Here is a 110,461-nt window from a genome sequence, read left to right on the forward strand (position 1 = left end):
TGCGAGCGATGCGCTTCCCACACCTTCTCGCCGCGGGCGAGGCGACGCAGCAGCGTGATGGTGGAATCGGCGACATGATAGAGCGGCAGGATGAGCGCCGCCGCGAAGGCGCCCGTCCCGGCCAGCCGATAGAGCAGATAAGCGGTCAGGAGCCCGATCGGCAGGGAGCCGACATCCCCGAGAAAGAGCTTCGCCACCGGCCGGTTGAAGGGCGCGAAGCCGATGAGCCCACCGCAGAGGGCCGCCGCCAGCCAGCCCGTCGCCGGATCGATCACGCCCGCATTGCCGGCCAAGGCGAGGGCCGCCGCAAGCGGCACGATGCCGGCGACGGTGATCCAGTCGAGCCCATCCATGAAGTTGACGAGATTGACGAACCAGATGCCGGCGACGAGCGCCAAGGCCCGCTCGGCGGCAAGCGGAAGGAACTCCGGAAACAACCGCAATTCCGGCGCGGCCCGAAACAGCACGAATCCGACGCAGGCCGCCTGCAGCGCCAATCGCAGGCTCGCCGGCAGAGGCCGGATATCGTCCCAGGCGCCGACTAGGGCAAGCACTGTCGCTCCCGTTGCGACGACGAGCAGCGCACGCCCGGCTTCGGCCTCGACGGGACTCAGGCCGAAGGCCAGCGCGATGGCCAGGAACGCGCCGGCGAGCACGGCAATGCCGCCGCCCTGCGGTGTCGGCACCGTGTGGCTCGAGCGGGCGTTGGGGCGCGCCAGCGCGTAGCGTTGCAGCAGCGGACGCAGCAGCACGCAGAGCAGCGCCGCCGCGAACGCGGCGGCGACAGAGATCGCGAAGGGGACGAGCACGATAGCCAAGGTGGCCGCACCATAATCGAGGCGGCCCAAAAGCCTAGAGGCTATCGAACATCGAACCCGTATTCGCTACTGCTTGAAGCCGATCAGGACGCCGTCGGCGCCGAGCGAGAGCTGCAAGCCCTGCCGACGCGTGGCGAGGCGCAGGGTCACGCCCTTGTCGTTGCGCAGCCAGACGGTGCCACGGCCCTGGTCGCCGACGGCCCACCCCTCCTTGAGCTGGACATAGGCCCCGGCGAAGTCGCCGACCCGCTGCAGCCCGTAGACGGTGCCCGAGGCGGTCGTCTTGGAGGCACCGACCGTGCCGACGCCGAGGCCGCCGACCGTGATCGGATAGGAGCGGCCATGATAGCGCAGCGTGCCGCCACCGGCCTCGCCGCCGGCGATGAAGCCGGCCTGCACCTGCTCGATCCGCACCGTGCCGGTCGAGGGACCGAGATTGCGCTGCTGCGCCAGTGCCGGCGTGGCCAGCATCATCATGGCGGCCAAGGAAACTGCTGTCTGTCTGATCATCGTCATCGTCCTATTCCGCGCGCCGGTAGCAGCGCCGACGACTCAACGCGCGAGTGGGCATTTCGATCCCATGCCGACAAATCGATGCGTGGAGACCCCATCCGCGGAGCCCCGGAGGGCACGGCGCCATCGGGGCTGAGGCCCCGTCGCGGCATGGATTTACGGTTTCTTAACCACGTCGTCCTCCCCTTGACCTGTCCGGCGGGGCTTCTGGGGGCTCGGAAAGGACGATCAAATGCACGACCTCGAACATGAGCAGGCCGTCATGGACCAACTTGTCGGCTTGCCGGTTGCGGAGGTGGAAAGGGATCTGATTCTGGCGACACTGCGGGAGACGGATGGGAACAGGACCCATGCCGCGAATCTGCTCGGCATCGCCATTCGCACCTTGCGCAACAAGATCAACCTCTACGCCGCCGAAGGCTACGACGTGCCGGAACCGCCGCAGAGCGCGGCCTCGTAACGGCGCCGCCGCGCCTTTCCGTCAGCTTCCCTCCAGCAGCATGGCATAGATGTCTTCGCTGCTCGCGGCGCCGCGAATCCGATCGCAAGCCTCCGGCGCGCGCAGCCGCCGCGCGATGCAGGCGAGCGCGTCGATCCGCCCCTTGCCCCCGTTCTCGGGCGTCAGCACGAGGCAGACGAGATCGACCGGCCTGCCGTCGATCGCCTCATAGGCAACCGGCCGTTCGAGACGCGCCAGCAGGCCGAAAGGCTTCTCCAGCCCGGGAACGGGCGCATGCGGCATGGCGACCCCGCCGCCGACCCCGGTCGATCCGAGAGCCTCGCGCCGGATCAGCGCATCGAGAATGGCGGCCTGCGGCAGCGCGAGCTGTTCGGCGGCCGTTCGCGCGAGCGCCTGCAGCAGCGCGCCCTTCGAGCGCGCCGAAAGCGCGATGATGGAGCGTGGGAGGATGATGTCGGACGGGGTCATGCTTTGGTCTTCGTCACGTTCGGGCGGGGCTGAGTGCCGGAGGCCGGCTCACTCCGCCTCGCGCAGGCGATAGCCGACGCCGGTTTCGGTGGTGATGTATTGCGGCTGGTCGGGGACGCGCTCGATCTTCTGTCTGAGCTGCCGGACATAGACCCGCAGATACTGCACGTCGGCCGAAGCGCCCCAGACCTGCTTCATCAGATATTGGTGGGTCAGCACCTTGCCGGCATGCTGCACGAGGATGCGCAGGATATCGTATTCCTTCGGCGAGAGCTTCACCTCCCTGTCGCCCAGCCTGACGATGCGCTTGACCAGATCGACCGAGAGCTCGCCGGTCTGGAAGATCGGCTTCTCGCCCTGCTGCTGCAGCTTGTGACGCAGCGCGACCCGCAGCCGCGCCGCGAGCTCCTTCATGCCGAAAGGCTTGGTGACGTAGTCGTCGGCGCCGTTCTCGAGCGCCTCGACGATGCCGGCCTCGTCGGTACGACTCGACAGGATCACGATCGGCAGCGCCAGCGCCTCCTCCCGCCATTTCCGCAGCAGCTCCTGGCCGGGCATGTCCGGCAGGCCGAGATCGAGGATGACGAGATCGGGCAATTGCTCCGCGATCCGCTCGATCGCCTCGCGCGCCGTGGCGGCCTCGCGGATGGCATAGCCCTCGGTCGAGAGGCCGACGCGCAGCAGGCGGCGGATCGCCGGCTCGTCGTCGACGACCAGAACCTCGATATCCGATGTCGTCATGTCAGCGGCTCCAACCTGTCCTGCCGCGCCTCGCTGGGCATCCGGATCGTGAAGACCGCGCCCATGCGGTCCTGCCGGTTGCCGGCCTTGATCGTGCCACCCATCGCCTCGACGAAACCGCGGCAGATGGAGAGGCCGAGCCCGGTGCCGGCGCGAACCTGGTCGCCCTTCCTGACCCGGTAGAAGCTGTCGAAGACGCGCTCCAGGTCGGAGGGCGGCAGGCCCGGGCCCTCATCGGCGACCTCGATGGCGACCGCGCCGTCATCCAGCCGGGCGCTGATCGCGATCGTACTGCCGGCCGGCGCGTATTTGGCGGCGTTGTCGACGAGGTTGAACAGCACCTGCTCGAACAGCACGGGATCGAGCCTGAGCATCGGCAAATCTTCGGGAAGCCCGGTCTCGACGCGATGGCCGGCGGTGATCTTCGCGGCGCGGCGCAGCGCGCTGCCGACCACCTCGGCCACATCCACCGGCGCCGCATTCGGCTCCATCGCGCCGGATTCGATCTTGGTCATGTCGAGCAGATTGGCGATGAAGCGGTTGAGACGTTCGGATTCGTCGATCACGGTCGCGAGCAGGGCCGCGCGGTCGTCCTCCGGCAAGGCGTTGCGATAGTCGCGCAAGGTGCCGGCGGCGCCCATGATCGAGGCCAGCGGCGTCTTGAGATCGTGCGAGATCGAGGTCAACAGCGCCGAGCGCAGGCGGTCGGCCTCGGCTGCGAGCCTGGCCCGGTCGACATCGGCAACGAGCTGGATGCGCTCGATGGCGACGGCTGCCTGATCGGCCAGCGCATCGAGCAGGCGCTGCTGCTCGGGCGTCAGCAGCGGGCCTTCCCGGTCGTCGTCGAGGCCGATCACGCCGACAGCGGTCCGCCCCGTGCGCAACGGCAGATAGAAGCGCTTCGCGCCGGGCAGCGTATCGGCGCCGCGCCCGGCCGGACGGTTATGCTCCCAGGCCCAGCGCGCCGCGGCGATATCGGCATCGACCAGCGTGTCGTCGGGCGGATAGCCGGCGCGGACCGCGAGAGAGCCCTCCTCGGGCATGAGGATCACGACGCGCACCCGCAGCATCGAGGCGATCTGGAAGGCGCTCGCCCAGAGCACGTCGTCGAGCGTGCCCGTGCCGGCGAGCTTCTTGGAGAAGAGATAGAGATCCTCCGTGGTGCGGGCGCGCTGGCGGGCGGCATCGGCCTGGCGCTGGACGCGCGCGGTGAGGTTGCTCGCAATCACCGCGACGAGCAGGAAGAAGGCCAGCGCGACCGCGTTCTCCGGGTCGTTGATCGTCAGGGTGTAGAGCGGGGGGATGAAGAAGAAATTCAGCGCCAGCGCGCTCAGGACCGAAGCGAGGAGCGCCGGCCAGAAGCCGCCGGTGACGGCCGAGATCAGCACGCTCATCAAGAAGACCAGCGCGATATTGCGAAGGTCCATGACCTGGCTGAGCAGTTCGGCGACGCCGAGCGCGATCGCAACCGAGACGACCACGCCGAGATAGGGCCGCAGGCTGAACGGGCGCGGGCCGTCGGCTGCGAGCGGGCGGGCATCCTTCTCGCCTTCCGCGACCGAGACGACATGCACGCTGATGTCGCCGGCGCGGCGGATCAGGTCATGCGAGACCGAGCCGCTGAACAGCTCGCGCCAGCGCGGCTTGGCCGGCTTGCCGACGACGATCTGCGTGACGTTGTTCGCCGCCGCATGGCGAATGATCTCGCCGGCGACGTCCTGGCCGGGCAGGGTGACCGCCTCGCCGCCGAGCTGCTCGGCGAGCCGCAACGCGCCGGCCACACGCGTCTTGGCCGCCTCCGTCAGTGCGGCGGCGCGCGGCGTCTCGACATAGAGCGCGCTCCAGGGTGCGCGCAGCCGGTCGGCCTGGCGCTTGGCGAGGCGGACCAGGGCGGCGGAGCCGGCACCATCATCGATGCAGACGAGGATGCGGTCCCCCGCCGCCCAGGGCCCGGGGATCGCGTGCCTCTGCATATGGCTGAGCAGTTGCTCGTCGACCCGTTGCGCCGTGCGGCGCAACGCCAATTCGCGCAGGGCCGTCAGGTTGCCGGGCGAGAAGTAGTTCTCGATGGCGCGCCGGGCCGTATTGCCGAGATAGACCTTGCCCTCCTGGAGCCGCCTGATCAGGTCGGCCGGGGTCAGGTCGATGACCTCGATGTCGTCGGCGCGGTCGAGAACCGAATCCGGCACGGTTTCGCGCACCCGGATGCGGGTGATCTGCGCGACCACGTCGTTCAGGCTCTCGACATGCTGGATGTTCAGCGTGGTGTAGACGTCGATGCCTTGCGAGAGCAGTTCCTCGACATCGAGATGGCGCTTCGGATGGCGGCTGCCGGGGACATTGGTGTGTGCGAGCTCGTCGACCAGCACGAGCGCCGGCCGCCGGGCCAGGATGGCATCGAGATCCATCTCCTCGAGCTCGCGGTCCTTGTAGTCGACGCTCCGGCGCGGGACGATCTCGAAGCCGTCGACCAGCCCTTGCGTCTCCTTGCGGCCATGGGTTTCGACGATACCGATGACGACATCGATGCCCTCGGCCTTTCGGGCCCTGCCGGAGGTCAGCATCTCATAGGTCTTGCCGACGCCCGGCGCCGCGCCGAGGAAGATCTTCAGGCGGCCGCGCCCCTCCCGCCGGGCGCTTTCGAGCAGCGCCTCGGGCGAGGGCCTGGCCCTGATCTCGCGATGATTCTCGGCGGTTGGCATGTCGGTATCGCGGGGCAATGGCGGATCGGGAGCCGCCATTGCCTTTGTGTCAGCGCGAAGCGGCGCCGTCGAGGGCGAGGTTGAGCGCGAGCACGTTGACGACGGGCTCGCCGAGGAAGCCGAGCTTGCGCGGTTCGACATGGGCGTCGACCAGCGCCTTGATGCCCGCAGGGTCGGCATTGCGCGCCTTGGCGACGCGGGCGACCTGGAAATAGGCGGCCTGCGGCGAGATATGCGGGTCGAGCCCGCTGCCCGAGGTCGTCACCAGATCCATCGGCACCGGCGCGCCGGGATTCTCGGCCTTGAGCTTCTCGGCATCGGCCTTGATGCGCTCGACCAGCTTCTGGCTGGTCGGGCCGAGATTGGAACCGCCGGAGCTTGCGGCGTTGTAGGGCGCGTCGATGGTCTTCGTGCTGTCGTTCGGATCGGTCGCGACCGTCGCCGAGGGGCGGCCGTGGAAATAGCGCTCGCCGGTGAAATTCTGGCCGATCAGGCTGGAGCCGATGATCTTGCCGCCCTTCTCGATCAGGCTGCCATTGGCCTGGCGTGGGAAGACGATCTGGGCGATGCCGGTCATCGCCAGCGGGTAGACGAGGCCGGTGATCGCCGTGAGGGCGAGGATCATCACCAGAGCGGGGCGGATCTGCTTGAGCATGGTGGCGGCTCCTTAGACGAGGTGCAGCGCGGTCACGGCCATGTCGATGGCCTTGATGCCGATGAAGGGCACGACGAGCCCGCCGAGCCCGTAGACGAGCAGGTTGCGGCTGAGCAAAGCGCCGGCGCCGACGGCCCGGTACTTCACGCCCTTCAGCGCGAGCGGGATCAGCGCGACGATGATCAGCGCGTTGAAGATGATGGCCGACAGGATGGCGCTCTGGGGCGTCTGCAGCCCCATGATGTTGAGCGCGCCGAGCTGCGGGTAGAAGGCCAGGAACATCGCCGGGATGATGGCGAAGTACTTGGCGACGTCGTTGGCGATCGAGAAGGTTGTCAAGGCGCCGCGCGTCATCAGGAGCTGCTTGCCGATCTCGACGATCTCGATGAGCTTGGTCGGGTCCGAGTCGAGATCGACCATGTTGCCGGCCTCGCGCGCTGCGACCGTGCCCGTGTTCATGGCGACGCCGACATCGGCCTGGGCGAGAGCCGGCGCGTCGTTGGTGCCGTCGCCGCACATGGCGACGAGCTTGCCCTTGGCCTGCTCCTCGCGGATCAAAGTGAGCTTGTTCTCCGGCGTCGCCTGGGCGAGGAAGTCGTCGACGCCAGCCTCGGCCGCGATGGCGGCGGCGGTCATCGGGTTGTCGCCGGTGATCATCACGGTGCGGATGCCCATGCGGCGCAGTTCCGCGAAGCGCTCGCGGACGCCGCCCTTGACGATGTCCTTGAGGTGGATGACGCCGAGCAGGCGCCCATCCTTCGCCACGGCGAGCGGGGTGCCGCCGGCCTTGGCGATCTCGGCGGCGCTGGCCTGGACCTCGCGCACCACGCCGGCCGCCGGGCGTGACCCGATGGCGCCGGCCTCGACATGGTTCAGCACGGCATCGACGGCGCCCTTGCGGATCTGCGAGCCTTCGAGATCGACGCCGCTCATCCGGCTCTGCGCGGTGAAGGGCACGAAGCTGGCATGGAGGGCGCCCATGTCACGGGCGCGGATGCCGTATTTCTCCTTGGCGAGCACGACGATCGAGCGGCCCTCCGGCGTCTCGTCGGCGAGCGAGGCGATCTGGGCAGCGTCCGCAAGCTCCTGCTCGCTGACGCCGGAGACCGGCTTGAACTCCGTCGCCTGGCGGTTGCCGAGCGTGATCGTGCCGGTCTTGTCGAGCAGGAGCGTATCGACGTCGCCGGCGGCCTCGACGGCGCGGCCGGACATGGCGAGCACGTTGAAGCGCACCAGCCGGTCCATGCCGGCGATGCCGATGGCCGAGAGCAGCGCCCCGATGGTGGTCGGGATCAGCGTCACGAACAGCGCGACCAGCACCACGACCGGGATATAGCCCCCGGCATAGGCGGCGAAGCTCGGGATCGTCGCGGTGGCGAGCACGAAGATCAGCGTCATGCCGGCGAGCAGGATGTTGAGCGCGATCTCGTTGGGCGTCTTCTGGCGCTCTGCGCCCTCGACCAGCGCGATCATGCGATCGATGAAGGTCGAGCCAGCGGCCGCGGTGATGCGCACGCGGATCCAGTCCGAGAGCACCTGCGTGCCGCCGGTCACGGCCGAGCGGTCGCCGCCGGATTCGCGGATGACGGGCGCGGATTCGCCGGTGATCGCGGCCTCGTTCACCGAGGCGACGCCCTCGATGACCTCGCCATCCGAGGGGATGATGTCGCCGGCCTCGACCAGCACGACATCGCCGACCTTGAGCGAGGTGCCGGGCACGAGCCGGAACTGGCTGCGATCCTCGCCCGAAAGCAACTTGGCCTGCGTTTCCGCGCGGGTCTTGCGCAGCGAATCCGCCTGCGCCTTGCCTCGCCCTTCCGCGACCGCTTCCGCGAAATTGGCGAAGAGCACGGTAAACCACAGCCAGATCACGATCTGGAAGGAAAAGCCGAGATGGCTGCCGCCGGTGACGAGGTCCCGGAGGAAGAGAATGGTGGTGAGCAGCGACACCACGGCGACGACGAACATCACCGGATTGCGGGCGAGGCTGCGCGGATCGAGCTTGCGGAGGGCGTCGCCCAGCGCCGGCACGAGGATGCGGGCGTCGATCAGGCTCGCGGATTTGGACTGGCTCATGAGAGACTCCAGCGAAGAAGGGGCTGCCGGTCAGGCGCCGGCAAGCAGCGCGGCCAGCGCCCGGGCGACCAGCACGAAGAGCGCGAGCCCGGCCGTGGCGGCGAGGATGAGGGTGGAGGGACGTAGGCCGGCCTTGCCGGCTCCCGCGCCGTCGGCACGGTGGGGCGGCAGGGCATCGCGGCGCAGATTGCGAAGACAGCTCGACATGGGCGGCCTCCTCAGAAGCTCTGCCCGGCGAGCATCGCCAGATGCTCGACGATCGGGCCGACCGCCAGCGCCGGGAAGAAGGTCAGGCCGCCGACGATCACGATGACGCCGACGAGGAGCCCGACGAAGAGCGGGCCGTCCGTCGGGAAGGTGCCGGCGGAGGCGGGCACCGACTTCTTCGCGGCGAGCGAGCCGGCGATGGCGAGCGCCGGGACGATGACCAGGAAGCGCCCGACCAGCATGGTGATGCCCAGGGTGAGGTTGTACCAGAGCGTGTTGGCCGAGAGGCTGGCGAAGGCCGAGCCGTTATTCGCCGCCGCCGAGGTGTAGGCGTAGAGGATCTCGGAGAAGCCGTGCGGCCCGCTATTGCCGACGCTGGCGACGGCGCCCGGCAGCACCGCGGAGATGGCGGTGAAGGTCAGCATGCCGGCCGGCAGGCACAGCACGGCGAGCATCGCCATCTTGACCTCCTTGGCCTCGATCTTCTTGCCGAGATATTCCGGCGTGCGGCCGACCATCAGCCCGGCGACGAAGATCGCCAGCACGACGAAGAGCACGATGCCGTAGAAGCCGGCGCCTACGCCGCCGACGATGACCTCGCCGAGCTCCATGTTGATCAGCGGGATCAGGCCGCCGAGCGCGGTGAAGCTGCCGTGCATGGCATTGACCGCGCCGCAGGAGGCCGCGGTGGTGACGACCGCGAAGAGCGCCGAGAGCGGGATGCCGAAGCGCATCTCCTTGCCCTCGAGATTGCCGCCCTGCAGGCCGAGCGCCTGGACGAGCGGGTTGCCGGCGGCCTCGGCCCAGTAGCAGACGATGACGCCGGCGATGAACAGCGTGCCCATCGCGGCGAGGATCGCCCAGCCCTGACGCTCATTGCCGACCATGCGGCCGAAGACATTGGTGAGGGCCGCGCCGATCGCGAAGATCGAGACCATCTGGAGCATGTTCGAGATGGCGTCGGGATTCTCGAAGGGATGGGCGGCATTGGCGTTGAAGAAGCCGCCGCCATTGGTGCCGAGCATCTTGATCGCGACCTGCGAGGCGACGGGGCCGCGCGCGATCGTCTGCTGCGCGCCTTCGAGCGTCGTCGCCGTGACGGCGGCGTCGAGCGTCTGAGGCATGCCCAGCGCGACATAGGCCAGCGTCAGCACCACGCAGAGCGGCAGGAGGACGTAGAGGATGGCGCGGGTCAGATCGACCCAGAAGCTGCCGACCGTCTTGGCCGAGGCGCGGGCGAAGCCGCGAATCAGCGCCACCGCGATCGCGATGCCGGTCGCCGCCGAAACGAAGTTCTGCACGGTGAGGCCGAGCATCTGCGTCAGATAGGACATCGTGCTCTCGCCGCCGTAGTTCTGCCAGTTCGTGTTGGTCACGAAGCTCACGGCGGTGTTGAAGGCGAGATCGGGGGCGACCGTCGCCATGCCGTCCGGGTTCAGCGGCAACCCAGCCTGGACGCGCTGCAGCCCGTAGAGCAGCAACAGGCCGGCGAGGTTGAACAGCAGCAGCGCGACGGCGTAGCCGCTCCAATGCTGCTCCTCGCGCCCATGCGTGCCGGCCAAGGCATAAAGCCCGCGCTCGACCGGCGCGAACAGCGGCGAGAGGACAGTGCGCTCGCCGTTGAAGACGCGCGTCATATAGCCGCCGAGCGGCTTGGTCAGCGCGAAGACGAGCGCGCAGAAGACGAGGATCTGGATCCAGCCGTAGAGAGTCATGGCAAAAGCTTCCGGTGGCGCAGCGCGGTCAGAACCGCTCGGGGCGGAGCAGCGCATAGGTGAGGTAGACCAGCAGAATCGCGGTCACGGCCCCACCGAGGAGGTAGTCGAGGATCATGGCGCGGTTCCCCGACTCAAAGTGCGTCGCAGGTGGCGACATAGGCGAGGGAGGCGGCGAAGAAGGCCAGGCCCAGCCCGATCATGACGATATCCATTGCCGTGGTCCCTTTGGCCGAGGCATTGCGGGCGAACCCCGGCTGCCGCCGCGCCTGCTTTCCAGCGGAAAGGGGCGTGGACAGACGGATCGACCGTGCAGGGGATTATCGTGAGGCCGGCATAGCCGTTCGAGACGGGCGGGCGCGTCTCAATATAGGAATCTTATAGGAATTCCGCGGCTCGCCATGCGCGAGAGGCCCGCCGGGCGCCGGCATCAGCCGATACGTCCCAAGCCGGGCACGATCGTCCGCGCGGAGCAGACCCTCCGCATCATCCCTATCGAAAGGCGAGGCGCGCGGTATGATGAGCGCCATCTGTCGCACGATCCCAGACAGTCCCTTGCGAGGCGGTGCAACATGAAGAAGCTTTTCGCAGTCGCGTGCTGCCTGCTCCTGACGGGGTGCGGAGGGTTCGTGTTCCCCGGCCCGGAGCAGAGCGCTCCGATGGAGTGGGGAGGCCAACCCCAGGCGCCTCAAGGCGCCAACGACTTTCAGCCATCCCGTGCCGACAATCAGATGACCTCGTCCTGCACGATGAGGGGGCAGGGCGTCGTTTGCAGGTGAGGCGCCTGCGAAGCCGTCGCGGGGCAATGATGCCGCGACCGCGCAGACGGGTCGATACCGCCGCGGAGCCGGGCCTTGGCCGAATCACGCTTGGCGCGAGCGCTCTTCAGGCCGATCTAGGATAGGGACGATCGTCCTGGCTCCCAATGGCGCCCTGCGGACGCTCCTGACACGAGGACAGCAAAAAACCGGCCTTTGCGGGGCCGGTTGCGGTGATCTGCGGTCTTCCGTGAAGGAGGAGATGGTGGAGCCAGGCGGAATCGAACCGCCGACCTCTTGAATGCCATTCAAGCGCTCTCCCAACTGAGCTATGGCCCCACACGAGACGACCGAGTTGGGATCGGCCGTCAAACGGACTTTATTCAAACCGCCTCGGCGGTTCCGTCCGGGCCGCCTGCCGGCGACGCAGCGCTCTATAGGCGGCCCGGGCTGAAGACACAAGCGCCTAATGTCGCCTTGCCGTCATCTTTTTTGAAGGCTGTGGATCAGTTGTCCTCGTCGCCCTCGATGTCGCCGTCGATCAGATCGGAAACATCGTCGTCGCCTTCCTCGTCCTCTTCCAGGAAGGTGTCGTCATCGTCGTCGGCGACGATGTCGTCCTCGACCTCGATGTCGTCCTCGCTGGTGACCACGACGTCCTTCTCGCTCGCCTCGGCGTCGGCATCCTCGAGCGAGACGAGCTCGACCGCGCCATCGGCGACCTCGACCTCGTCCTCATCCTCTGCCGGCTTTGCCGCCACGGCCGCAGCCGCCTTGGCCTGCGGCTCGAACATCGCGCGCGGATACGCCTGCCCGGTATAGGGGGAGACGATAGGGTCCTTGTTCAAATCGTAGAACTTGCGCCCCGTGACCGGGCAAACGCGCTTCGTTCCGAGTTCCGGTTTCGCCACTGCGTCGGACCTTCAACCATCATGTTCTGAAAAGCAGGCGCGTCCGTTAATCGGGGCGGACGGCGCTGTCAAATGCTGATTTGCGCGATGTGATCACCCCGCGCAAGTCCAATGCGTTTTCCAGAGCCCCTGCGCGCGCCCCGGACGCGCGCATTGGCGCGGCTCGCACGGGCATGCTAGGGCGGGCGCGCAGCTCGTTTGGCCCAAAGCGCAGAGATTCCGACCCCGTGTCCCACGACCATGACCCCGTCCCCGTCACCGCCCGCGCTGGGGGCCCGCTCAAGGGCCGCGTCCGCGTGCCCGGCGACAAATCGATTTCCCACCGGGCGATGATCTTCGGCCTCCTGGCCATCGGCGAGACGAAGGTGAGCGGCCTGCTCGAAGGCGAGGATGTGATGCGCACCGCCGCCGCCGCGCGCGCGCTCGGCGCCGTCGTCCATCATGACGGGCCGGGCGCCTGGCGCGTGCAGGGTGTCGGCGTCGGCGGCCTGCACCAGCCGGCGGATATCCTCGATTTCGGCAATGCCGGCACCGGCTCGCGCCTGATGATGGGCGTCTGCGGCTCGCATCCGATCACCACGACCTTCGACGGCGACGCCTCGCTGCGCAAGCGGCCGATGCGGCGCATCCTCGACCCGCTCGAGCAGATGGGCACCGTCGTAGTCTCGCAGCAGGAGGGCGGCCGCGTGCCGCTGACCCTGCGCGGCCCGCAGGAGGCGATCCCGATCGTCTACGCTCCCCCGGTCGCCTCGGCGCAGATCAAATCGGCAGTGCTGCTCGCGGCGCTTGCCGCGCCCGGCGAGACCACGGTGATCGAGGCGGAGGCGACGCGCGACCACACCGAGAAGATGCTGGCCCATTTCGGCGCTGAGATCACGGTGACGCCGGAAGGCGCGCATGGCAGGCGCATCGTGCTGAAGGGCCAGCCCGAATTGCAGGCGGCGCCGATCGTCGTGCCGGCCGACCCCTCCTCCGCCGCCTTCCCGCTGGTGGCGGGGCTGATCGTGCCCGGCTCCGACATCCTGCTCGAAAGCGTGATGACCAATCCGCTGCGCTCCGGCCTGCTGACGACGCTGATCGAGATGGGCGCCGACATCACGGTCGAGCGCGAGGCCAATGAAGGCGGCGAGACCGTCGCAGACCTGCGCGTGCGCGGCTCGCAGCTCAAGGGCGTGACGGTGCCGCCGGAGCGCGCGCCTTCGATGATCGACGAATATCCGGTGCTGGCAGTCGCGGCCGCCTTCGCCACCGGCACGACGCGGATGCGCGGCCTGCAGGAATTGCGCGTCAAGGAATCCGACCGCCTCGCCGCGGTCGAGGCCGGGCTGAAGGCCGCGGGCGTGACCTGCTGGATCGAGGGCGACGATCTGATCGTCGAGGGCTCGGGCGGCGCACCCGCGCGCGGCGGCGGCCCGATCGCGACCCATCTCGACCACCGCATCGCCATGAGCTTCCTGGTGATGGGCCTTGCGACCCAGAATCCCGTCGTGGTCGATGACGGCTTGATGATCGCGACGAGCTTCCCGAGCTTCACCGCTCTGATGATCGGTCTCGGAGGCCGGATCGGATGAAGCCAGCCACGGGCGACCTCGTCATCGCCGTGGACGGCCCCGCCGCATCGGGCAAGGGCACGCTGGCGAAGCGGCTCGCCGCCCATTACGGCCTGCCCTGCCTCGATACCGGCCTGCTCTACCGCATGGTGGCGCGCGCCATGCTCGATGCCGGGCACGACATCCATGACACGGCGGCGGCCGAGCACCTCGTCGGCAGCTTCGACGAGACCGGTTTTCCGGAGGAGCGCCTGCGCGGCGGCGAGATCGGCGAGGCGGCTTCCGTCGTCGCGGCGATGCCGGCGGTGCGGGCGGGGCTGCTCGCCCGGCAGCGGCGCTTCGCCGCGCAGCCGGGCGGAGCCGTGCTCGACGGGCGCGACATCGGCACGGTGATCTGCCCGGACGCTCCCGCCAAGCTCTTCGTCACCGCGACGCCGGAGGTGCGCGCGGCGCGGCGCCACAAGGAGCTCCTCGGCCGGGGCGAGGATGTCGCCTTCGAGAGCATCCTCGCCGATATCCGCCGCCGCGATGCGCGCGATTCGGGCCGCAGCGACGCGCCGCTGAAGGCGGCCGAGGACGCGGTCATTCTCGACACCTCCGCCTTGACCGTCGAGGAAGTGGTCGCCGCCGCCATCGGCATCGTCGAGCGGCGACGCGCGGCCTGAGGCGCTTTCCCGCCCGTTCTCGCGAGATTGCTATCTAAACAGGCCTGAAAGCCGGCTTTTCAGCCTTGGCCTCGTCGAGAAGCCGGCGCACACTCACCACCGCGACGGGATGGCGGAGGTGGCGATGCGGCGCTGGCTGTACGGTCTCTCAGGTCTGGCTGCGATGGCGCTGTGGAGCCAGGCCGCGCCGAATGCGCAGCCGGCGAATGCGCCGCCCGAGGAGGTTGACGTCGCACTCGTGCTGGCGGTCGACATCTCCTATTCGATGGATCTCGACGAGCTCGCCTTGCAGCGCAACGGCTATATCGAGGCCTTCCGCTCCAAGCCGCTGCAGGACGCCATCAGCAATGGCGCGATCGGCAAGATCGCCGTGACCTATGTCGAATGGGCCGGCGGCAATTTCCAGCACATCGTGCGGCCCTGGAAGATCATCGACGGCCCGGCCGCCGCCAATGCCTTTGCGGAGGAACTCGGCGAGGCGCCGACGCGGCGCGGCCGGCGCACCTCGATCTCGGGGGCGATCGATCTCGGCGTGCAACTGCTCGAACAGTCCAACGTCACCGCGATGCGCCGCGTCATCGACATCTCCGGCGACGGCGCCAACAATGACGGGCGCCCCGTCACCGCCGCGCGCGACGAGGCCGGGGCCAAGGGCATCGCCATCAACGGCCTGCCGGTGATGCTGAAACAGGCGGGCTATTTCGACATCGACAATCTCGACGTCTACTACAAGGACTGCGTCGTCACCGGCATCGGCGCCTTCGTCATCCCGATCCGCGAGAAGCACCAGTTCGTCGAGGCGACGCGGACGAAGCTCTTGCGCGAGATCGCCGCCGTGCCGCCGGATGCAACGGTCCAGAAGGCGCAAGCCGGCGACCCGTCGACCTGCCTTGCCGGGGAACGGCAATGGCGCGACCGGATGGGGAATTGAGGGTAGGTCTCAGGTCCCCCGTGGCTTCGCCCGCGTCGTCGGCAAGGCGGCGGCGGGCTCGTCGGGCCAGAGATGGCGGGGATAGCGGCCCTTCATCTCCGATTTCACCGCCGCCCAGGAACCGCGCCAGAAGCCGGGCAGGTCGCGCGTCACCTGGATCGGCCGATGCGCCGGCGAGAGCAATTCGAGAACCAGCGGCACGCGCCCGCCGGCCAGCGCCGGATGGCTCGCCAGCCCATAGAGCTCCTGAACGCGCACCGAAATCGTCGGCCCGGCCTCGGCGGCGTAGTCCACGGCGAAAGAGGAGCCGGTCGGGGCGGTGAAATGCGTCGGGGCCTCGGCATCGAGCCGGCGCTTCAGCTCCCAGGGGACGAGGCCCGCCAGCGCCGAATCGAGATCGGCCGGCTGGATCGCCGCGAGCGAGGCACGGCCGAGGATATGCGGCGCGAGCCAGTCTTCCGGATTCTGCGCGAGCCCTTCGTCGGAGAGATCGGGCCAGCCCTGCTCGGCTTCGGCCTTGCGCAGGAAGGCGACACGCTCGCGCAACTGATTCTGCCCCTTCGTCCAGGGCAGCAGGCCGATGCCCAGCGCGGCGATGCCTTTCGCCAACGCCCCAGCATTCTCAAGCGTCCCGGCGACGGGCAAGGGGCGTTCCGCCAAAGCGAGCGCGCCATAGCGGCGCACCGCTCGTACCCGCAAGGCGCGGGCGGCCCGGTCGAAGCTCTCCTCCTCGCGCTCGGTGATGGCGTAGGGCGCGAGGCCATGGCCGACGAGCGTGCCGATTTCCGCTTCGCTGATCGCTGCGGCGGCCATGATCCGGGCCTGCTGCGCCGACCCCGTCATCTCCGCGACGACGATGTAAGATTCGCGCGCAAGGCGCTGCGATGCTTCAAGCGCGCCGCCGCGGCCATTGGCGAGAAGATACTGGCCGGAGCCCGGCGCACGCGCCCTGGCGACCCGGTCGGGATAGGCGAAGGCGAGCAGGAGGCCGGGCGAGAGCGGCTCGCCCGCCGCAGCCTTGTCCGTCCGGGCATGGCGTTCGGCGGTGCGGGCCCAGCCCTCCGCCAGACGGCGCATATCGCCGGCCCGGCCGCCGCGCTCGCGGGAAAAGCGCTCCAGCCGCTCGGCCAGATCGATCGCATCGCCGCCAAGGCCGCGCTCGACCAGCACGGCGGCGAGATCGGCGGCGGCGCCGGCTTGCCCGAAGCGGGCGGCGGCCACAACCATGCGCGCGAGACGGGGCGGCAAGGGCAGAGCCTGCAAGGCGCGACCGTCCGGCGTGATGCGGCCGGCAGCATCGAGCGCGCCGACCGCCTCCAAAAGGCTGCGCGCCTCCTTGAGGGCGGGCGCGGGCGGCGGATCGAGGAAGGCCAGCGTCGTCGGGTCGGCCACGCCCCAGGCGGCGCAGTCGAGCAACAACGGGCTCAGATCGGCAGACAGGATTTCAGGCCGGGCGAAGGGTTCGAGCGCGCCCGTCGCGGCCTCCTCCCAGAGACGATAGCAGATTCCCGGCTCGGTGCGGCCGGCACGGCCACGACGCTGGTCGGCGGCGGCGCGGCTGACGCGGCGCGTCTCCAGTCGCGTCACGCCGATATCGGGCTCGTAGACGGGTATGCGGGCGAGGCCGGAATCGATCACGACGCGTACGCCCTCGATGGTCAGCGACGTCTCGGCGATCGCCGTGGCGAGCACGACCTTGCGCCTGCCCGCAGGCGCCGGCAGCACGGCCCGGTCCTGCTCGCGCTGGTCAAGCGCGCCATAGAGCGGAGCGATCTCGACAGCTGGATCGCGCAGCCTTTCGCGCAGGCGCTCCTCGACGCGGCGGATCTCGCCCTGCCCCGGCAGGAAGACGAGCTGCGAGCCGGGTTGCTCGTTCAGCGCCAGCAGCACGGTTTCGGTGACCTGATCCTCGATGCGCTTCAGCGGATCGCGGCCGCGATAGCGCGTCTCGACAGGATAGGCGCGGCCCTCGCTCTCGATCACCGGCGCATCGCCGAGCAGCCTCGCGACGCGGGCGCCGTCGAGCGTCGCGGACATGACGAGGATGCGCAGATCCTCGCGCAGGCCGCCCTGGGCGTCGAGCGCCAGCGCCAGGCCGAAATCGGCGTCGAGCGAACGCTCATGGAATTCGTCGAAGAGCACGGCCGCGACGCCGTCCAGCGCGGGATCGTCGAGGATCATCCGGGCGAAGACACCCTCGGTCACGACCTCGATGCGCGTCCTCGGACCGATCCTGGAGCCGAGGCGCACGCGCAGACCGACCGTCTCGCCGACCTGCTCGCCCAGCGTCTGCGCCATCCGGTTCGCCGCGCCGCGCGCCGCCAGACGGCGCGGTTCGAGCAGGATGAGCTTGCCGCCCTTCGTCCAGGGCTCGTCGAGCAAGGCAAGCGGCACGCGCGTCGTCTTGCCGGCGCCGGGCGGGGCGACCAGCACGACATTCGGCCGTGCGCGCAAGGATGCGGCGAGGTCGTCGAGGACGGCATCGATGGGCAGGGCTTGGTCGAAGGCGCGCATGTCCGGCCGATGTGGCGCAGCCGCGGCCCGCACGCAAGCGGATCGCGGCTTCCGGCCCGCAGGATCAATCCGCAGCGCGGTCCTGACGGCGCGCGAAGAAGCTCACCATGGTCTCGACGAGCTCGCGCGGACGTTCTTCCGGCACATAATGCCCGCAATCCTTGATGATGGCGCCCTCGGGCTCCGTCGCGACGCGTTTCATCGTGTTCAGGGCTGCCTCGCCATAGCCATGGTCGCCACCCACGGCCAGCACCGGACAGAGCAGGGGCGATGCGCCGAGCCTGAGATTGTCGTCCCGGTCCTGGGGGATCAAGGCGCGGTAATGCGCGAACATTCCCCGAAGGCCACCCGGCGCGGCCGCCGCGCGGGCATAATGGCCGATATCCTCCTCGGTGATGCTCGTCGGATCGAAAGTGCCCACGTTCTCGCGGCGGATCATCGCCTTGATGAAGAGATGCTCCCGGCCGCGCACGAGTTCCTCGGCAATGTCCCCGGCGCGGTTGAAGCCAAAATGCCAGCTTCCGCCATTTGCCACATCCATCGCCCGTTCCTGCCCGAAGCCCGGCAGACCCGATTCGATGAAGACGAGCCCGCGCGTCCGCTGGGGCCAATTGGCGGCCAAGGGATAGGCGACCTGGCCGCCGAGATCGTGACCAACGACCCAGGCCGTCGCGATGCCGAGACGATCGAGCATCGCCACCAGGTCCCCCGCCACGACCAGCTTGGAATGAACGCCTTCCGGCTTGCCGCTGTCACCGAAACCACGCAGATCCGGAGCAATGACGCGAAACCCCGCTGCCGCAAGCAGGGGAATGACCTTACGCCAGGCGTGGGAGGTCTGCGGCCAACCATGCAACAGCAGCACGGTCTCCCCGTGCTCGGGCCCGGCGAAAACCGCATGCAGACGTAAGTCCGCCGCGATGCGGATGGTGCGATGTTCGAGCATGATGGAAACGACGTGATCCGGCCTTGTGGCGCCCTCCCCCAAGCGATCATGAGCGCCAGCCGAAAGCAAGGCTGCGCCCCCGGATCCGGCATGCGGCGAGGTGAGGGCGAGAGAGCCACTCGCCAGCCCGCGCGCGTCATGCTAACCGCTGACCTCATGACTGAGACCGGCCAGACCCGCATCCAGAACCGCTTCCAGGCCTGCGCCCGCGAGGGCCGGGCCGCGCTCGTGACCTTCGTCACGGCAGGCGACCCCGATTTCGAGACCGCGAGCGCCATTCTCGCCGCCCTCCCCGCGGCCGGCGCCGATGTGATCGAGCTCGGCGTGCCCTTCACGGATCCGATGGCGGACGGCGTGCCGGTCCAGCTCGCCGGGCAGCGCGCGCTCAAGGCCGGGCAGACCTTGCGCAAGACGCTCGCCATGGTCGAGAGCTTCCGCAAGGCCGGCCATGACACGCCGATCGTGCTGATGGGCTACTACAATCCGATCTGGGTCTATGGCGTCGAGGCCTTCCTGGCCGAGGCGCGCCGTGTCGGTGTCGACGGGCTGATCGTGGTCGACCTGCCGCCGGAGGAGGATTCCGAGCTCTGCCTGCCGGCGCTGAAGGCGGGCGTCTCCTTCATCCGCCTGGCCACGCCGACGACCGACGACAAGCGCCTGCCCAAGGTGCTGCAGAACACCTCGGGCTTCGTCTACTACGTCTCGATGACCGGCGTGACCGGCGGCGCCATCGCCGATTACGGCGCGGTGGGCGATGCCGTCACCCGCATCAAGCGCCACACCGGCCTGCCGGTTGCGGTCGGCTTCGGCGTGAAGACCGCGACTGACGCCGCCACCATCGCCAAGAGCGCGGACGGCGTCGTCGTCGGTTCGGCGCTTGTGGAGCGCGTCCGACTTTCGCTCGACGCCGAGGGCAAGGCCACGGAAAAGACCGTTTCGGCTGTCACCTCGCTGGTCGCCGAACTCGCGCAAGGCGTGCGCTCGGTGGCGAAGGCCGCGTGAACGGGCTTGCACGCCGGGCCTTTGCCGGCGAAAAGCCAATCCCCATCTCTCGCCTGACGGCGCATGCCGCCGAAGGCCCATCAGGGATGATCCGATGAACTGGATTTCCGAAGTCGTCCGGCCGCGCATCAAGACGCTGTTCAAGCGCGAGACGCCGGAAAATCTCTGGATCAAATGCCCGGATTCCGGGCAGATGGTCTTCCATAAGGATGTCGAGGCCAATGGCTACGTCATCCCCGGCTCCGAGCATCATATGCGCGTCACCGCGCCGGAGCGGCTGCGGCTGACCTTCGACGAAGGCAAGTGGCTCGACGTCGCGCTGCCCGAGGTCGCGATCGACCCGCTCAAGTTCCGCGACGAGAAGCGCTATGTCGACCGGCTGAAGGATGCCCGCGCCAAGACCGGCGCACAGGACGCCTTCAAGGTCGGCTATGGCCGGGTCAAGGGCCTGCCGATGACCATCGCTGCGCAGGATTTCCACTTCATGGGCGGTTCGCTCGGTATGGCGGCCGGCGAGGCCTTCATCAAGGGCGCAGAGACGGCCCTTGAGAAGAAGACGCCCTATGTCGTCTTCGCGGCTTCCGGCGGAGCGCGCATGCAGGAAGGCATCCTCTCGCTGATGCAATTGCCGCGCACCACCGTCGCGATCCGGCGCCTGCGCGCGGCAGGCCTGCCCTATTTCGTGGTGCTGACCAATCCGACCACCGGCGGCGTCACCGCCTCCTACGCGATGCTCGGCGATATCCACATCGCGGAGCCCGGCGCGCTGATCGGCTTCGCCGGGCCGCGCGTGATCGAGCAGACGATCCGCGAAAAGCTGCCGGACGGCTTCCAGCGCTCGGAATATCTCAAGGACCACGGCATGGTCGACATGGTCGTGCATCGCCGCGACCTGCCGGAGACGCTCTCGCGCCTCGGCCGCCTGCTGATGAAGCAGCCCGCGGGCGAAACCGGCAAAGCCGCACCGGCTCTGCCGCCGCAGCCGGTCGCCGAGGCGGTCTGAGGCTCGTTCGACCGAGGGCGCGCGCATCATGGGGTCTTCCGACACGCTGCTCGCGCGCTTCATGGCGCTGCATCCCAAGCTGATCGACCTTTCGCTCGGCCGCATCCTCACCCTGCTGGAGCGGCTGGGCGATCCCCAGAAAAAGCTGCCGCCGGTGATCCATGTCGCCGGCACCAACGGCAAGGGCTCGACCATCGCCTTCATGCGGGCGATCCTCGAGGCGGCGGGCCTGTCGGTGCATGTCTACATCTCGCCGCATCTGGTGCGCTTCCATGAGCGCATTCGGCTGGGCGCGCCCGGCGGCGGGCGCTTCGTGGAAGAGAACACGCTGGTCGAGGCGCTGGAGCGCTGCGAGGCCGTCAATGCCGGCGATCCGATCACCTTCTTCGAGATGACGACGGCCGCGGGGCTGCTGCTCTTCGCCGAGCATCCGGCCGACGTGCTGCTGCTCGAGGTCGGGCTCGGCGGTCGCTTCGACGCCACCAACGTCATCGCCCATCCGGCCTGCACGGTGGTGACGCCGGTCTCGCTCGACCATTCCGAATATCTCGGCGACACCGTGACCAAGATCGCCGGCGAGAAGGCCGGCATCTTCAAGCGCGGCGCCCCGGCCGTGATCGCGCCGCAGGAGCCCGAGCCGACCGCGGTTCTCGAAGCCGCCGCCGAACGTGCCGGCGCCTCGAAGATCCTGATCGGCGCGCAGGACTTCAACGTCCACGAAGCCGGCGGGCGACTGGTCTACGAGGATCAGGACGGTCTGCTCGACCTGCCGCTGCCGCGTCTCGCCGGGCGCCACCAGCACATCAATGCCGGCACGGCGATCGCGGCCCTGCGCGCCGCCGGTTATGGCGGGCTGCCCACACGCGCCTTCGAGGACGGCATGCGCAACGCCGACTGGCCGGCGCGCTTGCAGCGGCTGGCACGGGGACATCTCGCTGCGCTGGTGCCGGAACGCGCCGAGCTCTGGCTCGATGGCGGGCACAATCCCGATGGCGGGCGCGTGCTGGCGCAGGCCATGGCCGATCTCGCCGACCGCAACCCGGCACCGCTGGTGATGATCGCGGGCCTGCTCTCGACCAAGGACGCCGCTGCCACGCTCGGCCATTTCAAGGGCCTGGCCCAGATGCTCTACGCCGTGCCGATCCAGAACTCGCTCGCCGCCCGCCCGGCCGAGGAAGTCGCGGAGGCCGCGCGCGGCGCGGGCCTGCCGGCCGAGACCGCCAGCTCCGTCGAGCAGGCGCTGCGAACGATCGCCGCCGGCGATTGGCCCGCGCCGCCGCGCATCCTGATCTGCGGCTCGCTCTATCTGGCCGGCGAGGTGCTTTCGGCCAATGGCACGCTGCCGGCTTGAGCCGCCACAGGGGAAGGTCGGCCCTGCACTGCCGCTGAGGAAACATCCATGCCCATTCCCGGTCTGACGATCCTGGCCGCGACATTTCTCTGCGGCCTGCTCGGCGGCTGCGTCACCTCCGGCGGCACGACCGCGTCCGAGGAAGGCGCCGAACGCGTGGCGGCCGGCAAGCCGACCTTCCTGCGGCAGACCTATATGACGATGGACGAGCACTGCCGACCGGTGAAGCGCCCGTCCGGCGTGCTGACCGAGCCGCCCGTTCACGGCAAGGTCCGGATGGCGACGAAAAACGCCAAGGCCGAATACGGGCCGGGAGACCATCAGCACTGCGACGGCAAGCTCGGCCCCTCGCTCGCCTTCGAGTACACGGGACGGCCGGGTTATCGCGGCCCGGACAGCTTCGGCGTGCGCGTGCGCTACAATGACGGCGAGATCCGCCAGGCGCGGTTCAAGGTCGAGGTCTACTGAACAGCGAAAGGCGGTCCCCCATGCAGCGCAGCTTCGGAGCCGGCGGACCGGCCGTTTCCACCATTGGCCAGGGAAGCTGGTATATCGAGCAGGGTGACCGGCGCGCGGCCATCGCGGCGCTCAGGCGCGGGCTCGATCTCGGGCTGAGCCATATCGACACCGCCGAAATGTATGGCGACGGCCGTTCCGAGGCGATCATCGGCGAGGCCATTGCCGGGCGGCGCGATGAGGTCTTCCTCGTCTCGAAGGTGCTGCCGCACAACGCCTCGGAAGGGCGTGCGCGCCGCCTGCGAGCGCTCGCTACAACATCTGAAGACCGACCGGCTCGACTGCTACCTGCTGCACTGGCGCGGGCCGCATCCGCTGGCTGAGACCTTCGCTGCCTTCGAGGCGCTGAAGCAGGAGGGCAAGATCCTGTCCTGGGGTGTCAGCAATTTCGACGAGGACGATCTCGACGAGGCGCTGGCCGCCGTCGGCAAGGGCAAGATCGCCTGCAACCAGGTGCTCTATCACCTGCGCGAGCGGGCCATCGAGCACGCCGTAATCCCATGGTGCGAGCGGCACGGCGTCGCCGTCACCGCCTACAGCCCCTTCGGCCATCACGACTTTCCGGAACCGGGCAGCGCGCAGGGCAAGGTGCTGGCCGAGATCGCGCAAGCGCATGGCGCGACGCCCCGGCAAATCGCGCTCGCCTTCCTGACGCGAAGGCCCGCCGTCTTCGCCATCCCGAAGGCCGGCAGCGCCGCCCATGTCGAGGACAATGCCGGCGCGCTGAATCTCACCCTGTCGGAAAGCGACGTCGCCCGGATCGATGCCGCCTTCCCGCGCGGGCGCAAACCATCCTCGTTGCCGATGATCTGAGGGCGCTGGAAACCACGATCCGCCTTATCGCTTTACAGGCCTGCCTGCCCGCGCTTTCCTAGAGTCAAGGGCAAGGCCGTCACAGAGCCCGCGAACGCCCGCTCGACAGTTGTTGCGTTTTCGGAGTCTCGGCCATGCGTCGCTTTCTCGGCATTCTTGCCGTTCTGTTCCTGTCCGTTTTCGGTGCCGCCAAAGCCCAGGCCGGCGTCGATGTGAAGGTCGACATCGCCGCGCAGCGGATGACGGTGACCGCTCCCAATGGCGAGACCTATGACTGGAAGATCTCGTCAGGGCGAACCGGCTTCCGCTCGCCGAACGGCGTCTACCGGCCGACGCGCCTCGAAAAGAACTGGTACTCGCGCAAATATGGCGGCGCGATGCCCCATGCCGTGTTCTTCCGCGGCGGCTATGCCATCCACGGCACGACCTCGATCGCCGCGCTCGGCCGCCCGGCCTCGCATGGCTGCATCCGGCTGCATCCGGCCAACGCCGCCAAGCTCTTCGCGCTGGTGAAGAAATACGGCGCGAGCCAGACGCGCATCGCGCTCAACGGCGCCGCGCCCGACAATCTCTCGCGTTTCGCCAAGGCCTCCACGCACAAGGCCAAGGCCGCCCATGTCGCCAAGCTCGGCGGCAGCAAGGCGAAGGTCGCCAAGGCCAAGACGCAGCACAGCCCGGCCGTCGCCACGGCGCGGCAGGGCGGCAGCCATGGCTGGGAAGCGGCACGCGGCCAGATCATGCTGCGGCCCGCCATCCCCGCCGACGCCTATGGCTATCAGCCCTATTATCCGAGCGGCTACGGTTACGGCTGGCGTTGAGGCGCGAGCGCCTCGGGCGCGATCCTCAACCAGCCCTCCAGCGTCTCGCCCGGCTGAAGCCGCTTCAGCGGCGCAGCAGTGCGGGCCGCCGGCTCGCTCGGCGCGCCGATGGCGTGGCTCTGCGGCTCGACGCAGAGGAAATCCGCGCCCGCCGGGGCCCAGACCACCGGGCAGTTCAGGCTCTCGCTCGCGGTCAGCGTGAGCGCGAGGCCGGTCGAGGGCGTCTCGATCCGCGCCGTCCCGTCCCAGTCGAGAAAGCTCCAGGCGGTGACGTCGTCGCGGCGAAAGGGTTTTGGCGCGACATAGGGTCCGCCATCATCGAAACTCTGCTGCCCGGTCGCGCGGAAGGCTTCGCCGAAGACGAGCGCGCCGGCGGCCCGCATGACGAGGCGCGTATCCGCGGCGCAGGGAAACCAGGGATGGTGCCCGATTCCGTAAGGGAGTGCCGTGTCCGCCTCGTTCTCGATCGACAGGCGAATGGTCATACCGTCCTGGCCGAGCGCAATCTCCTGCCGGGCCCGGTAACGATAGGGGTCGGGACCGTCGGTGCGGCGATGCTCGAGCACGGTATGGCTGCGGTCATACCGCAGCACCTGCCAGTCCGCCTGCCAGCCGAAGCCGTGGATCGTACCGCCGCCGCCCGGATCGTTGGACGGGACGAGGAAACGCCGCTCGCCATCGTCGACCACGCTCCCGAAGGCGCGATTGGCGAAGGGCAGTAACGCCCATGTTCCGCAGAAGATGGGCGAGGCCGTCGAAAGCGGTTCGTCGCCGGACGGCTTCAGCAGAGCGTGCAGGCGCCCGTCCGGCCCAAGCCAGTCGAGACGGGAGACGATGCCGCCCGCCTCCGGAACGATCATGGCCTTCAGGCCGGCGGCTTCGAGCTCGAGCATCGGGATGTCCAGAATCAGGGAATGCGCGATGGAGATTCGCGCCATGGCGGTCGGCATACAAGTCTCGCCATGGGGCTCTTGACCGGGCCTCGCGCCGCGAGGACATTGCGCTCCCTTCTGGAGCCTGCCATGCCCAAACCACTGATCGCGCTCGACTGGGGCACAACCCGCGCGCGCGCCTTCCTGATCTCCGAAGCCGGTGAGGTCGCGATGCGGCGCATGGCCGATCAGGGCATCCAGTCCGTGCCGGCAGGTGGCTATCCGGCGGCTTTCGAGGCGCTCGCGGGCGATCTCCGGCGCGCCGCGCCCGAGGCGGCGATCGTGCTGGCCGGCATGGTCGGCAGCCGCAATGGCTGGGTCGAGGCGCCCTATGTCGCCTGCCCGGCCTCGCCTGAGGCGATCGCCGCCGCCGGCATCACCGTGGAACTCACCGCGGGCACCCATGCGACGATCCTGCCGGGGCTGAGCTGCGACGATGGCAGCTTCGACGTGATGCGCGGCGAGGAGACGCTGGTCGTCGGGCTCGGTCTCACGGACGGGCTTGCCTGCCTGCCGGGAACCCATTCGAAATGGGCGGAGGTCAAGGGCGGGCGGATCACGCGTTTCGCCAGCTTCATGACCGGCGAGATCTATGGGCTGCTGCGCAACCAGTCGATCCTCGCGCGGCTTGCCGAGGAGCCCGCCGGCGACGACGCCAACAGCGGCGCCGCACGCGGCTTTGCTGCGGCGAAGCGCCCCGCCGGCCTGCTCAACGCCGCCTTCGGCGCCCGGACCGAGGTGCTCGCCGGCCGGATGAAGGGCGGCGAGGTCGGGCCGTTCCTCTCCTCGCTGCTGGTGGCGCAGGAGATCGCCGGGGCGCAGGCGCTGTTCGGCGCCGCCAACCACATCCATCTCGTCGCGGACGGCGTCATGGCGGAGAGCTATGGCGCCGGGCTCGCAGCGGCGGGCATCGCGGCCGTCGTCACGACCCCGGAAGCCGCCTTCGTCGCCGGCGTGCGGCGCCTCGCAGCAGGCCTCACCCGATGATCCTCGTCTTCGGTTCGATCAATATCGATCTGGTCACGCCGGTCGAGCGCCTGCCCGGCGCCGGCGAGACGGTGCTCGGGCCGGATTACGCGGTCCACCCCGGCGGCAAGGGCGCCAACCAGGCGCTGGCAGCACGGCGTGCCGGCGCCGCCGTCACCATGGTCGGAGCGACCGGCCGGGACGGCTTCGGCGAAACGGCCCTGTCGCTGCTGGCCGCCGACGGCGTCGACCTCGCTTATGTCGCGCAGGTCGATGCGCCGACCGGCGCGGCCTTCATCGCCATCGACAGCGAGGGCGCCAATCAGATCATCGTCGCCGCGGGCGCCAATGCGCAGGCCAGCCCCGACGCCCTGAAGCAGATAACTCTGGGCTCCGAGGACATCCTGCTGCTGCAGCGGGAGGTGCCGGAGGATGGCTGCCTCGAGGCCGCGCGGCTGATGAAGCACGCGGGTGGCCGCGTCATCCTCAACCTCGCACCGGCCGGGGCGCCCGCACCGGCGCTGCTCGATCTCGTCGACATCCTGATCGTCAACGAGCATGAAGCGCTCGTCCTCGCGCAGTCCCTCGGCTGGCCCGAACGCGACCCCGACGCCATCGCCCAGCGCCTCGATGCCGAACGCGGCATCATCGGCATCGCCACCTTGGGCGCTGCCGGCGTCGTCGGCTGGCAAAGCGGGGTGCGGCGGCGCCTCGAAGCGCCCCGCGTCACGGTCGTCGACACGGTCGCCGCGGGGGACAGCTTCACCGGCGCCTTCGCCGCCGCGCTGGCGGCAGGCTATGGGCTCTCGGGCGCGCTGCAGCGCGGGCTGGCGGCCGGGTCGCTCGCCTGCACGCGGGCCGGCGCGCAGCCAAGCATCCCGCGCGCCGAGGAGATCGCCACGCTCGTCGGGCAGTCCTTTCTATGAATGCGGTAAGCCCGGGTTAAGCCTGACGGCGACAAAGGCGCGCTCCATTCGCGATTTCCGCCGATTTCGCGGCTCGCCGTTCATGCTTCGTCAGGCTTGCCGGCGTGATGCTCCGCCCCGAGCAGTGCCGCCGCCCCATGTCGCGGGAGGCCCTGCTTGCGAGAAGCGGAGCGAGGAGCCGTGGCGAATCCGTCGAGCTGGGCTTTGGGCGTGGCAGCAACCGCCATCGGCGTCGCGCTATCCTATACGCAATGGCTCGCCCCCAAGGTCGAGGCCGAGGTTCCCGCAGCGGCAACCGCTTCGCGCGCCGCGGCACCGCGCGGACCGACGACACTCGCCGTCGCCGCCGATTATCGCGGCCACTACATCGTCCATCCGACGATCGACAACTACCGGGTCAAGATGATGGTCGATACGGGGGCCAGCATCGTCGCGCTCACGGCCGACGATGCCCGGGCGCTCGGGATCAAGCCCGACAGGCAGGGCCGGCGCATGATGCTGAACACCGCCAATGGCGCGGTGGCCGCGACCAGCACCATGCTGCGGGAAATCCGGCTCGGCGAGATCATCGTCCGCAATGTCGAGGCGGTGGTGATGCCGCCCGGAGCGCTCTCGATGAGCCTGCTCGGGAACTCCTTCCTCGGCAAGCTGCAAGGCTATGAGGTCCAGACCGGGCGGATGGTGCTGCGCGGCTGATTATCTCGCCGCGACGGTTCGCAAGGCGCCCCGCGCGCCGAAGAGGCGGCGGTAATCGGCATTCGCCAAAAGCTGCCGGCGGCCGAGCCCGGACAGGAAATCGACCTCGTCCGCTTTCAGCGACAGCTTGTAGCTGAGTTGAAGGATACGGGCTTTCTCCGCCGCGTCCCGCACATCCGCCAGCGACAGCCGCACCACCGTGACATCCAGCCTGTCGCAATCCCGCTCCGCGTCCTTGCCGCCGCAACGCCACCGTATCAATCGCTCGCGCCAAAGCCCGGCTTCGTGCTCGAGCATGTCGAGACCGGTACGGCTCCCCGTGTCGATCATCGCATCGATCGAAGCGGTGATCGTGTCCAAAGCGCCGGGCCCTTCCACAGTCTTCGAGAGGTCGCCGCCGATGCGTAGCGACGCGTCGGCGACAATGAGGATGACGCGCCGGAGGTGGCGGGCCGCGCCGGCACGCAAAGGGGCCGGAGTGGGCCGGTTCATGGCCCTGACGAGGTTGTGGACCGCGAGATTGTCGACCAGGCCGCCATCGAGCAGCTTGAGATAGCGCAGATCCGCTTCGGTTTCGTAGCGCTTCTGCGATTCCTCGACATGGCGGGCGAGGGTCGACCTTCCGGGCGTCGCTGCTTTTCGGGCCGAAAGCGGACAGTCCGGACTGAAATTCTCCAGAACGACCGGCGCGAACAGGACCGGCACCGCGGAGGAGGCGGCGACGGCATGGGCCAGCGGAAAGCTGTCATAGTCGCTGCAGATCGCCCGGAAGCTTGCGCGATCGAACGCGAAAGGCGCGCGGTTGTAGAGATCCGTCGCGTGCAGCAGGAGGAGGGGGCCCTTGCCACGATCGAGGCTCCCCAAGGTCGCACCGTGATAGAGGTGTGTGTCGAGCCAGGCCCCGAAGCCGGTCAGATCGTTGACGCCGCCGCGATAGCCGCGCAGCAGATTGACCGGTGTGATCGCCGTCCGCAGGGCCGCCTCGGGATCCTGGTCGAGATAGTCCCGCCTGAAGGCGCCGAGCCCCGCCGGGCCGTACAAGGCGAAATGAGCGGCGAGGATGCCGCCGCCGGAAACGCCGGCCACCGCCGCGACCTGATCCGCCAGCGTCAGCGCCGTTCCGTCGCGCGCGGGCTGCTCCGCCAGGGCCGACAGCACGCCATAGCCGAAGGCGGCCGAACGCGCTCCGCCCCCGGAGAAAGCCAGAATGATCGCGGTCGATCCCGTCTCGTCCGGGAAAGAGGACGTGTGGAGCGACGCCGTCGTTTCCGCCAGCGGCAGATTGGAGGGCTGGTTCGACGGGCTCGTGCAGGCACAGAGGCTGAGCGCGAGCATCATCGTCATGACGCGAGCGCATTTTCGAGCAAAGCGGGCCCCGGCTTGCTCGACGAACATGCGATGGAACAGGGCGAGGGAGCGTTCCCGCGCTTCGGAAACATGCGGAATGTCTCCGGAGGCGAGAGGGCATTGCTTTCGCGTGTCGTCGGCGCCCGGTCGCCTGAGCGATCTTGAAACCATGTCGCGTGCCATCTCCGCCGCGACAGGTCCTCATCATCGGGATTGCGCGGGCGATCCGGCATCGCCTGCGTCGATTATCCCAGCATTATCCACGTCGGCCCGGCAGTGCGGCACATGGTCGTCAGCAAGCAGGTCGGGGCAGGCTCAGGCGAAAGCAGGCCCCGAGCGGGCGATCCAGCACGGCCACGGACCCGCCATGGAGCCGGGCGATTTCCTGCACCAGATGCAGGCCGAGGCCAGCGCCGCGATCCCGCGGCGCCATGCGCGAGAACGGCTCGAAGATACGCTCCCGCTCTTCGGCAGGGATTCCCGGCCCATCATCGGTGACATCGACCGTGCGTTCGTGGCCGACCCGGATGGTGATCGTCCCGCGCCGCCCGCCATGCTGGATGGCGTTCTGCACCAGATTGGCCAGAGCCCGCTCGAGCGCGGCCCGATCGCCAAAGACGTCAACAGGTTCGGCCTCCGCCTCGAAAGCCAGTTCGTAGCCCCCGGCGATGGCGAGAGGCGCGAGATCGACTGCGACGCGCCGCCCCAGCGCGACGAGATCGAGCGCGGCGAAGACCTCCCGATCCCGCTCCAACCGCTGCAGATCGAGCAATTGCTCGGCCATGACGGCAAGCCGCGCGACATCCTCCAACAGCCGCACACGCTGCGGCGTGTCCTCGAGCGTTTCCAACCGCGTCTGCAGGATCGCGATGGGCGTGCGCAATTCGTGAGCCGCGTCGGCGAGGAAGCGCTTGCGCCGGGCATGGCCCTCGTCGAGCCGTTGCAAGGCGCGATTGACCGCGTCGACCAGCGGCGTCACCTCGCTCGGGGTGAAGGTGGCGGTGAGCCGCGCGCCCTGACGGTCGAGGTCGATCTGCTCCGCTTCCCCGGCGACGGCTTCGAGCCCCCCGAGCGCGCGACTGACAACCGCCGGCGTCCCCACGACGGTGGCGAGCGCCATGACCGCAAGTGCCGGCAGGACGAAGCTTGCGAAGACGATCAGGACGGCCTGTATCAGCCAGCCCAGCGGCGCTTCGGCCCCGGGCCCGGTCACGACCTGGATTTCGCCGGCAGCACTCGCGATCCAGCGCATCTGGGCGTTGGCTCGCGGCGGATCCCCCAGGTTCCAGCCCAGACGTGCATTGCCGACATCGTCCAGACCATTGCCCATGCGCGCGAAATGAGGCGGCGGCGCACCCTCGGTCAGCTTATGTCCCTGCCGATCGCGCACGATGAACCAGAGGTCGGGCACGGTGGAGCGCAACCGCTCGAGCTCCGGCGTCGCCTGCAATGCGAGACCACCATCGGTACCGCGCACGACCGCGGTCTTCAAGGCATCGATGGTGACATCCTCGGATTCGAAATTGAACAGATGACCGCCGAGATAGAGCGCCCCAACGATCAGCAGCACGAGAAGCGACAAAAGCGCCGCCTGGAGGGCGAGCAGGCGCCGGACAAGCCGCCATTTCAAGGAATATGAAGGAGGGACGGGCCGGATCATGCCGCCCGCTTCAGCAGATATCCGATGCCGCGAATGCCGTGGATTTCCAGCTTCGCCCCGGCCTTCGCCAATTTGTGCCGGAGACGCGAGACATGCATGTCGAGGGCATTCGACTGAATCTCGTCATCGAAGCCATAGACGGCCTCTTCCAGGGCGGAGCGCTGGACGGTTCGTCCATGCCGGCGCAACAGCGTTTCGAGCACCAGCAATTCGCGACGCGGCAATTCGAGCACGCGCCCCTCGACGGTGGCGCAGCGATGGCGCCAATCGAATTCGAGGCCGCCGATGCGCAGGATGTCCGGCGCCAGATCATGAGGCCGGCGCAGCACGGCACGCAGCCGCGCCAGGAGCTCCTCGACCGCGAAGGGCTTGGCCAGATAATCATCCGCCCCGACGTCGAGGCCCCTGATCCGCTCGCCGAGCTCGCCGCGCGCGGTGAGGACGATGACGGGTGCCGTCGATTTTCGGGCGCGCAGGCTGGCCAGCAGCGTCAGGCCGTCGCCATCGGGCAGGTTGCGATCGAGCAGCACCGCGCTGTGGACGCTCGCCGCGACCGCCTCCTCGCCTTCGGCCAAGCTCGATGCATGATCGACCACCATGCCGTTCTGGCCGAGGGCGGCCCGCAGCGCCGCCGCCATCTCGGGCTCGTCCTCGACAAGGAGAATACGCATCGATGCGACCCGGTTGCTACGTTGCGACGCAGCGGTCGCATGTCCGGCCCAGGCCGTAAAGTGCCCGAGACGCCCTAGCCCTCGCTGGCCTGCGGCGCCGCGATGCGATCCTCAGAAGATCGGGCAGGGGGGCGTCCCGGTCTGGACGACCTGCTCGATGCTGGCTGAGCCGACCGCCTGGCCCGAGCGCGGGCGCGTATAGATCGGATCGTCGCCAAGCGTGAAGGTGCGGGTCAGGACATAGCCGACCATCGGCGTGTATTTGTAGCTCGCCCGCGCCATGATCACAGAGGTGCTGGGCACGCGAATACTGTCCGGCAACGTTACCGTCGTTCCGCGCGCCAGCGCCTGGCCATTGCGCTGATTGCTCCAGCAGACCTTGGCGATGCCGCCGGCATCGATGACGACGCTGGAGATGACCATGCTTATGTTCGCGGAGTCGAACGGCATCAGCACGGCCTGAGCCGCATTGAAGATATTCTCGATCTCGTCGGGAGGGAGCGGCGAGCGCCGCGCGCTCAGGTCGGCCAGGGCCAGGGTCAACTGCGTCACCTTGCGATTGGCCATCACCATCTGCGCGACATCGACAGTTCCGCAATAGACGACCAGCATCACCGGCAACGCCAGGGCGAACTCGGCCAGCGCGAAGCCTTCCGTATCGCACCGAAAGCGGTGCCAGCTCCGCGCTTTCGAAGATGTCGTCACGTGAAAGGCTCCGCCCGGAAGGTCGTCGTCGCCACCAGTGCACGGTGACCGGCGCCAATATTGGCCAGCGACGTCGAGGGCCAAGCTGTCAGGAACAGGCGATAATCGAGCACCGCACGGGCCACGACGATCTGGTCGGGCTGCGGCTGATTATAGGAAAAGCCGTTGGTGTTCAGCACGCCACCAGCGGCGGGGTTGGTCGTGCCGTTCCTAGCGTCGGTGAAGTTCGTGTAGATCTTGATGTCGACGAACAGCTTGGAACAGTCGATCAACCCCATCGGCGCTAGGGCGCAGATGTCGTTGCGGAAGGCCTGGGCGTTCAGGGCCGGATTCGTCGAGGTATAGCGATTCTTCGACTGTCCAGTGAGCAGGAGACGCGAAGCCTGGGAGAGCGATTCCTCAAGTACCTGGTTCGTCCAGAACATCAGCGCCGTCTCGATGATCGCGAAGAGGAAGGCGAAGAATGGCAGCGCGACGATGCCGAACTCGATGGCGGCAGCACCGTCCTGCGCGCGCCGGAACCTCCCGATCAGCCGCATCCTGCCGCGCCCGCGGGGCCCATCGTCACCGGCATCAAAAGGAAGAGACGTCATCCGATCCGCAACCCGCTGCTGCTCTCGAGCCCTCGCCCGATGCGGACGTCTTACAGCCAAAGAATTTCGGATCGGTTAGAGCCCGACGAGCTTCCTCGAAAGCAGCAGGAAGACTTCGTTTACCAAAGGCGGTCGGCCCGCCGGCCGCTCATTGCGCAGGCGCGCCGCTGCGGCCCGTGGCCAGCGCGTTGCGGCTCGACGTCTGCGCCCCGGCCTCGCCGAAATATTTCGGCGCATCGCCGAGCTGCACCGATGGCTGGCACTCCGGCGTGCAGGAATAGCTCTCGCGATCCATGCCACGCTGGACGGTCAGTACGGAATCGGAAGCTGCGCTCACGCGCACGAGCGATTCCGCGAGAAGGGAGCCGCCGGCATCGAGCGCGATGAGATTCGTGACCCCGAAGCTCTTGCCGGTTACGACCATCACCCCGTTGCGCTGAACGGCGACATCGGCAATCGCCGGATTTCCGACGATGACGGTCTGCGCCCTTTCCGGCAGGCGGACGACCTTGGCATGGTCGACCAGCACCACGACGCTTTCCAATGTCACGGATTGCGGCGCCGCGAGCACGGCCTGGGCCGACAGAAACGGCACAAGCAGCAGGCCTGCGAGGGTCCGGCACATGCGGGAACAATGTCCTGCCGAGCTCCGGAAAGTGAACATGGGCGGCGCCTCGAAGTTTGCGACCCGGCCAGCAAAGCGCAAAATGATGAACCAAACCCTAAACCCCGCTGGCGCAAGGTTCTCAGGGGAGACCGCCGAGATTGACCAAGGGGAAAAAATTGCGAGAGGCTTTTCGTTACGGGAAATTCCCGGGATTCAATTCCGATTTTGAAAATGCTTAAATTGGATATTTACCGAAATCGATTTCGACTTACTTGTATAAAATTTCCAAAGCCAAGTATCAAATCTTGTAAATCACGCGTTAACCACGGAACAATTGCCTTTTATTCGAACCGAATTCTTCGTTTCGTTTAACCGTTCGGCAAGGCGCTCCCGCTAACGTCGTTCCTGTCGCTGACCGAAGCCAGCTAGAGCGAAGGCAGCCGTCAAACCGTGGTAAGAGGAGTTCTCACATGACCAATGTTTTCGCTCGCTTCGTCAAGGACGAGTCCGGCGCCACCGCCATCGAGTATGGCCTGATCGCTGCCCTGATCGCTGTCGCCGCCATCGGCGCCATGACCCAGATCGGCACCGACCTGAAGGGGCTGTTCAACGGCATCGCCGGCAAGCTCTCGGCGAACACGCCGGCCTGATCGGCCGGGCGGCTTTTCCGAAATTGCAAGGAACGCCCCGGCCCTGCCGGGGCGTTCTGCTTTCAGAGTGCGTTTTCGCAATAACCGTAAGGCTTTGGTGAGACCTCTCGGTTATGCCGGACCTGCGTCTGGAGTCCCTCTGCATGTCGCTATCCATCGTCATCCTGCTCGGCCTGTTTCCGCTGGCCATGGCCTACGCCGCCGCCAGCGACCTCGTCTCCATGACGATCTCCAACCGGCTCTGCCTGGCCCTGATCGCCGGTTTCGCGATCTGCGCAATCTCGCTGGGGCTCGGCCTCGCCGAGATCGGCTGGCATCTGGCTGCAGGAGGGCTCGTGCTTGCCGTTGCCTTCGGCTTCTTCGCGGCCAGCTGGATTGGCGGTGGCGATGCGAAGCTCGCCGCTGCCACAGCTCTCTGGTTCGGCTTCGATCAGCTGATAGCCTATCTCGCGATCGCCGGCCTTCTGGGCGGCATTTTGACTGCCGCGCTCCTGATGCTGCGCGCACGACCATTGCCGGCACCTGCATCGGACTGGAGCTGGGCCCAACGGCTGCACCGCGCCAATGAGGGTGTGCCCTATGGCATTGCGCTGGCGTTCGCGGCACTTCTCGTGCTGCCCGATACGGCCATCTGGCGCGCGGCGATCGGCTTGTGAGGGCTGCTTTCTTCCGCAAGGGCAGAACGGGCGAAACGTATACGGCTCATTAACTATAAATTGACGTTTCCCGAAGACGATCCAGGACAAGGGCCAGCTTCGATTGGCCGAGGATCAAACGTCAATGAGCCCCGCCCGCATCATCATTCTCGTCGTCGCGCTGGCCGCCGGCCTGGGCGCCGCGCTCCTCGTCCAAAAGCCCTCGCAAGCGCCTGCTCCCATCGCCAAGGTCGAACCGGCGCCGACCGTGCCCGTGCTGGTGGCCGCAGCGGACATCCCGATCGGCAACACCGTCTCCCAGAACGATCTGCGCTGGCTCGACTGGCCGCTCGCCAGCGTGCCGGCCGGCGTCATTCGCAAGGACGAGACTCCGGAAGCCGAGAAGGAGATCATCGGGCAGCTCGCGCGCTATGCCGTCCTCGCCGCCGAACCGATCCGTCGCGAGAAGCTCATCAGGACCGACGGAACCGGCTTCCTTTCAGCCGTCCTCCCCACGGGCATGCGCGCGATCGCGATCTCGACCGACAGCCGCGGCGCCAGCACGGCCGGCGGCTTCATCCTGCCGAACGACCGTGTCGACGTGATCTGCACCTGGAAGGGTGAATCGGCCAACGGGCGCGGGGCCGAGGCGTTCGTCAGCGAAACCCTGCTGCGGAACATCCGCGTCCTTGCCATCGGCCAGAACGTGCAGGAACGCAACGGCGAGAAGGTCGTCGTCGGCGAAACCGCCACCCTCGAGGTCGACCCCGGCCAGGTCGAGACCCTGATCCAAGGCCAGAAAACCGGAACGCTCTCACTGGCCCTGCGCAGCCTGAAGGACGCCGGCGACAACGCTTCGCAGCCTGCCCGCAACAACGACAATGCGATGACCCTGGTGCGCTACGGCATCACCACCAAGAGCGTGAAGCCATGATCCGACCGCCCACCCGCCTAACCTCCGCCAGCCTCGCCGCCGCGCTCCTGCTGTCGGCTTCGCATGCCTTCGCGCAGGCGACCGGGCCGGCGCCCGTCCTGAATGTCGGCACCAGCGAATACGCGCTCTCGCGCAAGCTCGACCTCTCGATCGGCCGGTCGCTCGTCGTGGAACTGCCGCGGGACGCCAAGGAGGTCTTCGTCGCCAACCCGAAGGTCGCCAACGCCGTGGTCCGGACGGCGCGCAAGCTCTTCGTCATCGGCATCGCCGACGGAGCAACCTCTATGTTCGTGATGGACAGCGAGGGGCGCCAGATCACCGCGCTCGAGATCAATGTCGGGCGCGACCTGAACGTCCTGCGCCAGACGCTGCGGACCGCCCTGCCGAACTCGCAGATCGAGATCAAGCCGGCCGGCGACTCGATCCTGCTGGTCGGCACGGTGCCCAACGCTTCCGAGGCGACCCAGGCCGTCGACATCGCCAACGCCTTCGTCGGTGTCTCCGACAAGTCGGACAAGAAAGGCTCGGTGATCAACTCGCTGACGATCCGGGATCGCGACCAAGTCATGGTCAAGGTCGTGGTGTCCGAGGTACAGCGCAAGGCGATCAAGCAGCTCGGCATCAACTCCACCGGCGAATGGAAGCTGGGCAAGTTCTCGGTCACGCCCTCGATCGACAATCCACTGCCGCTCCAGCCGCAGGCGCTCTCCGCCACGGCGATCACGGCCGGCCTCGGCAACGCCCAGAACTTCACGCTGCGCGCGCTGGAGCGCGCCGGCATGGCGCGCGTCCTCGCCGAACCGACGGTCACCGCGATTTCGGGGGAGACGGCGAAGTTCACCGCCGGCGGCGAGGTTCCGGTCCCGAAGGGCCAGAACTGCTCCTACGACACCTTCAATCGGCGCAGCTGCCAGATTCAGATCGAGTACAAGCCTGTCGGCGTCACGCTCAATTTCACGCCGATCGTCCTGTCCGACAACAAGATCAGCATGCGCATCGCCACGGAGGTCACCGAGCTCGACTTCGAGAACCAGCTGCGGTTGGGCGGCTCCGACGATGCGGGCCTCAATATGCCGGCCTTCCGCGTCCGCAAATCCGATACGACCGTCGAGCTCCCCTCCGGCGGCACGCTGGCCACGGCCGGCCTGATCCAGCGCGTCACGAAGCAGTCGCTGAACGGCCTGCCCGGCCTGATGAACCTGCCGGTCATCGGCACGCTGTTCCGCTCGCGCGATTACCAGCGCGAGGAGACCGAGCTGATGATCACGGCGACGCCCTACATCGCCAAGCCGATGCAGCCGAACCAGGTCCAGCGCCCCGATGACGGCTTCGTCGAATCCCACGACGCCCAGGCGATCCTGCTCGGCCGTCTCAACAAGATCTATGGCAGCGGTGGCGGCGCGGTTCCCCAGGCCTATCGGGGCCGGGTGGGCTTCATCGCCGACTGAGCGCGTCACAAGAAGTGGATGGCCTGACGATGACCGCACCCTCCCGATCCGGCTCCCCGTCCTCCGCGCGGATGGTCGCCGCTCTTCTCGTCACCGGTGCACTGGCTGCCGGATGCGCCGGCAAGGCCGAGACGACAGCCTCGCTCGCCCCCATCGACGTGCGCGAAAGACATCCCATCGTGCTGAAGGACGCTCCCCGCTCCCTCGACGTCTTCGTCGGCCGTTCGGGCGCTGCGCTCGACCACCGCCAGAGCGAGGACGTCGCCGATTTCGCCCGCGAATATCGCCGCTCCGGACGGGGCGGAATGGTCGCCGAGGTTCCGACGGGCGATCGGCGCGACCTCGCGGCCCGCGACACGCTGGGCGGCATCCGCGCGGCGCTGGCGCGCGGCGGCGTCTCGCCCGGTGCGCTCTCCGTGCGGACCTATCCGGTCCGGGATCCCGGCCTGGCCTCGCCGATCCGGCTGACCTTCGCCTCGCTGCAGGCGACGCTGCCGCATGAATGCGGGCAATGGCCGACCGATCTCGGCAGCTCGGACTTCAAGTTCTCCGCCTCCAACGAGCCCTACTGGAACTTCGGCTGCTCGACGCAGGCGACGCTCGCCGCGCAGGTCGCGGATCCGATTGATCTCGTGCGCTCTCGCAACGAGGGCCGGCCCGACATCGTCAAGCGCATGGGCGCCATCGCCAAGATCCGCGAAGGCAAGGATCCGTCGACGGAGTACCGGTCGACGACGCCGCAGATCAACTCCGCGGTCGGAGGCGGGACATGACGTTTCCCGAATCGGGCGAAATCCAGCCGGGCGTGCCCGGCGGCGAGGAGATCGTGGCGCCGCTGCCGCGCATCACACTTCAGGCCTTCTGCGAAACGCCGGCGGTGGCTGCCGCCATGCAGGGGGTCGTGGCGGACCGGCGCATGGACAAGGCCCATGCCCGCATCCAGATGGGCGGCCCCGCTGCGGCGGTGGAAGCCTTCCGCGCCGCGCCCACGCCCAATGTCATCGTGCTCGAAACCGTCTCCGATCCGGCGACGCTGGTCGCCAATCTCGACGCGCTGTCGGAGAGCTGCGATGCCGGCACCAAGGTGGTCGTCATCGGCCATGTCAACGACGTCCAGCTCTATCGCGACCTGATCCGTCGCGGCGTCAGCGAGTATCTCATCGCGCCGCTCGAAACGCTCGACGTGCTGCGCACCCTGTCGGAGCTCTATATCGCGCCGGAGGCCCGCCATCTCGGGCGCGTCATCGCCGTGACCGGCGCCAAGGGCGGCGTCGGCGCTTCGACGGTCGCCCACAACATCTCCTGGGCGATCGCCCGCAGCCTCGACGCCTCGACCGTCATCGTCGATCTCGACATCGCCTTCGGGACGGCCGGCCTCAACTTCAACCAGGATCCGCCGCAAGGCATCGCCGAGGCGGTCTTCGCTCCCGAGCGCCTCGACGCCAATATGCTCGACCGGCTGCTCTCGCGCTGCAGCGACAACCTCGCGCTGCTCGCGGCGCCGGCGATGCTCGACCGGACCATCGATCTCGGTGAGGAAGCGCTCGAGCAACTGCTCGACCTGCTGCGCGCGAGCGTGCCCTACATCGTGCTCGACGTTCCACATCAATGGGGCGCCTGGGTAAAGCGCACCTTGCTGGGCGCGGACGAAATCGTGATCGTGGCGGAGCCTGAGCTCGCCTCGCTGCGCAACGCCAAGAACTTCATCGACCTCGCCCGCGCCGCGCGCCCCAACGACACCGGCGCCAGGCTGGTGCTCAACCAGGTCGGGATGCCGAAGCGGCCGGAGATCGCCGCCGCCGAATTCGCCAAGACCCTCGGCGTCGAGGTGCTGTCGACGATCCCCTTCGATGCACAGCTCTTCGGAACGGCCGCGAACAACGGCCAGATGATCGCGGAGGTGCAGGCCGGCAGCAAGGCCAACGAGGCCTTTACCCAGATCGCCAGCGCGCTCACCGGACGTGGCGAGGCACGGCGCGGCAGGCGCAGCCTGCTCGAGCCGCTGGTTTCCAAGCTGAAGCGCCGCAAAGCCTCATGACGCGCCGCGACCTCCCAGATTTCGACGTCATCGCGGCGCCGGGCGCCGCGAGCGCCCGCGCCGGAGACAATTGAGATGTTCGGCAAGCGATCCGCAGGCCCTGCGACCGCGCCGGCCCTGGCCCCGAGAGCTCCTGCCGCCGCCACGGCGCCGCGCAAGCCGGAGCCGGTCGCGGCCCTGTCGGAGGACCGCAAGGTCGCGGCCCAGGAGACGCCGCGCTCCGAAGAATACTACCAGATGAAGAGCATGATCTTCGGGGCGCTGATCGAGGCCATCGATCTGTCGCAGCTCGCGAAGCTCGATGCCGAATCGGCGCGGGAGGAAATCCGCGACATCATCAACGAGATCATCTCGCTGAAGAACGTCGTGCTCTCGATCGCCGAGCAGGAGGAACTGCTCGACGACATCTGCAACGACGTGCTCGGCTACGGCCCTCTGGAGCCGCTGCTGGCGCGCGACGACATCGCCGACATCATGGTCAACGGCGCATCCCGCACCTTCATCGAGACCGGCGGCAAGATCCAGCTCACCAACATCCGCTTCCGCGACAACGCGCAATTGATGAACATCTGCCAGCGCATCGTCAGCCAGGTCGGCCGGCGCGTCGACGAGAGCTCGCCGATCTGCGACGCGCGCCTCGCCGACGGCTCCCGCGTCAACGTCATCGCGCCACCCCTGGCCATCGACGGGCCCGCGCTCACCATCCGCAAGTTCAAGAAGGACAAGCTGACGCTCGACCAGATCACCAAGTTCGGCGCGATCTCGCCGCCGGGCGCGGAGATCCTGAAGATCATGGGCAAGGTCCGCTGCAACATCGTCATCTCCGGCGGCACGGGCTCCGGCAAGACGACGCTGTTGAACTGCCTGACCAACTATATCGAGCATGACGAGCGCGTCATCACCTGCGAGGACGCCGCCGAGCTTCAGCTCCAGCAGCCCCATGTCGTACGCCTCGAGACCCGCCCGCCCAATCTCGAAGGCACCGGCGCGGTAACGATGCGCGATCTCGTGAAGAACTGCCTGCGCATGCGCCCCGAGCGCATCATCGTCGGCGAGGTGCGCGGGCCCGAGGCCTTCGACCTGCTGCAGGCGATGAACACCGGCCATGACGGCTCGATGGGAACGCTGCATGCCAATACGCCGCGCGAGTGCCTGAGCCGTATCGAATCGATGATCACCATGGGCGGCTTCTCGCTACCCTCGAAGACGTTGCGCGAGATGATCTGCTCCTCGATCGACGTGATCATCCAGGCCCAGCGCATGCGCGACGGCTCGCGCCGCATCACCCACATCACCGAGGTGATGGGCATGGAAGGCGAGGTCATCATCACCCAGGACCTGATGACCTACGAGATTCTCGGCGAGGACGCCGCCGGAAAGCTGATCGGGCGCCACCGCTCGACCGGCGTCGGGCGACCCCGCTTCTGGGAGCGCGCCCGCTATTTCGGGGAAGAGCAGCGCCTGGCCGCCGCCCTCGACCAGCTCGAACAGATGGGCGAGGGCCATGTCACCTGATCGCAGCAGCCCCGGCAGGATGGGCAGGCCATGAACACGAGCGTCCTCGCCGTCGCCGCTCTGGCCATGCTCGCGGTCGGCGGCGTGTTCTACGCGCTGTTCTACCCGATGCTCAGCGGCGAGAAGCGCGCCGAGAAGCGACGCAAGGAGTTCGCGACCCCGGTCGCGGCGCGCGGCATGGACCGGGAGACCCAGGCGCGGATGAAGCGCGGCCAGATCGCGCAGAGCCTGAAAGAGATCGAGAACCGGGAAAACGCTCGCCATAAGGTCACGCTCGAAACCCGCATCGCCCAGGCCGGCCTGACCTGGTCGCGGAAGAAATACTACGTCGTCAGCGCAGCCTGCGCGGCGGGGCTGGGTTTCCTGTTGTTCATCGCCAGCGGCAACCCGGTCCTCGGCGTCGTCGGCCTCTTCATCGGCGGTTTCGGCCTGCCGGTCTGGTTCCTCAAGCGCTGCAAGGTCCGGCGGCTCAAGAAGTTCGGGATCGAGTTCCCCAATGCCATCGACGTGATCGTGCGCGGCATCAAGGCCGGGTTGCCCGTCAATGACTGCCTGCGCATCATCGCCAGCGAGGCGGCCGAGCCGGTGCGCGGCGAGTTCCGCCAGATCATCGAGGCGCAGGCGCTCGGCCTTCCGCTCTCGGAAGCGACGGTGAAACTGTTCGAGCGGATGCCCTGCGCCGAGGCGAATTTCTTCGGCATCGTCATCGCGATCCAGCAGAAGACGGGCGGCAACCTGTCCGAGACCCTCGGCAACCTCTCGCGCGTGCTGCGCGAGCGCCGCAAGATGCGCGACAAGATTCAGGCGGTGTCGATGGAGGCCAAGGCATCGGCGGCGATCATCGGGTCGCTGCCACCGGTGGTCGCTGGGCTCGTCTATCTGACGACGCCGAAATACATCGAGTTGCTCTGGCTGACCCAGGCCGGCAAATTCGCGCTGGTCGCCAGCGGCATCTGGATGCTCATCGGCGTGCTGGTGATGCGCAAGATGATCAATTTCGACATCTGAGGCGATGCGATGCTGTCCCTGATCATCGCCAAAGTCACCGATCCGCAGTTCCTGCTGGCCTTGCTGGCCGCCGTCGCGGCGGCGGCCACGGTGCTGACCATCGCGATCCCGCTGACCGAGGGCAACAGCCTGCAGAAGCGGATGAAGAACGTCGCGACCGAACGGGACAAGATCCGCGCGCGCGAACGCGAGAGGCTGAACCGCCAAGGCGAGAAGGTGAGCCTGCGCCAGGAACCCAAGGCCTATATGCGACGCATCGTCGAACAGTTCAAACTGGGCGACTGGCTCGGCACCGAGACTGCCAAGCGGCAGCTCTCGATGGCGGGCTACAGGGGTCCGCAGGCGGAGATCGGCTTCCTGTTCTTCCGGCTTGCCGTCCCGGTCGGCCTCTTCCTGTTCACCCTCCTCTACGTCTTCGTGCTCAACGATTTCGGCCAGTCTTTCATGGTCCGGTGCGGCATCGCCATCGCAGCCGCCTATCTCGGCATCAAGGCTCCCGAGCTGTTCCTGTCCAATCAGATCAGCAAGCGCCAGGCCTCGATGCGCCAGGCCTTTCCCGATGCCCTCGACCTCCTGCTGATCTGCGTCGAATCCGGCATGTCGATCGAGCTCGCCTTCCGCAAGGTCTCGACCGAGATCGGCAGCCAGTCCGTGGCGCTGGCCGAGGAATTCGCGCTGTGCACGGCCGAGCTCTCCTATCTCGCCGAACGCAGGCTCGCCTATGAGAACCTGGCGCTGCGAACGGGGCTCGAGGGCGTCAAATCCGTCTCGACCGCCCTGATCCAGGCGGAGCGCTACGGCACGCCGCTCGGCACGGCGCTCAGGACGCTCGCTCAGGAAAGCCGGGACCAGCGCATGAACGCCGCCGAGAAGAAGGCCGCCGCGCTGCCGCCGAAGCTCACCGTGCCGATGATCCTGTTCTTCCTGCCGGTGCTGTTCGTCATCATCCTGGTCCCGGCGCTGGTGCAGGTCTTCAAGTGGCAGTAAGCGCGCCGGGGCCAGGCAAGACCTCGTTGTAGGATCTCACTGAAAATGAGCCTGTCCCATTCGATTTGAGCCTGACGATGGCGCATTTGAGCGTGATATGCGCAGAATACTCCTTCTGGCCGTCACGGGCCGAGCGACGCGCATCGAACAGGCTCTGCTCGGCCGCGATCAGCTCCGCGCCCCCCCTCTCGCCGTGGCGATCACGTTGGCACCATCGGACGTCGCACACCGGAGCGAACTGTCACTCGTCTCGCATGGTTACTCAGCCGCATGCGCATAGGCGAGTGGCGAAGTCTCGACGCTCGGCGCGGCTTCAGCCTCATGGGCGGTCGCGACCGTCGGCTTGATCCGGAACCACGCAGCATAGAGCGCCGGCAGGAAGAGCAGGATGAGCACCGTCCCGACCGCCGTGCCGCCGATCAGCGTATAGGCCATCGAACCCCAGAAGACGGAGTGGGTCAGGGGAATGAAGGCCAGAACCGCGGCGAGCGCCGTCAGGATGACCGGCCGCGTGCGCTGAACCGTCGCTTCGATGACGGCATGATAGTCATCGAGCCCCGCGATCTGGTTCTCCTTGATCTGGTCGGTCAGGATCAAGGTGTTGCGCATCAGGATGCCCGCCAGCCCGATGAGGCCCAGGATCGCGTTGAAGCCGAAGGGCTGGTTGAAGGCCAGCAGCGTCGGCACCACGCCGATCAGGCCGAGCGGGGCTGTGAACAGCACCATCGTCATCATCGAGAACGACCGCACCTGGACCATGACGACGATCAGGGTCACGGCGATCATCAGAGGAAAAATCTTGCCGAGAGCATCGTTCGCCTTGGCTGCCTCCTCGATCGAGCCGCCCATGTCGATGCGATAGCCGGCCGGCAGCGCGTCGATCAGCGGCTGGAGCGCGGCCCGCACCTGCTTGGAGACCTCTGGAGGCTGCGTCGCCTCGTTAACTTCCGAACGGACCGTGATCGTCGGCATCCGATCGCGCCGCTTCAGCACCGGCTCCTCGTAGCGGATCTCGGAGTGTCCGATCTGGTCGAGGGGGATCTGCCGCCCGTCCCGACTCATCAGGGAGAAGTCGGCAAGACGCGTCGGGTCGAGACGTTCGGCGCCGGCGCTGCGGGCGATGACCGGCACGTTGCGGATGTCTTCCCGGACCTGTGTGACCGGCACCCCGCTCAGCAGGAACTGGAGCTGCTGGCCGACCTGCGCCGGCGACAGGCCGATCAGGTTGAGGCGGTCCTGGTCCGGCACGAAGCGCAGGACCGGCGTGCGGTTGCCCCAGTCGCGGTTCGCTTCCCGGACATCGGGGATGCCCCGCATGACCTGCAGGGCCTGTTCGGAGATCTTGTAGAGTTCAGCCGGGTCGGGACCGACGATGCGGAACTCGACGGGGAATACCGAGGGAGGCCCGAAGACGAATTGCGTGGCGCGGACATAGGCCTCGGGCGCGAGCCCGTTCGAGATCTCCTCTCGCAGCCGAAGCTTGAGCTCTTCACGCGCATGGGCATCCGGCGTCAGCACGACGATCTTGGCGAAAGCCGGATCGGGCAGCTCCGGCGAAAGCGCGAGGAAGAAGCGCGGCGCGCCCTGACCGACATAGCTGGTGACAATCTTGGCTTCGGGCTGCCGTTCGAGCCAGCGCTCGACCTTTTGGACTGCGGCGGTCGTGGTCTCGATGCTGCTGCCTTCCGGCAGGCGGATTTCAACGAGCACCTCGGGCCGGTCGGAGGTGGGGAAGAACTGCTGCTTCAGCCCGCCCATGCCGACGCCGGAGAGAGCGAAAGCGATGCCGACGATCGCGCAGGTCAGAAACTTGTGGTCGACCGCGAAGGTGATGAGCCGCCGCAGACGCCGATAGTTCGGCGTGTCGTAGATCGCGTGCGTACCGCCTTCGATCGGCTTGATCTCCGGCAGCATCTTGACGCCGAGATAGGGCGTGAACACCACCGCCACGATCCAGGACACGATCAGCGCGAAGCCGACCACCCAGAAGATGTTGCCGGCGTATTCGCCGGCCGTGGAAGAGGCGAAGCCGACGGGCAGGAAGCCGGCGATCGTCACCAGCGTGCCCGAGAGCATGGGCGCGGCAGTATGGCTCCAGGCATAGGCGGCCGCCTTGATGCGGTCCATGCCCTCTTCCATCTTCACGACCATGACCTCGATGGCGATGATGGCGTCGTCGACGAGGAGGCCGAGCGCCAGGATCAGCGCGCCGAGCGTGATGCGGTCGAAGAACCGGCCGGTCTCCAGCATGATGAAAAACACGGCCGCGAGCGTGATGGGGATCGCCGCTGCGACCACGATCCCGACGCGCCAGCCGAGGCTGAGCAGGCTGACGAGCAGCACCACGCCGAGCGCCATCGCGAACTTCATCATGAACTCGTCGACGGACCCGGCAATGTTGACGGCCTGGTCCGTTACCTTTTCGAGCGACATGCCGAGCGGCAATGTCCGGCCGATCGCGGCGGTCTTGTTCTCGAGATCCTTCCCGAGCGTCAGCCCATTCCAGCCGTTCTGCATCACTGCGGCAAGCATGAGACTGGGCTCGCCCTGATGCCGGATGATGAAGCTCGGCGGATCCTCGTAGCCACGGCGGACATCCGCGATATCGGACAGCTTGAGGGTCCGGCCTCCGGCGACGATCGGCGTGTCGGCGATGGCCTGGACGCCCTCATAGGCGCCGTCGACCCGGATGAAGACGCGCGGGCCCTTGGTGTCGACCGAGCCCGCCGCCGTGACCGTATTCTGACGCTGCAGGGCGGTGACGATGTCCTGGGCGGAAACGCCCAGCGTCGCGAGCTTCGCATAGGAAAACTCGACGAAGATCTGCTGGGGGCGCTCGCCGAGGATGTTGACCTTCTTGACGCCGGGAACGTGCAGGAGATCCTGCCGAATGGTTTCGGCTTGCCGCGCCAGCTCCCGCATGGGCAGACCCTGCGCCTTCAGCGCATAGAGCGCGAAGCTGACGTCGGAATACTCGTCGTTGACGAAGGGACCGAGCACGCCGGGCGGCAGGTTGCGCGCCTCGTCGGCGAGCTTCTTCCTCGCCTGATAGAACTCCTCCTGCACCTTGGAAGGCGGCGTGGCGTCCTTCAGGTTGACCGTGAGGTAGGCATAGCCCGGTCGTGTCGTCGTCTCGACGCGGTCGTACCAGGCGAGCTCCTGCAGCCGCTTCTCCAGCGGCTCGGCGACAAGGTCCTGCATCTCGCGGGCCGTCGCGCCAGGCCACACGGAGGTGACCGTCAGCGTCTTGATGGTGAAGCTCGGATCCTCGGCACGCCCGAGCTTGACGAAGGCGTAGGCGCCAGCCGCGACGAGCAGGAGGATCGTGAAGAGGGTGACGGCGCGTTCGCGGACCGCGATGGCCGAGAGATTGAAGCTCATCGCGAGACCGCCTTGACGTTCGAGGAAGTCCGGACCGGCTGGCCTTCGCGCAGGAGATGCGCCCCGAGCGACACGATCTGGCGGCCGGCCTGCAGCCCCGAGACGACCGCCGTTTCGCTTGTGACGCGAACGAGACGCACGGGTTGGAACGTCACGGCGGAGCCCGCATCGTCGAGAAGCCAGACGCCGGTCTTCTGTCCGTCGTCGAGAACTGCTCCGAGCGGAATCTCCGTCTCGGCGTCAGTCGCTATATCGGACAAGCGGACCGTAACGGTCGCGCCCAAAGGCGCCAGCGCAGCCTCGCTTTCGAGGACATAGCGAGCCTCATAGGTCCGGGTCTGCGGATCGGCCGAGTCGGACAGCTGGCGCAGAGTGGCGCGGAAGCTGCGCCCCGCGACGCCGTAGAGCGTCGCCTGCGCGGCGGAGCCGATCGGGGGCCTGACCGTTTCGGGCAGGACCACCAACGCCTCTCGGGGGCCCGTCTGCGCGAGGCGGGCGACCACCTGCCCTGACGCGACGACCTGCCCGGGCTCCGCCAGGGTCTCGACGATGATCCCGTCCGCGTCGGCGACCAGCACGGCATAGTTGAGTTCGTTTTCCGCGACATTCGCCTCGGCTTCTGCCGCGGCGGCCTGGGCCTTGGCGGTGTCGAGCGCGGCCTTCGCCTGCTCATAGCGCTGGGGGCTGGCGGCGAATCCGTTCTTCACGAGCACCGCGTAGCGCGCCTCGTCGGCCGTCGCCTGCGTCAGCACGGCCCGGGCGGCGATGGCCGCGTTGCGCTTGGCGGTGAGCGCCAACCGCAGATCGGTCTCGTCAACCCGCAGCAGCGGCTGTCCCGCCTTCACGGACTGGCCGATATTGACCAGCCGTTCGACGACCTTGCCCGGGACGCGAAAGCCGAGATTGCTCTGGACGCGTGCCGCAATGACGCCCGTAAAGCGCCGGTCGGCGCCTGTGACCGGGCTTGCCGTCGACACGCGCACGATCGGCGGTTCCTGCCGGGAGTCGACAGCCGCCAAAGGAGCGGCTTTGTGCCCGATCAGCATAACGGCGCCCCCGATCCCGGCGGCGACCACGATGCCCCCGACTGCGAGCAGGGCGAACCGGGATTTCCTTGTCATGATGCTTACCAAATAGATTGCGTCCGACATCTATGACGGTTATAGAGTGTGAACGCAATCTAATTTTTTGGAGCACGGCATGCGGGTCTCCCGAGAGCAAGCGGCACAGAACAGGGAGCGGGTGATCGAGACGGCGAGCCGGCTCTTTCGCGAGCACGGCTTCGACGGCATTGGCCTCAAGGACCTGATGGCCGGAGCCGGCCTGACGCAGGGCGGCTTCTACAAGCAGTTCGCCTCGAAGGATGAATTGACAGCGCTGGCATCGCGGCGAGCGATCGCCAGTTCGGCCGAGCGCTGGTCGTCCGCAGCCGCCTCTCGCCCGGACGACCCGCTCTCGGCCGTGGCGGAGTTCTACCTCAGCCCGGAGCACGTCGCGGAGCGCGCCGAAGGATGCGCGTTCGTCGCGCTCGCATCCGACGCGGCCCGGCAGGGCCCGGAGGTGAAGGCCGAGTTCGAAGCCGGCATCCGCGCGAACCTCGACATGATCGCAAGCCTGTCCGGTGAGGAGAACAGCGATGCGCTTCTGGCAAAACTGTCGATGATGGTCGGTGCGGTCCTGCTGTCGAGGACGGTCAACGACGAAACGCTGGCGCGCCGGATCCTGAACGCAGCCGGCTCCCAGCTTGACGGCCATACGAAAACGACCAAAGGCGCGCAGTAAGCGCAGCAGAAACCGCGCTCGACGGACCGCGGCTGGCTTCGCAATCGGGCGTCGATCCGCTTCGATCCGAGGTCCACGTCGTCAGTGGCCCCATCGTCCTGCTTCCCGCGGACCCGGCCGCCCTCGGCATGCTGGCGGGCCTGCCAGTCCGCCATGCCGCGCCAGGTACCGTGCGACTTCGCCACCACCGGTATAGCAGATATCGCCGAACGGTTTTCCCAATCGGACGGCGAACATGGGGTGTCGGTGTTGAGCGGAAGCGATTGATCCTCGATGCGGATCGCTCGTAAGCTCGCAACGGGACACAGCATCGATCGCACGGACTATGCCGACGCCTCCGGTCGGCCGGGGCATCGGCAAAAGCAGAGCTGCTTTTTCGACACTGGTCGGGCTCGGTTTGCAGATCTTCCGTCGACTCGGGCTGAATTATCGCACACAGGCAGCGGTCAAATCGGCAATCTCATGAGGCCACTCCACAAATATTCGCTCGATGGAGACGAACGCCTCTCGCCATGCGGGGCCACGAACAGCCGCATCTGAAAGGCAGCGTCATGGGACTTCGCTTCATCTTCATGCTGACGCGCAACGACCGCACGGTCGAGGACGCCGCGCAGCAGCTGCAGACTGCGCTCAGCCTCGGCGTCCGCCATATCGGCTTCAAGGATATCGGTCTCCCGATCTCGCAGCTCAAGGCACTGAACGCTGCGATCAAGGCGGGGGGAGCGACCTCCTATCTCGAGGTCGTCTCGCTCGACCGCGACAGCGAGACCGCATCGGCCAGGGCCGCCCTCGACATCGGTGTCGACATGCTGCTCGGCGGCACTCACGCCGAGGATGTGCTGCCGATCATTGCAGGCTCGTCGATCCAATACTGCCCCTTCCCTGGGCGCATCGTCGGCCACCCAAGCGTGCTGGAAGGCAGCATCGAGGAGATCGTCGACAGCGCGAGGTCGCTCGCCGCGCGCGACGGCGTGCATGGGCTCGATCTCCTCGCCTATCGCTCCAAGGGCGACGTTCCAGCTCTGATGATGGCGGTCTGTAAGGCGGTCTCGAAGCCGGTCTACATCGCCGGGTCGATCGACACGCCCGAGCGCATCGCCATCGTGAAGGAGGCTGGTGCAGCCGGCTTCACCATCGGCACTGCCGCTCTTGACGGCAAGTACCCCGCCGGCAGCAAGTGCGTGCCCGACCAGCTCTCCGCCATCATCCGCGACGTCGCGCGGCTGAACAACCATCTCTCGCCGTTCAGCAAGAACAACCTCGCCGCCTCCTTCGCGGGGCTGCCGACCTCCGGCGAGGCCATCGTCCCCGGCCGCATCAACGGAATGGCGATCAAGCTCGTCCGCATCGAGTCCCCCTCGGCCTGGCGCTTCGAGCTGAACGACGACAAGCTCGTCTTCGTGCACAGGGGCACCCTGCTCATGGAGTTCCGCGATCGCGAGGAAACCGTGCGCGAAGGCGAGTTCATCGTAATTCCGCACGGCGTCGAGCATCGGCCGGCTGCGTCCGCGGGCTCCTGCGAGGCCGTGGTCATCGCGCCGGCTTGAGGCCCGCCAAGGCGTTGGACGACCGCGATTGGCATACCCGCCTCGCGGAGGTCGCTTTTATGATCGCGTGACCGAAGGCACGGTCCCTGACCTAAGCGAAACCCGAAAGCTCATGGGCGACATAGGGCTCCTCCAGGGCGGCGATATCCGTCTCGGAGAGCCTCAAAGGCAGCGCCGCCAGCGCATCGTCGAGCTGCGCCATCTTGGTGGCGCCGATCAGAGGCGCCGTGACGCCGTTCTTGTGCAGCAGCCAGGCCAGCGCGATCTGGGCGCGCGGAACCCCGCGCTGTTCTGCGATGTCCCCCACCCGGTCGACCACGGCACGGTCGGCGCTCTTTGACTTGTCGTAAAAGCCCTTGCCGACCTCATCGGCCGCGGCACGCGCCGTCGCCGGCTCGTCCTGCCAGGGCCGCGTCAGCCGGCCGCGCGCCAGCGGCGACCACGGCACCACGCCGATGCCCTCGGAGCGGCAGAGCGGCAGCATCTCGCGCTCCTCCTCACGGTAAAGGAGGTTCAGATGGTTCTGCATCGAAACGAACGGCGCCCAGCCATGCTGGCGCTGCAAGCCCAACGCCTTCATGAATTGCCAGGCATGCATGGAGGACGCGCCGAGATAGCGCGCCTTGCCCGCCTTCACGACGTCGCTCAGCGCCTCCAGCGTCTCCTCGATCGGCGTCTCATAATCCCAGCGATGGATCTGGTAGAGATCGACATAGTCGGTGCCGAGGCGCTTCAGGCTGGCGTCGATCTCGGAGAAGATCGCCTTGCGCGATAGGCCCTGGCCGTTCGCGTCGGGACGCATCCGGCCATAGACCTTGGTGGCAATGACGACCGCCTCGCGCGTCGTGAAGTCGCGGATGGCGCGGCCGAGCACCTCCTCGCTGGCGCCGTCCGAATAGACATTCGCCGTGTCGAAGAAGTTGATGCCGGCTTCCAGCGCCTTGCGGATGAAGGGGCGCCCCTCCTCCTCGCCCATCACCCAGCTATGGTTGCCGCGGGTCGGGTCGCCATAACTCATGCAGCCTAGGGCGATGCGCGATACTTTGAGGCCGCTGCGGCCGAGATTGCGATAGTCCATGATGTCCTCGGAACGGATCAAAGGCCGGTTCAGTCGGTGAAGATCGCGCTGTCCATGAGCTGCGGATCGCGGGGAATGAGCGGCATGAAGTCCATCCGCTCGAGGATGTCGCGGCGGATATCGACGCCGGGCGCGACTTCGCTCAGGACGAGCCCCTCGTTTTCGAGGTTGAAGACAGCCCGCTCCGTCACGAACACCGCCTTGTGGCCGCGCTTCAGCGCCTGTTTGCCGGAATAGGTGATCTGCTCGACCTTGCCGACAAGTTTTTGCACATGGCCGTGCTGTGCGATCGTCAGCTTGCCGTCACCGAGCTGAAGCTTGCTGCCCTTGGTATCGAAGGTTCCGCAGAACACGACCTTCTTCGCGTTCTGGGCGATGTCCATGAAGCCGCCCGGCCCAACGGTGAGACCGCCGAGCTTCGAGACGTTGACGTCCCCCGCCTCGTCCAATTCGCCGAAGCCGAGGAAGGCGGTATCGAGCCCGCCGCCGGCGTAGAAGTCGAACTGCGAGGGGCCGTCGATCATCGCCGAGGCGCTGCGCGCGAAGCCGAAGAGCAGCCCGACGAGCAGCGAGCCACCATAGGTGCCGTGCTCGATGGTCTGGTAATAGCGCCCGACCTCGCCGCGTTCCGCGACCATCTTGGCGACACCCTCACCGATGCCGACGCCGAAATTGATGACGTCGCCCTCGGTCAATTCCTGGTAGGCGCGCCGGGCGATCAGCGAACGAATGTTGAGCGGCTCAGGCGGATCGAGCGGGGTGGGCCCGCGGCGCTCGCCGGAGATCAGCGGATCATAGGGCAGGTCGTAGCTCATGCGCTGGTCGGGATCGACCACCACTGCGTCGACGATGGCGCCGGGAACCCGGACCGATCGCGCCGGAAGCGAGTTCACATCCACCGCCGTGCGGACCTGCGCGATGACGATGCCACCGGAATTATGCGCCGCGAGGGCCGCCGCATAGACATCGACATTCGCGGCCTCCTGGTCGAGGCTGATATTGCCGTCGGCATCGCCGAAGGAGCCGCGGATGATCGCGACATTGATCGGGAAGGATTTGTACCAGAGCAGTTCCTGCCCGCCGAGATTGACCACCTCGACCAGATCCTCCTTGGCGGAGGCGTTCATCTTGCCGCCCTGGTGCCGCGGATCGACGAAGGTGCCGAGGCCAACATGGGTGAACAGGCCCGGCCGCTGCCCGCCGATCTCGCGATAGAGCTGCATCACGCAGCCGCTGGGCAGGACATAGGCCTCGATCTTCTCGTCGCGGGCCATCTCCTGCATCTTCGGCGACCAGACCCAGTGGCCGCCGATGACGCGCTTGACCAGCCCCTCATGGGCGAAGTGGTTCATCCCCTCGCTCTTCTTGTCGCCGATCCCAAGCGCATGGAGCACAGTGAGCTGGCGCGGATAGCCGGTCGAGAGAAAGCGGCGCGAGACCGCGCGGAAGGTATGCGTCGCCTCCATCAGGCCGCCGCCGCCGCCGACGAGCGCGACGGTGTCGCCATCCTTGATCAGTCCGACGGCCTGATCGGCGCTCATGAACTTGTTGCGGGCCATCAGTTGGCCTCCGCTTGGCCTGCGTCCGGCTTGCGCGGCACCATCAGCCGGTGCTCGCCCTCCTGGACCACCTCGCCATGCTGGTTGAGGAGCGCGATGGCGATGGTCAGGATACCCATGTCGCTGCGGCTCTTCGGAATGCGCATATCGGCGACGCGGAACTTCACCTGCAAGGTATCGCCGATCCGGATCGGCTTCTTGAAGTTCCAGCTCCAGCCGAGCGCGATGCCGTCATGGAAGAAGCCGGACTGCACCTTCATGCCGTCGGTCAGCGACAACCCCATCAGCCCATGGGCGATGCGCCCGCCGAACACCGTCGACTGGGCATAAACCTCGTCCATATGGATCGGCGAGAAGTCGCCGGCGACGCCGGCATAGGCCAGGACATGGCCCTCGGTGACGGTGACACGCGGCGTCAGGCGTTCGTCGCCGATCTGGATCTCTTCGTAGAACTTGCCCGGAAGCATGATGGGTCCCTTTGGAAAACGTCTGCGGCGATGGGCACTGCCCGCGCGGCTTGCGATGCGTCAGTGCAGGAGCTGCCCGAGGAAGGCTTGCGTCCGGGGATTCTGCGGGTTCGCGAAGAAGGGCTCAGGCTTGCCCATCTCGACGATCTGTCCGGCATCCATGAAGATCACGCGGTCGGCGACCTTGCGGGCGAAGCCCATCTCATGGGTGACGCAGAGCATCGTCATGCCGTCCTCGGCGAGGCCGACCATGGTGTCGAGCACCTCCTTGACCATCTCGGGGTCAAGCGCCGAGGTCGGCTCGTCGAACAGCATGATCTTCGGCGTCATGCAGAGCGCGCGGGCAATCGCGACGCGCTGCTGCTGGCCGCCGGAAAGCTGCGCCGGATATTTCAGCGCCTGGTCGGCGATCCGCACGCGGGTGAGAAAGCGCATCGCCAGCTCCTGCGCCTCCTTCTTCCGCGTGCCGCGCACCTTCATCGGCGCCAGCATGCAGTTCTCCATCACCGTCAGATGGGGAAAGAGGTTGAACTGCTGGAACACCATGCCGACTTCGGCGCGCACGGTGTCGATGTTCTTCTGCCCGGCGCCGAGATCGTATCCGTCGACGATGAGGCGTCCTTCCTGATAGCGCTCGAGGCTGTTGACGCAGCGGATCAGCGTCGATTTGCCCGAGCCCGACGGCCCGCAGATGACGATCCGCTCACCGCGCGCAACGGTCAGCGCGATGTCCTGCAGGACCTGGAAGGTGCCGAACCATTTCCGCAGGCCCGCGATCTCGATGATCGGGGCGTCGGCGGATGCGCTCGCGCGGCTTCGTTGATCGGGATTGACTGACATGGTCTTGCTCATTCCGAAGAGTGGCGGGCGGCGGGGAGGCCGCCCGCGCGCGGTCACTGCACCATCGAAACCGGGAGCGCGGCTTCGCCCTCGCCCGTCTTCGGCATCTCGGCGAGCTCGCCGCCGATCCACTTCTTGTACAGGGCGGGCAACTCGCCGCTCGCCAGCTTGCGGGCGACGAAATCGCTGAGATAATCGGCCCATTCGCGCGAGCCGGGCCGCACCGCGAAGGCGTTATAGGCGCGCGCCACGATGAACTTCTGCTCGAACTTGCCGGGACCGGCCACCTGGGCGATGTTCGGAACCTGGGTCGCGGCGCCGCCGATCATGTCGACCTGTCCCGCGATCAGCGCCTGCACGGTCGCGGCGTCGTCGTCGAAGCGCTGGATGGTGGCACCCGCCGGCGCCGCCTTGGTGATGGCGATGTCCTGCGGCGTGCCGCGCGGAACACCGACCCGGACGCCCTTCAGGTCGTTCCAGCCTTTGATGTTGGCCGAGGCCTTGCCGATATAGATCGTGTCGTTGGTGGTGTAGGGCCGCGAGAACAGCACGACCTTCTGCCGGTCGGCGAAGATGCCCATCACCGCCGCCAGCACGTCGACCTGCCCGGTCAGCAGCGCGGCGACGCGGTTGCTCGACGTGACCGGCGTGACCTCGGCCTTCACGCCGAGATCCTTCGCCAGCATCTCGCCGAGCTCGATGTCGAAGCCCGTCAGCTTGCCGGAAGCATCACTGAAGCCCCAGGGCACCTGGGAGACCTGCGAGCCGATCTTGAGCACGCCGCCCTTCTTGATCGACTCCACCGTCTGCGCCGCAGCGGCTCCGGCCATCGCGGATGCGGCTGCCAGCACGATGGCCGAAGCCAGCGCCGTACGCCGGAACGTCTGAATCCAGTTCATGGGTGTTTCCTCCGGTTGATGTTGTTTTCAGGGGTCGTCAGGTCTTCACGGCGAAGCGCTTCTCGAGGCGCATGCTCAGGCGTGAAAGTGGGAAGCAGAGGACGAAGTAGACGATCGCCGCGCAGCCATAGGCGAGCAGCGGCTTGTAGGTCGCGCTGGCGATGATCTGGGCGGCGCGGGACAATTCGACGAAGCCGATGATCGCGGCGAGCGAAGTGCCCTTGATGAGCTGCACCATGAAGCCGACGGTCGGCGCGACGGAGATCCGCATCGCCTGCGGCAGCACGACGTTGCGCATGCGGGAGGCATAGCTCAGGCCCAGAGCATAGGCGGCCTCGGTCTGCCCGCGCGGCACGGCCTGGATGCTGCCGCGCCAGATCTCTCCGAGGAAGGCGCTGGCATGCAGCGTGAAACCGATGGCGACGGCGATCCAGGGGTTCACCTTGTAGCCGAGCACCGGCAACCCGTAGAATACGAGGAAGAGCTGCATCAGCAGCGGCGTGCCCTGGAAGAAGTCGATATAGAAGCCGGCGCAGCGCTGCAGCCATGTCCGTTCCGAAGTGCGCATCAGCGCAACCGCGAGCCCGACGACACCGCCGCCGACGAAGGCGATCAGGGAGAGAAGGATCGTCGCCTGCACACCCGAGAGGATGGCGAGCGCTTCCGGCAGACCGAATTGCCTGATCATGGCGCCCTCACTTCACCGGATAGGAGAAATAGACGCGGTCGATCAGCTTGAACAAAGTCGCGAAGCCGAACGACATCGTCAGGTAGAGGATCGTCGCGACGATGTAGATCTCGAAGCTGCGGAAGGTCAGCGTATCGATCGACTGGGCGATCGAGGTTAGCTCCTCCGCCGAGATCGACGAGACGATGCTGGTCGTCAGCAGCGTCAGCACGAACTGGCCGGACAGAGCCGGGAAGATGATCCGCAGCGCCGGCTTCAGGACGATGTGGCGGAAGATCTGCAGCGGCTTGAGGCCGAGCGCCGTGCCGGCCTCGTACTGGCCGCGCGCGATCGCGTCGATGCCGCCGCGGATGACCTCCGCCGAGAAGGCGCCGCAGTTGAGGCTCAGCGCCAGGATGGCGGCGCTCCAGGGCTGGAAGCTGATGCCGAGCGCCGGCAGGCCGAAGAAGATGAAGAAGACCTGCACCAGGAACGGCGTGTTCCGGATGATCTCGACATAGGTGCCGGCCGCGATCCGTGCCGTCGTGAACCGGCTTCGCTTGGCAAGCGCCGTCAGGATGCCGATCGTGAGCCCGGCCGAGATCGAGATCGCCGAGAGCAGGATCGTCAGCCAGCAGCCGCGCAGCAGCTGCTCCCAATAGGGAAGCAGGACCGAGAAATCGAACTGATACGTCAAGGTTTCCTCCAGGCGCCCCGGTCTTTCGCCGGGGTCGGTGTCTCAGGGGATGCGGAAGAACTCCCGGTAGAGGGGAATCTGCTCGTTCAGCATCGGAAGTCCGGGATGCGTCCGCAGGCCGCGCGCCGCAGCCTCGCGCAGCAGCCGCGTCTGCGCCGGCTTCATGATGATGTCGGCAACGATGGCTTCGGCGCGCAGGCCATCCAGCGCGAAGGGCAGCGGATCATCCTCGCGCAAACCCAGCGGCGTGGCGTTCACCACCACGTCGCTCGCCGGATCGGGGGAGCTTGCGGCCCGCGCAAGACCCGGCCAGCGCTCGCCAAGACGGCCCGCGAGCGCTTCTGCCCGCGCCGGATCGATGTCGACGACCGACACTGCCGATGCCCCCGCCTGCAGGACCGCGGCGGCGATCGCGACGCCCGCCCCTCCCGCGCCGACGAGCGTGAGGCGCCTGCCCGCGATGGCGTGGCCGGCGCCGAGAAGACCCCGCACAAAGCCCGCCCCGTCGAAATTGTCACCCGACCATGTGCCGTCGGCCTCGCGCCGCATCGCATTGACGGACCCCGCCAGCCGCGCGGCCTCGCTCAGGCGATCCGCCTGACTGATGACCGCGAGCTTGTGCGGCACCGTGACAAGGAAGCCGTCGAGATTGCCGATCCGCTTCAGACCTTCGACGACGGCAGCCAGATCGCCCGGCGACACCTCCATCGGAACCAGTGCGGCATCCACGCCCCGCTCGCGGAAGAGTCGGTTCATCATGGCCGGCGCCATGACCTGCGCCACCGGATCGCCGAGCACGGCGAAGAGGCGCGTGCGACCGGTGATCGACTCCACGGCTGGAGCATCGCGCTTGTCGTTGACGAAGGAGGCTACCGCCACGGATCGGGCCCGTTCGATAAAGTGGAACTGGTTCCATAGATATCATAGTTCCACTGCGGTCAAGAGAAGTGACACTGCGTTCCAATTTGAATAAGCTTCCAATTGGAATGGAGGCGCCATGGATCGGGCGATCGCGATTATCGAGATGCTGTCGCGCCACGCCGGCGGCCTGCCGCTGATGGCGATCGCCGACGCATTGGCGATCCCCCGCAGTGCGACGCATAGGCTGCTCGCCGATCTCAAGGATGAAGGCTATGTCCGCCAGGAGTTCGAGGGCGGGGCCTATCGGCTGACGGCCAAGATCGTCGCGCTCGGCTTCAGCCACCTGGCTTCCGCCGGGGTGACCACCCGGATCCAGCCGCTTCTCGACCAACTCGCCGACAAGACCGGCGAGCTGGTGACGCTGGCCGTGATCCACGACGAGAAACTGATCCGCGTCGCGAAGGCGCAAGGTGCGCGGCGCGGGCTGCTCTACAACCCCGATGAAGGCGCCGAGGTCTATCTGGCCGCGACTTCGAACGGCCATGCCTGGTTGTCCTGCCTGGACGAGGACGAGGCGCTGCAATTGGCGGCCCGGCAGGGCCTGAAGCGCGAGGGATACGGCCCCAACGCGCCGCGGACGATGCGCGAGCTGCTGGGCTTCGTCGAGACCGCGCGGGAACTGGGCTACGCCAAGATCTTCGAAACCTACGAGCCAGGAACCGCGGCCATCGCCGTCGCGGCTTTCAGCGAGCGCTCGAAACGCCCGATCGGCACGATCAGCGTTGCCGGCCCCGTCATCCGCATGACGAGCGAAGCGATGGATCGCATCCTGCCGCCGCTGCGCGAAACGGCGGAGGCGATCGCCAAGGCCAGCGAGGAACTGCCCTTGTTCCCCGGGACGGCGCACTGACATGTCCAGTCGAATCCGGGCTCTCGGCATGCTTGAAACATTGGCGCAGTATCCGAACGGCCTTGCCCCGCGCGAACTGGCGCAACTGCTGAAGATTCCACAGGCCGCAGCCGAGCGGACGGTTCAGGGGCTCGTCGAAGGCGGCTTCGTCTTCCGCTCGCCCGATGGCGCGGTGCGTCTCAGCGTCAAGCTCGCGGCGCTGGGGCTCGCCTATCTCGGAACCAGCGGCATCACCGACCTCGTCCAGCCCATTCTCGACGACCTCGCCAAGCGAACGGGGGAATTGGTGAGGCTCGCGGTCGTCGAAAGCGACCATCTGACCTGGGTCGCCAAATCCCAGAGCGCGCAAAGCGGACTGTTCTACGTCCCCCATACCGAGACCGAAGTCTATCTTGCCGCCACCGCGAACGGGCAGGCCTGGCTCGCGAGCCTCGACGATGCGCAGCTGCGGATGGTGGTCGAAAGACAAGGCTTGCATCGGCCGGATCTGGGGCCCAACGCGCCGCGTACGATCGATCAGCTGCTCGAGCAAATCGAGCAGACGCGCAGGCTCGGCTACGCCTGCGTGACCGAGGCCTACGAGGTCGGCACATCAGCCATGGCCACCGCGATCCGCAAGCGCGGCGTCGGGCATCCGGTCGGAACGATCAGCGTAGCAGGCCCGACGATCCGGATGACCCGGGAACGGATGGCCGAGATTGCCCCCTGGCTGCAGGCGAGCGCCAACGAACTCGGCGCGGCGGCGGCTTCATCACCCTTGTTCAGTCTTCATTAGCTGGCCCTGATCGGGCCACGCTCATAGTCGGCCGATCGCCGGCGTCCTCCTCGACAGGGTCAGCCTTGATCCTGTGTGCTGGCCGCGCCCGGCCCTCGCGCCAAGGGCGGCTTCGGCGCCGGTTGCACGCGGGCTTTTCCCTTCAGCAGCTCCCAACTGTTCTGCTGGCTGACGCTGCGCTTGAGATAGGCGATGGCCGCCGCCGCTTCCGCCGGGCTCTGGTCCTGGCGGGCGAGCGTCTCCGCCTCGCCGAAGCGGCCCTGCAGCCCGAGGACGAGAACCAGATTCTGGCGGACGCGCGCATCGGCCGCGGGCGTAGCCGCCGCCTGGCGCAGGACGCGCTCCGCCTCCGGCAGGTTCCGCGACAGCGCCAGCGAGAGGCCGAGATTGGACATCACCGTCGGCTCGTTCGGCACGAGCTTCAATGCGGTCTGGTAGAGCTGCTGCGCCCGGTCGTGCTCGCCGAGCTGGTCGGCGACGGTGCCCTGGGCCGAGAGGATGCGCCAATCCGGCCGCTCCGGCGAATGCGCGCGGGAGAGCACTTCGTCGGCCTCGCGCAGGCGGCCATTGTCGGCGAGCGAACGGCCATAGGCCCCGAGCAGTTCGCGATCGTCCTGATGCACGAGCACCGCGTTCTGCAGAACGGCGAGGGCCTGGGCATGTTGTTCGGAGGCGCGCAAGGCACGGGCATAGTAGAACGCCGCGTCACGGTCCTTCGGATTGGCGTCGTAGCGCCTGGCCCAACTGTCGCGCTCGGCCTGCCAGTCGGAGGCTGTGCGCGGCTGAGCCGGCTGGCTGCGGCCGATCGAGCCGGTGATGTCGCCAGGGCCGCCGCGGCTCTGGCAGCCGGCGAGCGCCAGCGCCGCAAGGCCAACGGCGAAACCGAGACCGGCACGCCGGCGACGCGGGAACGGAGGGCGGGAAGCGGGCTGTGTTTGCGACATGGGCCGGATAGCCTCGCGGACTTACGTCCTGATGGGTTCGTCTGGTCGCTCCGGTGATAAAGCGTTAACCCTAATGCATTGTTAACCAGCCACTCCCGCCGCCCCGAAACCGGTTCCCGCCCGTGCACAGCCTCCTGACCTCCGCCGCCGCCGCCGCGATCCCCGTTCATGCCGTTTCCGCGCCGGGCTGGCCCGATCTTCAGGAACGCCTGACATCCGAGCAGCGCAGCTTCGCGCTGGCGCAGGGCTTCACGGCGCGGACGGGGCAGCATTGCTTCCTGCCGGATGCCCAAGGGCGGCTCGCCGCCGTGCTGCTCGGCCTCGACAGCCCGGGCCGCAACCGCGATCCCTTCGCGCCCGCGCGGCTGGCGGCGCAATTGCCGGCGGGGGACTATGCGCTCGCGGGAGAGATCGACGATCCCGACCTGGCCACGCTCGGCTGGCTGCTGCAGGGCTACCGTTTCGACCGCTACCGCAAGCCTGCGCCGGCGAAGGCCCGGCTCGTCCTGCCCGCGGGCGTGGACGGGGCGGAGATCAGCCTGATCGCCGAATCGGCGATGCTGGCGCGTGACCTCGTCAACACGCCGGCCAACGACATGGGCCCCGACGAGATCGAGGCGGCGATCCAGGTGCTCGCGGCCGAATGCGGCGCGAGCGTCACCAGCATCGCCGGCGACGAGTTGATCGCCGAGAACCTGCCGATGATCCATGCGGTCGGCCGGGCCTCGCCACGGGCGCCGCGCCTCATCGATCTGGTCTGGGGCGATCCGGCCCATCCGAAGGTCACGCTCGTCGGCAAGGGCGTCGCCTTCGACACCGGCGGGCTCGACATCAAGCCCGCGGCCGCCATGCTGCTGATGAAGAAGGATATGGGCGGGGCGGCCGCCGCCATCGCCGCCGCCCGGATGATCATGCTGGCGAAGCTGCCCGTGCGCCTGCGATTGCTGGTGCCGGCGGTCGAGAACGCGATCTCCGGCTCGGCCTTCCGCCCCGGCGACATCCTGCCCAGCCGCAAGGGCCTCACCGTGGAGATCGGCAACACCGATGCGGAGGGGCGGCTGATCCTCGCCGATGCGCTGGCGCTCGCCGACGAGGAGGCGCCGGAGCTGCTCATCGACTTTGCCACGCTGACCGGCGCGGCCCGCACGGCGCTGGGGCCGGAATTGCCGCCCTTCTACACGCATGACGAAGGGCTCGCCGCCGAGATCGCGCGGATCGGCCTCGCGGTGAACGATCCGGTCTGGCGACTGCCGCTCTGGGCTCCCTATGACCGCATGCTCGATTCCAAGATCGCCGATGTGAACCATGTTTCGAGCGGCGGCATGGCCGGCTCCATCACGGCGGCGCTCTTCCTCAACCGCTTCGTCGAACGCACGCAGTCCTACGCCCATTTCGACATCTATGGCTGGAACCCCACAACCAAACCCGGCCGCCCGGAAGGCGGCGAATGCCAGGCGGCGCGATTGAGCTACGCGCTGGCGAAGCAACTCTACCCGGCCGGTTAAGGCTGATCGGCGAAGCCGATTGCGCCTTTCCCCCTGCAGGATAATGATACGGGTCCGTAACGATCTGGAACCCCGTCCGCATGCCGTTGGAGATCAGGCCCTCGCAGGCACTCAGGCTCTGGCGGCAGGTGCATCTCGATCTGGTGCGGGACGGGCAGGCCGACCTCTCCGCCCGCCAGACCGCGATCCTTCTCACGGTCTATCTCGAATTGCCGCCGCATACGGTCAGGGGGCTGGCGAGGCAGCTCGGCGTGACCAAGCCGGTCATCACCCGCGCGCTCGACACGCTCGGCAAGCTCGGCCTGCTCACCCGCAAGCGCGACGAGGAGGACCGGCGCAATGTCGTGATCCAGCGCACCGTCGCAGGGGCGTTGGCCGTGGAGCGGCTGGGAGACCTCGTCACCGAGCATGCGAAGGAGATCGGGGCGGGTTGAGGCCTCCTCCGCCCTGAATCGCTTCGGTGCCTGCGCTCCCGCAATGACGATCTCGTCCGACATGCTCTAGATTGCCGCCATGACCGTGATTCTCGACCGTCGCATCACCGCTTTCCGTCCCGATCTCGCCGCCAGCCATCTGCGCGGGCAGGTCAAGGCACCCGCCTTCGCCGAGCCGCAGCCGATGCGCGTGGTCGCAGCCTCCGCGCCGCTGCGGCGCGAACCGCGACCGGACGCGGCCCTCGATACCGAGGCGCTCGCGGGCGAGCTGGTGCAGGTCTATGAGCGTTATGAAGGCTGGGCCTGGGTTCAGCTCGCAGGCGACGGCTATGTCGGCTATCTGCCGGATGATTGCCTGCGGGCCGATGCTCCGGCTCCGACGCATCGTGTCAGCGCGCTCAGGACCTTTGTCTATCCCGGCCCCTCGATCAAATTGCCGCCGCTCGCGGTGCTCTCGCTCAACGCCGCGGTCACGGTGGCAGGAGAAACGGGCGATTTCGCTGTCCTCAGCGATGGCGGCCATGTCTTCCTGAAGCATCTTGCCACGCTCGACCGCTTCGAGCCCGATTACGTTGGGGGCGCCGAGCGCTTCCTCGGCGTGCCCTATCTCTGGGGCGGCAAGACCAGCCTCGGGCTCGACTGCTCCGGGCTGACGCAGCTCGCGCTCGCGGCCGCCGGCATCGCCGCGCCGCGCGATTCCGACATGCAGGAAGCCGGGCTCGGCACGGCCGTCGCCTTCGACGAGAGCCTGTCCGGGCTCAAGCGCGGCGACCTGGTCTTCTGGAAAGGCCATGTCGGCATCCTGACCGCTCCCGACACGCTGCTGCACGCCAATGGCCATACGATGGACGTGCATCGCGAGCCGCTGCGCGAGGCGCACGACCGCATCCGCGACAAGAGCTTCGGCGCGATCACCAGCATCAAGCGGCTGGGATAGAGCAGGCTTCAGGCCAGCCCCTTCAGCCGATAGAGCGCTTCCAGCGCCTCGCGCGGGGTCATCTCGTCCGGCTCGATCCCGGCCAGTTCGTCGCGCAAGCCGTCGGGCTGATCTTCCGTGACCACGGCCGTCGGGCGCCGGAGCGGCGCGGCGAAGAGCGGGAGGTCGTCGACCAGCGAAGCGACCGGCTTCTCACGCTCGGTCTTCTCCAGCTCGCCGAGAATGGCGCGGGCGCGCTCGACCACCGCCGGCGGCAGGCCGGCGAGCTTGGCGACCTGGATGCCGTAGGAGCGATCGGCCGCGCCCGGCACGACCTCATGCAGGAAAACGACCTCGCCCTTCCATTCGGTGACGCGCACGGTCGCGTTGGCGACGCGGTCGAGCCGGTCTCCCAATGCCGTCAGCTCGTGATAATGCGTCGCGAACAGGCTGCGGCAGCGATTGACCTCATGCAGATGCTCGATCGCCGCCCAGGCGATGGAGAGGCCGTCGAAGGTCGCGGTGCCCCGCCCGATCTCGTCGAGGATGACGAGCGCGCGCGGACCGGCCTGATTCAGGATCGCGGCGGTCTCGACCATCTCGACCATGAAGGTCGAACGGCCACGCGCCAGATCGTCGGCGGCGCCGACGCGCGAGAACAGACGGTCGACGATGCCGATATGGGCTTTTGCCGCCGGCACGAAGGAGCCCATCTGCGCGAGAACCGCGATCAGCGCGTTCTGGCGCAGGAAGGTCGACTTACCGGCCATGTTCGGGCCGGTGATCAGGCAGATGCGCCCGCCGGTCGCCTCGGAGCCGGGCGGCGACAATTCGGTATCATTGGCGACGAAGGGCTTTCCGTCGCGCTTCAGCGCGGCTTCGACGACCGGATGGCGGCCGCGCTCGATGGAGAAGGCCGCGCCCGCATCGACGATGGGTCGGCTCCAGCCCTCGCGGGCGGCGAGATCGGCCAGCGCCGCGACGACGTCGAGCGCCGCCAGCGCCAGCGCCGCCGCCTTGACCGGCTCGGCCTGGGCCAGCACCGCCTCGGTCAGCCGGGCGAAGATGGCGAGCTCGAGCTTCAGAGCCCGGTCGGCGGCGGAGGCGATCTTGGCCTCGAGCTCGCCGAGCTCGACCGAGGAGAAGCGCATTGCGTCCGACATGGTCTGGCGATGCACGAAGGTCGCGCGCCAGGGGTCCTTCAGGAACTCCTCGCCGATCGCCTGGGGCACCTCGACGAAATAGCCGAGCATGGCGTTGTGCTTGATGCGCAGGGTGCGGCAGCCGGTCTCGGTGGCGTAGCGCGCCTGGAGCTGGGCGATGACCTTGCGCGAATCGACCTGCAGCAGGCGCAATTCGTCCAGCGCCGCATCGTAGCCCTCGCGCACGAAACGGCCGTCGCGGCGGTTGAGCGGCAGCTCCTCGGCAAGCGCCTCGGTCAGACGCAGGGGCAGGTCGGGATCGGTCTCGCCGAGCGCCCGGATGGCGCGGGTGAGTTCGTCGGGCAGATCGCCGCGGCGAAGGAGCAGGGCCGCGACGTCGCGCGCCGCGGTCAGGCCGGCCCCGAGCGCGGCCAGATCGCGCGGGCCGCCCCGGTCGAGCGAGAGGCGCGCCAGCGCGCGCGCCACATCCGGCACCTTTTCCAAAGCCCGCCGCAGGTCCTCGCGCAACGCGCCATCCGCGACCAGCAGCTCCACGGCGTCATGGCGCGCGGCGATCGCACCCTGCTCCGTCAGCGGCCCGGCGAGCCATTCGGCCAGCAGGCGGGCGCCACCCGGCGTCACGGTGCGGTCGATCGCGGCGAGCAGGCTGCCCTGGCGCTCGCCGCCCAAAGTGCGGGTCAGCTCCAGATTGGCGCGGGTCGCCGCGTCGATCAGCATCGTCGCGGAACCCGAATCGCGCACCGGGGCGGAGAGCGGCGGGCGGGCACCGAGCTGGGTGCGCTCGACATAGGCCAAGGCCGCACCGGCCGCCGCGATCTCGGCGCGGCTGAAGCTGCCGAAGGCGTCGAGCGTCGCGACGCCGAAGAATTCCTTGAGGCGGCGCTCGGCGGAAGCCGCATCGAGCCCGTCGCGGGCGAGCGGCGTCACCGGCACTGCGATCTCGCGCCAGAACTCCTTCAGCTCGGGATCGTCATGGATCGCATCGGGGCAGACGATCTCGCGCGGCTCCAGACGCGAGAACTCGATGGAAAGCCGTTCCTGCGGCGTCTCCATCACGGTGAAGCGGCCGGTCGAGATGTCGATGGCGGCGACGCCATAGAGGGCGGCGGCCTCGCCGGTCTTGCGGCGCGCCACGGCGACGAACAGGCTGGCACGGCCGGGCTCGAGCAGGCGCTCCTCGGTGATGGTGCCGGGCGTGACGAGGCGCACGACATCGCGCTTCACCACCGATTTGTTGCCGCGCTTCCTGGCCTCGGCCGGATCCTCGGTCTGCTCGCAGACGGCGACGCGATGGCCAGCGGCGATCAGGCGCTGGAGATAGTCGTCGGCGCGGTCCACGGGGACGCCGCACATCGGGATGTCATCGCCCTGGTGCTTGCCGCGCTTGGTCAGGACGATGCCGAGCGTGCGCGAGGCGATTTCCGCGTCCCGGAAGAACAATTCGTAGAAATCGCCCATCCGGTAGAACAGCAGGCAGTCCGGATTCGCGGCCTTGATCTCGACATACTGCGCCATCATCGGCGTGACGCGCTCGGGCGCAGCCTCGGCCGGGGCGGCGGAACGGGTGGCTTCGCGGGGAGGGCTGTGACGCATGGGCCGCGCAAGCTAGCAAAATGCGCGGCCAAGGCCATCCGTTAGGACGGCTTTCAACAATTGAAAGCAGGGTGGCTCCATCGTTTCCGGCGGAAGGCCGCCCGCTTGCTGATCAATCTCGTCCAGAGCCTGTTCTTCCTGCTGTTCGCCGGGCTGGTGCTGACAGTGATCGCTCCCTGGTTCGCCGGGCGGAGCTGGCTGCGCTCCTGCGTCGTCGGCCTGCTCTTCGCGGGCGGCGCGCTCGTCAGCATGGCCAACCCGGTCACGCTCCAGCCAGGGCTGGTGGTCGATTCGCGCAACACCTTCGCCATTCTGGCAGGCCCGATCGGCGGCCCATGGGCCTCGGTGCTGACCGCAGTGCCCCTCGTCATCGCGCGCTACCTGACGGGCGGCGTCGGCGTCACCACCGGCATCAGCGGCATCGTGATGCGCATGCTGATCGGCATCGCCTTCGCGATCTGGCTGGCACGGCGCAGGCGCCCGCTGATGGCGCGCGACCTGATCCTGCTATGTTCGCTCGATGCCGTCTGCCTTCTGGCCTCCGTGCCCCTCATCCCGGGCGAGGCGGGTGAGCGCTTCCTGCGCGAGGCCGTGCCGGCCATGATCCTGGTCAGCACGGTCGGCATCATCCTCACCGGCATCGTCGTCATCCATGACAATGATCGCCGCGAAACCGCCTATCGGCTGCGGACGCTGATCCGGCGCGCCCCCGGCACGCTCTACCAGTGCATCCTGAAGCCGGATGGCAGGCTGTTCTATCAGTTCGCCTCCTTTGCCATCGACAAGGCCCTCGGCATCACGCGGGAGGAGGTCGAACGCGATCCGGAGGTCTGGCTCGGCAAGATGTTCGCCGAGGACCGCGCCCGCTTCGACGGCCAGCGCCGCGAGGACATGACCGATGACGGGGTCTGGCGCTTCGAGGGGCGCTATCACGCCCCCGATGGCGGCACGGTCTGGCTGCGCAGCGAATCAACGCGGCGCAGGCTTCCCGACGGAACCTATGTCTGGGACGGCATCCTGCTCGACGTCACCGCCGAGAAGACGCTGGTGACGCGCCGCGACGAGATCGAAGCGCTGCGCCGGACCGCGCTCGACGAGCTCGCCGGCGACCTCGAACGCACGGTCGGCAGGGCGCTGGGCGATGTCAGCGAGGCGATCCACGACATGCATCAGGCCGCCGGCCAGATGGTCGACAGCGCCAACAAGACCACCCACCGCGCCGACGGCGTGACGCAGGAGGCGGGCACGGCCTCCCTGCGCGTCGGCAGCGTGGCGCGGGCGGCCGAGGAGATCGAGGCCTCGATCCGCGAACTGACCCGCCAGACCGGCCATGCCGACGAGACGGTGCGCGCCGCCGCCAGCTATGTCCGCAGCACGCGCCAGGACGTGGCCGGCCTCGCGGAAGCCGCCGACAAGGTCCGCGCCGTGCTCGACTTCATCGAGGAGATCGCGGCCCGCACCAATCTGCTCGCGCTCAACGCCACGATCGAGGCGGCCCGTGCCGGAGCGGCCGGTCGCGGCTTCGCGGTGGTCGCAAGCGAGGTGAAGACGCTGGCCGAGCAGACGCAGAAGGCGACGCGCGACATCGCCGCGACGCTGGGCGAGATCCGCCACGCCGCCGCCACGACCTTCGAAGCCGTGGCCCATATCCAGGATACGATGACGACGATCGAGGAAACCTCCGGCGCCATCGCCAGCGTGGTCAATCGCCAGGCCGACATCGCGACCGGCATCGCGGCCGACGCCCAGGCCGTCGCCGCGAGCGCGAACACCGTCAGCGCCAATATCGGCGCCGTGGGAACCGAGGCGCGCGTCACGGGCGACGCCGCCATCCGGGTCGCCGCCGCCGCGCGCAAGGTCGACGAGCAGACCGAGGCGCTCGACCGCTATGTCGGCGAATTCGCGCGGCGCGTCCGCAGCAGGCTCTGACCCCTCCGCGATTTTATCCATTCCGGCATGGGTATTGTCGAACGGCGCTGCTTGTGGTGCGGCGGCGCGCTGCCCTATGGTCGCGGCCCCTGAGGAAACGCTCAAGAACAAAGACGCCTTTCATGACCGACCGACCGACGAAGCGCTCACGCCCGACCTTCACCGACCAGGAGGCGCTGCTGTTCCACTCGCAAGGGCGGCCCGGCAAGCTCGAAATCGTTCCCACCAAGCCGATGGCGACGCAGCGCGACCTCTCGCTCGCCTATTCGCCGGGCGTGGCCGTGCCGGTGCTGGCGATCGCGGAAGACCCGTCGCGCGCCTATGACTACACGACCCGCTCGAACCTCGTCGCGGTGATCTCGAACGGCACGGCCATCCTCGGCCTCGGCAATCTCGGGGCGCTCGCCTCGAAGCCGGTGATGGAGGGCAAATCCGTCCTGTTCAAGCGCTTCGCCGATGTCGACTCGATCGATCTCGAGGTCGATACCGAGGATCCGGACAAGTTCATCGACGCGGTGCGCTATCTCGGCCCCTCCTTCGGCGGCATCAATCTCGAGGACATCAAGGCCCCCGAGTGCTTCATCATCGAGCAGCGCCTGCGCGAATTGATGGACATCCCGGTCTTCCATGACGACCAGCACGGCACCGCGATCATCGCCGCTGCCGGCCTGATCAACGCGCTCGACCTGACCGGGCGCGACATCACCTCGGCGAAGCTCGTGATCAACGGCGCGGGCGCTGCCGCCATCGCCTGCATCGAGCTCCTGAAGGCGATGGGCTTCAAGCCCGACAACGTCATCCTCTGCGACACCAAGGGCGTGATCTACCAGGGCCGCACCGAGGGCATGAACCAGTGGAAATCGGCCCATGCCGCCGTCACCGACCGGCGCACGCTGGCGCAGGCGATGGAGGGGGCGGACGCCTTCTTCGGCCTGTCGCAGAAGGGCGCGGTGACGCCGGAGATGGTCGCCTCGATGGCACCGAACCCGATCATCTTCGCCATGGCCAACCCCGATCCGGAAATCACGCCGGAGGAGGTCCATGCCATCCGCGACGACGCGATCATGGCGACGGGCCGCTCGGACTATCCCAATCAGGTCAACAATGTCCTCGGCTTCCCCTTCATCTTCCGGGGCGCGCTCGACGTGCGCGCCACCACCATCAACATGGAGATGAAGATCGCCGCCGCCGAGTCGCTGGCGGCGCTCGCCCGCGAGGACGTGCCCGACGAGGTCGCCGCCGCCTATCAGGGCACCCGTCCGCGCTACGGCAAGGATTACATCATCCCGGTGCCGTTCGACCCGCGGCTGATCCATGTCGTGCCGATGGCGGTCGCGAAGGCCGCGATGGATTCCGGCGTCGCCGGCAAGCCGATCGTCGACACCAAGGCCTACAAGGCCCAGCTCTCGGCCCGTCGCGACCCGATCGCGGGCACGCTGAACGGCATCTTCGAGCGTGTCCGGCGCTATCCGAAACGCGTGGTCTTCGCCGAGGGCGAGGAGGAGCAGGTCATCCGTGCCGCCGCCTCCTTCGTCAATCAGGGGCTCGGCCAGGCCATCCTGGTCGGCCGCGACGAGCGCATCTACGAGACGGCGACCTTCCTCGGCGTCGATCTCGAAGGCAAGGGCATCGAGGTCCAGAATGCGCGGCTCTCGCACCGCAATTCGGCCTATGCGCAATATCTTTACGAGCGTCTGCAGCGCGAAGGCTATCTCTTCCGCGACTGCCAGCGCCTGATCAATCAGGACCGCAACCATTTCGCCGCCGCGATGGTGGCGCTCGGCGATGCCGATGCGATGGTGACGGGCGTGACCCGGAACTATTCGATCGCGCTCGACGAGGTCCGCCGCGTCATCGACGAGAAACCCGGTCATCGGCTGATCGGCGTCTCGGTGGTGATCTCGCGTGAGCGCACCGTGCTCGTCGCCGACACCGCGATCACCGAGATGCCGACGGCGCAGGAGCTGGCCGAGATCGCGATCGAGGCCGCCGGCGTCGGCCGGCGGCTCGGCTACGAGCCTCGGGTCGCGATGCTCGCCTTCTCGACCTTCGGCCATCCGGCCGGCGAACGCTCCGAGAAGGTGCGCGAGGCCGTGAAGATCCTCGACGGCCAGCGCGTCGATTTCGAATATGACGGCGAAATGGCCGCCGATGTCGCGCTCAACCGCGAGATCATGAGCCAGTATCCGTTCTGCCGCCTCTCCGGGCCGGCGAATGTGCTGGTGATGCCGGCCTTCCACTCCGCCTCGATCTCGACCAAGCTGCTGCAGGAGCTCGGCGGGGCGACTGTGATCGGCCCGCTGATCGTCGGCCTCGACAAGCCGGTGCAGATCGTGCCGCTCGGCGCCAAGGATTCCGACATCGTCAACATGGCTGCGCTCGCTGCCTTCAATATCGGCGGCTGAGGCCCAACGCGTGGGGCGGGCCGGCGCCCGCCTCATGCGCTCCATTCGCTTCGACGGCTTGTGCATCGCCGTCGAAGCGCTATGTCTCGGGCCGGGACGCCATCGGCGACCTCGCTTCCGCAACCGCGCCGCCTTCCCCGCCGGCGGCGCGCAACCGACCAAGAGAGCGTATGTCCTTCGGCCCGCATGAGCCAGGAATGCACCTGCGCAGGCGCAGCCGCTGGTGGTGGCTCGGGCCGCTGGCGAGCATCCTGATCTTCGGCGCCTCGCTCGCGGTTCTCTGGCACATCATCGGCCAGATGAATCCGGGCGATCTCGCCGCGGCCTTCTCCAACGCCAGCCCGCGCCAGCTCGGCCTCGCCGCCTGTTTCACGGCGCTGAGCTATCTGCTGCTCACCGGCTACGACGCCCTGGCGCTGCGCCGGCTGGGCTTGTCGATCCCCTACCGAACCACCGCGCTGGCCTCCTTCACCAGCTACTCGGTGTCCTTCACGCTCGGCTTCCCGATCGTGACCGGCGGCACGGTGCGCTACTGGATCTATGCGCCCAAGGGCGTGCGCGCCTCGGAGGTCGCGAGCCTGACCGTGATCGCCGGGCTCACCTTCTGGCTCGGCCTCGGCGCCATCCTCAGCGTCAGCCTGTTCTATTCGGCCGATTCGGTCGCGATGCTGGCGCGGACCTCGCCGCTCGTCGTCCAGGCGGTGGGCGGGCTGATCTCGGCCGGCATCCTCGGCTATCTCGTCTGGGTCGCGACCGATGAGCGGACGCTGCGGGTCAAGGGCTGGAACCTGCACCTGCCCGGCCTCGGCACGACGCTCGGCCAGATGGCGCTCGGTGCCAGCGAGGTCTGCGCCGCCGCCGCCGTGCTCTTCGTGCTGCTGCCGGGCGGCTACAATCTCGACTACCCGACCTTCCTCGCCGCCTATATCTTCGGCTGCCTGATCGGCATCGCCAGCCATTCGCCGGGCGGGCTGGGCGTGTTCGAGGCGACGATGCTCGTCGCGCTCAACCGGTTGCCCTTCGAATATGTGCTGGGCGCGCTCTTGCTGTTCCGGGTGATCTACTACCTGCTGCCCTTCATCCTCGCGCTGGTGCTGCTGGCGCTCAACGAGATGATCCGCCGCATCCGGCGCCGCGAGCGCTGAGATCTATTTCATCGCGATGATGATCAGCATGAAGGCCAGAACGAGCAGGAGCTGCTTGAGGCTCCAGTTGATGCGGCGGAGCTGGTCGGCGCTGTCATCCAGATGGTGGTCCTCCGACTCGGCGTGATCGAGCGGAGCCGCCGGTTCCGATCCGGCCGGATGAGGCGCCTCAGGGGCGACGGCAACGGCCTGGCGCCACTCGATGCTCTCGATGAAGCCACGGGCGGGCGCGCTGCCCTGCCCATCCGCCGCCGGCCCCAGATACCAGTCGACCGGTTGCCCCGCCGGGGTGTCACGGTCCTCCTCGCGAATCCAGAGGCTGGTCGTCGCCTCCAGCGAGAGCTCCTGCGCGAGGCCGCTCAAGATGTCGGCTTTCAGGGCCTCGAAGACGGAAGGCGCGAGAAAGCCCTCGGCGAAAGGCTCGGCCTCGCCGTTCTCGTCGCGATAGCCGAGCAGCAGCAGGAGCCGCGCCGCCTCGCTCGAGGTCGCAAGCGGGCGCAGCGTCAGATGCAGCTGGCCCACCGCTCCATCCAGCCCGGCTCGGCGCAGCGCGCCCCCGACGATCCGCGCCTCCGCCTCGAGCCGCTGCACATCCTCGAGCCGCCCGTCGCGGCTGGCATAGCCGCGGATGACGCGCAGCGCCGCTGCATCGAGCCGGAAACGGCGCGCCGCGCCCTGCTGATACCGATGCGGCAGCCCATCGATCGTCATCCATCCATCGCTGACGGAGACGCTGGGTATTGGCTGTGATTCGTTCATGCTCCCGCCCTGCTTCGCGCGCAGACTAACAGTTCGGCACCGGCGCGTCAGGCACGCTCCTGACAGGAGCGTGTCACTATCGCAGGATAGAAGCCGCGCGATCTCTCAGGAGCGGAACCCATGTCCGACGAACTCGTGCTCTACACTAACCCGATGTCGCGCGGCCGCATCGCGCGCTGGATGATGGAGGAGCTCGGCCAGCCCTACCGTGCCGAGATCGTCGGCTTCGGCGGGCCGATGAAGGGCGCCGCCTACAAGGCAATCAACCCAATGGGCAAGGTGCCGGCCCTGGTGCACGGCGCGACGGTCGTCACCGAATGCGCCGCGATCTGCGCCTATCTCGCCGACGCCTTCCCGCAGGCGGGGCTTGCGCCCGCGCCCGGCGACCATCGGCGCGGACCGTATTACCGCTGGATGTTCTTCGCCGCCGGGCCGGTCGAGGCTGCCGTGACCAACAAGGCCTTCGGGCTGGAAGCTCCGCCCGAACGGGCAAGATCGGTCGGCTATGGCACCTATGCCGATGCGATGGACACGCTCGAATACGCGGTCTCGCAAAGCGAATATATCGCTGGCGACCGCTTCAGCGCGGCGGATGTCTATGTCGGCTCGCAGGTCCTGTGGGGGTTGCAGTTCGGCACGATGGAGAAGCGCCCCGCCTTCGAAGCCTATGGCGCGCGGCTCGCCGCACGGCCGGCGGCCCTGCGGGCCAAGCAGATCGACGACGAGCTGATGGCGCAGATGCAGAAGGCCGGATGACGCCCGGCCTCGCGCCCAGCGCATGGCGCGCCGCCGACATCGCGGGTTGCCGCGTCTTGCCGGCCGATTTACACGGTGAAGGCAAGCTGGGCAGCTTGCCTTTGCGCGCCATTTTGCGCGCCTACCTCGCAGTTTCGCCATGAACGACATGACAGCCATCGTCCGGCCGCGCCACGGCATGGGCTTTTATCCTTTCGTAGGGCTGACCGCCGCGCTGATGGCGACGAACGCGCTCGCGATCGATTCCATGCTGCCGGCCCTGCCGGAGATGGCCGAGGCGCTCGGCATCGCCGCCGCCAATCAGCGGCAATGGATCATCACGGCCTATCTGCTCGGCTTCGGCGTCTCGCAGATCTTCTACGGCACGATCTCCGATCGCTACGGACGGCGGCCGGTGCTGCTGTTCGGGCTCAGCGTCTATGTGCTGGCGAGCATCGGCGCGGCCCTGTCCGGCTCCTTCGAAGCGATGATGATCGCCCGGGTGGTGCAGGGCATCGGGGCGGCCGCGACGCGCGTCCTCACCGTCTCGATCGTGCGCGACTGCTATTCCGGCCGCGACATGGCGCGGGTGATGTCGCTGGCCCTGATCGTCTTCCTCGCCGTGCCGATCCTCGCCCCCTCGATCGGCCAGGCGATCCTGCTGGTAGCGCCCTGGCGCTGGATCTTCGGCATCCTGACGGCGTTCGGCGCCGCGGTGATGATCTGGGTGATGTTCAAGCTGCCCGAGACGCAGCACCCGGAGGACCGCAAGCCGATCGACGTCGCCAATGTCTCGGCCGCCTTCCGCACCACCCTCACGAGCCGCATCGGCGTCGGCTACATGCTGGCCATGGCCTTCGTGCTCGGCGGGCTGTTCGGCTTCATCAACTCGGCGCAGCAGGTCTTCGTCGACGTCTTCAACGTGCCGCACCTCTTCACGATCGTCTTCGCCGGGATCGCGCTGTTCATGGCCGCCGCCTCACTGCTGAACTCGCGCATCGTCGGGCGGCTCGGCATGCGCCGCGTCTCGCATGGCGCGCTGATCGGCTACATCCTCTTCACCGGAACTCATGCGCTGGTCGCGCTCTCGGGCCATGAGACGCTGCTGCTGTTCGCGCTCTTCCAGGGCGGCGCCATGTTCTGCTTCGGCCTGATCGGCCCGAATTTCGGCGCACTCGCCATGGATCCGCTCGGCCATGTCGCCGGCACGGCTTCCTCGGTCCAGGGTTTCGTGACCACGGTGGTCGGCGCGCTGCTCGGCTTCTATATCGGCCAGCATTTCGACGGCACGGTCGTGCCGATCACGCTCGGCTTCTTCCTGTGCGGGCTGGTCGCGCTCGGCATCGTGCTGATCGTCGAGAAGGGCCGGCTCTTCCATCCGGCGCCCGGGCGCTCCTGAGGCGCCTCCCCTTCGTTCCGCCGCCATAGGCGACGGACAGGCCCGGAATCCTAGCAATCGAATCCGTGCGATCGAGATTCGCCGTGGCTTGGGAAACGATGCCGCCGCCGCCCGTCTTCCCGTAGTCGTTGGTCGCTAGATCGCCATGCGCCCTTATCAGGCGCAAACTGGCGATCTATCCTGTTGTTTCAGCGCCGGATGTCTCCGGAAAGCGGATTGCGCTTTCCGGTCCGCCGCTTCAGGCTACCTTCAGATTGACCGCCGAGCTCTTGCCGGTCTTGCGATCGGGCTCGAGATCATAGCTGATCTTCTGCCCCTCGTTCAGACCGCGCAGGCCCGAGCGCTCGACAGCGCTGATATGAACGAAGATGTCGCCGCCGCCCTGATCAGGGGTGATGAAGCCGTAACCCTTCGTCTCGTTGAACCATTTGACGGTTCCCGTGCTCACGTGTGTTCCCTTCCTATACGCGTCAGCCGGATCGACCCGGCGCGACACTGTAGGGGGCATTTCGCCGAGGTTGCAACGACGCGGTGCACAAAACCTTGCCGCGAGAGCGAAAAGCCCCTCGATCTTTAGGCGCAATGCCTCCCGCGCAGGCCCGTTCCCGGAACGGGAGCCCTTGCGGCAACGCGGCCGCTCCCGCATGAACGGCGCGGAGATAATCGAGAGGGAGACATCCGATGAGCAACTATGTGATCGACCCGCCGGCGATCACCGCCGTGCCGGTTGCCGGCGGCGGCTCCTTCCCGGTCCGCCGCGTCTTCTGCGTCGGGCGCAATTATGCCGAGCACACCCGCGAGATGGGCGGCGACCCCGACCGCGAGGAGCCGTTCTTCTTCACCAAGCCCGCCGACGCGCTGCTGATCAACGGCGCCGACATGCCCTATCCGACGAAGACCGGGGATCTCCACCACGAGATGGAGCTCGTCGTCGCGATCGGCACCGGCGGCAGGGACATCCCCGAATCCGAGGCGCTCGCCCATGTCTACGGCTACGCCGCCGGGCTCGACATGACGCGGCGCGACCTGCAGAACGCGGCGAAGAAGACCGGGCGCCCCTGGGACATGAGCAAGGGCTTCGACCTGTCCGGCCCGGTCGGCGAGATCGTGCCGGCAAGCCAGGCCGGCCATCCCAGCGCCGGCAAGATCGCGCTCACCGTCAATGGCGTCGTGCGCCAGAGCTCCGATCTCGCCAAGCAGATCTGGAACGTCGAGGAGACGATCGCCTATCTCTCCGGCCTCGTCGAGCTCAAGCCCGGCGATCTGATCTTCACCGGCACGCCCGAGGGTGTGGCCGCGGTCGCCAAGGGCGACGTGCTCGAAGGCGAGATCGCCGGCGTCGGCACCGTCCGCACCCGCATCGTCTGATCACACGCGCAGGACGAGGAACCATCATGCCGCTGACCTCCGACGCCTCGGGCGTCTTCCCGATCGCGCCGACCCCGTTCAACCCGGATGGCAGCATCGACTGGGCCTCAGCCGACCGGCTGTTCCAGTTCTATCACGACATCGGCTCGGACGGCGTCACCGTGCTCGGCATCATGGGCGAGGCACCCAAGCTCGAGCCGGAGGAATCGGTCGAGCTGGTCAAGCGTTGCGTCGCCAGGATGGGGGCTAAGCCGATCATCGTCGGCGTCTCGGCACCGGGCTTCGCGGCAATGCGCTCGCTCGCCCGGCAGGTGATGGATCTCGGCGCCGGCGGCGTGATGATCGCCCCGCCGCCTTCTCTGCGCACCGACGACCAGATCACCGGCTATTACGCGCAGGCCGTCGAGGCGATCGGCACCGACATCCCCTTCGTCATCCAGGACTATCCGCTGACGCTCTCGGTGGTGATGACGCCGGCGGTGATCCGCAAGATCGTCATGGACAATCCCTCCTGCGTGATGCTGAAGCACGAGGACTGGCCGGGGCTGGAGAAGATCTCGACGCTGCGCAAATTCCAGAAAGAGGGATCGCTGCGGCCGATCTCGATCGTGACCGGCAATGGCGGGCTCTTCCTCGATTTCGAGATGGAGCGCGGCGCCGATGGCGCCAATACCGGCTATGCCTTCCCGGAATTGCTGATCGACGTGGTCAGGCTGCAGAAGGCCGGCCAGCGCGATGCGGCGCATGACATCTTCGACCTGCATCTGCCGCTGATGCGCTACGAGCAGCAGCAGGGCGTGGGCCTGGCCGTGCGCAAATATGTGATGGCCAAGCGCGGCATCCTGGCCCATGACGCCCAACGCAAGCCGGGCTCCGCCTTGAGCGCGGCGGCGAAGGCCGAGGTCGACTATCTGCTCTCCCGGATCGCCAAGCACGACCCGCGCGCGAAGATCTGAGACGACAGCGTCATTCTCGGGCGCCGCGCCGCCGCGGCCCGAGACTCTCGTCGGGGAGATGCCCGGGTCGAGCCCGGGCATGACGGCTGAAGCTTGACTCAGTGCCCCTTGTGCTCGCCCTCGCCGCCCTTGGCGGCGATCGAGTCCACCTTGAACTCGACATCGACCGTGCCGGCCTTCTCGAAGGTCAGCGAACCCTTCATCATCTCGCCCTGCTTCAGCGGCTGCTTCAGCTCCATGAACATGATGTGGTAGCCGCCGGGCTTGAACTCGACCTTGCCGCCGGCCGGCACCTCGATGCCGTTCTCCAGCGGGCGCATGGTCATGATGCCGTCCTTGGTCGCCATCTCGTGCATTTCGGCGCGCGCGGCGAAGGGAACCGCGATCGAGACCAGTCGGTCCGGCGTCGTCCCGGTATTTTCGAGGGTGAGGTAGCCGCCGCCGACCTTGGCGCCAGCCGGCGTGGCACGCGACCAGGGATGGCCGATCTTGAGCGGCCCGACCTTGAAATCATGGGCGGAGGCGAAACCGGCCGAGAGCGCCAGCATGGCGGCGGCGAGGGAAAGCGAGAGCTTCATCGGAATGGTCCTGCGGAACGGCGGCCGGCGCGACAGCGCTTTCGGCGGCACTTCGGCATCAAAGGGAATCACGAAAAGAAAAGACGTGCCGCTCAGATGGCAGGCGGCGCACGCGACGGCGGCAGGCCGGTCGCGGCGACGGAGAGCTGACCCTCATCCCATTGCCGCGAAAGCGCCTGACGGACACCCGGGCGCGCAACGAGAAGCGCCGCGAGCACGGGAGGGGCACCGAGAACGGGATTATGCGGACAGCCCTTGCAATGGGCGAGATCGCCGAGCGGCGTCGCGGGGATCTCCGAACGGCCATCCGGCGCCGGCACGCCCGAGCAGAGCAGAACGCCGCCGGGCAGCCCGAACGCGACGGAAGGCGTCGGCGCCAGAGCGAGCGCCAGCACCGTCAGCGCATAGGCGGCAGCGAACCACGCCCCGAGAACGGAGCGGCGCAGCCGTTGGAAAAGGCGGGCACGGGCCGGCATGCGGCATGCATGGCGCTCGTTCGAGGCGGTGGTCAAGCCCACCTCTTGCCGCAGCGTGCCTGCCCCGGCAGCGTTCGCCCTCTCGTCGCGGAGAAGATTATTCTCCGACGGCTCGTTTCTTTAAAAGAACGGAGCGATTGACAAACAGGACTTCCTGAACCAGATTGGCGGTGCTTCCGGCGTGCCGGGAGCCGCGGAGATTTGAGCAGCAGCTTGCGCCGCGTCACCAAACGCTAAAGCGCCACGACTGGGTCGTGGGCTCCAGATCGAGGAGACTGACATGACCGACGCGAACGACCTCCGGAACCGACCGCGCTTCCGTTCCCCGCTCTGCCGCTGTCGACGCTGAGACCATCGGGCGCCTCAAGCCCCTTCGTTCCATCGTCACCTTCAACGCCGCAACGCGGCCCGAGAGCAGAGCCATGTCCCTTCCATTGCCATCCGCCGGCCGGCACAGCCCGGCCCAGCAAGCCTATGTCATCGAGGTCGGCGAGACGCAGGCCGGCCTCGTCAACCGGCGCGCCGATGAGCGCTTCTTCACCTTCATCGCGGCGAGCGCCGCCTTCCGCGCCCTCGACGGCCACCGCTTCGCCACCCCTGGCGCGGCGGAGCTGGCCGCGCGCATGCTGGCCGGGCCCCGCCGGGGTACGCCGGCCTTTCGCCTGGCGTCGTAACGGCCATGCGGATTGTCTTCTCCCTGTGGCAGGCGCTCAGTGCCTGGTTCCGCCGGGCGGTTCCGGAAACGGGGCCGGCCGGCAATGAGGATCAGCGTTGCTCGGTGCAGGCCGTGACGCTGGAACAGCTCGGCATCAGCCACTGGTCCTGCCATCCGCATTTCTGAGGACATGATGAACGCCCCCGTCAAACCCGATGCTCTGGGCATCGGCGCACGGCCTTTTGCCGTTCCCGATCCGATCATCCGTTTCGAGCAGGTCGGCAAGACCTATGCCGGCCGCAACCGGCAGCAGGCCGTGGCCGCATTGTCGGGCATCGACCTCACCGTGCCGGCCGGCGCCATCGTCGGCGTCATCGGCCGCTCCGGCGCCGGCAAATCAACGCTGATCCGGCTCGTCAACGGGCTGGAGCACGCCACCGCGGGCCGGATCCTGATCGAGGGCGAGGACGTGACCGCGCTGAACGAGGCCGGATGGCGTCGCCGCCGGCGCGAGATCGGCATGATCTTCCAGCACTTCAACCTGCTGTCCTCGCGCACGGTGTTCGACAATGTCGCCCTGCCGCTCGAGATCGCCGGCACGCCGAAGGCGACCATCGCCAGCAAGGTCGAGAAGCTGCTGGCGCTGGTCGGGCTCGCCGACAAGAGCGGGCGCTACCCGGCCGAGCTCTCCGGCGGGCAGAAGCAGCGCGTCGGCATTGCCCGCGCGCTCGCGACCGACCCGAAGCTGCTGCTCTGCGACGAGGCGACCTCGGCGCTCGATCCCGAGACGACGCAATCGATCCTCGCGCTGCTGCGGCAGGTCAATCGCGAGCTCGGCATCACGATCCTGCTGATCACCCACGAGATCCCGGTGATCAAGGAAATCTGCGACCGCGTCGCGGTGATCGAGGGCGGCCGGATCGTCGAGGAGGGCGAGACCTTCGCCGTCTTCACCAACCCGCAGCATCCGACGACGGCGCGCTTCGTCGAGGCCGTAACCGGCGTCGAGGTTCCCGCCCATCTCGCGGATCGCATCCGGCCGGAGGCCCGTCCCGGCTCCGAGATCGTGCTGCGCGTCACCTTCACCGGCGAGAATGCCACTGCGCCCGTCATCAGCCGGCTGAGCTCAGTGGTCGGGGTCGACGTCAACATCCTGGCCGGGCGGATCGACGCCATCGCCGGCAAGCCTTTCGGCAGCCTGCTCGTCTCGGTGCCGTCGCGCATCCCGGAGAGCGAGGCCGTGCTCGGCGCGCTCCGGAATCTCGGTCTCAAGGCGGAGGTGATCGGCCATGTCTCCTGAAATCCTGCGCCTGATCGGACAGGCGACGCTCGACACGCTGAGCATGGTCGCCGTCGCCGCCGGCATCGGCACGCTGCTCGGCCTGCCGCTCGGCGTCTTCCTCGCCACCAGCAAGCGCGGCGAGCTCTTCGCGGCGCCCGCCCTCAACGCCGCGCTCGGCGTGCTGGTCAACGCCACGCGCTCGACGCCCTTCATCATCCTCGTCGTCGCGATCATCCCGTTCACGCGGCTGATCGCCGGCACCTCGATCGGCACCACGGCGGCGATCGTGCCGCTGACGGTCGCATCCGTGCCCTTCATCGCGCGGCTGATCGAGGGTGCGGTGCGCGAGGTCGACCAGGGGCTGGTCGAGGCGGCGCGCGCCATGGGGGCGACGCCCCTCCAGATCGTCAGAAAGGTGCTGGTGCCGGAGGCGCTGCCCGCCATCGTGCTCGGCCTGACGCTGGCCATCGTCAGCCTGATCGGCTTCTCGGCCATGGTCGGCGCGGTTGGCGGCGGCGGGCTCGGCGATCTCGGCATCCGCTACGGCTATCAGCGCTTCATGCCCGAGGTGATGGCGACCGTCGTCGCCGTGCTCATCGTCCTCGTCCAGTTCGTGCAGAGCTTCGGCGACCGCCTGGCGCGCCGCCTCAACAAGCGCCTGCGCCAAGCCTGATCACCGCCAAGCCTGATTCCAGCCATCCCGTCTTCCATCCAAAGGACCATCGACCATGACGATCTCCCTCACCCGCCGCCTCACGCTCGCCGCCGGCCTCGCCTTGGCGCTCGGCCCGGCCGTGCCCGCGCTCGCCCAGCAGAACCAGGTCGTCCGCATCGGCGTCTCGCCCGGCCCCCATGCCGAGATCCTGGAGAAGGTGAAGCCGCTGCTGGCCAAGCAGGGCGTCGAGCTCAAGATCATCGAGTTCTCCGATTACGTCGTGCCGAACCAGGCGCTCGACGCCGGCGAGCTGGAGGCCAATTCCTTCCAGAACCAGCCCTATCTCGACAATCAGGTGAAGGATCGCGGCTTCAAGATTGAGACGGTCGGGCTGACGGTGAACTTCCCGCTCGGCATCTACTCGTCGAAATACAAGAGCTGGAGCGAGGTGCCGGACGGCGCGAGCGTCGCGATCCAGAACGACCCGACCAATGGCGGCCGCTCGCTGCTGCTGCTGCAGGACAAGGGCATCATCAAGCTGAAGGACGGCGTCGGCTTCAAGCCCACCGTCGCCGACATCACCGCCAACCCGAAGAAGCTCAAGATCATCGAGATCGAGGCCGCCCAGACGCCGCGCTCGCTCGATGACGTCGCCGCCGCCGCGATCAACACCAACTACGCCGTCGACGCCAAGATCGACCCGGCCTCCGCCATCCTGCGCGAGGATGCCAAGGGTCCCTATGTCAACGTCATCGCCGTGCGCAGCGCCGACAAGGACAAGCCCTGGGTCAAGACCCTGCTCGGCGCCTACCACACGCCCGAGATCAAGGCTTTCGTCGCCGAGCGCTTCAAGGGCGCCGTCCTCGCCGGCTGGTAACCCTCTCCTCCCACCTGGCTTTTCGATCATCAGCCAGGCACCTGCCCGGATGCCCATGCATCCGGGCTTTTTTGTTTGCGCGTCATGGTCGGGCTTGCCTGGGGCATGACGCGCTGGATTCGTTCAGTTCCCGAGCTTGCCGAAAGCGAAGAACTGCGTCTCGCCCGAGGAATCCTCGACGCCGTCATTGTCGGTCACGACGAAGAGGTGGCCGGCCTTGTCCACCGCCATGCCCTCGACCTTGTCGAGACCGTAGCCGCCGGCCTTCATCAGGTCCGGCGTCAGATCACGCAGCAGGGTCTTGGAGACGGTCGGGATCTCGCTTGCGCCGATCGCGGCGGGCTTGAGCCCCTTCACCGAGAAGGCCTGGATCGTCTTGAAGGCCTTGGCTCCGAAGGCGTTGTCGCGCTCCAGCACGGCGAAACGGTCGTCGCCGAGCGCGACGAGCTCCGAGAGGCCCATCCAGTGCCCCTTCGCCGGCTGGTTCAGCGGATAATGCAGCACGCCCCATTCCCTGGTGGCGGGCTTGTAGGACAGGATCTTGGTCTTGCCCTTCGGATCGTCCTGCCATTCGCGCTGCACGGCGAGCCAAACGGTCTCATCCGCGCCCGTGCCGGTGACGGTGACGCCCTCGAAGCCGAAGCGCACGGCGTGCTTCGCCAGCGCCTCCGGCAGACGGATCTCCTCCTCGACCTCGCCCTTGGCCGAGACGCGCAGGAGCAGGTCGGGCAGGACGGCATCCTTCTTCTCCGGATTGCCCTCGGACGCGAGCCAGAAGCCGCCACCGCTGCGCGTTGCGATGCCTTCGAGATCATAGGAGGCGGGCTTGCCGTCCTTCGTCACCGTGATCGCGCCGGCGATGCGGGCGGGCTTCGCCGTCGCGTCGATCTCCAGGATGCGCGAGGGCGTATAGGCGCTGTCGGTGATCGAGAAGAGCTTGCCGGGTTCATCCGCGCGGGCCGCAAGGCCGGAGAGCGCGCCCCAGCCGATCGGCAGGCCGTTCTCGTTCTGCGACTGGATGGTCGGATAAGCGGCGGTCTGCTCGGCGCGACGATAGATCATCACGGCCGAACGCGCCCCGCCCTTCTCGCCGACATCGGTTTCCGACGCCGAGACGAAGAGGTCGCGCTGCGGGATGGCGAGCAGGCCTTCCGGGCCGATGCCGGTCGGCAGCGCCTGCAAATAGCGCGGCGCCTTGCCCGGGCCTTCGTCCTTGTAGACCAGCACCAGCGAGGCACGCTCCAGCCCGACGAAGATCAGCCGGTCGTTGCCGTAGGTCGCGACCTCGATGCCCTCGGGCTCGCTGCCCTTGGCGGCCGAGCGCCGCTCCGGGTAATGGCCCAGCCGCATGGCGAGGTGGTCGACATCCGAGGCGGAGTCGAACTCGACCGTGCCGTCCTTGCGGAAGATCGTGAAGCCGCGCGAGCCGCCCTTCCAGTCGCCTTCATTGGCGGTGACAAAGCGATCATTGTCGAGCCAGCGCACGGCGTCCGGCTCGCGCGGCACACCCTTCAGCTCCTCGGTCGGGCTGATCTTGCCGTCGCGGGTCTTGTCGATGTTCTTGAGATCGACCGTTCCGGCCGAGAAATGCGTCACCACCTTGCCGGTCTTGCTGTCGACGATGACGAGGTGATTGTTCTCCTGCAGCGTCACCACGACGAGGCCGTCCTGGTTGGCATCGACGAATTCCGGCTCCGGATCGGTCGGCTCGACCGTGGCGAGGCCGGTCACATCGACGATTTGGCGCGAGGCGCAGTCGATGGCGCCGTCCTTGATGCCGATCAGCGTCAGGTTGCCGGCCGGAAGCTGCGGCAGGGCGCCCTTGTTGAGCTTCTCGTCGCGCTCGTTCTCGATGGCGATGACGATCTTGCCCTTGTCCTTGGTCAGCGTGACCGAATCCGGCTGGCCGCCGAGGTCGCATGTCGCCACGACCTGCTTCGTCTTGAGATCGACCGTGGCGAGATGGCCGGCCGGCTCCTTGAAATTGTCGCCGGAGGTGACGACGGCAACGAAGGCCTTGTCGCCGAGGACGGTCACAGAGGTCGATTCACCTTCCAGCGACACGAAGCCGGCGGGCTTGGGATTGGCCGGGTCGGCGATGTCGATGAGGCCGAGCGCCTTCTGCTCCGCGTCGGTGTAAGCGAGCAGCATGCCGTCCTCGCTGACGGCGATGATCTCGGAGACGGTCTTCTTGCTGCGATCACGGTCGGCCGGAAGGTTGTCCGGCACCGAGAAGGTCGCGATGCGGTTGAACAGCGGCTCCGCGCCGGCGGTACCGGCGAGGAGCAACGAAGCGAGAGCCGCGAGGGCGAGGGGCTGGCGCATGGGTCGGATCCGCTGGCTGAAGGGGAAACCCGTCGGCTAGTGGGCCTGTGCGACAGCCGCGTGACGGATCCTCAGGCCGGGATCATCGGAGCCGGAACCTCAACCGAACGCTTCAGGCCGATGACCTCCAGCTCCGTCACGACCGCGACGGCGAGCGCCTGCCCCAGGACGAAGGCGATGCCGAGCGAGGAGGGGGCGAACCAGCCCGCCAGCAGGATCAGGACACTGTCGGCGATCCAGATCAGATTGACCGCAACGACGAGATGGATCGCCCAGCGCGGCAGCGTCTCGCGGCTGGCGAACCAGGCGAGCAAGGCCGCGCAAGGCAGCAGGACAAGCCCCGCCCCACGCAGGAAGCCCGTGGGCAAGCCGAGCGGGCCGGCAAGCGCGCCGGCGGCGCCGGCGAGCACGAGGCCCATGCCGGCACAGGCGGCGGCATCGAGGGCCAGGGCGTTGCGCAGGAAGCGCAAGGAGCGGATCGTCGACATGGCAGTCTCCTTCTCGTCTGGGCCGAATGCCCGTTGCGATGAGGAAATGCTGGCGCCTTCACGGCAGCCCGTCGATTAAGCGGGAGGTAATTGGAACCGGCCGGCCGCCCGGCTAGCTTGTCGGCATGACGACACATCACGCTCCGCCCATCGGCTCGCTGCTGCGCGACTGGCGCCAGCTTCGCCGCTTCAGCCAGCTCGATCTCGCGCTGGAAGCCGAGATCTCCCAGAAGCATCTGAGCTTCATCGAAAGCGGCCGCGCCCGGCCAAGCCGCGAGATGGTGCTGCTGCTGGCTGAACACCTCACTGTCCCGCTGCGCGAGCGCAACGCCCTGCTGCTGGCGGCCGGCTATGCCCCGGTCTACCGCGAGCGGTCGCTGGAGGATCCTTCCTTGCAGGCCGCCCGCACGGCGATCGACCTCATTCTGAAAGGCCACGAGCCCTATCCGGCGCTCGCGGTCGACCGGCACTGGAACCTGCTGGCGGCCAACGGCGCCGTGGCCGGCTTCCTCGGCCTTGTCGCGGAGGCGGAATTGCTGGAGCCCCCGGTCAATGTCCTCAGGCTTTCGCTGCATCCGGGCGGGCTCGCGGCCTTCATCGTCAACTTCGCGGAATGGAAGGGGCATCTGCTCGCAAGGCTGCGCCAGCAGGTCCGGGCTACGGCGGATACGCAACTCGGCGCCTTGCTCACCGAGCTCTCGGCCTATCCCGATCCGAAAGGCTCTGCGCCGCCCCAGCACGATGCGGGCACCGAGCCCGCCATCGCCGTGCCGCTCAAGCTCAGGCTCGGCGACGCCACGCTGTCGCTGATCTCGACGACGACGGTGTTCGGCACGCCGGTCGACGTGACCCTGTCGGAGCTCGCCCTGGAAACCTTCTTCCCGGCCGACCCGGCGACAGCCGAGGCCTTGCGCGTGCTGGCGGCGACGGGCGCGGGACGCGCTTGAGAACCGGGCCGGAACCTTTCGCGGCAAGCCCGGTTGCCTATGCGAAGGCCGCGCGAGCGGCATCGACATCGAAAGGATCCCACGCCATGGGCAGCACGACCGACAAGATCAAGGGCCTGGCCAATGAGGCCGCCGGCAACATCAAGCAGGCCGCCGGCAAGGCGGTGAACAAGCCGGAATGGGAAGCCGAGGGCAAGGCGCAGGAGCTCAAGGGCGAGGCCCAGCAGGCGATCGGCAAGGGCAAGGACGCGATCAAGAAGGTCGTCGACAAGGCTTGAGGCGCAAGCCCGCAGAAACGGAAAGGGCCGCCCCGAGGGCGGCCCTTTTTTCATGCCTCGCTTCGGCGTGGCTCAGGCCGTGCCGCCGAGCCCGCCGAGGAAATCCTTGACCCGGCCGAAGAAGCCCGCGGTCTCCGGATGGTTGTTGTGCGAGCTCTCGCGCTCGAACTCCTCGAGCAGTTCGCGCTGGCGCGCCGTCAGCTTCTGTGGGGTCTCGATCACGACCTGGATATAGAGGTCGCCGACCTCGCGCGAGCGCAGCACGCTCATGCCCTTGCCCTTGAGGCGGAACTGCTTGCCGGTCTGCGTGCCCTCCGGGACCTTCACCCGGGCCTGTTCGCCCGACAGCGTCGGCACCTCGATCTCGCCGCCGAGCGCGGCCGAGACCAGGCCGATCGGCACGCGGCAGAACAGATCAGCACCGTCGCGCTGGAAGATCGCGTGCGGCTTGATCGACAGGAAGATGTAGAGATCGCCCGCCGGGCCGCCGCGCAGGCCGGCCTCGCCCTCGCCGGCCAAGCGGATGCGCGTACCGTCTTCGACGCCGGCGGGGATGTTGACCGAAAGCGTGCGCTCGCGGGTGACCCGGCCCGAGCCCTGGCAATTCTTGCAAGGGTCGTCGATGACCTCGCCACGGCCATTGCAGGTCGGGCATGTCCGCTCGACCGAGAAGAAGCCCTGATTGGCGCGCACGCGGCCATGGCCGCCGCAGGTCGGGCACTGGCGCGATTTCGAGCCGGGCTTGGCGCCGCTGCCGGTGCAGGCCTCGCAGGAAACCGAGGTCGGCACGCGGATCGAGGCGTTCTTGCCGGTAAAGGCGTCCTCCAGCCCGATCTCGAGGTTGTAACGCAGATCGGCGCCACGCTCGCGGGCATTGGCTCCCCGCGGCCCACCGCGACGGGCGTCGCCGAAGAAGGAATCGAAGATATCCGACATGAAGTCGGAAAAATCGGCCCCGCCGGCGGCTCCGCCGCCATTCTCGAAAGCCTGATGGCCGAAGCGGTCATAGGCGGCGCGCTTCTGGCCGTCGGAGAGGACCTGATAGGCCTCGTTGATTTCCTTGAACTTGACCTCGGCTTCGTGGTCGCCGGGATTCTTGTCCGGATGATGCTGCATCGCGAGCTTGCGGAAGGAGCCCTTGAGCTCGACATCCGTCACGGTCCGGCTGACGCCGAGGATCTCGTAGTAATCGCGCTTCGACATCGAAACGTTCTGTCCCTGTGGTCCCGACGCAAGACGGCCGGACTCGAAAGCCCGGCCATCCGCGCGTCAAGCGTCGTCAGTTGGCCTCAACGCCATTCCCGAACGTGGTGGCCGGGTCAAGCCCGGCCATGACGTCGTCATCCCGAGCGCGCGGTTACGCGCTCTTCTTCTTGTCGTCCGAGACATCCTTGAAGTCGGCGTCGATGACGTCGTCCTTCTTGGCTTCCTCGTGATGCTCGCCCTCGGCGGCAGCGCCTTCGGCCTGGCTGGCCGCATACATCGCCTCGCCGAGCTTCATCGAAGCCTGCATCACCTCGTTGGTGCGGGCCTTGATCGCCTCGGCGTCCTCGCCCGTGAGCGCGGTCTTGAGCGCCTCGACCGCCGTCTCGATCGCCGACTTGTCGGCTTCCGAAACCTTGTCGCCGAAGTCCTTCAGCGACTTCTCGGTCGAATGCACCAGGCTCTCGCCCTGGTTCTTGGCCTCGACCAGCTCGCGGCGCTTCTTGTCCTCGGCGGCATTGGCCTCGGCATCCTTCACCATCTTCTGGATATCGGCCTCGGAGAGACCGCCCGAAGCCTGGATCTTGATCTGCTGCTCCTTGTTGGTGGCCTTGTCCTTCGCCGTCACGGACACGATGCCGTTGGCGTCGATGTCAAAGGTCACCTCGATCTGCGGCATGCCGCGCGGGGCCGGCGGAATGCCCATCAGGTCGAACTGGCCAAGCAGCTTGTTGTCGGCCGCCATCTCGCGCTCGCCCTGGAAGACCCGGATCGTCACCGCGTTCTGGTTGTCCTCGGCGGTGGAGAAGACCTGGCTCTTCTTGGTCGGGATCGTGGTGTTGCGGTCAATAAGACGCGTAAAGACTCCACCCAGCGTCTCGATGCCGAGCGAGAGCGGGGTCACGTCGAGCAGCAGCACGTCCTTGACGTCACCCTGGAGCACGCCGGCCTGGATCGCGGCGCCGATGGCGACGACCTCGTCAGGGTTCACACCCTTGTGCGGCTCCTTGCCGAAGAACTGCTTCACGACCTCCTGCACCTTCGGCATGCGGGTCATGCCGCCGACGAGGACGACCTCGTCGATCTGGCCCGCCGAGAGGCCGGCATCCTTGAGCGCCTTCTTGCAGGGCTCGATGGTGCGCTGGATCAGGTCGTCGACCAGGCTCTCGAACTTGGCGCGCGAAAGCTTGATGGCGAGGTGCTTGGGACCGGAGGCATCCGCCGTGATGTAGGGCAGGTTGATTTCGGTCTGCGCGGCGCTCGACAGCTCGATCTTGGCCTTCTCGGCCGCTTCCTTCAGGCGCTGGAGGGCGAGCTTGTCCTTCTTCAGGTCGATGCCCTGCTCGCGCTTGAACTCGTCCGCGAGATACTCGACGAGGCGCATGTCGAAATCCTCGCCGCCGAGGAAGGTGTCGCCGTTGGTCGACTTCACCTCGAAGACGCCGTCGCCGATCTCGAGGATCGAGACGTCGAAGGTGCCGCCGCCGAGGTCATAGACCGCGATGGTGCCGGACGACTTCTTCTCGAGACCATAGGCCAGCGCGGCCGCAGTCGGCTCGTTGATGATGCGCAGGACCTCAAGGCCGGCGATCTTGCCGGCATCCTTGGTCGCCTGGCGCTGGGCGTCGTTGAAATAGGCGGGAACCGTGATGACGGCCTGGGTGACGGGCTGGCCGAGATAGGCCTCCGCCGTTTCCTTCATCTTGGTCAGCGTGAAGGCCGAGATCTGCGACGGCGAATATTCCTTGCCGTCGGCCGAGACCCAGGCGTCGCCGTTCGGGGCCTTGACGATCTTGTAGGGGACCAGCTTGAGATCCTTCTGCGTCATCGGATCGTCGTAGGTCCGACCGATGAGGCGCTTGATCGCAAAGAAGGTGCGCTCCGGATTGGTGACGGCCTGCCGCTTCGCGGGCTGGCCGACAAGGCGTTCGCCGTCATCCGTGATGGCGACGATGGAGGGCGTGGTGCGCGCGCCTTCCGAATTCTCGATGACCTTCGGTGTAGAGCCTTCCATCACTGCGACGCAGCTATTGGTCGTGCCAAGGTCGATACCGATGACTTTACCCATGGATGGGATCCCTTTCGACTGAGCAGATCGCCGACCTGCGACGCGTTCACGCCGCCTGCCGGCCCATGGACCGGCTCGCACCCGCTTCAGCGGCGAACGACCCGGCATTCCACGTTTGACGGTGGTGAAACCGCCCCTTGGGCGCGTATATAGTGAGGGTGTTCCCGCCCTTGCAAGACAGGCGAGCCGATTAAGAATCGGGGATTACACATTCCCGAGTATGCGGCGGGACTTGCCCTAACGTTATCTTTGCGGCGCTTTCCCGGCCGAGTGTGGCCTTTGCGTCCTTGCGCACGCCAAAAGCACGGCTCATTCAAAAGGCCGTTTGGCTTGACATGAACCCGATGAAAGCACGCAAGCGCATCGTCCTCGGCCTCGCAGCGCTGCTTCAGGCAGCCGCCGGCACCGCCGCATGGGCGCAGCCACTGCAACTGCCGGGCGCCCAGCCCTTCAACGCTCCGGGAACCCACCAGGCCGCCCCGCCGGCGGCGGGCGCGCCTGCGGCGCCGCGCCAGCAGAGCCTGCCGGCCCTCAAGATCGCGGGCGAGGAGGCGATCCTCGGCAAGACCCTGCATCTGAACGGCCACCATGGTACCGCCGTCTTCGAGAAGCTCGGCAGCGGCTACGGGCTGAAGCTCAATCTCGACGGCTATCAGGCCGCCAATCTGGTCGAGCCCTGCGCCGTTTCTTTCGGCGATGCGCCCCTTCCCGTCACCCCCCTCGGCAAGCCGGCGGGCCTGCCACGCTACAGGCTGGAGGCGCCGATTTGCCCGATCGTCTTCGACGTGCTCGACGGCGCCCTGCTGGTGACGGAGCCAGCCGCGCCCTGCATCGTCGAAGCCGCGCAATGCCGGATCGATCCGCGCGGGCTCTGGGGGCCGGATCAGGGTGTCGTCGCGAGCCAGGCCAAGGCGATCGAACGTGCGCGCGGCGCGGCCGAGCGCGCACTGCGCGACGGCTACCGGACGCTGACGGCGAAGGCGAACGCGGTCGACCAGCGGACGCTTGCCCGCGAGCAGGCCGGCTTCTCGGGCGAGCGCGAGATGATCTGCCGCGATTTCCAGCGCGAGGGCCAATACGGCTTCTGCGCCGCGCGGGTCACGGAGGGGCGCGCGGCCGAGCTGCGGGCGAGGCTCGGGCTCGGCACCGAGCCGAAGCAGGCGGCCAAGCCGAAACCGCGCCCGGCAGCGCCGAAACCCGCGCCGCTCCCGCTTACGCCCACGCAGTAGCGATTTCCCGGTCCGCGACAGCCGGCGGGTTATTCCGGCCGCCCGAAGGCCGCAACGCGAGCCGCGTCGCGACCTCCGGAGGCTCTGTTCACTCCGCCGCGGGGAGGTAGATGCTGCCGCCCTTGTCGAGGAACTCCTTCGACTTGGCCGCCATGCCTTCATCCGCGAGCGCTTCGAGCGCCTTGCGCTCGTTCTCGCCCATCGCCAGAACCTCGGCGCGCAGATCCTGCGTGATCTTCATCGAGCAGAATTTCGGCCCGCACATCGAGCAGAAATGCGCGACCTTGTGGGCGTCCTTCGGCAAGGTCTCGTCGTGGAACTCGCGCGCCGTGTCGGGGTCGAGCGCCAGGTTGAACTGGTCCTCCCAGCGGAAGTCGAAACGGGCGCGGGAGACCGCGTCGTCCCGGATCTTCGCGGCCGGATGGCCCTTGGCGAGGTCGGCGGCATGGGCCGCGATGCGATAGGTGATGACGCCGGTCTTGACGTCGTCGCGGTTCGGCAGGCCCAGATGCTCCTTCGGCGTGACGTAGCAGAGCATGGCGCAGCCATACCAACCGATCATCGCAGCCCCGATGCCCGAGGTGATGTGGTCGTAGCCCGGCGCGATGTCGGTGGTCAGCGGTCCGAGCGTATAGAAGGGCGCCTCGCCGCATTCGCGCAGCTGCTTGTCCATGTTCTCCTTGATCTTGTGCATCGGCACATGGCCGGGGCCCTCGATCATCACCTGGCAGCCCTTCTTCCAGGCGACCTGGGTCAGCTCGCCCAGCGTCTCCAGCTCGGCGAACTGGGCGCGGTCATTGGCGTCGGCGATCGAGCCCGGACGCAGGCCATCGCCCAGCGAGAAGGAGACGTCGTATTTGCGCATGATGTCGCAAATCTCGTCGAAGCGCTCGTAGAGGAAGCTCTCCTTGTGATGCGCCAGGCACCAGCGCGCCATGATCGAGCCGCCGCGCGAGACGATGCCGGTAACTCGCGATGCCGTGAGCGGAACATAGGGAAGTCTGACGCCGGCATGGATGGTGAAGTAGTCGACGCCCTGCTCGGCCTGCTCGATGAGGGTGTCCTTGAACACCTCCCAGTCGAGCTTGATCGGATCGCCGCCGACCTTCTCCAGCGCCTGATAGATCGGCACCGTGCCGATCGGCACCGGTGAATTGCGCAGGATCCAGGAGCGGATGTTGTGGATGTTGCGGCCGGTGGAGAGGTCCATCACCGTATCGGCGCCCCAGCGGATCGCCCAGACCAGCTTCTCGACCTCCTCGGCCGCGCCGGAGGTGACGGCCGAGTTGCCGATATTGGCGTTGATCTTGACCAGGAAATTGCGGCCGATCGCCATCGGCTCGAGCTCGGGGTGGTTGATGTTGGCCGGGATGATGGCGCGGCCGCGGGCGATCTCCTCGCGGACGAATTCGGGCGTGACGAATTCCGGCACGCTGGCGCCGAAGCTCTCGCCATCGGCATGACGCTCGCGCGCGCCTTCGAGCATCGCGGCGCGGCCGAGATTCTCGCGATGGGCGACATAGATCATCTCGGGCGTGATGATGCCGGCCTTGGCGAATTCGTACTGCGTCGCCATCTGGCCGGGCTTCGCCTCGAGGATCGGGCGCTCAGCCGGGCAGGCCGGAACCAGCTGCGCTTCGCTGATATGGCCGTTATCGGCGGCGGTGACCGCGCGCCCGGCGACCCGCTCGAAGCCGCGGGCGTCGAGCCAGGCACGACGCGGCTGGGGCAGGCCCGCATCGAGGTCGATCTTCGCGTCGGTCTCGGTAAAGGGGCCGGACGGGTCGTAGATCCGCACCGGCGGTTCGGCGTCCGTGGTGAGCTGCACCTCACGGAACGGCACCCGGATCGAGCCATCCTCGGGTGTCGGCACATAGATCTTGCGCGAGCCGATGATTGGCCCCGTGGTCACGCTTTGCGGCGCGGTCTTGACGCTGTTCTTCTGCGGCTTGGTATGGGCGTTCATGCGGGATCTCCTCCTTGGTCCAAGGTTCAGGAGATCCGGGTTTGGAAGCGGTCCAGTCGCTGTCTGCGGATAAGGTACGGCCCGACCCGCGTTCCAGTCCCTCCGCCGGTATGACCCGGATCAGGTTCGACGGGTTCGGCCTCATCAGCCATCTCAGCCCTTGCGAGCACCCCTCGGAACGATTCCAAGGGTAGGGCTTCGACCGGGGAGACGCAACCGGCAAAGGAAAGCCGGCACGCAGGGGCCGGCATGCAAAAAACGTCAGGCCGTGCGATCGACCTGCAGGCCCTGGCCTGCGGGGAGGACGGCCTTCGCCTGCTCAGCGCCCTGCTCGAGCATGGCGACGACGCCGCGCTCGGCCTCGGCATTCTGCCGCAGCATCTCGGTGCCGAGGGCCTGCTGCGTCGAGGCTGACTGCATCGAGACGAGGCTTTGGGCGATGGCGGCAACGTCACTCATGCGGCGATGCTTAGGCCGCAAGCGTTGAACAATCCTGAACGCCTCTCAGGGCGCGATGATCGAAGGCACGCCGCGCGGCATCGGCAGATCGCGATTGGCCTCCTGCGCCGCGCGTCCGTCCTGCGCCACGCGCCCGTATTGATGGAACAGCCCTCGCTCCTCGGACCGCAAGCGGGAAACCTCCCCCGGTTGCGGGGCGATCGGCACGCCGGGCGCCCGCTGCTTGACCGCAGGGCCGGGCGACGAGGTGCTCTGGGCCTGCGCGGCCGGCGCCAGAAGCGATCCGGCCAGAAGCAGGCATGCCAGCATCAAGGAGAGCTTCTTCATGGCTTCATCTCCCTTCGGACTACTCCTCCGGAACATAGAACTGGCGAAACGAAGCGGCGGTTCCTTGCTTCCGACGAAGAGCGGGGCTGCACAAAGTGCAGCCCCGCTCTGTGCGATAGCGGCGTTTCGACGCCGCGCCGGTCAGCGACTCTGGCCCGTCAGCAGCGGCGTGATGCGCCTAAGCGTGACGCGCCGGTTCTCGCGCGAGGCAGCTTGCGTCTGCACCTTCAGATACTGCTCGCCATAGCCCTGGGTCGTCAGGTTCTCGGGCGGGATCTGGAAGTCGCGCGTCAGGATCTCGGCGACGGACTGGGCCCGGCGGTCGGAGAGCGAGAGGTTGTCGATGTCGGAACCCACGGCATCGGTATGGCCCTCGACGAGGAAGACCTCGTTCGGCGAGCCCTGCAGCACACGCCGCACCGAATCCGCGATCACCGCGAGGCGCTGCGCCTGGTCGGCCGTGACCTGCCAGGAGCCCGTCTCGAAGTTGATCGTGTCGATATCGACGCTGCGCATGCGGGCACGCAGGTCGGGCGAGTAGCGGACCTCGTCCAGCGTGTAGCGACGCGGGATCGCGGCGATCGGCGGGGCCATGATCGTTTCGTAGATCAGGCTCTCATCGGCCTGGTCCGCATTGACGATATAGCGCTCGCGCGGGATCGGCAGCGGCGGCGGGGGCAGCACCACGACATCGTCCGCAAAGCGCCCCGGACGGTCCCGCAGCGTGTTGTCGATGATGATCACCTCGCGATCGTCGCGGCCGATGCGGCTGCGGCGGATCAGCCGGCCCTCCTCGTCGGTGACGGTGACGATGCGCGTTCCGTCGGGCCGCTCGAAGACGGTGCGCGTCTCGCCGTCGCGGCGCTCGGCGCGGCCCTGCCAGCCGAGATCCCGGAAGCGCTGGTCCTCGTCGCGGCGGATGATGGCGCGGCCGTCATCGTCGCGGATGATGGTGCGGCCGGGTTCACGGATGATGGTGAGGTCACCTTCGCGCTGCTCCTGCCGTTCCCTGCGGATGTCGTCGAAGCGCTCGGCGCCCTGGGTCGCCATGATGCCACCGATGACGCCGGCGCCCAGGCCGATCGCCCCGGCGACGCCGGGCGAAATGCCGCCGCGACGCCCCTCACGCTGGGGCGGCTGACCGGGAAGTTGGCCGGGAAGACCTGCCGGCGGCTGACCCTGCACGGCGCCGGGCGCAGGCGGGGCGACACCGGGACGGCCGGGCACGGCGGCACCGGGCGCAGCTCCGGGCGGCACGGCCGGGTTCGGCTGGCCCTGAACCGGGGCCGCAGCAGGAGGAACCGCACCCGGTTGAGCCGGGGTCGAGGGCTGGCCGGGAACGGCGGGCGGATTCGGCGGCACGGGCCGCTGATCGGGCCGGGCGCCGGGCTGGGTTGCGCCGGGCGTAGCGGCGTTCGGCTGTGTCGGCGCTCCCAGAGGCGGCAGGGGACGCTGCGTCGGCTGCGCGCCGGGTTGCGGCGCAGGCGCAATCGCGCCGGGGGCAGCCGGACGCTGATCCGGCCTGAGGCCGGGCTGGGGCGCGCCCGGCGTCGCCGCGTTGGGCTGGGCCGGAGCCGTCGGCGCGGGCGGAGGCACGGGCCGCTGCACGGGTGCTCCCGGCGGCGGCAGGGGGCGCTGTGACGGCTGCGCGCCGGGTTGCGGCGCAGGCGCAATCGCACCGGGCGCAGCCGGGCGCTGATCTGGCCTGAGGCCGGGCTGGGGCGCACCGGGCGAAGCCGCGTTGGGCTGGGCCGGAGCCGTCGGTGCCGCGGGAGGCACGGGTCGCTGGGTCGGCTGAGCGCCGGGCTGCGGCGCAGGCGGAACGGCCGGACGCTGCACCGGGGGCACGCCGGGCTGTGCTGCCGGCGGCGGCACGGGCGCAGGCCGCGACGGCGCAGGCGCGGCAGGCGGCGCGAGGCGTTCCTGAGGAGCCGGCGCGGCGCTCGGCGGCGCCGGGCGCTCGGGCCGGGGCTGCAGGGCCGGCGGCGCAGGCCGTGGCTGGCTCTGCGGCGGAGGCGGCGGGGCGGTCCGCTCGGCCGGTGCCGGCGCGGAAGGCATGGGCGGGCGGGGCGCTGCGGGCGCGCGCTCGCCAGGAGGTTGTCCCGGCTGTCCCGGGCGGCCGGGCTGGCCGGGTTGACCGCCGGCTCCGGCACGCCCCGGCTGGCCGCCGGCTCCTGGATGCCCCGGCTGACCGGGCTGGCCTCCTCCGGGACCGGGCTGGCGCTCACGCTGGCCGCGGCCACGATCGTCGTCGCCTCCCGGCGCCTGGGCGAGCTGGACGCCCAACGGCGCGAAGGCCTGCCCCGCCTGGGAGAGGATAAGGGCCGGCAGGACCGTTCCGACCAGCAGCAAGCGTTTCGTGCGCATCGCGATTCCCGTCATTCGTTCAACCTGCGCGGTATCAGGGCCCTTGCGGCCTGAACCGGCGATGAAGCGAAAACGGCGGGAATCGGGCAGCGGTTCCACCGCCCGAGCGGGTCAGATGCCGGCCTCGTCCTTCACATAGGCCGCGATCTCGGCATGGGTCGCGAACCAGCAATCGCCCTTGGCCTTGGCGAGGCGAACCAGCTCCTCGAGGATCCAGAAGCGCGAGCGGTAGGTGATGACATGCGGGTGCATGGTCAGCAGGAAGAGCCCGCCCTCGGCATAGGCGCCCTCGAATTCGCGCCGGAAGATGTCGAAGACCGCTTCCGGCGGCGTATAGGGCCGGAGCGCCTGGAAGCGGTTCATGCTGAGATAGGGCGCGTCGTCGCGAATCCACTCGACCGGCAGTTCGACGATGCCGGTGGGCTCGCCCTTCTCGACGATCTCATAGGGATCGTCATCGGCAAAGAGCGAGGAATCGTAGAGCAGGCCGAGCTCGCGCTCGATCGCGAGCGTCACGTCGGAGAAATCCCAGGACGGCGTGCGCATGCCGACCGGGCGGACACCGGTGACCTTCTCCAGCGTATCGGCCGAGCGCAGGTGCAATTCGCGCTCGTTCTCAGGTGGCACCGCCGTATTGACCTCGTGGATCCAGCCATGAAGGCCGATCTCGTGGCCGGCACCGATGATGCGGCGCTGCTCTTCCGGATAGAGCAGGGCCGTGACGGCGGGCACGAAGAAGCTTGCGGGGATATCCTGCCGCTTCAGCAGGTCGAGGATGCGGGGCACGCCGACGCGGTTTCCGTACTGGCCCCAGGAGAGGCGCCCGACCGACTTGCCGCCGTCGCGCAGTTCGTTGGTCTCGTGATCGACATCGAAGGAGAGGGCCACGGCGCAACGGGCGCCGTTCTTCCATCTGGCCGGCTTGAGATTGCGGCCGGCGCGAACCTGCTCGACCTTGCCGCGCCAGACCTCTTCCGGCCATTGCCAGGGCAGGAGTTCATCGGACTGGCTTGTCATGGTCGCTCTCCTCAGGTCGTCACAGCGCCCGGTAGCACCGGCACGGCGGCGAGCAGGCGCTTGGTGTAGTCGTGCTGCGGATGATCGTAGACCTGGCCGGCCGGGCCGCTCTCGACGATCTTGCCGCGATACATGATCGCGACGCGGTCGCAGAGATGGCGGACGACCGAGAGGTCATGCGAGATGAAGATCAGCGTGAGATCGAGCTCCTGCCGCAGGCGGATCAGCAGGTTGATGATCTGCGCCTGAATGGAGACGTCGAGCGAGGCGACCGGCTCGTCGCAGACCACGACATCGGGCTGCATGGCGAGCGCGCGGGCAATGGCGACGCGCTGGCGCTGGCCGCCGGAGAACTGGTGTGGGTAGCGGTCCGCGAAATCCGGATCGAGCCCGACCGCCGCCAGCCATTGCCGGACGTAAGTCTTCGCCTCGCCGCTTTTGATGAGCCCGTGCGCCAGCGGACCTTCGGCGATGCTGTCACCCACCCTCATGCGGGGGTTAAGCGAGGCAAAGGGGTCCTGGAAGATCGTCTGGACGCGGGTCGTGACCTTGTGCGGATGGTCGCCCGCGCTCATCACCGGCGCATCGTCGATGCGCACGAAACCACTGTCCGGCGCATAGATGCCGGCCGCGACGCGTCCGAGCGTCGATTTGCCCGAGCCGGATTCACCGACGAGACCGAGCGCCTCGCCGCGCTTGAGCACCAGCGTGACGTCGTCGACGGCCTGCACAGCGGCCGGTGCCTTCGACAGGCCGGCCTTCTGCGCGAGCTTCCGGAACAGGCCGGGCGTCTGGGCAAAGCGCTTGGCGACATGCTCGATGCGGACGTAATGCACGGCGTCGCCGGTTTGCGGTGCGGTCTCCTTCGCGACACGTGGTGGCGGAGCAGCCTCCGCGCCGGCGCCGCCAGCCAGCAGTGTTCCGGGCTCGGAGCGGGAGGGCAGCGCATCGAGCAAGCCCCGCGTATAAGGATGCTGCGGATGGGTCAGGACATCGAGCGTCGGCCCGGCCTCGACGATCTTGCCGTAGCGCATGACGCAGACATGGTCGGCGAGCGAGGCGACGACGGCGAGGTCGTGGCTGATCCAGATCAGCGCCGTGCCGAGCTCGGCGACGAGCTCCTTCATCTCGACGAGAATCTCGGCCTGGACGGAGACATCGAGCGCGGTCGTCGGCTCGTCGCAGATGATCAGTTTCGGCCGGTGCAGCAGCGCGATGGCGATGGCGACGCGCTGGCGCATGCCGCCCGAGAACTGGTGCGGGTAGAAATCGACCTTGGCCTCGGGATCGGGAATGCGGACCTGCGCCAGCGCCGCGACGGAGCGGCGGCGGGCCTGGGCACCGGAGACCGTTTCATGCGCTTCCAGGGCGAGCCGGATCTGCGTGCCGATGGTCAGCATCGGGTTCAGCGTCATCATCGGGTCCTGGAAGACCATCGAGATCTGCTTGCCGCGGATTTTTCGCAGTTCCGCCGAAGGCAAGCCGACGAGTTCGCGCTCCTCCAGCTTCACCGACGAGCCGGTTTCAACGCGGCCGGGCGCGTCGATCAGCCCGATGATCGAGAAGCCGGTGATGCTCTTGCCCGAGCCGGACTCGCCGACGAGCCCCATCACCTCGCCGCGCTTCAGCGCAAAGGAGACGCCGTCGACCGCCTTCACCACGCCGTTGCGGGTGTGGAAATGGGTGGCGAGGTCGGTGACCTGAAGGAGAGGCGCGTCGCTCATCGCTTCAGCCTCGGATTGACCTGGTCGCGGATGCGGTCGCCGACGAGGTTGATGGCGACGATCAGCACGATGAGCGCGATGCCGGGATAGATCGAGATCCAGTAGCGGCCGGACAGCATGTACTGGAAGCCGTTCGAGATCAGCATGCCAAGCGAGGGCTCCGTCACCGGCAGGCCGACGCCGAGGAAGGAGAGCGTCGCCTCCAGCGCGATGGCATTGGCCACTTGCACGGTCGCGACGACGATCAAGGGCGGCAGGCAGTTCGGAAAGATATGGCGCAGGACGACGCGCCAGCCGGGCAACGGCGTCGAGAGCACGGCCTCGACATAGTCCTTGCCGCGCTCGGCCGAGGCCGCGCCATGGGCGGTGCGGGCGAAATAGGCGTATTGCGCGCAGGCCAGCGCCGCGATGAGCTGGAGCTTGCCCTGGCCCAGCAGCGCCGAAAGCACGAGCGCCAGCAGGATCGCCGGGAAGGCGAGCTGCAGGTCGATGACGCGCATGATGAAGGCTTCCCAGCGCCCGCCGATATAGGCCGCGCCGATGCCGAGCGCGACGCCGAGCGTGAAGGCGAGCGCGCCCGCCACCAGGCCCATCTCCAGCGAGATCCGCAGGCCGTAGAGGATGGCCGAGAGGAGATCGCGCCCCTGCGCATCCGTGCCGAGCCAATGGGTATAGCCGCCCTCGCCGACGAAACCCGGCGGACGGCGCGCATCGGAAAGCGAGAGATTGGCGAGGTCGTAAGGGTCCTGCGGCGCGACGAGCGGTGCCAGCAAGGCGATGCCGATCATCAGCACGACCACGGCGAGCGCCACGACCGCGACCTTGCTCTCGCGGAACTCGGCCCAGAAGCGGGCTGCTGGAGAAGCGTCGGTCATCGCGCGCCCCCCTTCCTGAGTCGCGGATCGAGCCCGACATAGGCGAGGTCGACGAGGAAGTTGATGGTGATGAAGACGAAGGCGACGAGCATGAGATAGGCGACCATCACCGGCCGGTCGAGCGACTGGATCGAATCGATGATCAGCTTGCCGATGCCCGGCCAGGAGAAGATCGTCTCGGTGACAACGGCGAAAGCCAGAGTCGAGCCGAATTCGAGGCCGAAGACGGTGACCAGCGGGATCGCGATCAGCCGCAGCACATGGCGGCGCAGCACGGTCCACTCGGACAAGCCGGCTGCTCGGGCGAATTTCACGGTGTCGGAGAGCATGGTCTCGCGCGTTCCGGCCCGGGCGAGGCGCGTCATCAGGGCGAGCTTGAAGAGGGCGAGGTTCAGCGCCGGCAGCAGGAGGTGGCTCAAGCCGTTCAAGGTGAGGAAGCTCCACTCGACGCCGAAGACGGAAACGGTATCGCCGCGCCCGCCGGCCGGCAGCCATTGCAGTTCGACGGCGAAGGCCATGATCAGCACGAGGCCGATCCAGAAGGTCGGCACCGAGAAGCCGAGGATCGAGACCGTCATGATTAGCCGGGAGGCGAAGCTGTCTGGTCTGTAGCCCGCATAGATGCCGGCGGGGATGCCGATCAGCGCCGCGCCGCAGACCGCAGCCAGCGTCAGTTCCAGCGTCGCCGGCAGGCGCGACAGGATGAGATCCATCACCGGCATGCCGAAGACGAAGGAGCGGCCGAAATCGCCGTGCAGCACGCGGCCGAGGAAGGTGAGGTACTGCTCCCAAAGCGGCCGGTCGAGCCCGTAATGCGCGATGGTCTGGAGCCGGAGCTCCTGGCTGACATCGGGGCCGATCAGGACATCGATGGGATTGCCGATCGCGTAGACGCCGACGAAGACCAGCACCGACATGACGAGCATGACGACGAGGGCCTGAGCCAGGCGGGAGGCGATGTGGCCTAGCATGCGTGAAGCCTTCGGCGCGACGTCACGGCCAGTTCTCCACCATCGCTGCACGGGTCTCCTCGACGCCGACCTGCCAGAGCTCCAGCATTTCCTCATCCGGCCGCTGGTAAAGGCCGTGGAAATTGCCGTCTCCGAGGATCTCGCGCCGCTTCGCCGGGCTGGCGGCCTGATATTCGGCGGCGTTGAAGGGCGGCTTCAGCGTATCGGGCATGGCCACGCCCGCAAGCCGCGTCCAGGGGAAGTTCTCCATCCAGGAGGCGTGCGAGGCGGCCGGATCGACCGCCTTGACCGCCGCCTGGAATTGCGGCGCCGCCCACCAATTATGCAGGCGGATGCTGGCATCCGGGTGCTTGTCCAGCCATTCGGTCGCGAAGTTGAGAGCCGGCGAATTGCCGCCATGGCCGTTGACCAGCACGATCCGGCGGAAGCCCGAGCGGTAGAAGCCGTCGAAGATGTCACCGAGCAGAGCCGCATAGGTGCTCATGCGCAGCGAAATACTGCCGGGGAAATTCAGGAAGCCCGGCGTCAGCCCATAGGCGAGCACGGGAAAGACGGGAATGCCGAGCGGCTCGGCCGCCTCCTGTGCCACGCGCTCGGACAGGATCACATCGGTCGCGAGGCTGAGATAGGCGTGCTGCTCGACGCTGCCGAGGGGCAGGACGCAGCGATCGTCGCGGCGCGCCTGCGCCTCGATCTGCATCCAGTTCATCTCGGCAACCAGCACGGTGCGTTCCTTGCTTGGGTCATTGGAGCGACGGACAAACTACTAATGCGATAGACTAAATGGATTGCGATGGCGCGATCCCGACACTACCCTTGACTCCGTCCCAAGATATGGTCAAGTTCCATCTGGAACTAATTTGACCGAAGAGACAGCCGTCATGAGCCGCTCTCCGAGCCCCCTTTCGCCTGTCGATCCCGCACGCGAAGCGGCGCTGGGCGCGCTCGATCCCTTGATCGTGACCAAGCTCTGGGAAAACCCCTGCTGGCTGTCCTTCAGGCTGAACTTCGTCGCCTTCCGCTTCAACGACCCGGTCTATCGCTGGATCGAGACGCGCTACGGCCTGGTCCGGCCGGATTTCGTCGCGCTCTATGCGGTCGGCCTCAAGGAGGGCGTGGCGGCGAAGAACATCGTCGCCTCGGCCGGCCTGCCGAAGAACACGCTCTCGCGCGCGATCCAGAAGCTGCTGCAGCGACGCCTCCTGAAGCGCGAAAGCGACCCGGCCGATCTGCGCAGCTACGTGCTGCATCTGACCCCGGCCGGCCGCAAGATCTTCGACGAGACCATGCCGCTGATGGTGGAGCAGCAGCAGGCCATGCTCGCCTGCCTCAGCTCCGAAGAGCAGCGCCAGCTCCGCACGCTGATGGACAAGCTCGTCATCGCCTCGCCCGACTGGCCGCAAGAACTCTAGACGACATCAACGCCAACAACAGGGGATCCATGATGAATCTGGCACGCAGCTTTCGTCTCGCCGCCTTCGCCGCCCTGCTCGGCGCCACCGTCTCGACCGGCGCGCTGGCCCAGACGCTGACGATCGGCGTCCGCGCCGGCCCGGAATCGATCGACCCGCACTTCACCGCGACCGGCACCCATGCCGAAGCGCTGAAGCAGGTCTTCGACACGCTGATCTGGTCGGGCGACAAGCTGCAACTCGAACCGCGGCTCGCCACGAGCTGGAAGGCGATCGAGCCCAATGTCTGGGAGTTCAAGCTGCGCCCCGGCGTGAAATTCCATGACGGCTCGGACTTCACGGCGGAGGACGTGAAGTTCTCGATCGAGCGCATTCCGGTCGTCGCCGGCCCGAACCCGACGACGATCTATGTCCGCCGCGTCAAGGATGTGAAGATCGTCGATCCGCTGACGGTGCAGGTCGTCACCGACGGGCCCGCGCCGAACCTGCCGAACGACTTCATCCGCCTCTTCATCGTCTCGCACAAGGCGGCCGCCGGCCTGACCAAGGACAATGCCAACGAGGCGTTCAACTCCGGCAAGGCCGCGATCGGCACCGGCCCCTATAAATTCGTGTCCTGGACGCCGAAGGACCAGCTCGTGCTCGAGCGCTTCGACGGCTATTGGGGCCCGAAGGAGCCCTGGGCCAAGGTCGTGCGCAAGGAACTGCCGAACGACGCCGCCCGCGTCGCGCAGCTCAAGGCGGGCCAGGTCGACATCATCGTGCGCGCGCCGGCTTCCGACGTGCCGACGCTCAAGCGCGACCCGAAGCTCACCGTCACCACCATCGAAAGCGTCTATCTCTTCAACATGGAGCTCGACATGCGGGACAAGTCCCCGCAGGTCAGCGCCAAGGACGGCTCGCCCCTGCCGAAGAACCCGATGCAGGACGTCCGGGTGCGCGAGGCGATCGACCTCGCCATCGACCGGCCGGCGCTCGCCGAGATCGCCATGGAAGGGCTGGGCGCCCCGGCCAACCAGCTGGTGACGCCGACCATCGCCGGCTTCAACAAGGAGCTGCCGGCGCTGAAGCCCGACCTCGCCAAAGCGAAGAAGCTGATGGAGGAGGCCGGCTACCCCAACGGCTTCAAGGTCACCTTCTCCTTCACCAATGACCGCCTGCCCGGCGACCGGCAGGTCGGCACCTCGCTCGCCCAGATGCTGGCGCGCATCGGCATCGAGGTGAACGCCAACGCCCAGCCCGGCGCCGTCTTCTTCCCGGCCCGCCTGCGCGGGGATTTCTCGATGGCGATGTCCGGCTGGGGCACGCTGACGGGCGAGGCCAACTACACGCTGTCCTCGCTGGTGCATTCGAACGACCCGGCCAAGAAGCTCGGCGCCTTCAACGTCCAGAACTACGCCAACCCGCAGGTCGACAAGCTGATCGAGGACGCGGCCATCGAGATGGACGAGGCCAAGCGCAACAAGATGCTCTCGGATGTCGCCGCGATCGTCGCCAAGGACCGGCCGCGCCTGCCGATCACGGCCGTCGGCTCGGCCTGGGCGATGCAGAAGGACAAGGTCACCATCGCGCCGCGCGTCGACGAGGACACGCTGGCGATGGACATCAAGCCTGTTAAGAAGTGACCCTTCGCCTCCGCCTCCCGGCCGGCCCCGTGCAGGCCGGGACGGACCAGATCACTTCGACGGAACCTCTTTCATGACACTTGCTCTCGCCATCCACGGCGGCTGCGGCACCTTGCCGAAGGCCGAGATGACCGAAGCCGAATGGGCGCAGGCCCGCTCCGACCTCGCCGGCGCGTTGCGCGCCGGCTGGACCATCCTCGCCAAGGGTGGGCCGGCGGTGGACGCCGTCGAGGCCGCCGTGCGCGTCATGGAGGATTCGCCGCATTTCAATGCCGGCCACGGCGCCGCCTTCAACGCCGATGGCGAGCATGAACTTGACGCCTCGATCATGGATGGGGCGACGCTCGCTGCCGGCGCGATCTGCGCCGCCAAGCACATCCGCAATCCGATCGTCGCGGCCAAGGCGTTGATGCTGCGCGGCGATCCGCTGCTGCTGGCCGGTCCGGCCGCCGACGTCTTCGCCGAGCATGAGGGCGTCGACACCGTCCCCAACGAATATTTCTCGACCGAGCGGCGACGTAAGAACCTCGCCTCGATGAAGATCCGCGAAATCGTCGGCACGGCTTCCGAAGCCAGCGAGGCCGAGAAGCACGGCACGGTCGGCGCCGTCGCCTGCGACGCGCAGGGCCATCTCGCCGCCGCGACCTCGACCGGCGGCTACACCAACAAGCCCACCGGCCGCGTCGGCGATTCGCCGATCATCGGCGCCGGCACCTACGCCCGTGACGGGCGCTGCGCCGTCTCCGGCACCGGCAAAGGTGAGTACTTCATCCGCTATTGCGTCGGTCACGAGATCGCATCCCTGATCGCCTATAAGGGCCTCACGCTGAATCAGGCGACGCAGGAGGTTCTGGGCGAGCTTTCCGACCACAAGATCGGCGCCGGGCTGGTGGCTGTCGGCGCCGACGGCACGATCGTCGCGCCCTACAACACCGAAGGCATGTATCGCGGCTGGGTGACGCCGGACGGGCTTTTGCACGTCGCCACCCATGGCGATGTCGAGATGGTCGGGCAGGCCTGATGAGCCGGCGCGGATGAGCGAACCGATCCTGATCTGGGGCGCCGGCGCGATCGGCGGGACGCTCGGCGCCTATTGGGCGCGGGCCGGCGTGCCTGTGCTCCTCGTCGATGTCGTACCCGGCCATGTCGAGGCCTGCCGGACACGGGGGCTCTCGACCACCGGACCGGTTGCCGAATTCCGGCAGGTCGTGCCGGCCGTGACGCCGCAGGAGCTGGACGGCCGCTATCGCCGCATCGTGCTCGCCGTGAAGGCAGGCGCGACGGAAGCGGCGCTCGCCGCGCTGAAGCCGCATCTGGCCGAGGACGGTTTCGTGCTCTCCGCCCAGAACGGGCTCAACGAGCTCGCCATCGCCAGAGCGGTCGGCGAGCGGCGCACGCTCGGCTGCTTCGTCAATTTCGGGGCCGACTGGCTGGGCGACGGCGAGATTCTCTATGGCAATCGCGGTGCCGTGGTCGTCGGCGAGATCGACGGCTCGATCAGCGAACGGGCGGCCGAGATGCATCGCCTGCTCAGCCTGTTCGAGCCGGATTCGATCCTGACCGACAACATCTGGGGCTATCTCTGGGGCAAGCTCGCCTATGGCGCGATGCTGTTCGCCACGGCCCTGACCGATGATTCGATGTCGGCGAACTTCGCCGATCCGCAGCGCCTGCCGGTCTGGCTCGCGCTCGGCCGCGAGGTCGGCGCGGTGGCGAGCAAGCGCGGAATCACCTCGCTCGGCTTCGGCGAATTCGACCCGATGGTGTTCGCGCCGGGCGCGCCCGAGGGGCCGCAGGTCGCGACGATCGCATGGCTCGCCGACTACACCTCGCGGACGGCCAAGACCCATTCCGGCATCTGGCGCGACCTTGCGGTGCGCAAGCGCAGGACCGAGGTCGATCCGCAGATCGGCATCATCGCCACGCTCGGACGCGAGGCCGGCGTCGCGACGCCGGCGCTGGAGACCCTGATCTCGCTCATCCACGACATCGAGGAAGGCCGCCGCCCGATGGCCTTCGAGACGCTGAAGGTGCTGATCGACCGATGCAGATCCGTTTCGACGGCCGCGTAGCCCTCGTCACCGGTGCCGCTCAGGGCATCGGGCGCGCCATTGCCACGGCGCTGGCAGAGGTCGGCGCGCGTGTCCATCTCGCCGACATCGATGCGGATGGCGTCAAAGAGACCGCCCAGAGCCTCGGCGCTACCGCCCATGCCGTCGATCTCGGCTCGCCCGAGGCGGCGCAGGCTCTGGTCCTTAGCATCGCCTCCGCGGATGACGGGCTCGATCTCCTGGTCCATGCCGCCGGCGGCGTGCGCGGGCAGGTCGGCCGGCCGATCGAGGACATCTCGGAAGAGGATTGGCGCGCCATCTTCGCCGCCAATGTCGATGCCGCCTTCTTCCTGGCGCAAGCCGCGGCTCCGGTGATGCGACGGGCCGGCTATGGCCGCATCGTCACGATCTCGTCGGGCGCGGGCCTGCGTCCGAGCCTCACCGGCATCCAGGCCTATGCCAGCGCCAAGCACGCTCTGGTCGGGCTGACCAGGCAGCTCGCCTGGGAGTTCGGCCCGCATGGCATCACGGTAAATTCGGTGGCGCCCGGCTTCGTCCGCTCCAATCCCGCGACCGAGCGGCAATGGCAGAGCTATGGGCCGGAGGGCCAGAAGCGGCTGGTCGAGAGCATCCACACCCGCCGGCTCGGCACGCCGCAGGACATCGCCAACGCGACGCTGTTCTTCCTGAGCGAGCAGGCCGGCTGGATCAGCGGGCAGGTGCTCTCGGTCGACGGCGGGCGCTTGTAGAGGCGGCTCGGAAACCCGCCGTCATCCCGGACAAGCGGCCAAGCCGCGCAGATCCGGGATCCATCACAGAGCGCAGAGCCTTACGATGGATCCCGGGTCAAGCCCGGGATGACGGCGTGTTTCCTCGGGAAACCGGCAGCGTCAACCGCAATTCGCCTGATCCGCCGGCATCTCCGCCCCGACCATCCAGCTCGTGCCGAACCGGTCGGTCAGCATGCCGAAGCGCGGCGACCAGAAGGTCTCGGCCATCGGCATGGTGACCTTGGCGCCACCTTCGGAGAGCCCTGCGAAGATGCGTTCCGCCTCCTCCGGCGTCTTGACCCCGACGCTGACAGAGACCGAGCGCATCGGGCCGTCGCTGCGATCCGGCGGCGCGTCCGAGGCCATCAGCATCTGGCCGTCGATCTCCAGGCAGGCGTGCAGGATCTTGTCGCGCCATTCCGGCGAAACATGCTCCTCGGCCGGCGTACCCTTGTGATCCATCATGGCGAGCATCTTGCCGCCGAGCACCTTCTCGTAGTGGGTGAAGGCCTCGCGGCAATTGCCGCCGAACATCAGATAGGTCGAGAGTTTCATCGTCGTCTCCTCCTTTGATTATCGCGTATCGGCGGCGTTCAGGCCCTGCGGCGGCAGGCGTCAGGCGGGCCGCTCGGCGGCCGCCTTCATCGCTGCCAGACCGGATTCGAAATCGCCGCCGACCATGCGGTCCATATCCATGAAGACATGCATGATCTTGCCGATGAAGGGCGTCGGGCCGGTCATGGTCCAGGTGACATTCGTCGCGGAGCCCTGCGGGGCGAGAGCGAAGACGACGTCGTTATGCGCCTCGAATGGCTTGAGAAAATCGAGCTTGAGCGCGATCCTGGCGGGCGGGTTGGCCTCGAGGATGCGCATGCCTCCCTCGCCGACATTCTTGTCGCCGGCCCAGGCATAGGTCGCGCCGACCCCGCTTTCCGGCCCGCCATAGCTGCGCGTCATGGCGGGATCCTTCTTCTCCCAGGGCGACCAGGCGCCCCAGGCCTTGAAATCGGCGATGAGCGGATAGATCCGCTCCGGCGGCGCATTGATCGTGGCCGTGCGCGTGACCTGGAAGGTGTCGGGCTTGCGGGCGGCAAGGATCAGCACCACCGCAACGGCGATCACGACGAGGCCGAGCAGGCTGAGGAGAGCTGTCTTAAGCATGACGAGAAGCCTTTTGATCCAATTGAAGAGATCTGGACGTCAAACGCCCGGTTCACCCGGCGGTTTCGCCTTGATCGCGCGCAGGACCTCGTCCAGCCGCCCCAGGCTCTGGTCCCAGAAACGGCTGTAATGCTCCAGCCATTCCGAGACGTCCTGCAACGGGCCGGGATCGAGCCGGCAGGGTCGCCACTGCGCCTCCCGCCCTCGCGTGATCAGCCCGGCCCGCTCCAGCACCTTCAGATGCTTGGAGACGGCCGGCAGGCTCATCGCGAAGGGCTCGGCCAGCTCCTTCACCGAGCTCTCGCCCTCCGACAGCCGGGCCAGGATGGCGCGGCGGGTCGGGTCGGCGAGGGCGGCGAAGGTCAGGCTGAGCGGGTCCGTCGACATCTATGAAACCGATCAGTTAATTAACTGATCGGTTTAGTAATGCCGAATTCCACCCGCGTCAAGCCGTCCTTTCCCCCAATCTGGCGGGGCGGACTGCCGGTTGTTGTCAGGACCGAGGGCGCATGGTTAGAACCGACGGGAGAGAAGGATGCCGCCGCCCATGAGCTTCGAGACCGCCGCGACGCCCGAAGCCGCCATCGACCGCCTCGAACGGCTCTATGAGGAGGCGCGCGGCGCGCTGCGCGGCGATCTCCAGCGCTTCTTCGAGACCGGAGAGCCGCCGACCCCGGAGCAGCGGGAGCGCTATCGCTACCCCATGCTGCGGGTGAGCTACGAGCCCTCCAAGCTGCCGGCGGCGACGCGGCGCGGCTACGCCAAATTCGCCGCGCCGGGCATCTACTCGACGACGGTGACCCAGCCGGCCGAGTTCAGGAGCTATCTGCTCGACCAGCTCAAGCCGCTCGTCGCCGAATACGGCGCGATGATCGAGACCGGCATCAGCCAGCAGGAAATCCCCTATCCCTATGCGCTCGAAGGTGGCGACGAGCTGGGGCGCGGCAAGATCACCGCCGCCGAGCTCGCGCGCTATTTCCCGACCCCGCTGCTCGCGCTGGTCGGGGACGAGATCGCCGACGGCACCTTCGACATCGTCGAGGGCGAGCCGCGGCCGCTTTCGCTCTTCGACGCGGTGCGTGTCGACTATTCGCTGCGCCGGCTGGTGCATTACACCGGCACCGACTGGCGGGCGGTGCAGCCCTGGGTGCTGCTGACCAACTACCATCGCTATGTCGACCAGTTCGTCCGGCTGGGCCTGGCCGAGATCGAGGCCGGCACGGCCGAGGCGCTGGTCGCGCCCGGCGGCATTCGCATCGACCGCGACGGCGTCGACGTCTCGGCGGCCGAGCGGGTGATGTCGGCGCCCTGGCACCGCTTCCAGATGCCGGCCTATCACCTGATCCGGAAGGATGGCGACGGCGTCACCCTGGTCAATATCGGCGTCGGCCCGTCCAATGCGAAGAACATCACCGACCATCTGGCGGTGCTCAGGCCGAATTGCTGGCTGATGGTCGGCCATTGCGGCGGCCTGCGCCAGACGCAGATCATCGGCGACTATGTCCTCGCCCATGCCTATCTCCGGCAGGACGGCATCCTGGACGAGCTGGTGCCGCCGGACATCCCGATCCCGGCCCTGGCCGAGGTGCAGGTCGCGCTGCAGCAGGCCGCGGCCGACATCACCGGCGAGAAGGGCGATACGCTGAAGCAGCGGCTGCGCACCGGCACCGTCGTGACGCAGGACGACCGCAACTGGGAGCTGCGCTGGACCAAGGAGCGCCGCCGCATCAACCTGTCGCGCGCCATCGCCGTCGACATGGAATCGGGCACCATCGCAGCGCAGGGCTATCGCTTGCGGGTGCCCTACGGCACGCTGCTCTGCGTCTCCGACAAGCCGCTGCACGGCGAGATCAAGCTGCCCGGCGCCGCCAACGCCTTCTACGAACGGGCGGTGGGCGAGCATCTGCGCATCGGGCTCGACGCGCTGAAGAAGCTCAAGGAGACCGGCTCGGCGATCCATTCGCGCAAGCTCAGGAGCTTTGACGAGCCGCCGTTTCGGTAACTCAGAGAGGCGCGTCATGCTCGGGCTTGACCCGAGCATCTCAGGACGGAAAGGCGCCTCTTCCTGCGAGAGATTCTCGGGTCGAAGCTGTACTTCGCCCGAGAATGACGGCTGAGGCTTGACCTAGCCGAACACGCCGTAGGCGACCAGCGCCGCGATCACCCAGAGCGCCGCCGTGCCCCAGCGATTGCGCTGCGCCTCGGCCCGGCCGATCGCGGCGACGCTGCGCTCGTCGAGCGCAAAACCGTGGCGCGAGGCGTCTTCCAGCTGCCCGAGGACGCGCTCGGCCCGAACGACCGTGTCGGGCAGCGCCGCCAGCGAGCCGAGCAGGGAGCGGGCGCCGCGCCCGGCCTCCTCCAGCTTGCCGATCGGCCCGAGATTATGGGTGATCCAGCTGCGCACGACGGGGTCGGCCGTGCCCCACATATCGAGATGCGGATCGAGCGAGCGCGCCACGCCCTCGACCACCACCATGGTCTTCTGCAGCATGACGAGCTCGGTGCGCGTCGCCATGTCGAACATGCCGGTGATCTCGAAGAGCAGGGTCAGGACCTTGGCCATCGAGATCTGGTCGGCGCGCTTGTCGTGGATCGGCTCGCCGACGGCGCGGATCGCCTGGGCGAAATCCGCGACATCGTGATGGGCGGGGACATAGCCCGCCTCGAAATGCACCTGTGCGACGCGCGTGTAGTCGCGGGTGATGAAGCCGAGCAGGATTTCCGCGAGGAAGCGCCGCTCCTTCAGGCCGAGCCGACCCATGATGCCGCCATCGACCGCGACGAGGCGCCCCTCCGCATCGACGAACAGGTTTCCGGGATGCATGTCGGCATGGAAGAAACCGTCGCGGATCGCATGCTTCAGGAAGGACTGGATGATCTTGCGGGCCAGCTCCGGCAGGTCGTGGCCGGCGGCGCGCAGGCCCTCGACATCGGAGAGGCGAACGCCGTCGATCCATTCGTCGACCAGCATCTCGCGCGCGGTGAGCTGCCAATCCGGCTCCGGCACGCGGAAATCGGTGTCTTCCTTGGTATTCTCGGCGAATTCGGAGAGGGCGGCGGCCTCGAGCCTGAGGTCCATCTCCATCGCGACCGAGCGCGCCAGGGTCTCGACCACGCCGGTGAAGCGCAGACGGCGCGCCTCGGCCGAACGCATCTCGGCCATCTCGGCGCCGAAGCGCATCGCGGCGAGGTCGCGGTTGAAGCGGTCGCGGATGCCCGGCCGCAGGATTTTCACCGCAACCTCGCGGCCATCCTTCAGCCGGGCGCGGTGGACCTGAGCGATCGAGGCGGCCGCGACCGGCTCGCTGAACTCGGGAAACAGCGTCTCCAGCGGCACGCCATGCGCAGCCTCGACGATGGCGCGCGCCTCTGCCATCGAAAAGGCCGGCATCCGGTCCTGCAAAGCGGATAGGTCCTCGGCGATCTTCATGCCGACGACATCGGGACGCGTCGCCAGGAACTGGCCGAACTTGACGTAGGAGGGCCCCAGCCGCGTCAACGCCGCCGCAAGCCGCGTCGCGGAAGAGCCGGCGCCGCGCCGCTCGATCAGCCGCCCGACGCGGATCAGGCCTCGTGCCAGCGGCGGCAGCACGGAGGGGTCGACGAGCGCCAGCGCACCCTCGCGCGCCAGCACGAAGCCGACGCGCACGCCGCGCAGCATGTGGAAGAAGGAGGAGATCATGCCGCCGCAGCCAGCATCACAGCTTCCAGCCGGAATGCAGCGCCACGACGCCGCCGGTCATCGGCGTGAATTTCGCGCGGCGGAAGCCGGCATCCTCGATCATGTTGGCGAAGGCCTGCGGCTTCGGGAATTTGCGGATCGATTCGACGAGGTACTGGTAGGGCTCGGCCTCGCCGGTAACCATCCGGCCCATCGGCGGGATCACCCTGAAGGAATAGGTCTCGTAGATCTTGTCGAGCAGGGGCACGTCGACATGGCTGAATTCGAGGCAGAGAAAGCGCCCGCCGCGCTTCAGCACGCGATAGGCCTCGGCCAAGGCCTTGTCGATGCGCGGCACGTTCCGGATGCCGAAGGCGATCGTGTAGCAATCAAAATGGTTGTCGGGCAGGCCGAGTTCCTCGGCATTGCCCTGGACGAAGCGGATGCGATCATTATCCGGGAAGCGCTTCTCGCCCCGCTCGCGCCCGACGCGCAGCATGTCCGCGTTGATGTCGAGCACGGTAACATCAGTCAGCGGGCCGCCGGCCTCCAGCACCGAGAAGGCGACGTCGCCCGTGCCGCCGGCCACGTCGAGATGATGGAAGGCACGATCCTTCGGTGGGTTGATCGCGGTCAGCAGCGCGCTCTTCCAGGCCCGGTGCAGCCCGCCCGACATCATGTCGTTCATCAGGTCGTAACGGTCTGCGACCTTGTGGAAGACGTCGTCGACCTTGGCCTGCTTCTCGGCGAGCTTCACCGTCTCGAAGCCGAAATGGGTGGTGTCGGAAGCTGCTGTCACGGTCGGGCCGGCCTTGTGCAAATCTGTCTTGTATTCGCCTGAGCCGATCAATAGCCAAAGGCGGCGGGCTTGTCGCGGGCCCTCTCGACGCAGGCTTTATTTGAGGTCGCTGATATGCCGGAGCTCCCCGAGGTCGAAACCGTCCGGCGCGGGCTGGAGCCGGCCATGCTGGGCGAGCGCTTCGCGCGGGTCGAGCTGCGCCGGCCGAACCTGCGCTTTCCCCTGCCGGAGCGCTTCACTGAGCGCCTGACAGGCCGGCGGATCGAGGCCCTGTCGCGGCGGGCGAAATACCTGATCGCCGATCTCGACGACGGCGCGGCGCTCGTGATGCATCTGGGTATGAGCGGGCGCTTCATCGTCGAGGCGCCCGGAACGCCGCCGACCGAACCCGGCAGCTACTACAACGATATCGGCCGGCATCTGATCCACGACCATGTCGTGTTCGAGATGGGGACGGGCGCGCGCGTCACCTATAATGACGTGCGCCGCTTCGGCTTCATGGATCTCGTTCCCCGCGCCGAACTGGCGACATCGAAGCATTTCGCGGGCATGGGCATCGAGCCGCTCGGCAACGAACTCTCCGGCGAGACGCTGGCGAAGCTGTTCGCCGGCAAGTTCGCGCCGCTGAAGGCCGCATTGCTCGACCAGCGGCTCGTGGCGGGCTTGGGCAATATCTATGTCTGCGAGGCGCTGTTCCGGGCCGGGCTCCATCCAGAGGCGGAAGCCGGAACGATCGCGACGCCGACGGGGCGGCCGCGCGAGAAGGCGCATGAGCTCGCCCGCATCATCCGCGAGGTGCTGGAGGAAGCGGTCGCGGCCGGCGGCTCGACGCTGCGCGACTTCGCCCATGCCGACGGCTCGCTCGGCTATTTCCAGCATCGCTTCAAGGTCTATGACCGCGAGGGCGAGACCTGCGTCACGCCCGGCTGCGGCAAGCTGGTGAAGCGATTGGTGCAGTCGGGCCGCTCGACCTTTTATTGCGAGAGCTGCCAGCCGAGGCGGTAGAGACACGCGTCATTCTCGGGCTTGACTCGAGAATCTCCGGCCGGA

General features: G+C 67.7%; 106 protein-coding genes, 1 tRNA gene, 1 pseudogene and 1 riboswitch (1 of these 109 running past the window's edge). Of the genes and pseudogenes, 53 read left to right on the forward strand and 55 right to left on the reverse strand.

The genetic code is table 11. The features are described from left to right. Together AB6806_RS16600 and AB6806_RS16605 are read right to left on the reverse strand one after the other, a co-directional pair. Window positions 1–812 carry the 5' portion of an MraY family glycosyltransferase gene (locus tag AB6806_RS16600; RefSeq protein ID WP_370955011.1) on the reverse strand. The gene continues 208 nt to the left of window position 1, outside the view, so only the first 812 of its 1,020 coding nucleotides appear in the window; the start codon lies at window positions 810–812; its stop codon lies beyond the left edge, outside the window. A 72-nt stretch (window positions 813–884) separates the two neighbouring features. Further along, window positions 885–1,328: a hypothetical protein gene (locus AB6806_RS16605; protein WP_156115986.1), complete on the reverse strand. Its 444-nt coding sequence runs from the start codon at window positions 1,326–1,328 to the stop codon at window positions 885–887. Window positions 1,329–1,563: 235 nt separating this feature from the next. On the opposite strand from AB6806_RS16605, the gene AB6806_RS16610 reads away from it, so the two are divergent. Further along, window positions 1,564–1,791 (forward strand): helix-turn-helix domain-containing protein, encoded by a 228-nt coding sequence (locus tag AB6806_RS16610; RefSeq protein ID WP_142022389.1) that lies wholly within the window; start codon window positions 1,564–1,566, stop codon window positions 1,789–1,791. A 21-nt stretch (window positions 1,792–1,812) separates the two neighbouring features. Here the strand turns inward: AB6806_RS16610 and AB6806_RS16615 are convergent, their stop codons facing one another. From AB6806_RS16615 to AB6806_RS16660, 10 genes are all read right to left on the reverse strand, one after another. Beyond that, a complete protein-coding gene (locus AB6806_RS16615; protein ID WP_142022390.1) occupies window positions 1,813–2,259 on the reverse strand; it encodes a PTS sugar transporter subunit IIA in 447 nt (148 codons plus the stop codon). A gap of 48 nt (window positions 2,260–2,307) precedes the next feature. Next, on the reverse strand, window positions 2,308–3,000 hold the full coding sequence (locus AB6806_RS16620; RefSeq protein ID WP_112762489.1) for a response regulator: 693 nt from the start codon (window positions 2,998–3,000) through the stop codon (window positions 2,308–2,310). Continuing rightward, window positions 2,997–5,702 (reverse strand): DUF4118 domain-containing protein, encoded by a 2,706-nt coding sequence (locus tag AB6806_RS16625; protein WP_142022391.1) that lies wholly within the window; start codon window positions 5,700–5,702, stop codon window positions 2,997–2,999. Before AB6806_RS16625 ends, AB6806_RS16620 begins: the two co-directional genes overlap by 4 nt. A 49-nt stretch (window positions 5,703–5,751) precedes the next feature. Continuing rightward, complete coding sequence (locus AB6806_RS16630) at window positions 5,752–6,357, reverse strand: K(+)-transporting ATPase subunit C (RefSeq protein ID WP_142022392.1); 606 nt, start codon at window positions 6,355–6,357, stop codon at window positions 5,752–5,754. Window positions 6,358–6,369: 12 nt separating this feature from the next. Beyond that, window positions 6,370–8,433, reverse strand: a complete 2,064-nt coding sequence (kdpB, locus tag AB6806_RS16635; RefSeq protein WP_142022393.1) for a potassium-transporting ATPase subunit KdpB — start codon at window positions 8,431–8,433, stop codon at window positions 6,370–6,372. Window positions 8,434–8,463: 30 nt separating this feature from the next. Continuing rightward, window positions 8,464–8,640: a hypothetical protein gene (locus AB6806_RS16640; protein WP_162720006.1), complete on the reverse strand. Its 177-nt coding sequence runs from the start codon at window positions 8,638–8,640 to the stop codon at window positions 8,464–8,466. Between the two features lie 11 nt (window positions 8,641–8,651). Beyond that, a complete protein-coding gene (gene kdpA / locus AB6806_RS16645) occupies window positions 8,652–10,355 on the reverse strand; it encodes a potassium-transporting ATPase subunit KdpA (protein ID WP_370954970.1) in 1,704 nt (567 codons plus the stop codon). 28 nt (window positions 10,356–10,383) lie between these two features. Beyond that, window positions 10,384–10,473: a K(+)-transporting ATPase subunit F gene (locus AB6806_RS16650; protein ID WP_038364842.1), complete on the reverse strand. Its 90-nt coding sequence runs from the start codon at window positions 10,471–10,473 to the stop codon at window positions 10,384–10,386. Between the two features lie 903 nt (window positions 10,474–11,376). Continuing rightward, window positions 11,377–11,452: transfer RNA gene (locus AB6806_RS16655), tRNA-Ala, on the reverse strand. 167 nt (window positions 11,453–11,619) lie between these two features. After that, a complete protein-coding gene (locus tag AB6806_RS16660; protein WP_038364845.1) occupies window positions 11,620–12,024 on the reverse strand; it encodes a TIGR02300 family protein in 405 nt (134 codons plus the stop codon). 227 nt (window positions 12,025–12,251) lie between these two features. Here AB6806_RS16660 and aroA point away from each other — a divergent pair, with 227 nt between their 5' ends. From aroA to AB6806_RS16675, 3 genes are all read left to right on the forward strand, one after another. Beyond that, on the forward strand, window positions 12,252–13,595 hold the full coding sequence (gene aroA / locus AB6806_RS16665; RefSeq protein WP_370954971.1) for a 3-phosphoshikimate 1-carboxyvinyltransferase: 1,344 nt from the start codon (window positions 12,252–12,254) through the stop codon (window positions 13,593–13,595). Further along, window positions 13,592–14,239, forward strand: coding sequence for a (d)CMP kinase (gene cmk / locus AB6806_RS16670; protein WP_370954972.1), 648 nt, complete (start codon window positions 13,592–13,594; stop codon window positions 14,237–14,239). Before aroA ends, cmk begins: the two co-directional genes overlap by 4 nt. 124 nt (window positions 14,240–14,363) lie before the next feature. Continuing rightward, entirely contained in the window at window positions 14,364–15,170 is an 807-nt protein-coding gene (locus AB6806_RS16675) for a DUF1194 domain-containing protein (RefSeq protein WP_112762552.1), read from the forward strand. A gap of 9 nt (window positions 15,171–15,179) precedes the next feature. Here the strand turns inward: AB6806_RS16675 and hrpB are convergent, their stop codons facing one another. Then, window positions 15,180–17,684, reverse strand: coding sequence for an ATP-dependent helicase HrpB (gene hrpB / locus AB6806_RS16680; protein WP_370954973.1), 2,505 nt, complete (start codon window positions 17,682–17,684; stop codon window positions 15,180–15,182). A 64-nt stretch (window positions 17,685–17,748) separates the two neighbouring features. After that, on the reverse strand, window positions 17,749–18,630 hold the full coding sequence (locus AB6806_RS16685) for an alpha/beta fold hydrolase (protein WP_370954974.1): 882 nt from the start codon (window positions 18,628–18,630) through the stop codon (window positions 17,749–17,751). 156 nt (window positions 18,631–18,786) lie between these two features. On the opposite strand from AB6806_RS16685, the gene trpA reads away from it, so the two are divergent. From trpA to AB6806_RS16715, 6 genes and pseudogenes are all read left to right on the forward strand, one after another. After that, entirely contained in the window at window positions 18,787–19,632 is an 846-nt protein-coding gene (gene trpA / locus AB6806_RS16690; protein WP_112762551.1) for a tryptophan synthase subunit alpha, read from the forward strand. A 94-nt stretch (window positions 19,633–19,726) separates the two neighbouring features. Further along, on the forward strand, window positions 19,727–20,635 hold the full coding sequence (gene accD, locus AB6806_RS16695) for an acetyl-CoA carboxylase, carboxyltransferase subunit beta (RefSeq protein WP_113252744.1): 909 nt from the start codon (window positions 19,727–19,729) through the stop codon (window positions 20,633–20,635). A gap of 28 nt (window positions 20,636–20,663) precedes the next feature. After that, complete coding sequence (locus AB6806_RS16700; RefSeq protein ID WP_038364856.1) at window positions 20,664–21,986, forward strand: bifunctional folylpolyglutamate synthase/dihydrofolate synthase; 1,323 nt, start codon at window positions 20,664–20,666, stop codon at window positions 21,984–21,986. Between the two features lie 48 nt (window positions 21,987–22,034). Further along, entirely contained in the window at window positions 22,035–22,454 is a 420-nt protein-coding gene (locus AB6806_RS16705) for a hypothetical protein (RefSeq protein ID WP_038364859.1), read from the forward strand. Between the two features lie 20 nt (window positions 22,455–22,474). Continuing rightward, window positions 22,475–23,315, forward strand: a pseudogene (locus AB6806_RS16710) (aldo/keto reductase). Between the two features lie 134 nt (window positions 23,316–23,449). Continuing rightward, window positions 23,450–24,133, forward strand: a complete 684-nt coding sequence (locus tag AB6806_RS16715) for a L,D-transpeptidase (protein ID WP_142022400.1) — start codon at window positions 23,450–23,452, stop codon at window positions 24,131–24,133. Here the strand turns inward: AB6806_RS16715 and AB6806_RS16720 are convergent. Beyond that, on the reverse strand, window positions 24,118–25,083 hold the full coding sequence (locus AB6806_RS16720) for an aldose epimerase family protein (protein WP_370954975.1): 966 nt from the start codon (window positions 25,081–25,083) through the stop codon (window positions 24,118–24,120). The two genes, AB6806_RS16715 and AB6806_RS16720, sit on opposite strands and share 16 nt — an antisense overlap. A gap of 72 nt (window positions 25,084–25,155) precedes the next feature. Here AB6806_RS16720 and AB6806_RS16725 point away from each other — a divergent pair, with 72 nt between their 5' ends. The 3 genes from AB6806_RS16725 (at window position 25,156) to AB6806_RS16735 (ending at window position 27,653) form a co-directional block, all read left to right on the forward strand. Next, window positions 25,156–26,052: a 2-dehydro-3-deoxygalactonokinase gene (locus tag AB6806_RS16725; protein ID WP_370954976.1), complete on the forward strand. Its 897-nt coding sequence runs from the start codon at window positions 25,156–25,158 to the stop codon at window positions 26,050–26,052. Then, window positions 26,049–26,957, forward strand: coding sequence for a ribokinase (locus AB6806_RS16730; protein ID WP_370954977.1), 909 nt, complete (start codon window positions 26,049–26,051; stop codon window positions 26,955–26,957). The genes AB6806_RS16725 and AB6806_RS16730 overlap by 4 nt, the downstream gene beginning before the upstream one ends. A 180-nt stretch (window positions 26,958–27,137) precedes the next feature. Then, window positions 27,138–27,653, forward strand: a complete 516-nt coding sequence (locus tag AB6806_RS16735; protein WP_162720004.1) for a retropepsin-like aspartic protease family protein — start codon at window positions 27,138–27,140, stop codon at window positions 27,651–27,653. Here AB6806_RS16735 and AB6806_RS16740 read toward each other — a convergent pair whose 3' ends face one another. The 6 genes from AB6806_RS16740 to AB6806_RS16765 form a co-directional block, all read right to left on the reverse strand. Then, window positions 27,654–28,997, reverse strand: coding sequence for a patatin-like phospholipase family protein (locus AB6806_RS16740; RefSeq protein WP_370954978.1), 1,344 nt, complete (start codon window positions 28,995–28,997; stop codon window positions 27,654–27,656). It abuts the gene before it with no gap. A gap of 295 nt (window positions 28,998–29,292) precedes the next feature. Then, complete coding sequence (locus AB6806_RS16745) at window positions 29,293–30,660, reverse strand: sensor histidine kinase (protein WP_370954979.1); 1,368 nt, start codon at window positions 30,658–30,660, stop codon at window positions 29,293–29,295. Continuing rightward, entirely contained in the window at window positions 30,657–31,331 is a 675-nt protein-coding gene (locus AB6806_RS16750; protein WP_142022407.1) for a response regulator transcription factor, read from the reverse strand. Before AB6806_RS16750 ends, AB6806_RS16745 begins: the two co-directional genes overlap by 4 nt. A gap of 111 nt (window positions 31,332–31,442) precedes the next feature. Continuing rightward, window positions 31,443–32,036: a TadE/TadG family type IV pilus assembly protein gene (locus tag AB6806_RS16755; protein ID WP_185747979.1), complete on the reverse strand. Its 594-nt coding sequence runs from the start codon at window positions 32,034–32,036 to the stop codon at window positions 31,443–31,445. Continuing rightward, window positions 32,033–32,575, reverse strand: a complete 543-nt coding sequence (locus AB6806_RS16760) for a TadE/TadG family type IV pilus assembly protein (protein ID WP_185747980.1) — start codon at window positions 32,573–32,575, stop codon at window positions 32,033–32,035. Before AB6806_RS16760 ends, AB6806_RS16755 begins: the two co-directional genes overlap by 4 nt. A 202-nt stretch (window positions 32,576–32,777) precedes the next feature. Next, the gene (locus tag AB6806_RS16765; protein WP_142022410.1) at window positions 32,778–33,254 is read right to left on the reverse strand and encodes a pilus assembly protein N-terminal domain-containing protein; all 477 of its coding nucleotides are present in this window, start codon (window positions 33,252–33,254) and stop codon (window positions 32,778–32,780) included. 452 nt (window positions 33,255–33,706) lie between these two features. Between AB6806_RS16765 and AB6806_RS16770 the strand changes: the two genes are divergently transcribed. The 9 genes from AB6806_RS16770 (at window position 33,707) to AB6806_RS16810 (ending at window position 42,451) form a co-directional block, all read left to right on the forward strand. Beyond that, a complete protein-coding gene (locus tag AB6806_RS16770; protein ID WP_370954980.1) occupies window positions 33,707–33,886 on the forward strand; it encodes a Flp family type IVb pilin in 180 nt (59 codons plus the stop codon). A gap of 113 nt (window positions 33,887–33,999) precedes the next feature. Further along, window positions 34,000–34,542, forward strand: coding sequence for an A24 family peptidase (locus AB6806_RS16775; RefSeq protein WP_370954981.1), 543 nt, complete (start codon window positions 34,000–34,002; stop codon window positions 34,540–34,542). A 124-nt stretch (window positions 34,543–34,666) separates the two neighbouring features. Continuing rightward, window positions 34,667–35,455 (forward strand): Flp pilus assembly protein CpaB, encoded by a 789-nt coding sequence (cpaB, locus tag AB6806_RS16780; RefSeq protein WP_038364878.1) that lies wholly within the window; start codon window positions 34,667–34,669, stop codon window positions 35,453–35,455. Next, window positions 35,452–36,903 (forward strand): type II and III secretion system protein family protein, encoded by a 1,452-nt coding sequence (locus tag AB6806_RS16785; RefSeq protein WP_133560363.1) that lies wholly within the window; start codon window positions 35,452–35,454, stop codon window positions 36,901–36,903. Before cpaB ends, AB6806_RS16785 begins: the two co-directional genes overlap by 4 nt. Window positions 36,904–36,932: 29 nt before the next feature. After that, window positions 36,933–37,676: a CpaD family pilus assembly protein gene (locus AB6806_RS16790; protein WP_142022414.1), complete on the forward strand. Its 744-nt coding sequence runs from the start codon at window positions 36,933–36,935 to the stop codon at window positions 37,674–37,676. Beyond that, the gene (locus AB6806_RS16795; protein ID WP_142022415.1) at window positions 37,673–38,941 is read left to right on the forward strand and encodes a CpaE/TadZ family protein; all 1,269 of its coding nucleotides are present in this window, start codon (window positions 37,673–37,675) and stop codon (window positions 38,939–38,941) included. Before AB6806_RS16790 ends, AB6806_RS16795 begins: the two co-directional genes overlap by 4 nt. A gap of 75 nt (window positions 38,942–39,016) precedes the next feature. Beyond that, complete coding sequence (locus AB6806_RS16800) at window positions 39,017–40,456, forward strand: CpaF family protein (RefSeq protein WP_142022416.1); 1,440 nt, start codon at window positions 39,017–39,019, stop codon at window positions 40,454–40,456. 30 nt (window positions 40,457–40,486) lie between these two features. Beyond that, complete coding sequence (locus tag AB6806_RS16805; protein WP_112762463.1) at window positions 40,487–41,464, forward strand: type II secretion system F family protein; 978 nt, start codon at window positions 40,487–40,489, stop codon at window positions 41,462–41,464. Between the two features lie 9 nt (window positions 41,465–41,473). Further along, on the forward strand, window positions 41,474–42,451 hold the full coding sequence (locus tag AB6806_RS16810; protein ID WP_112762462.1) for a type II secretion system F family protein: 978 nt from the start codon (window positions 41,474–41,476) through the stop codon (window positions 42,449–42,451). A gap of 258 nt (window positions 42,452–42,709) precedes the next feature. Here AB6806_RS16810 and AB6806_RS16815 read toward each other — a convergent pair whose 3' ends face one another. Together AB6806_RS16815 and AB6806_RS16820 are read right to left on the reverse strand one after the other, a co-directional pair. Beyond that, a complete protein-coding gene (locus AB6806_RS16815) occupies window positions 42,710–45,832 on the reverse strand; it encodes an efflux RND transporter permease subunit (protein WP_370954982.1) in 3,123 nt (1,040 codons plus the stop codon). Further along, window positions 45,829–46,953 carry an efflux RND transporter periplasmic adaptor subunit gene (locus AB6806_RS16820; RefSeq protein ID WP_142022418.1) on the reverse strand — a complete coding sequence of 375 codons (1,125 nt, stop codon included), beginning with the start codon at window positions 46,951–46,953 and terminating at the stop codon, window positions 45,829–45,831. Before AB6806_RS16820 ends, AB6806_RS16815 begins: the two co-directional genes overlap by 4 nt. Before the next feature lie 79 nt (window positions 46,954–47,032). On the opposite strand from AB6806_RS16820, the gene AB6806_RS16825 reads away from it, so the two are divergent. Together AB6806_RS16825 and AB6806_RS16830 are read left to right on the forward strand one after the other, a co-directional pair. Further along, complete coding sequence (locus AB6806_RS16825) at window positions 47,033–47,614, forward strand: TetR/AcrR family transcriptional regulator (RefSeq protein WP_113252774.1); 582 nt, start codon at window positions 47,033–47,035, stop codon at window positions 47,612–47,614. Between the two features lie 551 nt (window positions 47,615–48,165). Then, complete coding sequence (locus AB6806_RS16830) at window positions 48,166–49,161, forward strand: cupin (protein WP_142022419.1); 996 nt, start codon at window positions 48,166–48,168, stop codon at window positions 49,159–49,161. Window positions 49,162–49,252: 91 nt separating this feature from the next. Here the strand turns inward: AB6806_RS16830 and AB6806_RS16835 are convergent, their stop codons facing one another. The 8 genes from AB6806_RS16835 to AB6806_RS16870 are packed head-to-tail and all read right to left on the reverse strand — an operon-like array spanning window position 49,253 to window position 56,247. Next, window positions 49,253–50,239, reverse strand: coding sequence for an aldo/keto reductase (locus AB6806_RS16835; RefSeq protein WP_113252775.1), 987 nt, complete (start codon window positions 50,237–50,239; stop codon window positions 49,253–49,255). 29 nt (window positions 50,240–50,268) lie between these two features. Continuing rightward, window positions 50,269–51,798 (reverse strand): acyl CoA:acetate/3-ketoacid CoA transferase, encoded by a 1,530-nt coding sequence (locus AB6806_RS16840; protein WP_370954983.1) that lies wholly within the window; start codon window positions 51,796–51,798, stop codon window positions 50,269–50,271. After that, window positions 51,798–52,265: a MaoC family dehydratase gene (locus AB6806_RS16845; protein WP_038364906.1), complete on the reverse strand. Its 468-nt coding sequence runs from the start codon at window positions 52,263–52,265 to the stop codon at window positions 51,798–51,800. The genes AB6806_RS16840 and AB6806_RS16845 overlap by 1 nt, the downstream gene beginning before the upstream one ends. A 60-nt stretch (window positions 52,266–52,325) precedes the next feature. Beyond that, window positions 52,326–53,105 (reverse strand): amino acid ABC transporter ATP-binding protein, encoded by a 780-nt coding sequence (locus AB6806_RS16850; protein ID WP_370954984.1) that lies wholly within the window; start codon window positions 53,103–53,105, stop codon window positions 52,326–52,328. A 53-nt stretch (window positions 53,106–53,158) separates the two neighbouring features. Then, a complete protein-coding gene (locus AB6806_RS16855; RefSeq protein WP_038364908.1) occupies window positions 53,159–54,004 on the reverse strand; it encodes a transporter substrate-binding domain-containing protein in 846 nt (281 codons plus the stop codon). A gap of 37 nt (window positions 54,005–54,041) precedes the next feature. Then, window positions 54,042–54,692, reverse strand: coding sequence for an amino acid ABC transporter permease (locus tag AB6806_RS16860; RefSeq protein WP_051988233.1), 651 nt, complete (start codon window positions 54,690–54,692; stop codon window positions 54,042–54,044). A 7-nt stretch (window positions 54,693–54,699) separates the two neighbouring features. Further along, window positions 54,700–55,368 (reverse strand): amino acid ABC transporter permease, encoded by a 669-nt coding sequence (locus AB6806_RS16865; protein WP_038364910.1) that lies wholly within the window; start codon window positions 55,366–55,368, stop codon window positions 54,700–54,702. A gap of 42 nt (window positions 55,369–55,410) precedes the next feature. Continuing rightward, on the reverse strand, window positions 55,411–56,247 hold the full coding sequence (locus AB6806_RS16870; RefSeq protein WP_370954985.1) for a shikimate dehydrogenase family protein: 837 nt from the start codon (window positions 56,245–56,247) through the stop codon (window positions 55,411–55,413). A gap of 118 nt (window positions 56,248–56,365) precedes the next feature. On the opposite strand from AB6806_RS16870, the gene AB6806_RS16875 reads away from it, so the two are divergent. Together AB6806_RS16875 and AB6806_RS16880 are read left to right on the forward strand one after the other, a co-directional pair. Next, on the forward strand, window positions 56,366–57,139 hold the full coding sequence (locus tag AB6806_RS16875) for an IclR family transcriptional regulator (RefSeq protein ID WP_038364913.1): 774 nt from the start codon (window positions 56,366–56,368) through the stop codon (window positions 57,137–57,139). Window position 57,140: 1 nt separating this feature from the next. Further along, window positions 57,141–57,914 (forward strand): IclR family transcriptional regulator, encoded by a 774-nt coding sequence (locus tag AB6806_RS16880; protein WP_038364916.1) that lies wholly within the window; start codon window positions 57,141–57,143, stop codon window positions 57,912–57,914. 59 nt (window positions 57,915–57,973) lie between these two features. Here AB6806_RS16880 and AB6806_RS16885 read toward each other — a convergent pair whose 3' ends face one another. Then, entirely contained in the window at window positions 57,974–58,858 is an 885-nt protein-coding gene (locus AB6806_RS16885; protein ID WP_370954986.1) for a tetratricopeptide repeat protein, read from the reverse strand. A 122-nt stretch (window positions 58,859–58,980) separates the two neighbouring features. Between AB6806_RS16885 and AB6806_RS16890 the strand changes: the two genes are divergently transcribed. The 3 genes from AB6806_RS16890 (at window position 58,981) to AB6806_RS16900 (ending at window position 61,734) form a co-directional block, all read left to right on the forward strand. Next, window positions 58,981–60,363, forward strand: a complete 1,383-nt coding sequence (locus AB6806_RS16890; protein WP_370954987.1) for a leucyl aminopeptidase family protein — start codon at window positions 58,981–58,983, stop codon at window positions 60,361–60,363. 80 nt (window positions 60,364–60,443) lie between these two features. Further along, on the forward strand, window positions 60,444–60,797 hold the full coding sequence (locus AB6806_RS16895) for a MarR family transcriptional regulator (RefSeq protein ID WP_112762455.1): 354 nt from the start codon (window positions 60,444–60,446) through the stop codon (window positions 60,795–60,797). Window positions 60,798–60,876: 79 nt separating this feature from the next. Next, window positions 60,877–61,734, forward strand: coding sequence for a C40 family peptidase (locus AB6806_RS16900; protein WP_370954988.1), 858 nt, complete (start codon window positions 60,877–60,879; stop codon window positions 61,732–61,734). A gap of 8 nt (window positions 61,735–61,742) precedes the next feature. On the opposite strand, the gene mutS is transcribed toward AB6806_RS16900, so the two are convergent. Next, a complete protein-coding gene (gene mutS / locus AB6806_RS16905) occupies window positions 61,743–64,469 on the reverse strand; it encodes a DNA mismatch repair protein MutS (RefSeq protein WP_142022424.1) in 2,727 nt (908 codons plus the stop codon). A gap of 105 nt (window positions 64,470–64,574) precedes the next feature. Between mutS and AB6806_RS16910 the strand changes: the two genes are divergently transcribed. The 3 genes from AB6806_RS16910 to AB6806_RS16920 all read left to right on the forward strand — a co-directional run bounded on the left by AB6806_RS16910 (window position 64,575) and on the right by AB6806_RS16920 (window position 69,948). Further along, window positions 64,575–66,398, forward strand: a complete 1,824-nt coding sequence (locus AB6806_RS16910; protein ID WP_162719999.1) for a methyl-accepting chemotaxis protein — start codon at window positions 64,575–64,577, stop codon at window positions 66,396–66,398. A 122-nt stretch (window positions 66,399–66,520) separates the two neighbouring features. Continuing rightward, window positions 66,521–68,803: an NADP-dependent malic enzyme gene (locus AB6806_RS16915; protein WP_038364922.1), complete on the forward strand. Its 2,283-nt coding sequence runs from the start codon at window positions 66,521–66,523 to the stop codon at window positions 68,801–68,803. Between the two features lie 197 nt (window positions 68,804–69,000). Next, on the forward strand, window positions 69,001–69,948 hold the full coding sequence (locus tag AB6806_RS16920) for a lysylphosphatidylglycerol synthase domain-containing protein (RefSeq protein ID WP_162737798.1): 948 nt from the start codon (window positions 69,001–69,003) through the stop codon (window positions 69,946–69,948). 3 nt (window positions 69,949–69,951) lie between these two features. Here AB6806_RS16920 and AB6806_RS16925 read toward each other — a convergent pair whose 3' ends face one another. After that, complete coding sequence (locus tag AB6806_RS16925) at window positions 69,952–70,659, reverse strand: hypothetical protein (protein WP_370954989.1); 708 nt, start codon at window positions 70,657–70,659, stop codon at window positions 69,952–69,954. Window positions 70,660–70,827: 168 nt separating this feature from the next. Here AB6806_RS16925 and AB6806_RS16930 point away from each other — a divergent pair, with 168 nt between their 5' ends. From AB6806_RS16930 to AB6806_RS16940, 3 genes are read left to right on the forward strand one after another with little or no spacing between them, the layout of a single operon-like run. Continuing rightward, window positions 70,828–71,463, forward strand: coding sequence for a glutathione S-transferase family protein (locus AB6806_RS16930; RefSeq protein WP_038364925.1), 636 nt, complete (start codon window positions 70,828–70,830; stop codon window positions 71,461–71,463). Beyond that, on the forward strand, window positions 71,460–71,606 hold the full coding sequence (locus tag AB6806_RS16935; protein WP_156115992.1) for a hypothetical protein: 147 nt from the start codon (window positions 71,460–71,462) through the stop codon (window positions 71,604–71,606). The genes AB6806_RS16930 and AB6806_RS16935 overlap by 4 nt, the downstream gene beginning before the upstream one ends. Beyond that, the gene (locus AB6806_RS16940; protein WP_248311207.1) at window positions 71,603–72,841 is read left to right on the forward strand and encodes a multidrug effflux MFS transporter; all 1,239 of its coding nucleotides are present in this window, start codon (window positions 71,603–71,605) and stop codon (window positions 72,839–72,841) included. Before AB6806_RS16935 ends, AB6806_RS16940 begins: the two co-directional genes overlap by 4 nt. 238 nt (window positions 72,842–73,079) lie before the next feature. Here the strand turns inward: AB6806_RS16940 and AB6806_RS16945 are convergent, their stop codons facing one another. Then, window positions 73,080–73,289, reverse strand: a complete 210-nt coding sequence (locus tag AB6806_RS16945) for a cold-shock protein (RefSeq protein WP_038364926.1) — start codon at window positions 73,287–73,289, stop codon at window positions 73,080–73,082. Between the two features lie 233 nt (window positions 73,290–73,522). Between AB6806_RS16945 and AB6806_RS16950 the strand changes: the two genes are divergently transcribed. Both AB6806_RS16950 and AB6806_RS16955 read left to right on the forward strand, forming a co-directional pair. After that, window positions 73,523–74,209: a fumarylacetoacetate hydrolase family protein gene (locus AB6806_RS16950; RefSeq protein ID WP_142022428.1), complete on the forward strand. Its 687-nt coding sequence runs from the start codon at window positions 73,523–73,525 to the stop codon at window positions 74,207–74,209. Window positions 74,210–74,235: 26 nt separating this feature from the next. Beyond that, the gene (locus AB6806_RS16955; protein WP_113252783.1) at window positions 74,236–75,165 is read left to right on the forward strand and encodes a dihydrodipicolinate synthase family protein; all 930 of its coding nucleotides are present in this window, start codon (window positions 74,236–74,238) and stop codon (window positions 75,163–75,165) included. 98 nt (window positions 75,166–75,263) lie between these two features. Here the strand turns inward: AB6806_RS16955 and AB6806_RS16960 are convergent, their stop codons facing one another. Together AB6806_RS16960 and AB6806_RS16965 are read right to left on the reverse strand one after the other, a co-directional pair. Then, window positions 75,264–75,743 (reverse strand): copper chaperone PCu(A)C, encoded by a 480-nt coding sequence (locus AB6806_RS16960; protein ID WP_081925515.1) that lies wholly within the window; start codon window positions 75,741–75,743, stop codon window positions 75,264–75,266. 92 nt (window positions 75,744–75,835) lie between these two features. Further along, window positions 75,836–76,255, reverse strand: a complete 420-nt coding sequence (locus AB6806_RS16965; protein WP_370954990.1) for a hypothetical protein — start codon at window positions 76,253–76,255, stop codon at window positions 75,836–75,838. 386 nt (window positions 76,256–76,641) lie between these two features. On the opposite strand from AB6806_RS16965, the gene AB6806_RS16970 reads away from it, so the two are divergent. The 5 genes from AB6806_RS16970 to AB6806_RS16990 are packed head-to-tail and all read left to right on the forward strand — an operon-like array spanning window position 76,642 to window position 79,688. Continuing rightward, window positions 76,642–76,893, forward strand: coding sequence for a hypothetical protein (locus AB6806_RS16970; RefSeq protein ID WP_113252785.1), 252 nt, complete (start codon window positions 76,642–76,644; stop codon window positions 76,891–76,893). A gap of 5 nt (window positions 76,894–76,898) precedes the next feature. After that, entirely contained in the window at window positions 76,899–77,060 is a 162-nt protein-coding gene (locus AB6806_RS16975; RefSeq protein WP_156115993.1) for a hypothetical protein, read from the forward strand. A 7-nt stretch (window positions 77,061–77,067) separates the two neighbouring features. Then, entirely contained in the window at window positions 77,068–78,174 is a 1,107-nt protein-coding gene (locus AB6806_RS16980; RefSeq protein WP_370954991.1) for a methionine ABC transporter ATP-binding protein, read from the forward strand. Next, a complete protein-coding gene (locus AB6806_RS16985) occupies window positions 78,164–78,829 on the forward strand; it encodes a methionine ABC transporter permease (protein ID WP_112762445.1) in 666 nt (221 codons plus the stop codon). The genes AB6806_RS16980 and AB6806_RS16985 overlap by 11 nt, the downstream gene beginning before the upstream one ends. Before the next feature lie 55 nt (window positions 78,830–78,884). After that, the gene (locus AB6806_RS16990; protein ID WP_038364941.1) at window positions 78,885–79,688 is read left to right on the forward strand and encodes a MetQ/NlpA family ABC transporter substrate-binding protein; all 804 of its coding nucleotides are present in this window, start codon (window positions 78,885–78,887) and stop codon (window positions 79,686–79,688) included. A 123-nt stretch (window positions 79,689–79,811) separates the two neighbouring features. Here AB6806_RS16990 and AB6806_RS16995 read toward each other — a convergent pair whose 3' ends face one another. Together AB6806_RS16995 and AB6806_RS17000 are read right to left on the reverse strand one after the other, a co-directional pair. Further along, window positions 79,812–82,013, reverse strand: coding sequence for an esterase-like activity of phytase family protein (locus AB6806_RS16995; protein WP_370954992.1), 2,202 nt, complete (start codon window positions 82,011–82,013; stop codon window positions 79,812–79,814). A gap of 71 nt (window positions 82,014–82,084) precedes the next feature. Continuing rightward, a complete protein-coding gene (locus tag AB6806_RS17000; RefSeq protein WP_142022433.1) occupies window positions 82,085–82,501 on the reverse strand; it encodes a hypothetical protein in 417 nt (138 codons plus the stop codon). A gap of 125 nt (window positions 82,502–82,626) precedes the next feature. On the opposite strand from AB6806_RS17000, the gene AB6806_RS17005 reads away from it, so the two are divergent. Both AB6806_RS17005 and AB6806_RS17010 read left to right on the forward strand, forming a co-directional pair. After that, window positions 82,627–83,448 (forward strand): helix-turn-helix domain-containing protein, encoded by an 822-nt coding sequence (locus tag AB6806_RS17005; protein ID WP_133560323.1) that lies wholly within the window; start codon window positions 82,627–82,629, stop codon window positions 83,446–83,448. Window positions 83,449–83,534: 86 nt separating this feature from the next. Then, a complete protein-coding gene (locus tag AB6806_RS17010; RefSeq protein ID WP_038364949.1) occupies window positions 83,535–83,726 on the forward strand; it encodes a CsbD family protein in 192 nt (63 codons plus the stop codon). Window positions 83,727–83,798: 72 nt separating this feature from the next. Here the strand turns inward: AB6806_RS17010 and dnaJ are convergent, their stop codons facing one another. Both dnaJ and dnaK read right to left on the reverse strand, forming a co-directional pair. Next, window positions 83,799–84,929 carry a molecular chaperone DnaJ gene (dnaJ, locus tag AB6806_RS17015; protein WP_142022434.1) on the reverse strand — a complete coding sequence of 377 codons (1,131 nt, stop codon included), beginning with the start codon at window positions 84,927–84,929 and terminating at the stop codon, window positions 83,799–83,801. A gap of 154 nt (window positions 84,930–85,083) precedes the next feature. Next, complete coding sequence (dnaK, locus tag AB6806_RS17020) at window positions 85,084–86,997, reverse strand: molecular chaperone DnaK (RefSeq protein ID WP_038364955.1); 1,914 nt, start codon at window positions 86,995–86,997, stop codon at window positions 85,084–85,086. Between the two features lie 344 nt (window positions 86,998–87,341). Between dnaK and AB6806_RS17025 the strand changes: the two genes are divergently transcribed. Then, window positions 87,342–88,226 (forward strand): hypothetical protein, encoded by an 885-nt coding sequence (locus AB6806_RS17025; protein ID WP_142022435.1) that lies wholly within the window; start codon window positions 87,342–87,344, stop codon window positions 88,224–88,226. An 88-nt stretch (window positions 88,227–88,314) separates the two neighbouring features. Here the strand turns inward: AB6806_RS17025 and thiC are convergent, their stop codons facing one another. The 4 genes from thiC to AB6806_RS17045 form a co-directional block, all read right to left on the reverse strand. Beyond that, the gene (gene thiC, locus AB6806_RS17030; RefSeq protein ID WP_142022436.1) at window positions 88,315–90,192 is read right to left on the reverse strand and encodes a phosphomethylpyrimidine synthase ThiC; all 1,878 of its coding nucleotides are present in this window, start codon (window positions 90,190–90,192) and stop codon (window positions 88,315–88,317) included. 79 nt (window positions 90,193–90,271) lie between these two features. Next, window positions 90,272–90,376, reverse strand: a riboswitch (TPP riboswitch). A gap of 77 nt (window positions 90,377–90,453) precedes the next feature. Further along, the gene (locus AB6806_RS17035) at window positions 90,454–90,651 is read right to left on the reverse strand and encodes a hypothetical protein (protein ID WP_038364961.1); all 198 of its coding nucleotides are present in this window, start codon (window positions 90,649–90,651) and stop codon (window positions 90,454–90,456) included. 45 nt (window positions 90,652–90,696) lie between these two features. Continuing rightward, window positions 90,697–90,978, reverse strand: a complete 282-nt coding sequence (locus AB6806_RS17040) for a hypothetical protein (protein ID WP_370954993.1) — start codon at window positions 90,976–90,978, stop codon at window positions 90,697–90,699. Between the two features lie 141 nt (window positions 90,979–91,119). Continuing rightward, window positions 91,120–92,574: an OmpA family protein gene (locus AB6806_RS17045; RefSeq protein WP_370954994.1), complete on the reverse strand. Its 1,455-nt coding sequence runs from the start codon at window positions 92,572–92,574 to the stop codon at window positions 91,120–91,122. Window positions 92,575–93,075: 501 nt separating this feature from the next. Between AB6806_RS17045 and AB6806_RS17050 the strand changes: the two genes are divergently transcribed. Beyond that, on the forward strand, window positions 93,076–93,399 hold the full coding sequence (locus AB6806_RS17050; protein ID WP_248312476.1) for a hypothetical protein: 324 nt from the start codon (window positions 93,076–93,078) through the stop codon (window positions 93,397–93,399). Between the two features lie 57 nt (window positions 93,400–93,456). On the opposite strand, the gene AB6806_RS17055 is transcribed toward AB6806_RS17050, so the two are convergent. Genes AB6806_RS17055 through AB6806_RS17075 form a run of 5 tightly spaced genes read right to left on the reverse strand, consistent with a single transcriptional unit; the run spans window position 93,457 to window position 98,656 of the window. Next, window positions 93,457–94,362 (reverse strand): polysaccharide deacetylase family protein, encoded by a 906-nt coding sequence (locus AB6806_RS17055; RefSeq protein ID WP_142022439.1) that lies wholly within the window; start codon window positions 94,360–94,362, stop codon window positions 93,457–93,459. Window positions 94,363–94,373: 11 nt separating this feature from the next. Next, window positions 94,374–96,086, reverse strand: a complete 1,713-nt coding sequence (locus AB6806_RS17060; RefSeq protein WP_142022440.1) for a dipeptide ABC transporter ATP-binding protein — start codon at window positions 96,084–96,086, stop codon at window positions 94,374–94,376. After that, window positions 96,083–96,961: an ABC transporter permease gene (locus tag AB6806_RS17065; protein ID WP_038364968.1), complete on the reverse strand. Its 879-nt coding sequence runs from the start codon at window positions 96,959–96,961 to the stop codon at window positions 96,083–96,085. The genes AB6806_RS17060 and AB6806_RS17065 overlap by 4 nt, the downstream gene beginning before the upstream one ends. Next, entirely contained in the window at window positions 96,958–97,932 is a 975-nt protein-coding gene (locus AB6806_RS17070) for an ABC transporter permease (RefSeq protein WP_038364969.1), read from the reverse strand. The genes AB6806_RS17065 and AB6806_RS17070 overlap by 4 nt, the downstream gene beginning before the upstream one ends. Window positions 97,933–97,954: 22 nt before the next feature. Beyond that, window positions 97,955–98,656, reverse strand: coding sequence for a creatininase family protein (locus AB6806_RS17075; protein ID WP_142022441.1), 702 nt, complete (start codon window positions 98,654–98,656; stop codon window positions 97,955–97,957). 157 nt (window positions 98,657–98,813) lie between these two features. Between AB6806_RS17075 and AB6806_RS17080 the strand changes: the two genes are divergently transcribed. The 5 genes from AB6806_RS17080 (at window position 98,814) to AB6806_RS17100 (ending at window position 103,769) form a co-directional block, all read left to right on the forward strand. Beyond that, window positions 98,814–99,344: a MarR family winged helix-turn-helix transcriptional regulator gene (locus AB6806_RS17080; protein WP_051988240.1), complete on the forward strand. Its 531-nt coding sequence runs from the start codon at window positions 98,814–98,816 to the stop codon at window positions 99,342–99,344. Between the two features lie 29 nt (window positions 99,345–99,373). Beyond that, on the forward strand, window positions 99,374–100,969 hold the full coding sequence (locus AB6806_RS17085; RefSeq protein WP_370954995.1) for an ABC transporter substrate-binding protein: 1,596 nt from the start codon (window positions 99,374–99,376) through the stop codon (window positions 100,967–100,969). A 73-nt stretch (window positions 100,970–101,042) separates the two neighbouring features. After that, window positions 101,043–101,990, forward strand: a complete 948-nt coding sequence (locus AB6806_RS17090) for an isoaspartyl peptidase/L-asparaginase family protein (protein WP_142022442.1) — start codon at window positions 101,043–101,045, stop codon at window positions 101,988–101,990. Between the two features lie 13 nt (window positions 101,991–102,003). Further along, a complete protein-coding gene (locus AB6806_RS17095; RefSeq protein ID WP_142022443.1) occupies window positions 102,004–103,041 on the forward strand; it encodes a ketopantoate reductase family protein in 1,038 nt (345 codons plus the stop codon). Beyond that, entirely contained in the window at window positions 103,014–103,769 is a 756-nt protein-coding gene (locus AB6806_RS17100) for an SDR family NAD(P)-dependent oxidoreductase (RefSeq protein WP_370954996.1), read from the forward strand. Before AB6806_RS17095 ends, AB6806_RS17100 begins: the two co-directional genes overlap by 28 nt. Window positions 103,770–103,910: 141 nt before the next feature. Here AB6806_RS17100 and AB6806_RS17105 read toward each other — a convergent pair whose 3' ends face one another. The 3 genes from AB6806_RS17105 to AB6806_RS17115 are packed head-to-tail and all read right to left on the reverse strand — an operon-like array spanning window position 103,911 to window position 105,338. Further along, window positions 103,911–104,345, reverse strand: a complete 435-nt coding sequence (locus tag AB6806_RS17105; protein WP_142022445.1) for a VOC family protein — start codon at window positions 104,343–104,345, stop codon at window positions 103,911–103,913. Window positions 104,346–104,405: 60 nt separating this feature from the next. Continuing rightward, window positions 104,406–104,951, reverse strand: a complete 546-nt coding sequence (locus tag AB6806_RS17110; RefSeq protein WP_038364983.1) for an SRPBCC family protein — start codon at window positions 104,949–104,951, stop codon at window positions 104,406–104,408. Window positions 104,952–104,990: 39 nt separating this feature from the next. Further along, window positions 104,991–105,338: an ArsR/SmtB family transcription factor gene (locus tag AB6806_RS17115; protein WP_112762428.1), complete on the reverse strand. Its 348-nt coding sequence runs from the start codon at window positions 105,336–105,338 to the stop codon at window positions 104,991–104,993. Window positions 105,339–105,498: 160 nt separating this feature from the next. On the opposite strand from AB6806_RS17115, the gene AB6806_RS17120 reads away from it, so the two are divergent. Next, window positions 105,499–106,953, forward strand: a complete 1,455-nt coding sequence (locus AB6806_RS17120) for an AMP nucleosidase (RefSeq protein WP_112762543.1) — start codon at window positions 105,499–105,501, stop codon at window positions 106,951–106,953. A gap of 123 nt (window positions 106,954–107,076) precedes the next feature. On the opposite strand, the gene ubiB is transcribed toward AB6806_RS17120, so the two are convergent. Together ubiB and ubiE are read right to left on the reverse strand one after the other, a co-directional pair. Then, window positions 107,077–108,633 (reverse strand): 2-polyprenylphenol 6-hydroxylase, encoded by a 1,557-nt coding sequence (gene ubiB / locus AB6806_RS17125; protein ID WP_133560290.1) that lies wholly within the window; start codon window positions 108,631–108,633, stop codon window positions 107,077–107,079. Between the two features lie 16 nt (window positions 108,634–108,649). Beyond that, window positions 108,650–109,411, reverse strand: a complete 762-nt coding sequence (gene ubiE / locus AB6806_RS17130; protein WP_142022446.1) for a bifunctional demethylmenaquinone methyltransferase/2-methoxy-6-polyprenyl-1,4-benzoquinol methylase UbiE — start codon at window positions 109,409–109,411, stop codon at window positions 108,650–108,652. 114 nt (window positions 109,412–109,525) lie between these two features. On the opposite strand from ubiE, the gene mutM reads away from it, so the two are divergent. Further along, the gene (gene mutM / locus AB6806_RS17135) at window positions 109,526–110,416 is read left to right on the forward strand and encodes a bifunctional DNA-formamidopyrimidine glycosylase/DNA-(apurinic or apyrimidinic site) lyase (protein WP_133560286.1); all 891 of its coding nucleotides are present in this window, start codon (window positions 109,526–109,528) and stop codon (window positions 110,414–110,416) included. The last annotated feature ends 45 nt before the right edge of the window (window positions 110,417–110,461 follow it).

Source organism: Allobosea sp. RCC_152_1 (genome assembly GCF_041360765.1).
Taxonomy (GTDB): Bacteria; Pseudomonadota; Alphaproteobacteria; order Rhizobiales; family Beijerinckiaceae; genus Allobosea; species Allobosea spartocytisi.

What these genes read in the sequence shown, in the direction of transcription:
- AB6806_RS16605 (WP_156115986.1), bottom strand. Translation starts at nt 1,328, where the DNA reads ATGATCAGACAGACAGCAGTTTCCTTGGCCGCCATGATGATGCTGGCC.
- AB6806_RS16610 (WP_142022389.1), top strand. Translation starts at nt 1,564, where the DNA reads ATGCACGACCTCGAACATGAGCAGGCCGTCATGGACCAACTTGTCGGC.
- AB6806_RS16615 (WP_142022390.1), bottom strand. Translation starts at nt 2,259, where the DNA reads ATGACCCCGTCCGACATCATCCTCCCACGCTCCATCATCGCGCTTTCG.
- AB6806_RS16620 (WP_112762489.1), bottom strand. Translation starts at nt 3,000, where the DNA reads ATGACGACATCGGATATCGAGGTTCTGGTCGTCGACGACGAGCCGGCG.
- AB6806_RS16625 (WP_142022391.1), bottom strand. Translation starts at nt 5,702, where the DNA reads ATGCCAACCGCCGAGAATCATCGCGAGATCAGGGCCAGGCCCTCGCCC.
- AB6806_RS16630 (WP_142022392.1), bottom strand. Translation starts at nt 6,357, where the DNA reads ATGCTCAAGCAGATCCGCCCCGCTCTGGTGATGATCCTCGCCCTCACG.
- kdpB (WP_142022393.1), bottom strand. Translation starts at nt 8,433, where the DNA reads ATGAGCCAGTCCAAATCCGCGAGCCTGATCGACGCCCGCATCCTCGTG.
- AB6806_RS16640 (WP_162720006.1), bottom strand. Translation starts at nt 8,640, where the DNA reads ATGTCGAGCTGTCTTCGCAATCTGCGCCGCGATGCCCTGCCGCCCCAC.
- kdpA (WP_370954970.1), bottom strand. Translation starts at nt 10,355, where the DNA reads ATGACTCTCTACGGCTGGATCCAGATCCTCGTCTTCTGCGCGCTCGTC.
- AB6806_RS16650 (WP_038364842.1), bottom strand. Translation starts at nt 10,473, where the DNA reads ATGATCCTCGACTACCTCCTCGGTGGGGCCGTGACCGCGATTCTGCTG.
- cmk (WP_370954972.1), top strand. Translation starts at nt 13,592, where the DNA reads ATGAAGCCAGCCACGGGCGACCTCGTCATCGCCGTGGACGGCCCCGCC.
- AB6806_RS16675 (WP_112762552.1), top strand. Translation starts at nt 14,364, where the DNA reads ATGCGGCGCTGGCTGTACGGTCTCTCAGGTCTGGCTGCGATGGCGCTG.
- hrpB (WP_370954973.1), bottom strand. Translation starts at nt 17,684, where the DNA reads ATGCGCGCCTTCGACCAAGCCCTGCCCATCGATGCCGTCCTCGACGAC.
- AB6806_RS16685 (WP_370954974.1), bottom strand. Translation starts at nt 18,630, where the DNA reads ATGCTCGAACATCGCACCATCCGCATCGCGGCGGACTTACGTCTGCAT.
- trpA (WP_112762551.1), top strand. Translation starts at nt 18,787, where the DNA reads ATGACTGAGACCGGCCAGACCCGCATCCAGAACCGCTTCCAGGCCTGC.
- accD (WP_113252744.1), top strand. Translation starts at nt 19,727, where the DNA reads ATGAACTGGATTTCCGAAGTCGTCCGGCCGCGCATCAAGACGCTGTTC.
- AB6806_RS16700 (WP_038364856.1), top strand. Translation starts at nt 20,664, where the DNA reads ATGGGGTCTTCCGACACGCTGCTCGCGCGCTTCATGGCGCTGCATCCC.
- AB6806_RS16705 (WP_038364859.1), top strand. Translation starts at nt 22,035, where the DNA reads ATGCCCATTCCCGGTCTGACGATCCTGGCCGCGACATTTCTCTGCGGC.
- AB6806_RS16715 (WP_142022400.1), top strand. Translation starts at nt 23,450, where the DNA reads ATGCGTCGCTTTCTCGGCATTCTTGCCGTTCTGTTCCTGTCCGTTTTC.
- AB6806_RS16720 (WP_370954975.1), bottom strand. Translation starts at nt 25,083, where the DNA reads ATGCCGACCGCCATGGCGCGAATCTCCATCGCGCATTCCCTGATTCTG.
- AB6806_RS16725 (WP_370954976.1), top strand. Translation starts at nt 25,156, where the DNA reads ATGCCCAAACCACTGATCGCGCTCGACTGGGGCACAACCCGCGCGCGC.
- AB6806_RS16730 (WP_370954977.1), top strand. Translation starts at nt 26,049, where the DNA reads ATGATCCTCGTCTTCGGTTCGATCAATATCGATCTGGTCACGCCGGTC.
- AB6806_RS16740 (WP_370954978.1), bottom strand. Translation starts at nt 28,997, where the DNA reads ATGACGATGATGCTCGCGCTCAGCCTCTGTGCCTGCACGAGCCCGTCG.
- AB6806_RS16745 (WP_370954979.1), bottom strand. Translation starts at nt 30,660, where the DNA reads ATGATCCGGCCCGTCCCTCCTTCATATTCCTTGAAATGGCGGCTTGTC.
- AB6806_RS16750 (WP_142022407.1), bottom strand. Translation starts at nt 31,331, where the DNA reads ATGCGTATTCTCCTTGTCGAGGACGAGCCCGAGATGGCGGCGGCGCTG.
- AB6806_RS16760 (WP_185747980.1), bottom strand. Translation starts at nt 32,575, where the DNA reads ATGCGGCTGATCGGGAGGTTCCGGCGCGCGCAGGACGGTGCTGCCGCC.
- AB6806_RS16765 (WP_142022410.1), bottom strand. Translation starts at nt 33,254, where the DNA reads ATGTGCCGGACCCTCGCAGGCCTGCTGCTTGTGCCGTTTCTGTCGGCC.
- AB6806_RS16770 (WP_370954980.1), top strand. Translation starts at nt 33,707, where the DNA reads ATGACCAATGTTTTCGCTCGCTTCGTCAAGGACGAGTCCGGCGCCACC.
- AB6806_RS16775 (WP_370954981.1), top strand. Translation starts at nt 34,000, where the DNA reads ATGCCGGACCTGCGTCTGGAGTCCCTCTGCATGTCGCTATCCATCGTC.
- cpaB (WP_038364878.1), top strand. Translation starts at nt 34,667, where the DNA reads ATGAGCCCCGCCCGCATCATCATTCTCGTCGTCGCGCTGGCCGCCGGC.
- AB6806_RS16785 (WP_133560363.1), top strand. Translation starts at nt 35,452, where the DNA reads ATGATCCGACCGCCCACCCGCCTAACCTCCGCCAGCCTCGCCGCCGCG.
- AB6806_RS16790 (WP_142022414.1), top strand. Translation starts at nt 36,933, where the DNA reads ATGACCGCACCCTCCCGATCCGGCTCCCCGTCCTCCGCGCGGATGGTC.
- AB6806_RS16795 (WP_142022415.1), top strand. Translation starts at nt 37,673, where the DNA reads ATGACGTTTCCCGAATCGGGCGAAATCCAGCCGGGCGTGCCCGGCGGC.
- AB6806_RS16800 (WP_142022416.1), top strand. Translation starts at nt 39,017, where the DNA reads ATGTTCGGCAAGCGATCCGCAGGCCCTGCGACCGCGCCGGCCCTGGCC.
- AB6806_RS16805 (WP_112762463.1), top strand. Translation starts at nt 40,487, where the DNA reads ATGAACACGAGCGTCCTCGCCGTCGCCGCTCTGGCCATGCTCGCGGTC.
- AB6806_RS16810 (WP_112762462.1), top strand. Translation starts at nt 41,474, where the DNA reads ATGCTGTCCCTGATCATCGCCAAAGTCACCGATCCGCAGTTCCTGCTG.
- AB6806_RS16815 (WP_370954982.1), bottom strand. Translation starts at nt 45,832, where the DNA reads ATGAGCTTCAATCTCTCGGCCATCGCGGTCCGCGAACGCGCCGTCACC.
- AB6806_RS16820 (WP_142022418.1), bottom strand. Translation starts at nt 46,953, where the DNA reads ATGACAAGGAAATCCCGGTTCGCCCTGCTCGCAGTCGGGGGCATCGTG.
- AB6806_RS16825 (WP_113252774.1), top strand. Translation starts at nt 47,033, where the DNA reads ATGCGGGTCTCCCGAGAGCAAGCGGCACAGAACAGGGAGCGGGTGATC.
- AB6806_RS16830 (WP_142022419.1), top strand. Translation starts at nt 48,166, where the DNA reads ATGGGACTTCGCTTCATCTTCATGCTGACGCGCAACGACCGCACGGTC.
- AB6806_RS16835 (WP_113252775.1), bottom strand. Translation starts at nt 50,239, where the DNA reads ATGGACTATCGCAATCTCGGCCGCAGCGGCCTCAAAGTATCGCGCATC.
- AB6806_RS16840 (WP_370954983.1), bottom strand. Translation starts at nt 51,798, where the DNA reads ATGGCCCGCAACAAGTTCATGAGCGCCGATCAGGCCGTCGGACTGATC.
- AB6806_RS16845 (WP_038364906.1), bottom strand. Translation starts at nt 52,265, where the DNA reads ATGCTTCCGGGCAAGTTCTACGAAGAGATCCAGATCGGCGACGAACGC.
- AB6806_RS16850 (WP_370954984.1), bottom strand. Translation starts at nt 53,105, where the DNA reads ATGTCAGTCAATCCCGATCAACGAAGCCGCGCGAGCGCATCCGCCGAC.
- AB6806_RS16855 (WP_038364908.1), bottom strand. Translation starts at nt 54,004, where the DNA reads ATGAACTGGATTCAGACGTTCCGGCGTACGGCGCTGGCTTCGGCCATC.
- AB6806_RS16860 (WP_051988233.1), bottom strand. Translation starts at nt 54,692, where the DNA reads ATGATCAGGCAATTCGGTCTGCCGGAAGCGCTCGCCATCCTCTCGGGT.
- AB6806_RS16875 (WP_038364913.1), top strand. Translation starts at nt 56,366, where the DNA reads ATGGATCGGGCGATCGCGATTATCGAGATGCTGTCGCGCCACGCCGGC.
- AB6806_RS16880 (WP_038364916.1), top strand. Translation starts at nt 57,141, where the DNA reads ATGTCCAGTCGAATCCGGGCTCTCGGCATGCTTGAAACATTGGCGCAG.
- AB6806_RS16885 (WP_370954986.1), bottom strand. Translation starts at nt 58,858, where the DNA reads ATGTCGCAAACACAGCCCGCTTCCCGCCCTCCGTTCCCGCGTCGCCGG.
- AB6806_RS16895 (WP_112762455.1), top strand. Translation starts at nt 60,444, where the DNA reads ATGCCGTTGGAGATCAGGCCCTCGCAGGCACTCAGGCTCTGGCGGCAG.
- AB6806_RS16900 (WP_370954988.1), top strand. Translation starts at nt 60,877, where the DNA reads ATGACCGTGATTCTCGACCGTCGCATCACCGCTTTCCGTCCCGATCTC.
- mutS (WP_142022424.1), bottom strand. Translation starts at nt 64,469, where the DNA reads ATGCGTCACAGCCCTCCCCGCGAAGCCACCCGTTCCGCCGCCCCGGCC.
- AB6806_RS16915 (WP_038364922.1), top strand. Translation starts at nt 66,521, where the DNA reads ATGACCGACCGACCGACGAAGCGCTCACGCCCGACCTTCACCGACCAG.
- AB6806_RS16920 (WP_162737798.1), top strand. Translation starts at nt 69,001, where the DNA reads ATGCACCTGCGCAGGCGCAGCCGCTGGTGGTGGCTCGGGCCGCTGGCG.
- AB6806_RS16925 (WP_370954989.1), bottom strand. Translation starts at nt 70,659, where the DNA reads ATGACGATCGATGGGCTGCCGCATCGGTATCAGCAGGGCGCGGCGCGC.
- AB6806_RS16930 (WP_038364925.1), top strand. Translation starts at nt 70,828, where the DNA reads ATGTCCGACGAACTCGTGCTCTACACTAACCCGATGTCGCGCGGCCGC.
- AB6806_RS16935 (WP_156115992.1), top strand. Translation starts at nt 71,460, where the DNA reads ATGACGCCCGGCCTCGCGCCCAGCGCATGGCGCGCCGCCGACATCGCG.
- AB6806_RS16940 (WP_248311207.1), top strand. Translation starts at nt 71,603, where the DNA reads ATGAACGACATGACAGCCATCGTCCGGCCGCGCCACGGCATGGGCTTT.
- AB6806_RS16950 (WP_142022428.1), top strand. Translation starts at nt 73,523, where the DNA reads ATGAGCAACTATGTGATCGACCCGCCGGCGATCACCGCCGTGCCGGTT.
- AB6806_RS16955 (WP_113252783.1), top strand. Translation starts at nt 74,236, where the DNA reads ATGCCGCTGACCTCCGACGCCTCGGGCGTCTTCCCGATCGCGCCGACC.
- AB6806_RS16960 (WP_081925515.1), bottom strand. Translation starts at nt 75,743, where the DNA reads ATGAAGCTCTCGCTTTCCCTCGCCGCCGCCATGCTGGCGCTCTCGGCC.
- AB6806_RS16970 (WP_113252785.1), top strand. Translation starts at nt 76,642, where the DNA reads ATGTCCCTTCCATTGCCATCCGCCGGCCGGCACAGCCCGGCCCAGCAA.
- AB6806_RS16975 (WP_156115993.1), top strand. Translation starts at nt 76,899, where the DNA reads ATGCGGATTGTCTTCTCCCTGTGGCAGGCGCTCAGTGCCTGGTTCCGC.
- AB6806_RS16980 (WP_370954991.1), top strand. Translation starts at nt 77,068, where the DNA reads ATGAACGCCCCCGTCAAACCCGATGCTCTGGGCATCGGCGCACGGCCT.
- AB6806_RS16985 (WP_112762445.1), top strand. Translation starts at nt 78,164, where the DNA reads ATGTCTCCTGAAATCCTGCGCCTGATCGGACAGGCGACGCTCGACACG.
- AB6806_RS16990 (WP_038364941.1), top strand. Translation starts at nt 78,885, where the DNA reads ATGACGATCTCCCTCACCCGCCGCCTCACGCTCGCCGCCGGCCTCGCC.
- AB6806_RS16995 (WP_370954992.1), bottom strand. Translation starts at nt 82,013, where the DNA reads ATGCGCCAGCCCCTCGCCCTCGCGGCTCTCGCTTCGTTGCTCCTCGCC.
- AB6806_RS17000 (WP_142022433.1), bottom strand. Translation starts at nt 82,501, where the DNA reads ATGTCGACGATCCGCTCCTTGCGCTTCCTGCGCAACGCCCTGGCCCTC.
- AB6806_RS17005 (WP_133560323.1), top strand. Translation starts at nt 82,627, where the DNA reads ATGACGACACATCACGCTCCGCCCATCGGCTCGCTGCTGCGCGACTGG.
- AB6806_RS17010 (WP_038364949.1), top strand. Translation starts at nt 83,535, where the DNA reads ATGGGCAGCACGACCGACAAGATCAAGGGCCTGGCCAATGAGGCCGCC.
- dnaJ (WP_142022434.1), bottom strand. Translation starts at nt 84,929, where the DNA reads ATGTCGAAGCGCGATTACTACGAGATCCTCGGCGTCAGCCGGACCGTG.
- dnaK (WP_038364955.1), bottom strand. Translation starts at nt 86,997, where the DNA reads ATGGGTAAAGTCATCGGTATCGACCTTGGCACGACCAATAGCTGCGTC.
- AB6806_RS17025 (WP_142022435.1), top strand. Translation starts at nt 87,342, where the DNA reads ATGAAAGCACGCAAGCGCATCGTCCTCGGCCTCGCAGCGCTGCTTCAG.
- thiC (WP_142022436.1), bottom strand. Translation starts at nt 90,192, where the DNA reads ATGAACGCCCATACCAAGCCGCAGAAGAACAGCGTCAAGACCGCGCCG.
- AB6806_RS17035 (WP_038364961.1), bottom strand. Translation starts at nt 90,651, where the DNA reads ATGAGTGACGTTGCCGCCATCGCCCAAAGCCTCGTCTCGATGCAGTCA.
- AB6806_RS17040 (WP_370954993.1), bottom strand. Translation starts at nt 90,978, where the DNA reads ATGAAGAAGCTCTCCTTGATGCTGGCATGCCTGCTTCTGGCCGGATCG.
- AB6806_RS17055 (WP_142022439.1), bottom strand. Translation starts at nt 94,362, where the DNA reads ATGACAAGCCAGTCCGATGAACTCCTGCCCTGGCAATGGCCGGAAGAG.
- AB6806_RS17060 (WP_142022440.1), bottom strand. Translation starts at nt 96,086, where the DNA reads ATGAGCGACGCGCCTCTCCTTCAGGTCACCGACCTCGCCACCCATTTC.
- AB6806_RS17065 (WP_038364968.1), bottom strand. Translation starts at nt 96,961, where the DNA reads ATGACCGACGCTTCTCCAGCAGCCCGCTTCTGGGCCGAGTTCCGCGAG.
- AB6806_RS17070 (WP_038364969.1), bottom strand. Translation starts at nt 97,932, where the DNA reads ATGCTAGGCCACATCGCCTCCCGCCTGGCTCAGGCCCTCGTCGTCATG.
- AB6806_RS17080 (WP_051988240.1), top strand. Translation starts at nt 98,814, where the DNA reads ATGAGCCGCTCTCCGAGCCCCCTTTCGCCTGTCGATCCCGCACGCGAA.
- AB6806_RS17085 (WP_370954995.1), top strand. Translation starts at nt 99,374, where the DNA reads ATGATGAATCTGGCACGCAGCTTTCGTCTCGCCGCCTTCGCCGCCCTG.
- AB6806_RS17090 (WP_142022442.1), top strand. Translation starts at nt 101,043, where the DNA reads ATGACACTTGCTCTCGCCATCCACGGCGGCTGCGGCACCTTGCCGAAG.
- AB6806_RS17095 (WP_142022443.1), top strand. Translation starts at nt 102,004, where the DNA reads ATGAGCGAACCGATCCTGATCTGGGGCGCCGGCGCGATCGGCGGGACG.
- AB6806_RS17100 (WP_370954996.1), top strand. Translation starts at nt 103,014, where the DNA reads ATGCAGATCCGTTTCGACGGCCGCGTAGCCCTCGTCACCGGTGCCGCT.
- AB6806_RS17105 (WP_142022445.1), bottom strand. Translation starts at nt 104,345, where the DNA reads ATGAAACTCTCGACCTATCTGATGTTCGGCGGCAATTGCCGCGAGGCC.
- AB6806_RS17110 (WP_038364983.1), bottom strand. Translation starts at nt 104,951, where the DNA reads ATGCTTAAGACAGCTCTCCTCAGCCTGCTCGGCCTCGTCGTGATCGCC.
- AB6806_RS17115 (WP_112762428.1), bottom strand. Translation starts at nt 105,338, where the DNA reads ATGTCGACGGACCCGCTCAGCCTGACCTTCGCCGCCCTCGCCGACCCG.
- AB6806_RS17120 (WP_112762543.1), top strand. Translation starts at nt 105,499, where the DNA reads ATGAGCTTCGAGACCGCCGCGACGCCCGAAGCCGCCATCGACCGCCTC.
- ubiB (WP_133560290.1), bottom strand. Translation starts at nt 108,633, where the DNA reads ATGATCTCCTCCTTCTTCCACATGCTGCGCGGCGTGCGCGTCGGCTTC.
- mutM (WP_133560286.1), top strand. Translation starts at nt 109,526, where the DNA reads ATGCCGGAGCTCCCCGAGGTCGAAACCGTCCGGCGCGGGCTGGAGCCG.